This is a genomic window from Janibacter sp. RAF52 (assembly GCF_052114035.1).
GTDB classification, from domain to species: Bacteria; Actinomycetota; Actinomycetes; order Actinomycetales; family Dermatophilaceae; genus Janibacter; species Janibacter hoylei.
In genome coordinates, this window is sequence record NZ_JBFRDY010000004.1 from 164949 (window position 1) to 268256 (window position 103308).

At 72.4% G+C, this 103308-nt stretch carries 95 protein-coding genes, 1 tRNA gene and 1 pseudogene (1 of these 97 cut by a window edge); 56 read left to right on the forward strand and 41 right to left on the reverse strand.

The features are described from left to right. The 4 genes in view from AB4Y78_RS07545 to AB4Y78_RS07560 are tightly spaced (at most 4 nt apart) and all read left to right on the forward strand, a layout consistent with a single transcriptional unit that may run on beyond the window. Positions 1-1379: the 3' portion of an ABC transporter substrate-binding protein gene (locus AB4Y78_RS07545; protein ID WP_441713633.1), read on the forward strand. The gene continues 370 nt to the left of window position 1, outside the view; 1379 of the gene's 1749 nt are visible here — the last part of the coding sequence; its start codon lies off the left edge, out of view; its stop codon occupies positions 1377-1379. Continuing rightward, on the forward strand, positions 1376-2284 hold the full coding sequence (gene mshB, locus AB4Y78_RS07550) for an N-acetyl-1-D-myo-inositol-2-amino-2-deoxy-alpha-D-glucopyranoside deacetylase (RefSeq protein ID WP_007923771.1): 909 nt from the start codon (positions 1376-1378) through the stop codon (positions 2282-2284). Before AB4Y78_RS07545 ends, mshB begins: the two co-directional genes overlap by 4 nt. Next, entirely contained in the window at positions 2281-2769 is a 489-nt protein-coding gene (locus AB4Y78_RS07555) for a flavin reductase family protein (protein ID WP_040880411.1), read from the forward strand. The genes mshB and AB4Y78_RS07555 overlap by 4 nt, the downstream gene beginning before the upstream one ends. A 4-nt stretch (positions 2770-2773) precedes the next feature. Beyond that, on the forward strand, positions 2774-4525 hold the full coding sequence (locus AB4Y78_RS07560) for a VanW family protein (RefSeq protein ID WP_441713634.1): 1752 nt from the start codon (positions 2774-2776) through the stop codon (positions 4523-4525). Positions 4526-4855: 330 nt separating this feature from the next. Here the strand turns inward: AB4Y78_RS07560 and AB4Y78_RS07565 are convergent, their stop codons facing one another. Genes AB4Y78_RS07565 through AB4Y78_RS07580 form a run of 4 tightly spaced genes read right to left on the reverse strand, consistent with a single transcriptional unit; the run spans position 4856 to position 10995 of the window. Continuing rightward, a complete protein-coding gene (locus AB4Y78_RS07565; protein WP_441713635.1) occupies positions 4856-5896 on the reverse strand; it encodes an ABC transporter ATP-binding protein in 1041 nt (346 codons plus the stop codon). Then, complete coding sequence (locus tag AB4Y78_RS07570) at positions 5893-7395, reverse strand: ABC transporter permease (protein WP_259908731.1); 1503 nt, start codon at positions 7393-7395, stop codon at positions 5893-5895. The genes AB4Y78_RS07565 and AB4Y78_RS07570 overlap by 4 nt, the downstream gene beginning before the upstream one ends. 10 nt (positions 7396-7405) lie before the next feature. Next, positions 7406-8428 carry an iron ABC transporter substrate-binding protein gene (locus AB4Y78_RS07575; protein WP_441713636.1) on the reverse strand — a complete coding sequence of 341 codons (1023 nt, stop codon included), beginning with the start codon at positions 8426-8428 and terminating at the stop codon, positions 7406-7408. After that, complete coding sequence (locus tag AB4Y78_RS07580) at positions 8425-10995, reverse strand: AMP-binding protein (RefSeq protein WP_441713637.1); 2571 nt, start codon at positions 10993-10995, stop codon at positions 8425-8427. The genes AB4Y78_RS07575 and AB4Y78_RS07580 overlap by 4 nt, the downstream gene beginning before the upstream one ends. A 61-nt stretch (positions 10996-11056) precedes the next feature. Here AB4Y78_RS07580 and AB4Y78_RS07585 point away from each other — a divergent pair, with 61 nt between their 5' ends. Continuing rightward, positions 11057-11626: a 4'-phosphopantetheinyl transferase family protein gene (locus AB4Y78_RS07585; protein ID WP_114201181.1), complete on the forward strand. Its 570-nt coding sequence runs from the start codon at positions 11057-11059 to the stop codon at positions 11624-11626. Here AB4Y78_RS07585 and AB4Y78_RS07590 read toward each other — a convergent pair. Then, complete coding sequence (locus AB4Y78_RS07590) at positions 11602-12612, reverse strand: GNAT family N-acetyltransferase (protein ID WP_441713638.1); 1011 nt, start codon at positions 12610-12612, stop codon at positions 11602-11604. The genes AB4Y78_RS07585 and AB4Y78_RS07590 overlap by 25 nt on opposite strands. A 22-nt stretch (positions 12613-12634) precedes the next feature. Here AB4Y78_RS07590 and fdxA point away from each other — a divergent pair, with 22 nt between their 5' ends. The 3 genes from fdxA to AB4Y78_RS07605 all read left to right on the forward strand — a co-directional run bounded on the left by fdxA (position 12635) and on the right by AB4Y78_RS07605 (position 15554). Continuing rightward, a complete protein-coding gene (fdxA, locus tag AB4Y78_RS07595) occupies positions 12635-12961 on the forward strand; it encodes a ferredoxin (RefSeq protein ID WP_007923767.1) in 327 nt (108 codons plus the stop codon). Between the two features lie 13 nt (positions 12962-12974). Continuing rightward, positions 12975-14129 carry a succinyldiaminopimelate transaminase gene (gene dapC, locus AB4Y78_RS07600; RefSeq protein ID WP_441713639.1) on the forward strand — a complete coding sequence of 385 codons (1155 nt, stop codon included), beginning with the start codon at positions 12975-12977 and terminating at the stop codon, positions 14127-14129. Positions 14130-14270: 141 nt separating this feature from the next. Next, complete coding sequence (locus AB4Y78_RS07605; RefSeq protein ID WP_441713640.1) at positions 14271-15554, forward strand: citrate synthase; 1284 nt, start codon at positions 14271-14273, stop codon at positions 15552-15554. Positions 15555-15630: 76 nt separating this feature from the next. Here the strand turns inward: AB4Y78_RS07605 and AB4Y78_RS07610 are convergent, their stop codons facing one another. Together AB4Y78_RS07610 and dapD are read right to left on the reverse strand one after the other, a co-directional pair. Then, a complete protein-coding gene (locus tag AB4Y78_RS07610; RefSeq protein ID WP_441713641.1) occupies positions 15631-16503 on the reverse strand; it encodes a hypothetical protein in 873 nt (290 codons plus the stop codon). Between the two features lie 2 nt (positions 16504-16505). Continuing rightward, positions 16506-17438, reverse strand: coding sequence for a 2,3,4,5-tetrahydropyridine-2,6-dicarboxylate N-succinyltransferase (gene dapD / locus AB4Y78_RS07615; RefSeq protein WP_441713642.1), 933 nt, complete (start codon positions 17436-17438; stop codon positions 16506-16508). 206 nt (positions 17439-17644) lie between these two features. On the opposite strand from dapD, the gene dapE reads away from it, so the two are divergent. The 6 genes from dapE to AB4Y78_RS07645 all read left to right on the forward strand — a co-directional run bounded on the left by dapE (position 17645) and on the right by AB4Y78_RS07645 (position 21957). Further along, a complete protein-coding gene (dapE, locus tag AB4Y78_RS07620) occupies positions 17645-18721 on the forward strand; it encodes a succinyl-diaminopimelate desuccinylase (protein ID WP_441713643.1) in 1077 nt (358 codons plus the stop codon). 9 nt (positions 18722-18730) lie between these two features. Further along, positions 18731-19513 (forward strand): TIGR00730 family Rossman fold protein, encoded by a 783-nt coding sequence (locus AB4Y78_RS07625; RefSeq protein WP_441713644.1) that lies wholly within the window; start codon positions 18731-18733, stop codon positions 19511-19513. A 4-nt stretch (positions 19514-19517) separates the two neighbouring features. Beyond that, complete coding sequence (locus AB4Y78_RS07630; RefSeq protein ID WP_128277389.1) at positions 19518-19823, forward strand: DivIVA domain-containing protein; 306 nt, start codon at positions 19518-19520, stop codon at positions 19821-19823. After that, entirely contained in the window at positions 19801-21120 is a 1320-nt protein-coding gene (locus AB4Y78_RS07635) for a hypothetical protein (RefSeq protein WP_282071535.1), read from the forward strand. Before AB4Y78_RS07630 ends, AB4Y78_RS07635 begins: the two co-directional genes overlap by 23 nt. 138 nt (positions 21121-21258) lie before the next feature. Then, positions 21259-21435, forward strand: coding sequence for a DUF3117 domain-containing protein (locus tag AB4Y78_RS07640; protein WP_007923758.1), 177 nt, complete (start codon positions 21259-21261; stop codon positions 21433-21435). 165 nt (positions 21436-21600) lie between these two features. Beyond that, a complete protein-coding gene (locus AB4Y78_RS07645) occupies positions 21601-21957 on the forward strand; it encodes a hypothetical protein (RefSeq protein WP_128277388.1) in 357 nt (118 codons plus the stop codon). 1 nt (position 21958) lies between these two features. Here the strand turns inward: AB4Y78_RS07645 and AB4Y78_RS07650 are convergent, their stop codons facing one another. Then, positions 21959-22591, reverse strand: a complete 633-nt coding sequence (locus AB4Y78_RS07650; protein WP_441713645.1) for an O-methyltransferase — start codon at positions 22589-22591, stop codon at positions 21959-21961. A gap of 56 nt (positions 22592-22647) precedes the next feature. Here AB4Y78_RS07650 and sigE point away from each other — a divergent pair, with 56 nt between their 5' ends. The 3 genes from sigE to AB4Y78_RS07665 are packed head-to-tail and all read left to right on the forward strand — an operon-like array spanning position 22648 to position 25027. Further along, positions 22648-23286, forward strand: a complete 639-nt coding sequence (gene sigE / locus AB4Y78_RS07655; RefSeq protein WP_441713646.1) for an RNA polymerase sigma factor SigE — start codon at positions 22648-22650, stop codon at positions 23284-23286. A gap of 34 nt (positions 23287-23320) precedes the next feature. After that, positions 23321-24643: a S1C family serine protease gene (locus AB4Y78_RS07660; protein WP_441713647.1), complete on the forward strand. Its 1323-nt coding sequence runs from the start codon at positions 23321-23323 to the stop codon at positions 24641-24643. Between the two features lie 3 nt (positions 24644-24646). Next, complete coding sequence (locus AB4Y78_RS07665) at positions 24647-25027, forward strand: hypothetical protein (RefSeq protein ID WP_007923753.1); 381 nt, start codon at positions 24647-24649, stop codon at positions 25025-25027. Between the two features lie 96 nt (positions 25028-25123). Here AB4Y78_RS07665 and AB4Y78_RS07670 read toward each other — a convergent pair whose 3' ends face one another. From AB4Y78_RS07670 to AB4Y78_RS07685, 4 genes are all read right to left on the reverse strand, one after another. After that, complete coding sequence (locus AB4Y78_RS07670) at positions 25124-26269, reverse strand: Mrp/NBP35 family ATP-binding protein (protein ID WP_259908714.1); 1146 nt, start codon at positions 26267-26269, stop codon at positions 25124-25126. A 106-nt stretch (positions 26270-26375) separates the two neighbouring features. Then, positions 26376-26936, reverse strand: coding sequence for a DUF1003 domain-containing protein (locus AB4Y78_RS07675; protein WP_441737006.1), 561 nt, complete (start codon positions 26934-26936; stop codon positions 26376-26378). Then, on the reverse strand, positions 26929-28203 hold the full coding sequence (locus AB4Y78_RS07680) for a magnesium transporter MgtE N-terminal domain-containing protein (protein WP_007928600.1): 1275 nt from the start codon (positions 28201-28203) through the stop codon (positions 26929-26931). The genes AB4Y78_RS07675 and AB4Y78_RS07680 overlap by 8 nt, the downstream gene beginning before the upstream one ends. A 35-nt stretch (positions 28204-28238) precedes the next feature. Next, positions 28239-28748 (reverse strand): hypothetical protein, encoded by a 510-nt coding sequence (locus AB4Y78_RS07685; RefSeq protein ID WP_259908711.1) that lies wholly within the window; start codon positions 28746-28748, stop codon positions 28239-28241. Positions 28749-28879: 131 nt separating this feature from the next. Here AB4Y78_RS07685 and AB4Y78_RS07690 point away from each other — a divergent pair, with 131 nt between their 5' ends. The 7 genes from AB4Y78_RS07690 to AB4Y78_RS07720 all read left to right on the forward strand — a co-directional run bounded on the left by AB4Y78_RS07690 (position 28880) and on the right by AB4Y78_RS07720 (position 35575). Continuing rightward, on the forward strand, positions 28880-29950 hold the full coding sequence (locus tag AB4Y78_RS07690; protein ID WP_007928598.1) for an HpcH/HpaI aldolase/citrate lyase family protein: 1071 nt from the start codon (positions 28880-28882) through the stop codon (positions 29948-29950). A 3-nt stretch (positions 29951-29953) separates the two neighbouring features. Next, positions 29954-30823 (forward strand): HpcH/HpaI aldolase/citrate lyase family protein, encoded by an 870-nt coding sequence (locus tag AB4Y78_RS07695; RefSeq protein WP_306512692.1) that lies wholly within the window; start codon positions 29954-29956, stop codon positions 30821-30823. 179 nt (positions 30824-31002) lie between these two features. After that, the gene (locus tag AB4Y78_RS07700) at positions 31003-31677 is read left to right on the forward strand and encodes a L,D-transpeptidase family protein (RefSeq protein WP_202865251.1); all 675 of its coding nucleotides are present in this window, start codon (positions 31003-31005) and stop codon (positions 31675-31677) included. A gap of 155 nt (positions 31678-31832) precedes the next feature. Then, the gene (locus AB4Y78_RS07705) at positions 31833-33035 is read left to right on the forward strand and encodes an acyl-CoA dehydrogenase family protein (RefSeq protein WP_259908709.1); all 1203 of its coding nucleotides are present in this window, start codon (positions 31833-31835) and stop codon (positions 33033-33035) included. Positions 33036-33144: 109 nt separating this feature from the next. Next, positions 33145-33729, forward strand: a complete 585-nt coding sequence (locus AB4Y78_RS07710) for a general stress protein (RefSeq protein ID WP_128277385.1) — start codon at positions 33145-33147, stop codon at positions 33727-33729. A gap of 18 nt (positions 33730-33747) precedes the next feature. Continuing rightward, entirely contained in the window at positions 33748-34488 is a 741-nt protein-coding gene (locus AB4Y78_RS07715) for a PIG-L deacetylase family protein (protein ID WP_387355001.1), read from the forward strand. Positions 34489-34651: 163 nt separating this feature from the next. Continuing rightward, positions 34652-35575 (forward strand): type IV toxin-antitoxin system AbiEi family antitoxin domain-containing protein, encoded by a 924-nt coding sequence (locus AB4Y78_RS07720; protein ID WP_259908707.1) that lies wholly within the window; start codon positions 34652-34654, stop codon positions 35573-35575. Between the two features lie 117 nt (positions 35576-35692). On the opposite strand, the gene AB4Y78_RS07725 is transcribed toward AB4Y78_RS07720, so the two are convergent. Together AB4Y78_RS07725 and AB4Y78_RS07730 are read right to left on the reverse strand one after the other, a co-directional pair. Continuing rightward, positions 35693-36745, reverse strand: coding sequence for a MaoC family dehydratase (locus tag AB4Y78_RS07725; protein WP_441713650.1), 1053 nt, complete (start codon positions 36743-36745; stop codon positions 35693-35695). A 275-nt stretch (positions 36746-37020) separates the two neighbouring features. Then, positions 37021-38523, reverse strand: coding sequence for an aminopeptidase P family protein (locus AB4Y78_RS07730; RefSeq protein ID WP_007929494.1), 1503 nt, complete (start codon positions 38521-38523; stop codon positions 37021-37023). A gap of 55 nt (positions 38524-38578) precedes the next feature. Here AB4Y78_RS07730 and AB4Y78_RS07735 point away from each other — a divergent pair, with 55 nt between their 5' ends. The 3 genes from AB4Y78_RS07735 (at position 38579) to AB4Y78_RS07745 (ending at position 41249) form a co-directional block, all read left to right on the forward strand. Continuing rightward, the gene (locus AB4Y78_RS07735) at positions 38579-39364 is read left to right on the forward strand and encodes an enoyl-CoA hydratase/isomerase family protein (RefSeq protein WP_441713651.1); all 786 of its coding nucleotides are present in this window, start codon (positions 38579-38581) and stop codon (positions 39362-39364) included. A 192-nt stretch (positions 39365-39556) separates the two neighbouring features. Beyond that, on the forward strand, positions 39557-40402 hold the full coding sequence (locus tag AB4Y78_RS07740) for a PHP domain-containing protein (RefSeq protein ID WP_441713652.1): 846 nt from the start codon (positions 39557-39559) through the stop codon (positions 40400-40402). A gap of 34 nt (positions 40403-40436) precedes the next feature. Further along, positions 40437-41249 carry a ParA family protein gene (locus AB4Y78_RS07745; protein ID WP_441713653.1) on the forward strand — a complete coding sequence of 271 codons (813 nt, stop codon included), beginning with the start codon at positions 40437-40439 and terminating at the stop codon, positions 41247-41249. Positions 41250-41287: 38 nt separating this feature from the next. Here AB4Y78_RS07745 and AB4Y78_RS07750 read toward each other — a convergent pair whose 3' ends face one another. Next, on the reverse strand, positions 41288-42841 hold the full coding sequence (locus AB4Y78_RS07750) for a DEAD/DEAH box helicase (RefSeq protein WP_306512681.1): 1554 nt from the start codon (positions 42839-42841) through the stop codon (positions 41288-41290). 217 nt (positions 42842-43058) lie between these two features. On the opposite strand from AB4Y78_RS07750, the gene AB4Y78_RS07755 reads away from it, so the two are divergent. Continuing rightward, positions 43059-43760 (forward strand): ferritin-like domain-containing protein, encoded by a 702-nt coding sequence (locus AB4Y78_RS07755; protein WP_259908700.1) that lies wholly within the window; start codon positions 43059-43061, stop codon positions 43758-43760. A gap of 65 nt (positions 43761-43825) precedes the next feature. On the opposite strand, the gene AB4Y78_RS07760 is transcribed toward AB4Y78_RS07755, so the two are convergent. From AB4Y78_RS07760 to AB4Y78_RS07770, 3 genes are all read right to left on the reverse strand, one after another. Next, the gene (locus AB4Y78_RS07760; RefSeq protein WP_007929482.1) at positions 43826-44077 is read right to left on the reverse strand and encodes a GlsB/YeaQ/YmgE family stress response membrane protein; all 252 of its coding nucleotides are present in this window, start codon (positions 44075-44077) and stop codon (positions 43826-43828) included. A gap of 160 nt (positions 44078-44237) precedes the next feature. Then, the gene (locus AB4Y78_RS07765; RefSeq protein ID WP_282071557.1) at positions 44238-44495 is read right to left on the reverse strand and encodes a DUF3107 domain-containing protein; all 258 of its coding nucleotides are present in this window, start codon (positions 44493-44495) and stop codon (positions 44238-44240) included. Positions 44496-44499: 4 nt separating this feature from the next. Continuing rightward, positions 44500-45162, reverse strand: a complete 663-nt coding sequence (locus tag AB4Y78_RS07770) for a TetR/AcrR family transcriptional regulator (RefSeq protein WP_441713654.1) — start codon at positions 45160-45162, stop codon at positions 44500-44502. A gap of 123 nt (positions 45163-45285) precedes the next feature. Here AB4Y78_RS07770 and AB4Y78_RS07775 point away from each other — a divergent pair, with 123 nt between their 5' ends. Further along, positions 45286-48441 carry an ATP-dependent helicase gene (locus tag AB4Y78_RS07775; protein WP_441713655.1) on the forward strand — a complete coding sequence of 1052 codons (3156 nt, stop codon included), beginning with the start codon at positions 45286-45288 and terminating at the stop codon, positions 48439-48441. Continuing rightward, positions 48438-51692: an ATP-dependent helicase gene (locus tag AB4Y78_RS07780; protein WP_441713656.1), complete on the forward strand. Its 3255-nt coding sequence runs from the start codon at positions 48438-48440 to the stop codon at positions 51690-51692. Before AB4Y78_RS07775 ends, AB4Y78_RS07780 begins: the two co-directional genes overlap by 4 nt. Before the next feature lie 48 nt (positions 51693-51740). Here the strand turns inward: AB4Y78_RS07780 and AB4Y78_RS07785 are convergent, their stop codons facing one another. Continuing rightward, the gene (locus tag AB4Y78_RS07785; RefSeq protein WP_441713657.1) at positions 51741-53246 is read right to left on the reverse strand and encodes a phosphotransferase; all 1506 of its coding nucleotides are present in this window, start codon (positions 53244-53246) and stop codon (positions 51741-51743) included. Positions 53247-53343: 97 nt separating this feature from the next. Between AB4Y78_RS07785 and nudC the strand changes: the two genes are divergently transcribed. The 6 genes from nudC to AB4Y78_RS07815 all read left to right on the forward strand — a co-directional run bounded on the left by nudC (position 53344) and on the right by AB4Y78_RS07815 (position 57978). Then, on the forward strand, positions 53344-54291 hold the full coding sequence (gene nudC, locus AB4Y78_RS07790; protein ID WP_007929881.1) for an NAD(+) diphosphatase: 948 nt from the start codon (positions 53344-53346) through the stop codon (positions 54289-54291). Further along, positions 54288-56438, forward strand: coding sequence for an ATP-dependent DNA helicase UvrD2 (locus AB4Y78_RS07795; protein WP_441713658.1), 2151 nt, complete (start codon positions 54288-54290; stop codon positions 56436-56438). Before nudC ends, AB4Y78_RS07795 begins: the two co-directional genes overlap by 4 nt. 123 nt (positions 56439-56561) lie before the next feature. Continuing rightward, positions 56562-56729: a hypothetical protein gene (locus AB4Y78_RS07800; RefSeq protein WP_441713659.1), complete on the forward strand. Its 168-nt coding sequence runs from the start codon at positions 56562-56564 to the stop codon at positions 56727-56729. A gap of 112 nt (positions 56730-56841) precedes the next feature. After that, positions 56842-57120, forward strand: coding sequence for a WhiB family transcriptional regulator (locus AB4Y78_RS07805; protein ID WP_441713660.1), 279 nt, complete (start codon positions 56842-56844; stop codon positions 57118-57120). A 26-nt stretch (positions 57121-57146) separates the two neighbouring features. Further along, positions 57147-57275: a hypothetical protein gene (locus AB4Y78_RS07810; RefSeq protein WP_441713661.1), complete on the forward strand. Its 129-nt coding sequence runs from the start codon at positions 57147-57149 to the stop codon at positions 57273-57275. A 127-nt stretch (positions 57276-57402) separates the two neighbouring features. Then, positions 57403-57978, forward strand: a complete 576-nt coding sequence (locus tag AB4Y78_RS07815) for an HhH-GPD-type base excision DNA repair protein (protein WP_007929878.1) — start codon at positions 57403-57405, stop codon at positions 57976-57978. A gap of 132 nt (positions 57979-58110) precedes the next feature. Here the strand turns inward: AB4Y78_RS07815 and AB4Y78_RS07820 are convergent, their stop codons facing one another. The 4 genes from AB4Y78_RS07820 to AB4Y78_RS07835 all read right to left on the reverse strand — a co-directional run bounded on the left by AB4Y78_RS07820 (position 58111) and on the right by AB4Y78_RS07835 (position 62511). After that, on the reverse strand, positions 58111-59421 hold the full coding sequence (locus AB4Y78_RS07820; RefSeq protein ID WP_441713662.1) for an ABC1 kinase family protein: 1311 nt from the start codon (positions 59419-59421) through the stop codon (positions 58111-58113). Beyond that, entirely contained in the window at positions 59418-60374 is a 957-nt protein-coding gene (locus tag AB4Y78_RS07825) for a TOMM precursor leader peptide-binding protein (protein ID WP_441713663.1), read from the reverse strand. Before AB4Y78_RS07825 ends, AB4Y78_RS07820 begins: the two co-directional genes overlap by 4 nt. A 134-nt stretch (positions 60375-60508) precedes the next feature. Then, a complete protein-coding gene (locus AB4Y78_RS07830; RefSeq protein ID WP_259908685.1) occupies positions 60509-61057 on the reverse strand; it encodes an NUDIX hydrolase in 549 nt (182 codons plus the stop codon). After that, the gene (locus AB4Y78_RS07835; protein ID WP_265231208.1) at positions 61054-62511 is read right to left on the reverse strand and encodes a zinc-dependent metalloprotease; all 1458 of its coding nucleotides are present in this window, start codon (positions 62509-62511) and stop codon (positions 61054-61056) included. Before AB4Y78_RS07835 ends, AB4Y78_RS07830 begins: the two co-directional genes overlap by 4 nt. 92 nt (positions 62512-62603) lie before the next feature. Here AB4Y78_RS07835 and AB4Y78_RS07840 point away from each other — a divergent pair, with 92 nt between their 5' ends. Next, a complete protein-coding gene (locus AB4Y78_RS07840) occupies positions 62604-63707 on the forward strand; it encodes a YlbL family protein (RefSeq protein ID WP_441713665.1) in 1104 nt (367 codons plus the stop codon). A gap of 168 nt (positions 63708-63875) precedes the next feature. Here AB4Y78_RS07840 and AB4Y78_RS07845 read toward each other — a convergent pair whose 3' ends face one another. Then, on the reverse strand, positions 63876-64445 hold the full coding sequence (locus AB4Y78_RS07845) for a PPA1309 family protein (RefSeq protein WP_007929889.1): 570 nt from the start codon (positions 64443-64445) through the stop codon (positions 63876-63878). 45 nt (positions 64446-64490) lie between these two features. Here AB4Y78_RS07845 and AB4Y78_RS07850 point away from each other — a divergent pair, with 45 nt between their 5' ends. From AB4Y78_RS07850 to AB4Y78_RS07865, 4 genes are all read left to right on the forward strand, one after another. After that, positions 64491-67451, forward strand: a complete 2961-nt coding sequence (locus tag AB4Y78_RS07850) for a UPF0182 family membrane protein (protein ID WP_441713666.1) — start codon at positions 64491-64493, stop codon at positions 67449-67451. A gap of 44 nt (positions 67452-67495) precedes the next feature. Further along, positions 67496-67572, forward strand: a tRNA-Met gene (locus tag AB4Y78_RS07855). A 280-nt stretch (positions 67573-67852) separates the two neighbouring features. Next, entirely contained in the window at positions 67853-71728 is a 3876-nt protein-coding gene (locus tag AB4Y78_RS07860) for a Pls/PosA family non-ribosomal peptide synthetase (protein WP_441713667.1), read from the forward strand. Beyond that, positions 71725-73035 carry a M1 family metallopeptidase gene (locus AB4Y78_RS07865; RefSeq protein ID WP_441713668.1) on the forward strand — a complete coding sequence of 437 codons (1311 nt, stop codon included), beginning with the start codon at positions 71725-71727 and terminating at the stop codon, positions 73033-73035. The genes AB4Y78_RS07860 and AB4Y78_RS07865 overlap by 4 nt, the downstream gene beginning before the upstream one ends. On the opposite strand, the gene AB4Y78_RS07870 is transcribed toward AB4Y78_RS07865, so the two are convergent. Beyond that, on the reverse strand, positions 73024-73659 hold the full coding sequence (locus AB4Y78_RS07870; RefSeq protein ID WP_441713669.1) for a 4'-phosphopantetheinyl transferase family protein: 636 nt from the start codon (positions 73657-73659) through the stop codon (positions 73024-73026). The two genes, AB4Y78_RS07865 and AB4Y78_RS07870, sit on opposite strands and share 12 nt — an antisense overlap. Positions 73660-73674: 15 nt before the next feature. Here AB4Y78_RS07870 and chrA point away from each other — a divergent pair, with 15 nt between their 5' ends. The 5 genes from chrA (at position 73675) to AB4Y78_RS07895 (ending at position 79940) form a co-directional block, all read left to right on the forward strand. Further along, positions 73675-74838 (forward strand): chromate efflux transporter, encoded by a 1164-nt coding sequence (gene chrA, locus AB4Y78_RS07875; RefSeq protein ID WP_441713670.1) that lies wholly within the window; start codon positions 73675-73677, stop codon positions 74836-74838. A 66-nt stretch (positions 74839-74904) separates the two neighbouring features. Beyond that, on the forward strand, positions 74905-76284 hold the full coding sequence (locus tag AB4Y78_RS07880) for an NAD(P)/FAD-dependent oxidoreductase (protein ID WP_441713671.1): 1380 nt from the start codon (positions 74905-74907) through the stop codon (positions 76282-76284). A 9-nt stretch (positions 76285-76293) separates the two neighbouring features. Continuing rightward, a complete protein-coding gene (locus tag AB4Y78_RS07885; protein WP_441713672.1) occupies positions 76294-77589 on the forward strand; it encodes a M16 family metallopeptidase in 1296 nt (431 codons plus the stop codon). Next, a complete protein-coding gene (locus tag AB4Y78_RS07890) occupies positions 77586-78959 on the forward strand; it encodes a M16 family metallopeptidase (RefSeq protein ID WP_441713673.1) in 1374 nt (457 codons plus the stop codon). The genes AB4Y78_RS07885 and AB4Y78_RS07890 overlap by 4 nt, the downstream gene beginning before the upstream one ends. Positions 78960-79136: 177 nt before the next feature. After that, positions 79137-79940, forward strand: a complete 804-nt coding sequence (locus tag AB4Y78_RS07895; protein ID WP_441713674.1) for a hypothetical protein — start codon at positions 79137-79139, stop codon at positions 79938-79940. 111 nt (positions 79941-80051) lie between these two features. On the opposite strand, the gene hisN is transcribed toward AB4Y78_RS07895, so the two are convergent. Genes hisN through AB4Y78_RS07915 form a run of 4 tightly spaced genes read right to left on the reverse strand, consistent with a single transcriptional unit; the run spans position 80052 to position 83838 of the window. Then, on the reverse strand, positions 80052-80846 hold the full coding sequence (hisN, locus tag AB4Y78_RS07900; RefSeq protein ID WP_259908674.1) for a histidinol-phosphatase: 795 nt from the start codon (positions 80844-80846) through the stop codon (positions 80052-80054). Between the two features lie 38 nt (positions 80847-80884). Next, the gene (gene rsgA, locus AB4Y78_RS07905) at positions 80885-82021 is read right to left on the reverse strand and encodes a ribosome small subunit-dependent GTPase A (protein WP_441713675.1); all 1137 of its coding nucleotides are present in this window, start codon (positions 82019-82021) and stop codon (positions 80885-80887) included. Further along, positions 82021-83316, reverse strand: coding sequence for a 3-phosphoshikimate 1-carboxyvinyltransferase (gene aroA / locus AB4Y78_RS07910; protein ID WP_441737011.1), 1296 nt, complete (start codon positions 83314-83316; stop codon positions 82021-82023). The genes rsgA and aroA overlap by 1 nt, the downstream gene beginning before the upstream one ends. A 6-nt stretch (positions 83317-83322) precedes the next feature. Next, on the reverse strand, positions 83323-83838 hold the full coding sequence (locus AB4Y78_RS07915) for a DoxX family protein (RefSeq protein WP_441713677.1): 516 nt from the start codon (positions 83836-83838) through the stop codon (positions 83323-83325). A gap of 89 nt (positions 83839-83927) precedes the next feature. On the opposite strand from AB4Y78_RS07915, the gene AB4Y78_RS07920 reads away from it, so the two are divergent. Both AB4Y78_RS07920 and AB4Y78_RS07925 read left to right on the forward strand, forming a co-directional pair. Continuing rightward, on the forward strand, positions 83928-84800 hold the full coding sequence (locus tag AB4Y78_RS07920; RefSeq protein WP_441737013.1) for an SOS response-associated peptidase: 873 nt from the start codon (positions 83928-83930) through the stop codon (positions 84798-84800). Further along, positions 84793-85455, forward strand: coding sequence for an alpha/beta hydrolase family protein (locus AB4Y78_RS07925; RefSeq protein ID WP_441713679.1), 663 nt, complete (start codon positions 84793-84795; stop codon positions 85453-85455). The genes AB4Y78_RS07920 and AB4Y78_RS07925 overlap by 8 nt, the downstream gene beginning before the upstream one ends. Positions 85456-85954: 499 nt before the next feature. Here the strand turns inward: AB4Y78_RS07925 and AB4Y78_RS07930 are convergent, their stop codons facing one another. After that, entirely contained in the window at positions 85955-87139 is a 1185-nt protein-coding gene (locus tag AB4Y78_RS07930) for a PucR family transcriptional regulator (protein ID WP_441713680.1), read from the reverse strand. Between the two features lie 177 nt (positions 87140-87316). Here AB4Y78_RS07930 and AB4Y78_RS07935 point away from each other — a divergent pair, with 177 nt between their 5' ends. Together AB4Y78_RS07935 and AB4Y78_RS07940 are read left to right on the forward strand one after the other, a co-directional pair. Beyond that, positions 87317-88429 (forward strand): ferredoxin reductase, encoded by a 1113-nt coding sequence (locus AB4Y78_RS07935; protein WP_441713681.1) that lies wholly within the window; start codon positions 87317-87319, stop codon positions 88427-88429. Between the two features lies 1 nt (position 88430). Next, positions 88431-89672, forward strand: a complete 1242-nt coding sequence (locus AB4Y78_RS07940; RefSeq protein WP_265231232.1) for a fatty acid desaturase family protein — start codon at positions 88431-88433, stop codon at positions 89670-89672. Between the two features lie 597 nt (positions 89673-90269). Here the strand turns inward: AB4Y78_RS07940 and galE are convergent. The 4 genes from galE to AB4Y78_RS07960 all read right to left on the reverse strand — a co-directional run bounded on the left by galE (position 90270) and on the right by AB4Y78_RS07960 (position 92695). Then, positions 90270-91289 carry a UDP-glucose 4-epimerase GalE gene (gene galE / locus AB4Y78_RS07945; protein WP_441713682.1) on the reverse strand — a complete coding sequence of 340 codons (1020 nt, stop codon included), beginning with the start codon at positions 91287-91289 and terminating at the stop codon, positions 90270-90272. A 54-nt stretch (positions 91290-91343) separates the two neighbouring features. Continuing rightward, complete coding sequence (gene rsrA, locus AB4Y78_RS07950; protein ID WP_007927954.1) at positions 91344-91646, reverse strand: mycothiol system anti-sigma-R factor; 303 nt, start codon at positions 91644-91646, stop codon at positions 91344-91346. Continuing rightward, complete coding sequence (locus tag AB4Y78_RS07955) at positions 91643-92293, reverse strand: sigma-70 family RNA polymerase sigma factor (RefSeq protein ID WP_007927956.1); 651 nt, start codon at positions 92291-92293, stop codon at positions 91643-91645. The genes rsrA and AB4Y78_RS07955 overlap by 4 nt, the downstream gene beginning before the upstream one ends. A gap of 327 nt (positions 92294-92620) precedes the next feature. Continuing rightward, positions 92621-92695: a 50S ribosomal protein bL37 gene (locus AB4Y78_RS07960; RefSeq protein WP_370670776.1), complete on the reverse strand. Its 75-nt coding sequence runs from the start codon at positions 92693-92695 to the stop codon at positions 92621-92623. A gap of 133 nt (positions 92696-92828) precedes the next feature. Between AB4Y78_RS07960 and AB4Y78_RS07965 the strand changes: the two genes are divergently transcribed. The 3 genes from AB4Y78_RS07965 (at position 92829) to AB4Y78_RS07975 (ending at position 95535) form a co-directional block, all read left to right on the forward strand. Then, positions 92829-93044, forward strand: coding sequence for a hypothetical protein (locus tag AB4Y78_RS07965; protein ID WP_265231237.1), 216 nt, complete (start codon positions 92829-92831; stop codon positions 93042-93044). Between the two features lie 71 nt (positions 93045-93115). Continuing rightward, a complete protein-coding gene (locus AB4Y78_RS07970; RefSeq protein WP_441737016.1) occupies positions 93116-94273 on the forward strand; it encodes an HD-GYP domain-containing protein in 1158 nt (385 codons plus the stop codon). Continuing rightward, positions 94270-95535 (forward strand): HD-GYP domain-containing protein, encoded by a 1266-nt coding sequence (locus tag AB4Y78_RS07975; protein ID WP_441713684.1) that lies wholly within the window; start codon positions 94270-94272, stop codon positions 95533-95535. Before AB4Y78_RS07970 ends, AB4Y78_RS07975 begins: the two co-directional genes overlap by 4 nt. 3 nt (positions 95536-95538) lie before the next feature. Here AB4Y78_RS07975 and AB4Y78_RS07980 read toward each other — a convergent pair whose 3' ends face one another. From AB4Y78_RS07980 to AB4Y78_RS07995, 4 genes are all read right to left on the reverse strand, one after another. Continuing rightward, a complete protein-coding gene (locus AB4Y78_RS07980) occupies positions 95539-96003 on the reverse strand; it encodes a hypothetical protein (RefSeq protein ID WP_265231244.1) in 465 nt (154 codons plus the stop codon). After that, on the reverse strand, positions 96003-96500 hold the full coding sequence (locus tag AB4Y78_RS07985; RefSeq protein ID WP_265231246.1) for a hypothetical protein: 498 nt from the start codon (positions 96498-96500) through the stop codon (positions 96003-96005). The genes AB4Y78_RS07980 and AB4Y78_RS07985 overlap by 1 nt, the downstream gene beginning before the upstream one ends. Before the next feature lie 158 nt (positions 96501-96658). Next, entirely contained in the window at positions 96659-98653 is a 1995-nt protein-coding gene (locus AB4Y78_RS07990; RefSeq protein WP_441713685.1) for a hypothetical protein, read from the reverse strand. A 180-nt stretch (positions 98654-98833) separates the two neighbouring features. Next, positions 98834-99718 carry a helix-turn-helix domain-containing protein gene (locus AB4Y78_RS07995; RefSeq protein ID WP_441713686.1) on the reverse strand — a complete coding sequence of 295 codons (885 nt, stop codon included), beginning with the start codon at positions 99716-99718 and terminating at the stop codon, positions 98834-98836. 230 nt (positions 99719-99948) lie between these two features. Here AB4Y78_RS07995 and AB4Y78_RS08000 point away from each other — a divergent pair, with 230 nt between their 5' ends. The 3 genes from AB4Y78_RS08000 (at position 99949) to AB4Y78_RS08010 (ending at position 102308) form a co-directional block, all read left to right on the forward strand. Beyond that, positions 99949-101109 (forward strand): NAD(P)-dependent malic enzyme, encoded by a 1161-nt coding sequence (locus AB4Y78_RS08000; RefSeq protein ID WP_441713687.1) that lies wholly within the window; start codon positions 99949-99951, stop codon positions 101107-101109. 75 nt (positions 101110-101184) lie between these two features. Beyond that, positions 101185-101460 (forward strand): hypothetical protein, encoded by a 276-nt coding sequence (locus AB4Y78_RS08005; RefSeq protein WP_441713688.1) that lies wholly within the window; start codon positions 101185-101187, stop codon positions 101458-101460. Further along, a complete protein-coding gene (locus AB4Y78_RS08010; protein WP_441713689.1) occupies positions 101457-102308 on the forward strand; it encodes a nucleotidyltransferase family protein in 852 nt (283 codons plus the stop codon). Before AB4Y78_RS08005 ends, AB4Y78_RS08010 begins: the two co-directional genes overlap by 4 nt. A gap of 10 nt (positions 102309-102318) precedes the next feature. On the opposite strand, the gene AB4Y78_RS08015 is transcribed toward AB4Y78_RS08010, so the two are convergent. The 3 genes and pseudogenes from AB4Y78_RS08015 to AB4Y78_RS08025 form a co-directional block, all read right to left on the reverse strand. After that, positions 102319-102804 (reverse strand): elongation factor 1-alpha C-terminal domain-related protein, encoded by a 486-nt coding sequence (locus AB4Y78_RS08015; protein WP_441713690.1) that lies wholly within the window; start codon positions 102802-102804, stop codon positions 102319-102321. A 35-nt stretch (positions 102805-102839) separates the two neighbouring features. Continuing rightward, positions 102840-102929, reverse strand: a pseudogene (locus AB4Y78_RS08020) (phosphoadenosine phosphosulfate reductase family protein); the annotation flags it as partial. A 115-nt stretch (positions 102930-103044) separates the two neighbouring features. Further along, on the reverse strand, positions 103045-103308 hold a 264-nt coding region (locus tag AB4Y78_RS08025), incomplete at its 5' end, for a UDP binding domain-containing protein (RefSeq protein ID WP_441737019.1).

Consider the following 103308-nt stretch of genomic DNA (forward strand, 5'->3'; position numbering starts at 1 on the left):
TCCGCTGGCAGGACGGATCGGCCATCACCTGCGCGGACGTGCGCTACGGCGTGGCCCGCTCCTTCGACCCGCGGGTCCCGTCGAGCGGGTACGCCCTCACCTACCTCGACATCCCGAAGAAGAAGGACGGCACCTCCGCCTACCCCGGCCCGCTGGCGAAGGGAGGGACCTCCAAGGCCTCCCGGGCCCTCCTCGAGGACGCCGTGGAGTGCACCGACAAGCAGACCGTCGTCTTCCACCTCGACCAGCCGGTCGGCAACTTCGACGAGGTCGTCTCGCTGCCCGAGTTCGCGCCGTACAAGCAGTCGCGCGAGGGTGACGACGCCGCGTACGAGGCCTTCTCGTCGGGCCCCTACAAGCTCTCCGACGCGTGGACCCCGAGCAAGGGCGGCACCTGGGTGCGCAATGCGGAGTGGGACGAGGACTCCGACCCCCTGCGCTCGGCCGGGCCCAGGAGCATCCTGCACCGCGAGGGCGTCGAGCCCAAGGACGCCCTCGAGACGATCGTCTCGGGGGAGGACGGCGCCCGCACGCTGACCCTCGACCCGATGCCCACCGTGCTCGGTCCGGTGCTGGACGAGGCCGGCGACACGGCCCAGAGCGTCGAGGTCGACGGGCAGCTCGTCGACTACCTCGCCGTCAACACGCGCAGTGCGCCGATGAAGAGCACGGCGGTGCGCCGCGCCCTCGCCACCGCCACCGACCGGCAGGCCTACAACGAGGCCCGCGGCGCCGGCGCGGGCACGCCGACGTGGTCGCTGCTCGGTGCCGGTCTGCCGTCGGCGCACCCGAGTGTCAGCGACCACGGGCCGTCCGGCGACACGGCCAAGGCACGCCGCCAGCTCGAGGCGGCGAAGGTCGACGAGCCGGTGAAGATCACCGTGGCCTACCGCGGCGGGGGCACGATGGACGCGGCGATGCAGGCCCTCGAGAAGGGCTGGGAGGAGGCCGGCTTCGAGGTCACCCTCACCGCCCTCGGCGACGACTACTTCACCCGGGTCGAGCAGCGCTCGGTCGCCGCGAAGTACGACGTCGTGTGGGCCAACTGGGGCCCCGACTACCCGGCGGCCGTGACGGTCCTGCCCGCCCTCTTCGATGACCGCGTCAACCTCAGCGGCGACTCGGTCGGCCGTGACTACGGCATGTTTGCCGACGACGACGTCAACGAGGCGATGGACAGCGCGGCCCGCGTGCGCGACCGCGAGTCCCGCGCCAAGCGGTGGGCCGCCATCGACACCGGCCTGCTCGAGGACGCGGTGTACGTCCCCCTTCGTCAGAGTCGCCTGACGTACGTGGCCGGCTCCGAGGTGAGCCCGCTCGTCGGCAACCCCGTCTACGGCGGGGTGCCCGAGATGGGCGTCATCGGGGTCTCGCGATGACGGCGGCCGCACCCGTGGTCGTCGAAGGGAGGCCCGCTCGCCTCCTCTTCGTCCACGCCCATCCCGACGACGAGCTGCTGGCCACGGGCGTGGCCATCGCCCACCACGTCGCCGCCGGCGACGAGGTCCACGTGCTCACCTGCACCCTCGGGGAGCAGGGCGAGGTCATCCCGGCCGAGCTGGCCCACCTGGCGGCCGATCGCGAGGACACCCTCGGGGCCTTCCGTCGCGACGAGCTGCGGGGCGCGATGGCCACGGCTGGCGTGCGCAGCAGCACCGTGCTCGGCGAGGGCCCCGACCGCCTGTCGCGGTGGCGCGACTCGGGCATGGCGGGCACGCCGAGCGCGGCGGACCCGCGCTGCTGGGTGCGCTCCGACGACGCCGAGGCGATCGCCGCCGTCACCGCCGTCGTCACCGCCGTCGACCCTGACCTCGTCATCACCTACGACGCGCAGGGCGGCTACGCCCACCCCGACCACATCCGCACCCATGAGGTGACCCGCCGTGCCGTGGCCGGCCTGCCCGAGGACGGTCGACCGGCCCTCTTCGGCACCTTCACCCCACGCTCGTGGGCCCGGGAGGACCGCGAGGTCCTGGCCGTGACCGACGAGGTGCGCGGGCTCGGCTGGGCCCTGCCCACGGGCGACTTCCCCCCTTCGGTCGTGGACGACGCGGTCGTCACCCACGCCGTCGTCGACGCGAGCGCCGTGGAGCGGCAGACCGCGGCGCTGCGGCACCACCGCACCCAGGTCACGCTCGGACCCCGCGACACCTACGCCCTGTCCAACGACATCGCCGCCCGGCTGTCCGGGCGGGAGGGCTATGCCCGCCTCGACCCGGCGACCGGCGAGCCGGTGCCCGCCACGGTCGCGGGGGCGCGCCCGCCGCTGGTGGCCCGCCGATGAGCGGGGTGACCCCGACGAGCCTGCGGCACGCGATGGCCCACTTCGCCACCGGGGTGACGGTCGTGACGACGCTCGAGGACGGGCACGACCACGCGATGACCGCCAACTCGGTCACCTCCGTCTCGCTCGAGCCGCCGCTCGTGCTCGTGTGCGTCCGCAACGACAGCGGGTGGCACGACGCCGTGCTCTCGTCCGGGGTCTGGGGGGTCTCGATCATGCCGACGGCGGGCCGGCCGGCCGCCACCTGGCTGAGCACCGGGGGTCGTCCCCTGCAGGGGCAGCTCTCGCGCGTCCCGCACCACCGCGGTGAGCTCGGGGTCGCGCTCGTCGACGACGCGCTGGCCACGCTCGAGTGCCGCACGCACGCCCTGCACGAGGCCGGCGACCACACGATCGTCGTCGGCGAGGTCGTGTCGAGCAGCGCCGATGCCCGCAGAGATGATCCACTGATCTACTACCGCAGCCGCTACACGACCACGAGGTGACGAGATGACCGACCACGACAGCTGGACCGAGGACGAGGTCCTCGATCGTCCACGCCGCGGGCGCACCCTCCTGGCCGTGGCCTTCGTGCTCATGGTGCTCGCCGGCCTGTACGCCGCGGCGGCGCTGTACTTCGGCGACAAGGTGCCTGCCGACACCCGCATCGGCGGGGTGGCCATCGGCGGCAAGACCCCGTCGGAGGCGCAGCAGGCTCTCGAGGACGAGCTCTCCGACGAGGAGGCGCGGCCGGTCACCGTGACGGTGGACGGCAAGGAGGTCGAGCTGGAGCCCGCGGACGCCGGGCTGTCCTACGACTACGCGGGCTCCGTCGACGGGCTGACCGGCTTCAGCCTCAACCCCGTCGACCTGTGGCACCACGTGCGCGGTGGTGTCGAGCGTGACGTCGAGGTGGCCGTCGACGAGCAGGCGCTCGCCGACGCAGTCGACGCCAAGACGTCGATGCTCGACAAGGAGCCGGTCGAGGGCAAGGTGACCCTCGAGGGCGCGACGGTGAAGAAGACCGCCTCCAAGCCCGGGCTGAGCGTCGACCGTGACGCGGTGGTCGAGTCCATCGCGGATGAGTGGCCCGCCGAGCGCTCCTTCGACGCACCGACCACGGAGCCGGCGCCCCAGCTCACCCAGGCCGAGATCGACCGCTTCGCCAAGGACGACCTCGAGCCCCTCGTCGCCGGTCCGGTGACCGTGACGACGACCGACCCGCAGGGCGAAGGGGAGGACAAGACCATCTCCTTCACCGTGCCGGCCGACCAGCTCGCCGGTGCCGTCTCGATCAAGGACGACAAGGGCAGGCTCTCGGCGAGCGTCGACGAGGCCAAGGTCACCAAGGCGACCCTGTCGGCCGGCTCGTCGTCGGGTCTCTTCCGCGAGGCCAAGGACGCCGGGGTGGTCCACCGCGGCGGCTCCGACTTCGACGTCACCCCCTCGAGCACCGGACTGGCGCTCAAGGAGGACGGCCTGGGCGCCAAGGTCGCCGAGGCGATGAAGAAGAAGGGCGACGAGCGCAAGGTCGCCGCCGACTCCCAGGAGTCGCAGCCGGAGCTGACGACCGCCGAGGCGAAGAAGACTCTCCCGGAGGAGGAGCTGTCGACCTTCACGACCTACCTGCCGGACACGGGTGGCGTGCGGACCAACAACATCAAGATCGCGGCTCGTCAGCTCGACGGTGCCTACGTCGCGCCGGGCGAGACCTTTTCGCTCAACCAGCAGCTCGGGCAGCGCACGGCGGCCAAGGGCTACCAGAAGGCCGGCGTCATCAGCGGTGGTCGGCTGACCAACGACTACGGCGGCGGCATCTCGCAGCTGTCGACGACGCTCTTCAACGCGGTCTTCTTCTCCGGGGCCAAGATCGAGGAGTTCCACCCGCACTCCTTCTACATCTCCCGCTACCCGGAGGGGCGCGAGGCGACGATCTCGTGGCCCGACGTCGACAACCGCTTCACCAACGACACCGGCGCCGGCATCCTCATCTCCGCCTCGGTGAGCGGCAACGAGGTCACCGTGACCTTCCACGGCCGCAAGAAGTACGACGAGATCAAGGCGACCAAGAGCGCCCGCAAGAACATCACGCCGCCCAAGACGATCACCGACAACACGAAGGGCTGCGTGCCCCAGTCGCCGGCCCCCGGCTTTTCGGTCGACATCGGGCGCCAGTTCATCAAGGACGGCAAGACGGTGAAGAGCTCGAGCTTCACCACCCGCTACATCCCCCAGGACGACGTGACCTGTACGAACGCTTGAGGTCGCCTGCGGCTGTTGCGTAGGCCGTCGCCGACGTGGACATGCGTCGCGGACGAAGGGTGCCGTCGCTGGGCCGAAGCGGTGTCCTGAGGAGCTTGCGCAGCAAACGTCTCGAAGGGCCCTTCGTTGTCGTCCGGACACGATGTCGTTCTCGGCTTCGGCTTGAGTCGCGACGACACCACCCCTCGTCCGCTCCTGCCCCGGCCCCTTCGCGGGGTTGGTGTCACCTGGTCGCGTTGAGGTCACCCGGTGGCGTTGGTGTCACCTGGTTGCCCCTCTCCGGGCAGCCAGGTGACGTCAACGCCGCCGGGTGGCGCTGACGCTGCCGGGTCAGGAGTCGCGGAGGTAGACGAGGACGGGGGCGTCGACGCTCACCGGGACCTGCTCGCCGACCTCGGGGGAGCGGCGACCGGGGACGCGCACGGTGACGACGGTGCCGTCGGCCAGCGCCACGTGCACCATGGCGTGCGCGCCGTGGTAGTCGACGTCCTGGACCGTGCCGTGGGGGCAGCCCGGCGAGTCGCCGAGGCTGAGGTCCTCGGGCCGCACGACGACCACGACCTCTCCGTCGCCGCGCGGGACGTCGCCTCGTGCCGTGACGATCCCGAGCGGGCAGGTGATGCCGTCGGTGGTGCGGCGTCCGGTGAGGTGCACGACGTCGCCGAGGAAGGCGGCCTCGCGGGCGTCGACCGGTTCGTCGTAGATCTCGCGGGGGGCACCCACTTGGCTGAACCGCCCACCGCGCATGATGGCGACCTGGTCGGCGAAGGAGAGCGCCTCCTGCTGGTCGTGGGTCACGAGGATCGCCGTGGCCGAGGTCTCCGCGAGGGCGGTGGCCACGGCATCGCGAGTGCTCGCGCGCAGGGCCGTGTCGAGCGAGGAGAAGGGCTCGTCGAGCAGGACGACGGACGGGGAGAGGGCCAGCGCCCGGGCCAGGGCCACGCGCTGCTGCTGGCCGCCCGAGAGCTGGTCGGGGCGTCGGGTGGCGGTCGCGGCGGGCAGGCCGACGAGCTCGAGCAGCTCCTCGACGCGGTCGCCGCGCCGGCGGGCGGCCCGCGGCATGCCGAAGGTGATGTTGTGCGCGACGTCGAGGTGGGGGAAGAGCCCCCCGTCCTGCCGCACGTACCCGATGCCCCGCCGCTCGGGCGGGACGGCCCGACCGGCGCCGCACACGACCCGGTCGCCGATGGTCACCGTGCCGGCATCGGGGGCGAGGAACCCGGCGATGACGCGCAGCAGCGTCGTCTTGCCGCCACCGGAGGCACCGAGGACGGCGGTCGTCGTGCCCGTGGGCACGGTGAGGTCGACGTCGCGCAGGACCGGCTCGGCGCCGTACCCGACGGTGACGCCACGGATGTCGACGGTGCTCATTCGGTGATCCCACTCTGTCGGAGCATCAGGACGGTCAAGGGCGCGGACAAGAGGATCATCATGGCGGCGAAGGGAGCAGCGCCCGCGTAGTCGAACTCGTCGCTCGCGGCCCAGAAGGCGGTGGCCAGGGTGGAGGTCCCGGTCGGCGACAGCAGCAGCGTCGCGGTGAGCTCCGTGGCGGCCGCGATGGCCACGAGGGCCGCTCCGGTGAGCGCCGAGGGGAGGATGAGCGGCAGCACGACCCGGCGGAAGGCCCCGAGCGGACTGCACCCGAGCGACCGCGCGGCATCGCTGAGCTCGGGGGGCGCGGCGGCCAGGCCGGAGCGCAGGGAGACCATGGCGCGGGGGATGAAGAGGATCGAGTAGCAGAGCACGAGCAGCAGCGGCGACTGGTAGATCCCCGGGACGTACCGGACGGAGACGGTGATCAGGGCCAGGGCGATGACGACCCCGGGCAGCGAGCTCGCGATGTACGTGACCCGCTCCAGCACCAGTGTCCACGCGGTGCGCCGCCGGCTGAGCAGCCATGCGCCCGGCAGTGCCAGGACGGTCGTGACGGCCGCGGCGGCGAGGGCGAGCGAGATCGTCGACCCGGTCGTGACGAGCAGCGAAGGGCGGATCCCGAGCTCGTCGACGGGCGCGGCCAGGTGGGCGAGCAGCCACCGACCGACGAGCGTGACCGGCAGGACGAGGGAGACGGCGACGACAACGGTGAGCGCGAGGAGGGCCACGGGGGACCACCGACCCAGGCGTACCGGCGCCGCCCGGCGGTGGACGCCGCGGCCGACGCGGGCGGTGCGAGCGGTGCCGCGCAGCAGGTGCTCGAGCGTGAGGACGGTGACGCACATCAGGGCGAGGACGAGCGCGAGCACGCTGCCCTGGTTGCTGGAGAAACTCACCTCGTACTGCACGAGGATCGCGGTGGTGAAGGTCGGGTAGCGCATCATCTCGAGCACGCCGAACTCGGCGAGGAGGTGCAGCCCGACGAGCAGGCCGCCACCACTGATGGCCGGTCGCAGCCGGGGCAGGACCGTGCGGCGCCAGGCCTGCAGCGGGCTGGCGCCGAGGGCGCGGGCGTCCTCCTCCGGGGCGGCGTCGAGGTCGCGCAGGATCGCGGCCACGGGCAGGTAGACGAAGGGGAAGTACGCGGCCGTCGTCACCAGGGCGGCCCCGCCGAGCCCGTCGAGTCCCGGACGGAAGGAGACCCAGGCGTAGGCAGCGACGAAGGCGGGCACGGCCAGGGGAGCACCGAGCAGCACCCGCCACACCCCGGCGAGGGGCAGGTCCGTGCGCTCGACGAGCCAGGCCGCCCCGACGCCGAGGACGATCGTCGCGGGGACCGTGACGAGCAGCAGCAGGAGGGTGTTGGTCAGCAGCTCCGCCGTGCGCGGGCGGATCAGGTACTCGAGGGCGCCGGCGGGCGAGCTGCCGAAGCCGTCCGCGGCCACGACCGCGAGCGGCAGCACCGTGATGACCGCGACGAGGACCGCCGCGGTCATCACGAGGTGCCTAGAGGATGCTGGCATCGGTCATCAGCTGGGTGACCTTTTCGGAGTCGAGGGAGAAGGGGTCGACGGCGGGCGCCTGGAGGGACTCGAGCGTCGGCAGGTCGGGGTCGGAGTCGACCCCCTTCGCCACGGCGTACTCCTTGGAGCCGCTGGACTCGAGGACGGCCTGCCCCTCCTCGGAGAGGATGTAGTCGACGAACTGCTGGGCCTCGTCGGCGTGCTTGGCGTTCTTGAGCACGCCCGCGGCGGACAGGCTGACGAAGGCGCCCGGGTCCTCACCCTTGAAGTAGTGCAGCGCGGTGTTGGCCGTGCCCTCCTTGGTCTCGGCCTGGTCGCGGTACCAGTAGTAGTGGTAGATGACGCCCATCGGGACCTCGCCGGCGTTGACGGCCTTCATCGTCGCGATGTTGTTCTCGTAGATCCGGGCGTTGGCCTTCATGCCGTCGAGCCACGTCTTCGTCTTGGCCTCGCCCTGGTCGGCGAGCATGCCGGCGACGATCGCCTGGAAGTCGGCGCCCGTCGCGCCCGCGCCCCACTGGTCCTTGTACTCGGGCTGCTGCAGGTCCATGAGTGAGGCGGGCAGGTCGTCCTTCGAGACCTTGTCGGGGTTGTAGACCAAGACGGTCGAGCGAGCGGCGACGCTCGTCCAGTCACCGCTCGACGGGCGACGGTTCTCCGGCACCTGGGCGAGGGTCTTGGCGTCGACGGGTGCGAGCAGCCCGGCGTCCTCGACGAGGGTCATCGCGGGGCTGTTCTCGGTGAGGAAGACGTCGGCGGGCGAGGCGTCACCCTCCTCGACGATCTGGTGGCCCATCGACGAGTCCTTGCCCGGACGGATCTGGGTCTTGATCCCGGTCTTGTCGGTGAACCCCTTCGCCCACGCCTTGGTGAGGTTGTCGTGCTGGCTGGAGTAGATCTGCAGCGCGTCAGGGTCGGTCGTCGGTCCCTCCGAGCCACCACACGCGGCGAGGGCGAGGGCCGCGGTCGTGCCGACGACGGTCGTGAGCAGGGTGCGACGGTTCATGAGAGATCTCCGGTGGGTCGGGGACGAGGGCGGACGAGTCGGTCGATGAGCATGCGGGTCGGGGCCTGCAGGAGCCACCACAGGAGGGCTCCGAGCGCGAGGGAGGTGCCGAGGGCCAGCCAGGCGTGGTCGACGACCCGGAAGACCTGCCACTGGACGAGGTAGATGTGCAGGGAGGCTGCGGCGACAAGGCCGAAGGGCCACACGAGCAGGCGGGGCAGCGGGACGCGCGGGACGAGCGCCAGGACGGTGATCGCGACGAGCACTGTCCATCCGCGGCTCGGCTCGACGAAGAAGTCCCACATGCCGACGGCGGTGAGGGCGAGGGTCGCCAGGCGCTGCCGGTGGGTGCGGGCGACGCCCAGGGCCATGCCGATGGCGAAGAGCCACAGGACCGACCCCGGCAGGCCACGGGTGGCCCCGGTGGAGTCCGGCACGAGGATCCACCGCGGCACGAGCGCGGCGGCGGCCAGCGCCATGCTCCACGCCCAAGGGTGGCGCACGTGCGCCCGGGCGAGCGCGGGCACCGACAGCAGGGCGAGTACGGCGAGGCTGCACGCGAGCAGCGCCTCGATGAACCACAGGTTGATCCGCGCGCCCCACTCCATCTCGCCGATGAGCCAGTTGACGAGCAGCACGTTGTGCCAGGTGTAGCCGCCGGCCGTGACGAGGCCGAAGAGCGCGACGGCCATCGATGGGGCCACTAGGCCCACGAGGGAGCGCAGCCCGCGTCGGCGTCGCTCCTGCGGTCGGGGGTCGTCGAGGGTGAAGCGGCTCATCGACCAGCCGGCCAGGGCGAGGAGGGTGTGGGCGCCGCCGGGGGTGGTCACGATCCCCAGGTGGCTGGCGCAGATCGCCAGCGCGGCCACGGCCCGCACGAGCAGTGGGGTCTCGACCCACTGGACGTGGCGGCCGGTCGGCCGCGCCTCGGCGGCGAGGGTCCGCAGCGGCAGGCGGTGCCAGCCGTCGGGCAGCAGGCCGAGGACCTGCTCGAGCCGGACCGAGGTCTGCACGAGGCTGTAGGAGTCGCCCCCCAGGTCGGCGAAGGACCGGTCCGGGTCGACGTCGTCCCGGCCCAGGGCCGAGCCGATGACGGCGACGACGGCGCCGAGCCGGTCGTGCCGGGGGTCGGGCGCCGGTGCGTCGTGTGCGGTCGACAGGGCCAGCTCCCGGCAGGCGACCCGGTCGACCTTGCCGTTGGGCAGGCGGGGGATCTCGTCGACGACGGCGAGGAGCACGGCTCCCGGGCGCAGCCCTGCCGCCTCGGCCGTGAGACCACGCACCGTGCGACGAAGGGCGGCGCGCCCCCCTTCGTCGGCGTGGGGGAGGGTGACGAGCAGGTGGTGGGAGTCCGCGGTGACCACGGCGTCGTGGCCGGCGGCCGCGAGGGCACTCGCGACGTGGTCGAGGTCGATGCGCAGCCCGAGCACCTTGGCGACCCGGTCGCGGCGACCGGTGACCGTGACGACGCCGTCGTCGATGCGGCCGAGGTCGCCGGTGCGCAGCTCCTCGACCATCCGGCCGAGGGCCAGCTCGTCGGGGTGCTCGGCGTACCCGAGCATGACGCCGGGGCCGGTGAAGACGAGCTCGCCGGTCCCGTCGCCGGCGTCGTCGACGTCGTGGTCGACGCGGAAGGAGGACCCGGCGATCGGCCGGCCGACCGCCGCGGGGCGGGCGAGGACGTCGGCGCCGACGTGGACGGCCATGCGGGCGGTGGCCTCGGTCTGGCCGTACATGACCGCCAGGTCCCAGCCGCGCTCGCGCCCGAGGCTCGCCAGCTCATGCACCCGGTCCGGCGGCAGGGCGCCACCGGCCTGGGTGACCAGACGCAGCCCGGGCAGGTCACCGCGCAGGCGCTCGTCGACGAGGTCGAAGGTGTGCGGCACCCCCGCGAGGACGCTGACCCGCTGCTCGGTGTGCAGCCGCCAGAACTCGTCGTCGGTCACCGAGTGCTCGGTCACGACGAGGCTGCCCCCCGCGTGGAGGACGCTGTGCATCACGGACAGGCCGTAGCAGTAGTGCAGCGGCAGCGAGGTGATCGCGCGGTCGTCGCTGCGCAGGCCGAGCGCCCGGGCGATCCCCGTGGCATTGCTCAGCACGTTGTCGCGGGAGAGCCGCACCAGCTTGGGGCTGCCCGTGCTGCCGGAGGTCGACAGCAGCAGGGCGAGGTCGGGGTGCAGGAGGTGCTGGGCCTGCGGCTCGAGGACCTCGACCTCGCCCGCTTGCAGGCGCAGGTCAGGGGCGAAGCGTCCGGTGATCGACGTGGCCTCCGGCCCGGTGACCAGGGCCACGTGCCCGGCGGCGAGGACGGCGAGGTGGGCGACGACGTCGTCGAGCCGGCGGGTGAGCGGCAGGTGGACGAGGCGACGCCCGGTGGTCGTCGCCGGCAGCTGCTCGACGAGGGAGGCGACCCGGGCGGCGAGCTCGCGGTGGCTGACCGTGGCTCTGTCGGCGACCAGCGCGGGGGCGGCGGAGGTGGGGTGCAGCAGCGGAAGGAGGGTCGGCACCGGGCGCACGGACGTCCCGAGGGCGTGAAGTCCCTCGTCGAGCCGCGCGGTCATCGTCATTTGGTGTGCCTATCCTTATCGATCGGAGCGAAGAGTACCGCCATCGAGGCCAGGAGCGCGCATGCCCCACCACGTCGTGGACATCTGGTGGTCGGACCTGCGCGTGATGGACCGCGGCCTGCTGCCTTTGCTCGACCCGGTGGAGGCCGCCCGGGCGGCGGGTCTGGAGGGCGCTGCGGACCTGGGTCGCTTCGTCGTCGGGGCGGTGCTGCTCCGTGTCGCTGTGGGCCGGACCACCGGCCGGGACCCGTGGTCCGTGGCCGTCGACCGCACCTGTGACGACTGCGGTCGCCCGCACGGTCGACCGGCCGTCGAGGGTGTCCACGTCAGCGTCGCCCACGCCGGGCCGCTCGTGCTCGTGGCCACCGCTGCGGGCCCGGTGGGCGTCGACGTCGAGTCGGCCCGGCGTGGTCCGGACGTCGCGGAGTGGGTGCGGCAGGAGGCGGCGTTCAAGGCGCATGGCTCCCGGGACGGTGACGGGCTGCACGTGCAGCCCCTCGTCACCCCGCTGCCCGGCCACGCGGCAGCGCTCGCCCTCACCCGGCCCGGTGAGGTCGTCGTCCACGACCCGGACGAGTCGTCGGCCGCGCTGGCGGCGGCCCGAGGTCAGGCGCCGCGCAGCGCGAGGTAGACGTAGTCGCTGTGGCGCGTCATGCCCAGGTCGCTGTAGAGGTGCTGGGCGGGCTCGTTGGTCGGCTCGACCTGCAGGTAGGTCAGGGTGGCGCCGGCGTCGAGGGCGGCGCGCGCGGCCTCCTGCGTGAGCCAGCGGCCCAGACCCCGGCCCCGGTGCGAAGGGGGCACGTGCAGGCCGAAGATCCCCGCCCAGCCGTCGTCGAGCGCGACGCGGACGACACCGACGACGCCCCCTTCGTCACGGGCGGTGAGGAAGACCTGCCGCCCCGGCAGCGCGAGGATGCGGCGGGCGACGTCCAGGTGGTCGAGCAGGCGCGGGGAGCCACCGGTCAACCACGCCTCGTCGGCGTGGTCGCTCGTGTGCAGGGTGACGCCCTCGGGGGCGGGCCCGGCGCCCTGCAGGAGCGAGTCGGTGCGCGCGGTGAGCACGTCGGCGGGGTTGCCCTCGACCCACCCGCGCTCCAGCAGCAGCGCGCCGAGCGGGTCGTCCGCGGTGGCCGCGCTCGGCGGACGGGGGAGCATGACGAGCGGCGTCAGGCCGTGCTCGCGGTACCAGGACTCGACCGCGTCGACCGCCTCGGGCAGCGGATGGCCCGGATCGCCCACGGGGAGAGCGGAGTTCGAGCGGCCCGTCCACCGCGCGCCGGCGCGCAGGAGCCAGCCGGCTCCCTTCGTCCCCAGCCAGTCCTCCTCGAGGCCGGGCTGGCCCTTGGTCATGACGAGGTGGAGGTCCTCGATCGTGATCGCGCGGTGCGGGGCGCCGCGGCGGGTGGGGCGGGGCGGGATGGCGCGGGCGGCGACGACGAGGTCGCGGCGCAGGGCCACCTCGCCGCTCCGGGTGGCGATCCGCAGGCCGTGCTCGTCGAGGGCGGTCAGCTCGCCGACCGTGTCGGTGAGGGTCGGAAAGTGCGCCGGAATGGGGTCGATGCGGGTGCGCACCGCGACCCGTGTCCCTGTGGTGAGACCCACCATCGGATCGCTCATGGGGCGACATAGTATGTCGGGCATGACGTACGTGATCGCGCAGCCGTGTGTGGACCTCAAGGACAAGGCCTGCATCGAGGAGTGCCCTGTCGACTGCATCTACGAGGGCAAGCGCAGTCTCTACATCCACCCCGACGAGTGCGTCGACTGCGGGGCCTGCGAGCCCGTGTGCCCCGTCGAGGCGATCTACTACGAGGACGACACCCCCGAGGAGTGGGCCGACTTCTACAAGGCCAACGTCGAGTTCTTCGACGACCTCGGCAGCCCCGGCGGTGCCGCCAAGATGGGCATGATCGACAAGGACCACCCGATCGTCGCGGCCCTGCCGCCGCAGGAGCACGACGAGTGACGACGGGCCACCCGTGATCTCCTCCCTGCCCGACTTCCCCTGGGACTCGCTCGCTCCGGCCAAGGAGCGGGCGAGAGCCTTTTCGTCCGACGACCCGGCGCAGGGCGAGGGCATCGTCGACCTGTCGGTCGGCACCCCGGTCGACCCCACGCCCGAGGTGGTCCAGCAGGCGCTGCGCGACGCCGCGGACGCCCCCGGCTACCCGCAGACCTGGGGCACCGCGGACCTGCGCGAGGCGATCGGACAGTGGTTCGAGCGACGGCGCGGCGCCCCGGGCGTCGACCCCGACGGCGTCCTGCCGACGGTGGGGTCCAAGGAGCTCGTCGCGTGGCTGCCGACCCTGCTCGGCCTGGGGGCCGGCGACGTCGTCGCCTTCCCCCGCATCGCCTACCCGACCTACGACGTGGGGACGCGGATCGCCGGGGCCACCCCCTTCGCCGCCGATGCCACGACGGCCTTCGGCCCGACGACCGCGGCCACCGCTCCGAAGCTGCTGTGGCTCAACACCCCGAGCAACCCGACGGGCAAGGTGCTTGGTGTCGAGCACCTGGCCAAGGTCGTCGCGTGGGCCCGCGAGCGCGGCGTCGTCGTCGCCTCCGACGAGTGCTACGCCGAGCTCGACTGGCGCGACCAGAGCGACCGCGGCGGGGACGCGGCCCTGCCGACGACCCCTTCGCTCCTCGACCCGCGGGTGACGGGCGGCTCCCACGAGGGCCTGCTCGTCGTCTACTCGACGTCGAAGCAGTCCAACCTCGCCGGCTACCGCGCGGCCTTCGCCGCAGGCGACCCGACACTCGTGCGCTCCCTGCTCGAGGTGCGCAAGCACGCGGGCATGATCGTGCCCTGGCCGGTCCAGCGGGCTCTGCTCACCGCCGTGAGCGATGACGAGCACGTCGCCGTGCAGCGCGAGCGCTACCGGGCGCGACGGGCCGCGCTGCGCCCTGCGCTCGAGCGGTGGGGGCTGCGGATCGACGACTCCGAGGCCGGCCTCTACCTGTGGGCGACCGCGGGGGAGCCCTCGCGCGTGACCGTCGACCAGCTCGCCGACCTGGGCATCCTCGTCGCGCCCGGGGACTTCTACGGCGTGGCCGGCGAGCAGCACGTGCGGGTCGCGCTCTCGGCGACCGACGAGCGCATCGCCGCCGCCGTCGCGCGCCTCGACGGCTGAGCCGTCGCGCGGCGCGCAGGTCCGGCCGCACGGGGCACCCCGCGTGGTGACCCACACCACCGCTGAGGTAGTTTCGTCAGTGAAACGCATGCCCGGGGCCACCGCCTCCGCGGCACGGCACGATCGAAGGGTAGATACTTCATGACCGCTGACGCCACCTTCTCCGCCGCAGGCAACGACCTGACCTTCCCGCTCGTCGAGGCCAGCGAGGGCAACCACGGCTACGACATCTCCTCGCTCATGAAGGAGACCGGCAACACGACGCTCGACGTGGGCTTCGTCAACACCGCGTCGTGCAAGAGCGACATCACGTACATCGACGGTGACGCGGGGATCCTGCGCTACCGCGGCTACCCGATCGAGCAGCTGGCGAGCAAGTCCTCCTTCGTCGAGGTCGCCTACCTGCTCATCTACGGGGAGCTGCCGACGGCCGACCAGCTGGGTGACTTCGAGGAGCGCATCTCGCGCCACACGATGCTCCACGAAGACCTCAAGGCCTTCTTCAACGGCTTCCCGCGGGACGCGCACCCGATGCCCGTGCTGTCCTCGGCCGTCTCGGCGCTGGGCACCTTCTACCAGGACAGCCTCGACCCCTTCGACCCGGAGCACGTCGAGATCTCGACGATCCGTCTCCTGGCGAAGCTGCCGACGATCGCCGCCTACGCGCACAAGAAGAGCGTCGGCCAGCCCTTCCTGTACCCGGACAACTCGCTGAGCCTGACCGAAAACTTCCTCCGGATGACCTTCGGTTTCCCGGCCGAGCCCTACGAGCTCGACCCGGAGATCGTCGCGGCGCTCGACCAGCTCTTCATCCTGCACGCCGACCACGAGCAGAACTGCTCGACCTCGACGGTGCGCCTCGTCGGCTCGGCCCACGCCAACCTCTTCAACTCCGTCTCCGCCGGCATCCACGCCCTCTCCGGCCCGCTGCACGGTGGCGCCAACCAGGCCGTGCTCGAGATGCTCCAGCAGATCCAGGCCGCCGACCACGGCGCCGAGACCTTCATGAAGAAGGTGAAGAACAAGGAGGACGGTGTCCGCCTCATGGGCTTCGGGCACCGCGTCTACAAGAGCTACGACCCGCGCGCGGCGATCGTCAAGGAGACTGCGCACTCCGTGCTCGAGAAGATGGGCGGCGACGAGCAGCTCGAGATCGCCATGAAGCTCGAGGAGATCGCCCTCGCGGACGACTACTTCGTCGAGCGCAAGCTCTACCCCAACGTCGACTTCTACACCGGCCTGATCTACACGGCCATGGGCTTCCACCCCAAGATGTTCACCGTGCTCTTCGCGATCGGCCGTCTCCCCGGCTGGATCGCCCAGTGGCGCGAGATGATCGAGGACCCGGCCACCAAGATCGGCCGCCCGCGCCAGATCTACACCGGCCCCACCGAGCGCGACTACGTCGCCATCGACGGTCGCTGATCTCGACGACGTGACGTCGGCCCCCTTCGCTCTCGGGCGGAGGGGGCCGACGCGTGTCCGGGCGAAGGGGGTGGGCTCAGCCCTCGTGGAGCGTGATGACCACGTGGGTGGCGGGTGCGGCGTCAGTGGTGCGCCACTCCATGGCGGAGTCGCCGGAGCCGCGGGTCCACACCCGGTCGCCGACCTGCACGCGGGTGATGTTGCGGGCCTTGGCCTGGGCGACGGCCCAGGCGCCGACGGCCCAGCCGTGCCGCTCGTCGGTGGCCTCGACGGTGACGCTCTGCCCGTCGGCCGTGCCCCTCTGCCCGGTCTGCTCCGTGATGGCAGCGACGAGCCGGTCGGGGCGGCCAGCGGCCTCGGGGCCGTCGAGGCGGCAGACGAGACCGCCGGGGGAGTGGCCGCTCAGCGCCGAGGCGATGGTCCGCCCCTCCTGCTCGTGGTCGGCGTAGGCCTCGGGGTAGCCGCTGCGCTGGACCTCCTGGGCGATCTCCGTGATGACCATGTCCTGCCAGCCGTCGACCTTGACGAGGGCGTCGTAGAAGGCGTTGGTGGCGTAGACGGGGTCCTGGAGCTGCGCCTCGTTGCCCCAGCCCTGGCTGGGGCGCTGCTGGAAGAGGCCGACGGAGTCGCGGTCGCCGTAGGAGAGGTTGCGCAGCTTCGACTCCTGGATCGCCGTGGCGATGGCGATCGTGCCGGCGCGGGCGGGCAGACCACGCTTGACCCCGAGGAGCACGATGGTGCTCGCGTGGTTCATCTGGTCGGGTCGGAAGCTGACGCTCTGCTCGAGCGCGGTCGCCCGGCACTCCTCACCGAGGAAGAGACCGACGCGGTCGCGGGCGTACCAGAGGCCGATGCCCCCGACGAGGGCGAGCGCGCACAGGGCGGCGATGGCGGTCAGCCACCGGGGCCCGCCCTCGTCGTCCAGCGGCGGGTGCTCGGCTCTGGGCACGGTCAGTCGTTGGCGTGCAAGGCGTCGTTGAGCGCGATGCCGTGGCCGGTGCGGTCGCGGGCCTCGACGGTGCCCGTGACCGAGTTGCGGACGAAGAGCAGGCCGCTGCGGCCGGAGAGCTCGGCGGCCTTGACGACGGCGCCATCGGGCAGCGTGACCTTGGTGCCGGCGGTGACGTAGAGGCCGGCCTCGACGACGCAGTCGTCGCCCAGGGCGATGCCCACACCGGCCTCGGCGCCGACGAGGCAGCGCTCGCCGATGGCGACCCGCTCGGTGCCGCCGCCGGAGAGGGTGCCCATCGTCGAGGCGCCGCCGCCGATGTCGGAGCCGTCGCCGACGACGACGCCCTGGCTGATGCGGCCCTCGACCATCGAGGTGCCGAGGGTGCCGGCGTTGAAGTTGACGAAGCCCTCGTGCATGACGGTCGTGCCGGAGGCGAGGTGGGCGCCGAGGCGGACGCGGTCGGCGTCGCCGATGCGCACGCCGGAGGGGGTGACGTAGTCGGTGAGCCGGGGGAACTTGTCGATGCTCGTCACCTGGACCGGGCCGCGGGCGCGCAGCCGGGCGCGAGTGGTCTCGAAGCCCTCGACCGCGCACGGGCCGTGGTTGGTCCACACGACATTGCTCAGCTGGCCGAAGAGGCCGTCGAGGTTGATCGTGTTGGGCTGGACGAGGCGGTGGGAGAGCAGGTGGAGGCGCAGGTAGGCGTCGGAGGCGCCCTCGGGGGCCGCGTCGAGGTCGATGGCGACGGTGACGACCTCGGTGCGCACGCCGCGGGCGGCGTCCTCGCCGGCGAGCGCCACGAGCTCCTCGGGGACCTGTGTGGCCTCGGGGGCCTCGCCGAGCGCCGGCTCGGGGTACCAAGTGTCGAGGACGGTGCCCTCGGTCGTCACGGTGGCCACGCCGTGGCCCCAGGCTGCGCGCGTCGTCGTCATGGCCCAGATCCTACGAAACGGCCGCCTGCGCCGACCAACCCGTGATCCCCCGCCCCGCATTTCCCTAGGGAAATGTCATCTGGGGTGGTGATTTCCCTAGGGAAATGCGGTGGGGGGTAGTGATTTCCCTAGGGAAATGCGGTGGGGAGCCGGGAGCACGTGCGAAGGGGGAGAGGCGGGTGGGCGCAGCGCCTAGGGTTGGTCCCATGCCGAGCCTGGATCTCACCGCCGACGTCGTCACCCTCACCCAGCAGCTGTGCGACATCGAGTCGGTCAGCCACGAGGAGGGGCCGATCGCCGACGCGATCGAGGCCGCGCTGCGCCCCCTTCGGCATCTCGAGGTGGTCCGGCGGGGCAACACAGTCATCGCCCGCACCGACCTCGCCCGCGACGAGCGGGTCGTGCTCGCCGGCCACATCGACACCGTGCCGCTGACGAGCGAGCCGGCCAACCTGCCGACCCGACGTGAGCAGGTCGGCGGGGTCGACGTGCTGTGGGGGCGCGGCACCGTCGACATGAAGGGCGGGGTCGCCGTCCAGCTCAAGGCCGCCCTCGTCGAGGAGCCGAGCCGCGACGTCACCTTCCTCTTCTACGAGGCCGAGGAGGTCGACGCCGTCTACAACGGTCTGCAGCTGCTCGCGGAGTCCGACCCCGAGCTGCTCGCCGCGGACTTCGCCGTGCTCCTCGAGCCGACCAACGCCACGGTCGAAGGGGGCTGCAAGGGCACGATGCGCGTCGAGGTGCTCACCAAGGGCATCGCCGCCCACTCGGCCCGCCCGTGGAACGGCCACAACGCCATCCACGACGCCCACGAGGTGCTCGCCGCCCTCGCGGCCCACGAGGAGCAGACCGTCACCGTCGACGGCCTCGAGTACCACGAGGCGCTCCAGGCGGTCGGCATCAGCGGCGGCATCGCCGGCAACGTCATCCCCGACAGCTGCAGCGTGCTCATCAACTACCGCTTCAGCCCGGACAAGGACACCGAGGCCGCCCTCGCCTACGTCCAGACCGTGCTGCCCGGCCGCGAGCTGCACCTGCGCGACGTCGCCGAAGGGGCCCGGCCCGGGCTCGACCTGCCGGCGGCGCAGGCCTTCGTCGCCGCCCTCGACGTGCCCGTCGGGCCCAAGGAGGGCTGGACCGACGTCGCCCGCTTCAGCGCACTCGGCATCCCGGCCGTCAACTTCGGCCCGGGCGACCCCAACCTCGCCCACCACGACGAGGAGCGGTGCCCGGTCGAGCAGATCACCGCGGCGGAGGCCGCCGTGCTGCGCTGGCTCGCGTAGGGTCGCGACGTGACCGATCAGGGGAACCAGCCCGCCAGCGACCGGTGGTACCACAAGGGACCCGTGCTCATGCGCGGCCGTCAGGTGCCCAAGTCGACGACCGACCAGCGCCTGCTCGACGACAAGGGGCACGCCGACTGGTTGCACACCGACCCGTGGCGCGTCCTGCGCATCCAGGCCGAGTTCGTCGAGGGCTTCGGCGCGCTCGCCGAGCTCGGGCCCGCCGTGAGCATCTTCGGCAGCGCCCGTACCCCCGCCGACTCGCCCGGCTACGCCCAGGGCGTCGAGCTCGGTCGTCTCGTCGCCGAGGCCGGCTACGCGGTCATCACCGGTGGCGGCCCCGGCGCGATGGAGGCCGCCAACCGCGGTGCCCGCGAGGCCGGTGGCACGAGCGTGGGCCTGGGCATCGAGCTGCCCTTCGAGGCCGGGCTCAACCCCTACTGCGACCTCGGCATCAACTTCCGCTACTTCTTCGCCCGCAAGACGATGTTCGTCAAGTACAGCGAGGGCTTCGTCGTCCTGCCCGGTGGCTTCGGCACCCTCGACGAGGTCTTCGAGGCCGTGACCCTCGCCCAGACGGGCAAGGTGACGAGCTTCCCCATCGTGCTCATCGGCGTCGACTACTGGGCCGGTCTCATCGACTGGCTGCGGGGGTCGGTCCTCGAGGGCGGCATGATCAGCCCCGACGACATCGACCGGCTGTACGTCACCGACGACCTCACCGAGGCCGTCGAGTACGTCAAGCGCGAGTTGGCGCGGGTGCGCCCCGTGACCCCCGAGCAGCCGGAGTGACGCCATGGTGTGGATCCTCTTCGCCCTCGTCGCGGTCTTCGTCGTCGTCGTCCTCGTCGCCGTCGTCACCGGTCGCCTGACGCCCGACCCCATGGCCGAGCCCGTCGGGTCCACCCCCCACCACGGCCTGCCGGAAGGGGCGTGGGCTGCTGACGACATCGACCTGGTGCGCTTCGACACCGCGCTGCGCGGGTACCGCATGGACCAGGTCGACGAGGTCCTCGACCGGCTGCAGCAGCGCATCGCCGAGCTCGAGATGGATCGTCCCGGTCGCGGCGAGCGTCGTGATGACGACCCGGGCCTCGACTGACCCGACCACCGGCGAGGCCGGGGGGAGGCTCCCTTCGTCCTCGTGGTGGCGCACCTCCGCGGGCCGCTCCGCAGCCGGCCGGGCCGTCCTCGCCCGGCCGGTCCGCGCGCTGCTCGTCATCTACGCGATCAGCCGACTCGTCGCGCTGCTCGGCATCTGGGTGGCCGCGCACTACTACCAGTCACCGGCCGGCGTCGGGCACCTCGACCCGGGTCTGCCCGACATGTTTCGCCTGTGGGACACGGAGTGGTACCGGCGGATCGTCACCGAGGGCTACCCGATCCCGCTCCCCGCCGACCCCGAGACCGGGCAGATCACCTACAGCGCCTGGGCCTTCTTCCCGCTCTTCCCGGGACTCGTGCGCCTCCTCATGGTCACCGGTCTGCCCTTCACCGCCGCCGCGGTCCTGCTCAACCTCGCGCTCGGCGCGGCCGCGGTCGTCCTCGTCTGGAAGGTCCTGAGCTTCCCCGGCCACGCCGCGAGCCAGCCGGCCCGCGAGCGGCTCGCCTTCGTCGCCGCTGCGCTGTGGTGCTTCTACCCGGCCACCGGCGTCATGCTCCTGCCCTACACCGAAGCGCTCGCCGCGGTGCTCATCGCCGCCGCCCTCCTCATGCTCATGCGGGGGCGCTACCTGACCGTCGCCCTCATCGCGCTCCTCCTCGGCTTCACCCGCGGCGTCGCGGCCCCCCTCGGCCTCGCGGTCCTGGCGCACCTGTGGCTGCGCTGGCGCGACGACAGGGAGAGCGGCACTGCCCCCTTCGCCCACGACCGCACGCGCATCGTCCTCATGTGCCTGGCGACCGGCATCTCCGGCATCGCCTGGCCGATGACGGTGGGATACCTCTCCGGGCTGCCCGATGCCTTCTTCCAAGTGCAGGCCGCGTGGGGTCAGCGCCCCGACCAGGGCCCCTTCGTCCTGTGGTTCAGCTGGGCGTGGGAGCAGCGCGGACTGCTCGCGGTCGTCGTCATGGTGGCGCTCGTCGCGACCTACCTCGCGCTCGTCATCGGCCGGCACGGCGCGTGGATCCCGCTCGAGGTGCGCATGTGGGCCCTCATGTACCCGCTCTACCTCTTCGCCGTCGTCCGCCCGATCACGAGCATGTGGCGCTTCCTGCTCCTTGACTTCCCGCTCGCGGCTCTCGTGGCGTCCGTCGTCATGCGCACCTCGACCGGAGGTCGCGTCGTGCGGCACTGGCGGCGGCGCGCGGCGGTCGTCGTGCTCGTGCTCGTGCTCGGTGTCTTCGCGTGGTCGTGCGGTCTCCTGCCGTACGTGCCGTGGCACGTCACGCCTCCGTGACCGGTCGCCGAGCAGGTCGCGCTCGGCAGGGATTAGGACCGTGACGACGAAGAGGTGGATAATGGGGGCAACGCGTCGGCGCCTCTGGCGCCACCGACCGGTGACGGACCGGTCGGTCTGTAACGAAGGGAATCGCACATGGCGGCAATGAAGCCACGCACGGGGGATGGTCCGCTCGAGGTCGTCAAGGAGGGCCGGGGCATCGTCCTGCGCATGCCGCTCGAGGGCGGTGGCCGTCTCGTCGTCGAGATGAAGCCCGACGAGGTGCTCGCCCTCGGCGAGGCCATCGACAACTGCGAGGGCCTGCAGAAGTAACCCGCTCGAGAGCCCCCGGACACGCTGCGTCCGGGGGCTCTCGCGTGCCCGGGCGGCGACCGGCCGGCGTGGCCGTTCGGATGATGACACGGGGTTCCCCGCCCGTGCGGGCACTCGTTACGGTGCCGGGACCATGCAGATCAGGACGGGACCGAGGGACGCTGGATGAACGCTGGATACGGGCTCGCCGTCCGATGGTCGCTGAGCGACGCCCCCGACGACGTCGCGGAGCAGTTGCGCGAGTACGTCGTCGGGACGTCGATGGCCAACTTCATGTTCCTCGACGGTCTGGCCTTCAAGACCTGGCGCATGGTCGAGGGGGAGTGGTTCGAGGGCACCTACGTCTTCGACGCCGCCAAGGACCGCGACGACTTCTGCACCGAGTTCACGGCGACCGCGGCCGAGTCCGTCGGCAGCCGGATCATCGGGTCCGCCCCGACGGAGATCACCCCCTTCGAGGTCGTGGCGATCGCCGAGGGGCCGGCGCAGTTCCGCCGCGGCCCCGGGCCGGGCAGCGTCTGAGCTAGCGCTTCACCGCGGCGAGGAGCCCGTCGCCGACGGGCAGCAGGCTCGGGATGAGCCGCTCGTCGTCCCGCAGCTGCTTGCCCAGGTCGCGCAGCAGCACGGTCGTCGCGTCGCGCACCGCCGGGTCCGCCACCTTGTCGTGCCAGAGCATGTTGTCCATGGCCAGCACCCCGCCGGGGCGCAGCAGCCGGATCGCGTGCTCGACGTAGTCGGGGTAACCCTGCTTGTCGGCGTCGATGTGCACGAGGTCGTAGCTCGCGTCGTTCATCCGCGGCAGGACGTCGAGGGCCCGGCCGGTGATGACCCGGGTGCGCTGCGCCGCGATGCCGGCGGAGGCGAAGGATCGCTTGGCCCGCAGCGCGTGCTCCGGCTCGATCTCGATCGAGGTGAGCACGCCGTCGGCGGGCATGCCGGCGAGCAGCCACAGGCCGGAGGTGCCCGCGCCGGTGCCGATCTCGATGACGTGCCGGGCCCCGACCGCGGCGGCCAGGAGGCGAAGGGCGGCGCCCCCGCCGGTCCCGATCGGCGTCGCACCGAGCTCGGTCCCCGTGCGACGGGCGGCGTCGACGGACTCCTCCTCGGCGATGAACTGCTCGGCGTAGGCGTGGCTGGTGAGCTGGGCGGCGGTCATGGGAGTCCACCCTAGTCCGGCGGGCCCGTCCCAGACTTCCTTCAGGTTGGCCGAGGATGCTGCCCTGCGTGACCACTGAAGCCACCGCTCGCACCTCCGACGAGGAGCCATGGGTCCCGCCGACCTGGGCCGAGGTCGTCGAGCAGCACGGTGAGCGCGTCTACCGACTGGCCTACCGCCTGACCGGTGACGTCCACGACGCGGAGGACCTCACGCACGACGTCTTCGTGCGGGTCTTCCGCTCCCTCGACGGCTACACCCCCGGGACCTTCGAGGGGTGGCTCCACCGCATCACGACCAACCTCTTCCTCGACCGGGCCCGCCGCAAGCAGCGGCTGCGCTTCGACGCGCTGACCGACGAGTTCGCCGCCCTGCTGCACACCGGGACGGCCAGCCCGGAGCAGATCTACCTCGAGTACCACCTCGACGGCGACATCCAGCGGGCTCTCGACGCACTGCCCCCGCAGTTTCGCGCCGCCGTCGTCCTGTGCGACATCGAGGGCCTGACCTACGAAGAGGTCGCCGAGGCGCTCGACATCAAGCTCGGCACCGTCCGCTCCCGGATCCACCGCGGCCGCGCCCAGCTGCGCGAGAGCCTGAGCCACCGCGAGCCAGCCCCGTCGACGCGCACCGAGAGCCGCCGCCGGGGCGGGTCCGGCTTCCCGCTGGCCCGCCCGGTCACCGGCACCCTGTGACGCCGGCAGCCACCCGACAAGGCACAATCGGCCCATGAGCTCTCCGCACCCGGGCGAGCAGCAGGGGCCTGCGCAGGGCCCCCCCGCGCCCACGCAGCCGCTGCCGCAGACCGGTGACTCGGCAGGTGGCGCTGCGCCCGCCGGTGGCTCGCCGTACATCCCTTTCGAGCACTACGAGCAGCAGCACGCTGCCGCCCCCTTCGCCCAGCAGCCGACCGCGGTCGGTGCCCCGCCGACGCAGCCGCCCACCCCGGCGGCGACTCGGCGCCGCGGGCCCGGCTGGCTCGGAGCGGGTGCGATGACCCTGACCGCTGCCCTCCTGGCCGGCGGCATCGGTGGCGTCGGTGGGGCGGCGCTCTCCGACGACGGTGGTGACGACGGCCCGACGATCGTCCAGCGCGACGGTGACACCACCCAGCGGCCCGACGGCTCGATCGCGTCGATCGCGGCCGATGCCGTGCCGAGCGTCGTCACGGTGCGCGTGCGCGGCGTCTCGGGCGCCGGCACCGGGTCCGGCTGGGTCTACGACGACAAGGGGCACGTCGTCACCAACGACCACGTCGTCGACGCCGCGGACGACGGGGGCAGCGTGAGCATCGAGCTGCCCGACGGCACCCGGCACGACGCCGAGGTGGTGGGCCAGGACTCCTCCTACGACCTCGCCGTGCTCAAGGTCGACTCCGACGACCTCGAGCCGCTGACGATCGGCTCGTCCGACGACGTCGTCGTCGGCGACGAGGTCGTCGCCGTGGGCTCCCCGCTCGGCCTCGGCTCGACCGTCACCGCCGGCATCGTCTCGGCGCTCGAGCGCCCGGTGACCGCGGGCGAGGCGGGCGACGAGTCCTTCATCTCCGCCATCCAGACCGATGCGGCGATCAACCCGGGCAACTCGGGTGGGCCGCTGCTCAACGGCGAGGGCCACGTCATCGGGGTCAACTCGGCGATCGCCCAGGTGCCGGGTCAGCAGCAGGCCGCGGGGTCGATCGGCGTCGGCTTCGCGATCCCCTCGGACGTCGTCGTCCGCACCGTCGACCAGCTCATCGCGACGGGCAAGGCCGAGCACCCGATGATCGGTGTCAGCCTCGACCGTCGCTGGACCAACGAGGGCGCCAAGGTCCTCGAGGACTCCGAGGCCGACTCCGGTGACGCGGTCGTGCCGGGTGGCCCCGCCGACGACGCGGGCGTCGAGCCCGGTGACGTCATCACCCAGCTCGACGGTCGCCGGGTCACTGACGTCGACCAGCTGATCACCCGCATCCGGGCCAAGGCCGTGGGGGATAAGGTCACCCTGACGGTCCGACGGGACGGCAAGGAGCAGGAGCTGACGATGACGCTTGAAGCGGCTAAGGAGAGCTGACCCATGCCGGTGCACGGGACCGAGTTCCTCGTCCTCATCCTGCTGGCATTCATCATCCTCGGCCCCAAGCAGCTGCCGGAGTACGCGGCCAAGCTCGCCCGCGTCGTCGTCAAGGCGCGACGGATGGCCAACGATGCCAAGGTCCAGCTCAAGGAGCAGATGGGCCCGGAGTACGAGGACCTCGACTGGCGTCAGTACGACCCGCGGCAGTACGACCCGCGGCGCATCGTCAAGCAGGCCCTGCTCGAGCCGCTCGACGACGCCTTCAGCCTCGACGACAAGCCGGCGGCGCGCACGGCCGGCGAGGCCGACGACGAGCACGTCGAGCCGCTCGCCCTGGCGAGCGTCCCCGAGGGCACGCCCTGGGACCGCGAGGCGACCTGAGCCCGTCCACCTCGGGCCAGACCCACGACGAAGGGGGCGAGGAGAGCGACGCGGTCTCTCCTCGCCCCCTTCGCGTGCGTGCGGGGTCGTACGCCGTCAGCGACCGGTGGGCGTCAGGCCGAGGCTGCGGCCGGCGAGGCCGCGCGACCGGGTCGCGAGTCCGCGGGCGATGCCACGCAGGGCGACGGCGGCGGGGCCGTCGGGGTTGGACAGCACGGCCGGAGCGCCCTGGTCGGAGCCCTCGCGCAGGCTGACGTCGAGCGGGATCTGCCCGAGCAGCGGCACGTCGGCGCCGACGGTGCGGGTGAGGGAGTCGGCGACCGACTGCCCGCCTCCGGCGCCGAAGAGCTCCTGGCGGGAGCCGTCGGGGAGCTCGAGCCAGGACATGTTCTCGATGACTCCGACGAGACGCTGGTGGGTCTGCATGGCGATCGAGCCAGCCCGCTCGGCGACCTCCGCAGCGGCCTGCTGCGGGGTCGTCACGACGAGGATCTCGCTGTTGGGGATGAGCTGGGCGATGGAGATCGCGATGTCGCCGGTGCCGGGCGGCAGGTCGAGGAGCAGGACGTCGAGGTCGCCCCAGAAGACGTCACCGAGGAACTGCTGCAGCGCACGGTGCAGCATCGGGCCACGCCAGACGACGGGCTGGTTGCCGGGGACGAACATGCCGATCGAGATGACCTTCACGTCCGAGGCGATCGGCGGCAGGATCATGTCGTCGACCTGGGTCGGCGGGTGCGTCACGCCGAGCATCCGGGGGATCGAGAAGCCGTAGATGTCGGCGTCGACGACGCCGACCTTGAGGCCCTCGGCGGCGAGGGCCGCGGCGAGGTTGGCGGTGATCGACGACTTGCCGACGCCGCCCTTGCCGGAGGCGATGGCGTAGACGCGGGTCAGCGAGCCGGGCTTGGCGAAGGGGATCTCCTTCTCCGCCTGGCCGCCGCGCAGGTGCGTCTTGAGCTCGGCGCGCTGCTCGTCGTTCATGACGCCGAGGGTGACCTTGACGTCGGTGACGCCCTCGATGGCCGAGAGGGCCTTCGTCGTGTCGGTCGTCAGGGTGTCCTTCATCGGGCACCCGGCGACCGTGAGCAGGATGGTCGCGGTGGCGAGGCCGGCGGCGTCGACGGCAGCGGTCTCGACCATGCCGAGCTCGGTGATGGGGCGCCGGATCTCAGGGTCGATGACCGTGCTCAGCGCCTCGCGCAGCTGCTCATCGGTGATCGTGGGGTGCGAAGAAGCCATTGACCCATCGTAGATCGCCGCGAGGAGTGGCCTGTGTCTCACCCTGCCCCGCACCCTGCCGGGAGGACCGGGAGCGTCCCGTCGAGATGGTCGCGGGACGACCTCCTCAGGGGGCGAGGGGCTTGGGCTCGACGTCGTCGCCGCCCTCGTCCTCCTCGCGCCGGCGCACCTCGAGCCCCTTGACCTCCATCTCCTCGAGCAGGTCGCGCAGCTCGCTGCGGATGAAGTCGCGGGTCGCGGCGTCGCGCAGGGCGATGCGCAGGGCGGCGACCTCGCGGGTCAGGTACTCGGTGTCGGCGAGCGCCCGCTCGGCCTGCACGCGGTCCTGCTCCAGGGCCACGCGGTCACGGTCGTCCTGTCGGTTCTGCGCGAGGAGGATCAGCGGGGCGGCGTAGGAGGCCTGCAGCGACAGGATGAGCGTGAGCAGGGTGTAGTTGAGCGCCCGCGGGTCGAACTGCGCGGCCTCCGGGGCGAAGGTGTTCCACGCCAGCCACACGACGACGAAGACCGACATCCAGATGAGGAAGCGCGGCGTGCCCATGAAGCGCGCGAACTTCTCCGAGAGGACGCCGAAGGTCTCCGTCGAAAAGCTCGAGGGCCGGCGGATCAGCTGGCGCCGCACCTCCTGGGGGGTGTCGACGCGGCTCGTGGGTCGACGCTCACTCATCGGTCACCTCGTGCCTCTCGTCGCGCCAGTCCTCGGGGAGGATGTGGTCGAGGACGTCGTCGACCGTCACGGCGCCCAGCAGGTGCTCGCCCTCGTCCACGACCGGTGCGGACATGAGGTTGTACGTCGCGAGGGTGCGGGTCACGTGCCCGAGCGGTGCGTCCGGCCGAAGGGGGTCGATCGCCTTGTCGAGGTAGCGCCCGATGCTCTCGTGCGGGGGCTCGCGCAGCAGCCGCTGGATGTGGATCATCCCGAGGTACTTGCCGGTCGGGGTCTCGAGCGGGGGCCTGCAGACGTAGACGGTCGCGGCGAGGGCCGCGGTGATCTCCTCGCGGCGCACGACGGCGAGGGCCTCGGCGACGGTGTCCTCGGGGGCGAGGATCACCGGCTCGGTCGTCATGAGACCACCGGCCGTGTTTTCGTCGTAGCTGAGCAGGCGTCGCAGCGGCTCGGCGTCGTCGGGCGTCATGAGCTGCAGGAGGGTCTCGGCCCGGTCGGGCGTGAGGACCGACAGCAGGTCGGCGGCGTCGTCGGGGTCCATCGCCTCGAGCACGTCGGCGGCGCGGGACTGGGTGAGCAGGCCGAGCATCTCGGCCTGGTCGTCGTCGCCGAGCTCCTGGAGGATGTCGGCAAGGCGGTCGTTGTCGAGGGCCGCGACGACGGCCTGGCGGCGCTCGGGGGCGAGGTCGACGATGACTTCGGCGAGGTCGGCGGCCTTGAGGTCCTCGACCGACTCGAGCAGCTTGACGGCGGAGTGCTCGGCGGCGCTCACCGACGCGGACAGGCCGGTGACGTCCTCCACGGGGACGGTGAAGGTCTCCCCCCTTCGTCGCACGAGGAGGCCGCGGCGCGTCTGGCGACCACCGCGGACGAAGACCTTGGTCACCGACCAGTTGCGGTTCGCGGACTGCTCGACGCCGATGTCCTCGACGGTCGCCTCGACCGGGCCGTCGTCGGTGCGGACGGTGACCGGGCGCTCGAGGAGGTCGGCGAGGACGAGGGTCTCGGTCGCGCGCTGCTCGAAGCGGCGCATGTTGACCAGGCCGGTGGTGATGACTTGGCCACCCTCGACCGAGGTGACCCGGGTCATGGGGACGAAGACGCGGCGTCGCCCGGGGACCTCGACGACCAGCCCGATGACGCGCGGCCGGCGGGAGGGGGAAAAGGTGACGACGACGTCGCGCACCCGCCCGACCTGGTCACCCAGGGGGTCGAAGACGTTGAGGCTCGCCAGGCGGGAGACGAAGAACCGGGAGGGAGCACTCACGCCCACAGACTAACCGCGGCTGCGTGCCGGGCGAGTCAGCCGCGGCCGCGCCCACCGAGATGCCACGGGCGCCGCACGCGGGTGCCGGCGGCGCCGACGGTGACGGGCCCGGCGACGCGGGCGTCACCCTCCGGCTCCGGCCGGCCGGGGGCCTGCACGGGTGTGCCGAAGGGGGAGAGCAGCCAGATCGTCGACTCCGCCCGCCACCGGTCGAGCAGGTCGGCCGGTGCGTTGAGGCGCTCGCCGAGCAGGGTGGTCGCGGCGGTCTCCCACCACGGGTTGCCGGGGGAGAGGGCCTGGGCGGCGGCGTGCAGGGTGAGGAGGCGACCCCCGTCGCCCTTGCTGCGCAGCACGAGCCGCAGCTGCTCGGGCAGCGGGCCGAGGTCGGCCTCGGGGCCGCCGGAGACGACGAGGACCTGCCCGGCGAGCTCGTCCTGGCCCGTGGCGAACCACGTGAGGCGCTCGCGGCCGGGCAGCTGGAGCCACAGCACACCGGACGTCTTCAGCGCCTCGGTGGTGAGGGCGGAGAGGTTGACCTGGCTCATGGCGGCAGCCTAGGCCGGGCCGCGGCGGCCCGGGTGGTCCCGGGTGTCGGTCGTCATACCGGCCCGGAGCGGCCCCTTGCTAGGTTGCGGCCGAACCCCCTTCGCTCACCCTGAGAGGACTCGAGCCACACATGCGCAGTGCCAAGGACTTCTTCGCCCCACTCGCCGTCGGGGCGCCCGCCCCGGCCCGCGAGGTGCCGGCGCGACCGAGCCGGATGATCCACTTCTTCGACCCGAGCAACCCGAAGATGGCCGCGAAGGTGCCGGACATGGTCGGTGTCGCCGACGTGCTCCTCGGCAACCTCGAGGACGCCGTCGTCGCGGACAAGAAGGAGGCCGCGCGCGAGGGCCTCGTCCAGATCGCCAAGGACGTCGACTTCGGTGAGCACACCCAGCTGTGGACCCGGGTCAATGCGCTCGACAGCCCGTGGGTCCTCGACGACCTGACGACCCTCGTCACGCAGATCGGCGACAAGCTCGACGTCGTCATGGTCCCCAAGGTCCAGGGTCCCGAGGACATCCACTACGTCGACCGGCTCCTCGCGCAGCTCGAGGCGAAGGGGGGCGTGCAGCGCCCGATCATGGTCCACGCGATCCTCGAGACCGCCCGCGGTATGGCCAACGTCGAGGCCATCGCGGGTGCCAGCCCGCGCATGCAGGGCATCTCGCTCGGCCCGGCCGACCTGGCCGCCGACCGCCGGATGAAGACCACCCGCGTCGGTGGCGGCCACCCGGGCTACCTCGTGCGTCAGGACCCCTCGAAGGGAGCCGACGGCACCCCGGACTACCAGGGCCAGCGCACGGTCTTCCAGCAGGACCTGTGGCACTACACGATCGCCCGCATGGTCGACGCCTGCGCGATGCACGGGATCTTCCCCTTCTACGGCCCCTTCGGCGACATCAAGGACGTCGTGGCCTGCGAGGACCAGTTCCGCAATGCCTTCCTCCTCGGCTGTGTCGGCGCGTGGAGCCTGCACCCGGTGCAGATCGACATCGCCAAGAAGGTCTTCAGCCCGAGCGCCGAGGACGTCGCCCACGCCCGCGAGGTGCGGGACGCGATGCCGAGCGGCGGTGGCGCCGTGATGATCGACGGCAAGATGGAGGACGACGCCAGCTACAAGCAGTGCATGGTGATCCTCGAGCTCGCCGAGCGTCTGTCCGCCAACGACCCCGAGCTCGCCAAGCTCTACGCGGAGGCCTGAGTCATGACCGAGAGCACCTACACCCCCCGCCGCTCCGTCCTCTACATGCCGAGCTCCAACGCCCGTGCGCTGGACAAGGCGAAGACCCTGCCCGTCGACGCGCTGATCCTCGACCTCGAGGACGCCGTCGGTCCCGACGACAAGCCGGCCGCGCGCGAGGCGGCGTGCGCCGCGGTGCGCTCCGGCGAGTACGGCGACCGCGAGCTGACGATCCGGGTCAACGGCATCGGCACGCAGTGGCACGACGAGGACATCGCGGCGGCGTCGCAGGCCGGCCCGCACGGCATCGTGGTGCCCAAGGTCAACACCGCCGACGAGGTCCGTCAGCTCGTCGCGGCCATGGAGGCCGCCGGCGCGCCCGAGCACACGAAGCTCTGGGCGATGATCGAGACGCCCGCGGCGATCTTCAACATCCGCGAGATCGCGCAGGCCTCTGACCGGCTCGTCGCCTTCGTCCTCGGCACCAACGACCTCGTCAAGGAGCTGCAGGCGGCGCACGTGCCCGGCCGCACGCCGCTCATCACGTCGCTGTCGCTCGCACTGCTCGCCGGGCGCGAGGCCGGCATCGCCGTCCTCGACGGCGTGTACAACGCGGTCAAGGACCTCGAGGGCTTCACGGCCGAGTGCGAGCAGGGCCGCGACATGGGCTTCGACGGCAAGACCCTCATCCACCCCGGCCAGGTCGAGGTGTGCAACTCCACCTTCGCCCCGAGCGAGGCGGCCGTGGAGGAGGCGAAGGGGGTCCTGCAGGCCTGGGAGGACGGTGCCGGCAAGGGCGTGGTCACCCACAACGGCAAGATGATCGAAAACCTCCACGTGGACATCGCCCGTCGGGTCCTTGCGACGCACGAGGCGATCAGCGCCAGATCGTGACCTCGGTCCCTGTGGATCGTCCCAGCACGTGCTGGGGTTGCCCGTAAGATGTTTCACATCTCGGGCAACCACGGCACGTGCTGGTGCGTCTGAGGGGGAAAGGCGGACTTCAGGGGGTCCGCCACGGAGGAAGGAAACTTCAGATGGGCACGTACGAAGCACGTCATGCCGTCGCGGACGTGGAGACCTCTCCGCAGCGCCGGCTCATCATGCGCAGCAGCCTCGCCACGGCTGCCGTCGCCACCGTCGGAGCGGCGGGTCTGGCAACGCCCGCGTCGGCAGCCACCCGCCGCAGTCTCAAGTTCGGCAGCAAGGGCAGCGACGTCAAGGCGCTCCAGGTCAAGCTCCGCGCGTGCGGCTACTGGCACGCGGGCAGCGACGGCCTCTACGGCACGACGACCGAGCAGGCCGTCATGGCCGTGCAGAAGGTCTACCGCCTCGATCGGGACGGCGTCGTCGGCCCGGCGACGTGGAAGGTCATCGACCGGCTGATCCGCCCGGGTGCCAAGACCAAGAGCGGCAACGTCTGCGAGATCAACCTCGAGAAGCAGACGATGATGTTCGTCGTCGGTGGCAAGGTGAAGTGGGTCTTCAACACGAGCACCGGCGCGGCGGGCTGGCGCACCCCCAAGGGGCGCTACACCTTCTTCCGCCAGATCAACGGCATGCGCAATGCTCCGCTCGGTCAGCTGTGGCGGCCGAAGTACTTCAACGGCGGCATTGCCATCCACGGTGCGAAGTCGATCCCCGGGTACGCGGCCTCGCACGGCTGCGCGCGGTTGTCGAATGCCGCGATCAACTACGTGTGGAGTGCCAACCTCGCGCCGATCGGCAGCAAGGTCTGGGTCTACTGATCCACAGGCACACGTGACGCAGGGGGCGAGCCGGGCTCGCCCCCTTCGTCATGCCCGGGCGTGGTCGAGGACACCCTGAGACTCCATGGCAGTGCCGCGGCGCCGCTGGGATACTGACCCGGATCCCGCAGAACCACGAGAGCAAAGGTGGACGCATGTCCCGACTGCAGACGACCGACGGACTGACCGAGGAGCAGGTCGACCTGCTGGGCCTGGTCAAGGAGTTCGTCGACGAGCAGATCATCCCGGTCGCGCAGGAGCTCGAGCACGCCGACGAGTACCCGCAGAAGATCGTCGACCAGATGAAGGAGATGGGGATCTTCGGCCTGATGATCCCCGAGGAGTTCGGTGGTCTCGGAGAGTCGCTGCTCACCTACGCGCTGTGCGTCGAGGAGATCGCGCGCGGCTGGATGCCGGTCTCCGGCATCATCAACACCCACTTCATCGTCGCCTACATGATCCTCAAGCACGGCACCGAGGAGCAGAAGCAGCACTACCTGCCGAAGATGGCCACGGGCGAGATCCGCGGCGCCTTCTCGATGAGCGAGCCGGGGCTCGGCTCCGACGTCGCCGGCATCAAGACCAAGGCCGTGCGCGACGGCGACAGCGACGACTGGACGATCAACGGTCAGAAGATGTGGCTGACCAACGGCGCCTCCGCCAACCTCGTCGCGGTGCTCGTCAAGACCGACCTCGGCCACGACAGCCCGCACAAGAACATGACGACCTTCCTCATCGACAAGACCGAGGGCTTCGGCGAGACCGCCCAGGGCGTCACCGTCCCGGGCAAGATCGACAAGATGGGTTACAAGGGCGTCGACACGACCGAGCTCGTCCTCGAGGGCCACAAGACGACGACCGCCCAGATCCTCGGCGGCGAGCCGGGCAAGGGCTTCTACCAGATGATGGACGGCGTCGAGGTCGGCCGCGTCAACGTCGCCGCCCGCGCCTGCGGCCTGGCGATGCGCGCCTTCGAGCTCGGTGTCTCCTACGCCCAGCAGCGCGAGACCTTCGGCAAGAAGATCGTCGACCACCAGGCCATCCTCTTCCGCATCGCTGACATGGCGAGCAAGGTCGAGGCCTCTCACCAGCTGATGGTCAAGGCCGCGCGCCTGAAGGACAAGGGCGAGCGCAACGACCTCGAGGCCGGCATCGCGAAGTACATGGCGGCCGAGTACTGCGCCGACGTGGTGAACCAGTCCTTCCGCATCCACGGTGGCTTCGGGTACTCCAAGGAGTACGAGATCGAGCGGATCTACCGCGAGGCCCCGATGCTGCTCATCGGTGAGGGCACCGCCGAGATCCAGAAGATGATCATCGGCAAGAGCATCCTCAAGGACTACAAGCTCAAGGGATGACGACGGGGTCGCTCCGTCGACGGGGGCTGGCCGTCAGGGTGACGGCCAGCCCCCGTCGTCATCACGCCCGGCATTTCGGGCCGCGGCGACGGGGTGGGAGACTGGACCCATGAGCACCCAGCCCCAGATGTCCGCCTTCCTCGAAAATCAGCTCGGGCTGGACTACCCGATGTCGCTGGGCACCCATGACTCCTACGCCGAGGCGCAGCGGGCGGTCGACTTCCTCGCCGACAAGGACTTCCCGGTGCAGGACGTCATGATCGTCGGCACCGACCTCAAGCAGGTCGAGCGGGTCCGGGGACGCCTCACGACCGGCAAGGTCGTCGTCGGCGGCCTGCTCTCGGGCATCTGGATCGGTGTCTTCGTCGGGCTGATCTTCGCGATGTTCGAAGGGAGCGACGGCCTCCTCCCGCGGATGCTCTCGACGATGGCCATGGGTGCCGTCTTCGGTGCCGTGTGGGCCTGGCTCGGGTACCGCTCGACGGGCGGGCGACGTGACTTCACGTCGATCAGCCAGGTCGTCGCCAGCCGCTACGAGGTGCTGTGCGAGCACAAGCACGTGCAGCGGGGGCGCGAGCTCATGGCCGAGCTCGACCCGATGCGTGCGGCGCAGGAGCAGCTGCGGCGCAACCAGGAGCAGGCGCGGGCGCAGTACGAGCGCGAGCAGCGTGGCGGTCCCAGCTCGGCCCAGTGACCCACTAGCGTCGTCGGTGTGAGCACCGAGCCCGCCCTGGCCGCCCTCGACGAGACCACCTTCGACTCCGTGCTGTGCGTCGTCGCCCACCCCGACGACATCGAGTACGGCACCGCAGCCGCCATCGCCAAGTGGACCGCCGCGGGCAAACGCGTGCGCTACTTCCTGCTGACCCGTGGTGAGGCGGGCATCGACACCATGGCCCCGGTCGACGCCGCGCCCGCCCGCGCCGACGAGGAACGCGCGAGCGCGGCCGTCGTCGGTGTCGAGGAGGTCGAGTTCGGCGACCACTCCGACGGGACCATCGAGTACGGCCTGACCCTGCGGCGCGACATCGCCTCGGCGATCCGTCGGGCCCGCCCCGACCTCGTGATCGGCACGACCTTCGCCGTCACCTTCCCCGGCGGGGTCCTCAACCAGGCCGACCACCGGGCCGTGGGCCTGGCCACCGTCGACGCGTGCGCCGACGCCGGCAACCGCTGGATCTTCCCCGAGCTCGTCGACGACGGCCTCGAGCCCTGGCACGTCCGGCTGCTCGCGGTCGGCGGCAGTCAGCGGCCCACGCACTTCGTCGACGTCACCGGCCACCTCGACGACGCGATCGAGTCGCTCGAGGAGCACCGGCTCTACAACGCCGCGCTGCCCGACGACTTCCCGGAGCCCGCGCAGCTGCTCGGCGGCATCCTCGGGGGCGGCGGTGAGGCCGTCGCGGACCCGGCCGTCGAGCACGCCCTGCTGCTCGAGGTCTTCCAGCGCTGAAGGCCGGGGCCACGCTCCCTTCGCGCTGGCCCGGACGCACGTATCGACTCCGGACGCGGTTATTGCTGCGTCCGGAGTCGATGTGTACGTCCTGATCGGGGCGAGCCCGCCCACCTGTGGATATCTGGCCGGGCGTCGACGGCGTCTGCGCGACGATCGCACGGTGGACCACGAGCTCAGGGAACGCGCGATGCGGCAGGGCGGTGTCTTCACGTGGCAGGACGTGCGGGCCTGTCTGCTGGGGGAGTCCGCGGTCAGGGCTGCGATCCGGCGAGGGCAGGTCGTCAGGGTGCGGCGCGATGCCTACGTCCTGGCTGACCTGTGGTACGGGGCCCGCCCCTCCGAGCGGCTCGCCCTGCGCACCCGGGCCGTGCTGCGTGCCCGACCGAGGGATGTCGCCAGCCACCAGAGCGCCCTGGCCTTGCACGGCCTGCCGATCTGGGGCGTGCCGCGGGACATCGTCGACGTCATGGCGGACGTGTCCCGCACCCGGACTGTGTCGGGACTGCGCGTGCACGCCGCTCCGGAGGGACTCGAGCCGGTGAACATCGGGGGGTTCCGGGCGGTGGGTATCGGCGAGGCAGTGGCCCAGGTCGCCGCGCGGCACGGGCCGGTGGCAGCACTCGTCCCGCTCGACCACGCGCTGCACGAGCGGATGTGCACGGTGTCGGGGGTCCGCGCCGCGGGTGACGCGCTGGCGCCCGGTGGGCTGGGTCGGGCCCGGTTCGACGCGGTGCTCGCCAGAGCCGACAGGGCATGTGAGTCCGTGGGCGAGACCCGTACGCGGGTGATCCTCGAGGATCTCGGCTACGCACCGGCCAGCCAGGTGCGGCTGCACGATGCCGAGGGGTTCATCGGTCGGGTGGACTTCCTCATCGACGATGCCGTGGTCGTGGAGTTCGACGGGATGGTCAAGTACGAGGGCGCGGACGGGCGCGAGGCGTTGGCCAAGGAGAAGCGCCGCGAGGAGCGGCTCACGGCCGCCGGGTGCGTCGTCATCCGGCTCGTGTGGTCGGACCTGGACCACCCGGAGCGGATCCGCGCGTTGGTCGAGTCGGCCCGACAGCGCGTCGCTCGGCGACGTTGACGCAGCAATCGACTCCGGACGCGGGTATTGCTGCGTCCGGAGTCGATATCTGCGTCCTCACAGCGAGCAGGGGGCGAAGGGGAGGCCCCGCACGTCGGGAGGTGGTGCCCCCTTCGCTCAGCGGGGGATGAGCACCGTGTAGTCGAGGTCGAGGACGACCTCGGGCAGGTATTTGCCGTCCTCGCCCTTGTAGGGGAAGTCCGCGCACGGGGTGTCCTTCGTGGCGACCGTGCGCAGGCGCAGCGCGCCGACGTCGGTGCGGCCGGGCAGCTCGATGCGCTCGAGGACCTCGGACCAGGCGTAGATCGTGTCGCCGGCGAAGGTCGGGTTGGCGTGCGCGCCGGCGTTGATCGCCGCGATGAGCTGGCCGTTGGCCAGGCCGTTGAAGGACAGGGCGCGCGCGAGGCTGATGATGTGGCCGCCGTAGATGAGGCGGCGCCCGATCTTCGCCTGCGACTGGGCGTGCTGGTTGAAGTGGACCTTCGCCGTGTTCTGGTAGAGCCGCGTGGCCAGCATGTGGTCCGACTCCTCGATCGTCATGCCGTCGACGTGGTCGATCCGCTCGCCGACCTCGTAGTCACCCCAGAGGAAGGGGGAGCCCGCGAGCTCGACGTCGTAGTCGCGGCCGGTGAGGTCGAAGGGGACGAGGAGGTCCTCTGCCGCAACGGCGCCCGGCAGGTCGGGGACGACCGTCTCGGGGGCGGGGGAGGCCGCGTCCTGCTTGTTGACCATGACCCAGCGGACGTAGTCGACGACCATCTCGCCGCGCTGGTTGACGCCCACGGAGTTGACGTAGACGACGCCGGTGCGGCCGTTGGAGTTCTCCTTCAGGCCGATGACGGTCGAGGTCGTCGTCACCGTGTCGCCGACGTGCAGCGGCGCCCCGAAGCGACCGCCTGCGTAGCCGAGGTTGGCCACGGCGTTGAGGCTGATGTCGGGCACCGACTTGCCGAAGACGAGGTGGAAGGCGAGCAGGGAGTCGACCGGCATCCGCTCGAAGCCCATCGCCTCGGCGAAGGTCGCCGCGCTCGTCGCCGCGAAGCGCGGGCCGTAGAGGCCGGTGTAGAGCGCGATGTCGCCCTCGGTCACCGTGCGCGGCGTCGCGTGCCGGATCTCCTGCCCGATCGAGAAGTCCTCGAAGTAGTTGCCGGGGACCGTCTTGGTCGACATGTGCGCGGGCCTTTCGGTGGGCGAAGGGGGTCGGGGCCATCTTCCCCCTTCGCCCCGGTGGTGGTCTGCCCGTCCGGCTGTTGACCCCGCCACACCTCCCGCTCCCTGCCCCTCGAGACGGCGCTGGCGCGCCTCCTCGGGACCCGGAGGTCGCCTCGCGGCATCTCCCCGCTCCCTGAGGAGGTCGCCCCGCGACCGTCTCGAAGGGAGACCCGTCACCGGCCGGCCATCTCAGGATCTCCCGGCCATCAGGACCAGGACCGCGGCCAGCTGGCTCAGCGGCTCTGGACGTCCGCGATCCAGGCCTCGACCTCGTCGGCGGTGTGCGGCCAGTCGCCGGAGAGGTTGCGGCAGCCGTCCTCGGTGACGACGACGTCGTCCTCGAGACGCACACCGATGCCGCGGAAGCGCTCGGGGACCTTGAGGTCGTCGGCCTTGAAGTACAGACCGGGCTCGACCGTGAGGACCATGCCCGGCTGCAGCTCGGCGTCCATGTACTCCTCACGGGTCGCGAGCGCGCAGTCGTGGACGTCGATACCGAGGTGGTGGCTCGTGCCGTGGACCATCCAGCGGCGGTGGTACTGGCCGTGGTCGGTGTCGAGGGTGTCCTCGACGGAGACACCTTCGGGCAGCAGCCCCCAGCCGTGGAGGTGCTCGGCGATGACGCGGATCGCGGCAGCGTGCACGTCGGAAAACTTGTTGCCCGGCTTGACCGCGGCGATGCCGGCGGCCTGCGCGGCGGCGACGGCCTCGTGGACCTCGCGCTGGGTGGGCGAGAAGGTGCCGCTCACCGGCAGCGTGCGGGTGATGTCGGCGGTGAAGAGGGAGTCGAGCTCCACCCCGGCATCGAGGAGGATGAGGTCCCCGTCCTTGACGTCACCATCGTTCTTGATCCAGTGCAGCGTGTTGGCGTGGTCGCCGGAGGCGCAGATCGAGTCGTAGCCGACGCCGTTGCCCTGGTGGCGGGCGTGCAGGCCGAAGGTGCCCTCGACCCAGCGCTCGCCGCGGCCGCGGTCGGGCAGCGTGGGCAGCTCGCGGATGACGGCCTCGAAGCCGACGCGCGTGGCGTCGACGGCCTGCTGCATCTGCTGCACCTCCCACGCGTCCTTGACCATCCGCAGGTGGGACAGGTCGTGGGCCAGCGCGGCATCGCCCTCGGCGAGCGTGTCGGTGTCGGCGCCGGCCTGGGCGCGCACCGTGTCCAGGCGGGCGGTGAGGTCGCGGTCTGCGTCGCGCACCAGGCGCACGGTGACCTGACCCGCGTCCTTGCCGACGGCGTCCTCGAGCTGGTCGACGTGCCGGCCGGTCAGGCCGAGCTCGGACTCGACGTCCTCGATCGAGGGGCGCGCACCGACCCAGAACTCGCCGTACCGGGCGTCGCCGAAGAACTCCTCGGAGTCGCGCGGGGCGAGCGGGCGGAAGTACAGGACGGCTTCGTGCCCGGCCTGCTCGCCCGGCGCGCCGAGCGGCTCCATGACGAGGACGGCGTCGGGTTCGCGGTCGGCGCCCAGCCCGGTGAGGTGGGCGAAGGCCGAGTGCGGGCGGAAGACGTAGTCGCAGTCGTTGCTGCGGACCTTGAGACCACCGGCGGGGACGACGAGGCGCTCGCCGTCGTGGGTGGCGGAGACCGCGGCGCGACGCTCGGCCGCGCGCTCGGCGGCCTCGGTGAGGGCGGGGCGATCGTCGGACCGGGGCGCCCAGTCCTCGGCGACGAAGGCGCGGAACTCGTCGGTCGTCGGTCGCTTGCGGTTGTCGGCCTGCTGCTGCTCCTCGCTCATCCGGCCATCGTCTCATCCCGGTGGTGACCGTCCTCACGTGCGCTTGAATGGCTCCATGATCGAGACTCCGCTCATCCGCATCGACCGTCACGACTCCGGCGTCGTCGAGGTCGTCCTCGACCGGCCCGAGGCGATGAATGCCGTCTCCACGCAGATGGCGACGGCGCTCACCGCGGCCGGTGCCGCGCTCGCGGACGACACCTCCGTGCGCGCGGTGGTGCTCACGTCGAGCCACGACAAGGCCTTCTGCGTCGGGGCGGACCTCAAGGAGCGCAACGGCCTGACCGACGAGCAGTTGCGAGCCCAGCGGCCGGGCAACCGGCTGGCCTACCGCGCGCTGCTCGACCTTCCGGTGCCGACGATCGCCGCGGTCGACGGCTACGCGATGGGCGGCGGCTGCGAGCTGGCCCTGGCGTGCGATCTCATCGTCGCCGGCCCGCGGGCGCTCTTCGCACTGCCCGAGGTCTCCGTGGGCGTCATCCCCGGTGGTGGCGGCACCCAGCTGATGACCCGACGCATCGGGTGGTCGCGGGCGGCGGACCTGATCTTCACCGCGCGCCGGATCGGTGGCGAGGAGGCCCTGCGGCTCGGCCTGGTCGACCGTTTCGTCGACGACGCGAAGGGGGAGTCCCTCGCCCTGGCGAGCACGATCGCCGAGCACTCGCCGGTCGGGGTGCGCAATGCCAAGGCCGCGATGCGCGACGGGATCGAGGTGGGCCTGGACGAGGGGCTCGACATCGAGGACGCCCGCTGGCACGACACCGCCTTCAGCCCCGACCGGGTGGAGGGCGTGCGCGCCTTCGCCGAGAAGCGCAGGCCCGTCTGGCCCGGCCTGGGCTGACCCCCTTCGCTGTCATTTCCCTAGGGAAATACGCACGGAGGCCGCATCTCCCTAGGGWAATRCSCACGGGGGCCGMATTTCCCTAGGGARATGCGCACGGGGGCCGCATTTCCCTAGGGAAATACGCACGGAGGCCGGGCGCGGCGGGAGGAAGGTCACCCGGCGGGCGGCGGACGGGCCTAAGGTGGTCATGTGATCGACCTGCACACCCACAGTTCCCGCAGCGACGGCACCGATGCGCCGGCCGAGCTGCTCCGGCAGGCGGTCGAAGGGGGCCTGACGACGCTGGCGATCACCGACCACGACACCACGGCGGGCTGGGAGGAAGCCGCCGAGGCGGCCGCCCGCCACGGCGTGGCGCTCGTGCGTGGCGCCGAGCTGTCGACCCGGCACCGGGGCCGGTCGGTGCACCTGCTCGCCTACCTCTTCGACCCCGCTGACCAGGCCCTCGCCGAGGAGATGCGGCGGATGCGCGAGGACCGGGTCCCCCGCCTTCGTCGCATCGTCGAGCACATGGCCGAGGACGGCTTCGCCGTGACCTGGGAGGACGTGCTCGCCCAGGTCGAGGAGGGGGCCGCGCTCGGCCGCCCCCACCTGGCCGACGCCCTCGTCGCCAACGGTCTCGCGGTCGATCGCAACGAGGTCTTTACCCGCTGGCTGCACAACGGGTCCGCCTACTACGAGCCGCACTACGCGGTCGACACGACCGAGGCGGTGCGCCTCGTGCGGACCGCCGGAGGGGTGCCGGTCGTGGCCCACCCCTTCGCGACGCAGCGCCAGCGTGCCCTGGACGCCGACGACGTCGCCCAGCTCGTCGACGCCGGGCTCGTCGGCATCGAGGTCGACCACCGTGACCACGACGACGACGGGCGAGCCTTCGCCCGGCAGCTTGCGGCCCGGCACGACCTCGTGCCGACGGGCAGCAGCGACTTCCACGGCGACGGCAAGACCAACCGGCTCGGAGAAAACACGACGTCACCGGAGTCCCTCGAGCGCATCGAGGCCGTCGCCGCGGGCATCACACCCGTCCTGCGCTGAGCCGACGCCGCATCGACGCCCGCGGAGTGCGAGGATGACCGCAGCATCCAGCAGCGGCACGGGAGGGCGCACGGTGGCACGAGCGAAGAAGGCGGCGATCATCGCCGTCGCAAACCAGAAGGGTGGCGTCGCCAAGACGACGTCGGTGGCCTCGATCGGTGCCGCGATGGCCGAGCTCGGCAAGCGCGTGCTCCTCGTCGACCTTGACCCGCAGGCGAGCCTGACCTTCAGTCTCGGGATCGATCCCGACCTCGTCGAGCTGTCGGTGCACGAGGTCGTCCTCGGCCAGGCGGAGATCGCCGACGCGATCCTCGAGGCGAGCGAAGGGGTCGACCTGCTGCCCTCGACGATCGAGCTCGCCGGCGCCGAGGCCCAGCTGCTCACCCGCCCCGGGCGCGAGTTCGTCCTCCAGTCGGCCCTCGAGGAGATCCGCGAGGACTACGACGTCATCCTCCTCGACTGCAGCCCGAGCCTCGGCGTGCTCACCCTCGGTGCCCTCACGGCCGCGACCGGCCTGATCATCCCGATGCAGGCCGAGATGCTCAGCCACCGCGGCGTCGGTCAGCTGCTCGACACGGTCCGGGACGTCAAGAAGCTGCTCAACAAGAAGCTCAAGACCATCGGCATCCTGCCGACGATGTACGACGGCCGCTCCAACCACGCGCGCGAGGTCCTCGACGACCTCGGCACCCGCTACAAGCTGCCGGTGCTCTCGCCGCCGATCCCGCGGACGGTGCGTTTCGCGGAGGCGCCCGCCGCCGGACGCTCGATCCTCGACACCGCCCGCTCCAGCAAGGGCGCTCAGGCCTACCGCGAGGTCACCGAGGCGATCCTCGCCGCGATCTGAGGGGTCCCCCCTTCGCGCGGAGCGAAGGGGGGAGAGCCTCAGCTCTCGCCGCCGCCCTGGGTCTGCGACTGGCCACCGCGGGTGCGACGACGGTTGCGGTTGCGGCGACGGGGCCGGTCACCGTCCCCCTTCGCCTCGCCCTGACCGCCGGCGCGCTCGCCGCCACGGCCACCGCCGGTGCCACGGCCGCCACCGTTGCCGCCGCGCCCACCACCGGAGCGCCGGCCACCGGACTTGCCGGTCTCGCCGAGGTCCTCGATGCGCTCGGCGTCCAGGCCCTCGCGGGTGCGCTGCGCGCGGGGGAGGCGCCCCTTGGTGCCCTCGGGGATGTCGAGGTCGGTGTAGAGGTGCGGGCTGGAGGAGTAGGTCTCGACCGCCTCGGGGATGCCGAGGTCGAGCTGACGGTTGATGACCGCCCACTTCGTCTCGTCGTCCCAGTCGACGAAGGTCACGGCGACACCCGTGTTGCCCGCGCGGCCGGTGCGGCCGATGCGGTGGACGTAGGTCTTCTCGTCGTCGGGGCACTGGTAGTTGACGACGTGCGTCACGTTGGTGACGTCGATGCCGCGGGCGGCGACGTCGGTGGCGACGAGGACGTCGACCTTGCCGTTGCGGAAGGCGCGCAGCGCCTGCTCGCGGGCACCCTGCCCGAGGTCACCGTGGATCGACGCTGCGGCGAAACCGCGCTCGGTGAGCTCGTCGGCGACCTTGGCCGCGGTGCGCTTGGTGCGGGAGAAGATGATCGTCAGCCCGCGGTCCTTGGCCTGGAGGATCCGCGAGAGCATCTCGACCTTGTCCATCGCGTGCGCGCGGTAGACGAACTGCTCGATCGCCTTGACGGTGTGGCTGTCACCCTCGCCGTCCTCGCTCATCGCGCGGATGTGGGTCGGCTGCGTCATGTAGCGGCGGGCCAGGGCGACGATCGCGCCGGGCATGGTCGCGGAGAAGAGCATCGTGTGGCGGGCCGGGGAGGTCATCGCCATGATCTTCTCGACATCGGGCAGGAAGCCGAGGTCGAGCATCTCGTCGGCCTCGTCGAGGACGACGGTCTTGGTCGCCGACAGGTCGAGGTGACCCTGCTGCGCCAGGTCGATGAGTCGACCGGGGGTGCCGACGACGACGTGGACGCCCTGCTTGAGCGCCTCGATCTGGGGCTCGTAGGCCCGGCCGCCGTAGACGGTGAGCACCTTGATCCCCAGGCGCTTGCCGGCGCGCTCGAGATCGGCGGCGACCTGGCTCGCGAGCTCGCGGGTCGGGGCGACGGCGAGGGCCTGCGGGCGGGGGTCGTCGGACTCGAGGTCGATCCGGTTGAGCATCGGGACGCCGAAGCCGAGCGTCTTGCCCGTGCCCGTCTTGGCCTGGCCGATGATGTCATGCCCACCGAGCGCGACCGGCAGCGTCATCGCCTGGATGGGGAAGGGGTGGATGATGCCGGCGTCGGCCAGGGCGGCGACGATCTCGGGGTGGACGTCGAAGTCGCCGAAGGTCTGCTCCGCGGCCTCGGGCGCGGTGCCCTCGATGTCGGGCGTGGCCTGGACGGCCTCGCGCTCGGCGGCGTCGAGCGGGCTCGTGGGCGTGGTGGTCTCGGACATGCAGTCTCTCGATCAGCGTGGGACGGCGTGGTCGCCGTGGGTGGCACGGGCCGATCGGAGGTCTGCAGTGCGGTCCGCCACGAAGGGGGGCGACCGCGGCCGGACGTCTCGTCCGGTCATGGAGTGGATGCCGACCGGGCACCGCTGGTCGTCGTCATGCTACCCGCCACCCCATGCCCCGGCCGAAACGACGACGGTCGGCACTAGGCTGGCGCGCATGAGCGAGCAGGCACCCCCTTCGTCCCCCGACGGTCTCGGCGAGCGTGAGCGAGAGGGCACGGTCGAGCTCCTCGGCGCCATCGCCTACGGGACGATCTCCGGCTTCACCCGGATGGCGGCCGACTCCGAGATGGCACGCGACCTGCGCCTGAAGCGGGCGCTCGCGGGGATGGCCGTCAAGGAGTTCACCAACCACGAGCTCATCAGCGAGCGGATCGTGCAGCTCGGCGAGGACCCGGTGGCCGCGATGGCGCCCTTCGAGGACGCCTTCGAGTCGTACCACGCCCGCACCCGGCCGCGGAACCTGCTCGAGGGCATGGTCAAGGCCTACATCGGGGACGGGATCGCCAACGACTTCTTCGTCGAGATCGCCCGCTACGTCGACCCCGCCTCGCGCGAGGTGGTCCAGCGGGCGAGCAGCGACGGCAAGGCGGTCGACACGATCGTCTCGGCGGTGCGCGCCGGCATCCGCGAGGACCCCCGTCGCGGCGGCCCGCTGGCCCTGTGGGGCCGCCGTCTCATGGGTGAGGCACTGACCCAGGGGCAGGTCGTCGCGGCGCAGCGCGAGGCGCTCAGCGAGCTCGTCCTCGGCCTGAGCCACGACCGCCCCGGTGCCACCCTCGAGGAGGTCGGCCAGCTCATGCAGCGGCTCACCGACCGCCACGAGCTGCGGATGGGCAGGCTGGGCCTGGCGGCCTGACCAACCCCGTGCACGACGAAGGGGGCCCCGCCGGCTGGCGGGGCCCCCTTCGTCGTGGTGCGAGATCAGACCTGCTTGCGGCCCATGATCATGCCGTAGAGCACGATGAGGACGGCCGCGGCGATCACACCGACGATCACGGCGACGAAGCTGAAGTCGGTCTTCGTGCCGTTGACGATGATCGAGCCGGCCAGTGCACCCAGGACACCCAGGACGACGGTGACCAGTGTCGAGATGTTCTGCTTGCCCGGCAGGACCAAGCGGGCCAGGGCGCCGATGATGGCGCCGACGATGACGGTGACGATGATGGTCCACACAGTCGTTCACTCCTTCTGCGTCCGACAGGGGTGAGCGGACGCGCTCTGGTTAGCCCGTGCGGGCTCCGTGCCCAACATATACGCATGTGGCCCGTGTGACGACTCTCAGGAAGTCACGATCTGACGACTGTCATTGTCACGTCGTGACGACGACCGGGGATCAGGCGCCGAAGCCGACCCGACCGCGAGACGGCTCGCCCACCTCGACGTAGCCGAGGGCGCCGGCGGGGACCATGACGCGACGACCCTTGTCGTCGGTGAGCACCAGCGGCCCGCCGTCGAGGGCCGACCGCACGGCCGCCTCGATGTCGGCCTCGGAGCCGGTCGCCTCGATGACGACCTCGCGGGCCACGTTCTGGATACCGATCTTGACCTCCACGGTCACTCCTTCGCTGTCGGTGCGTGCAGTCACTCTCATCGTGTCAGCCAGCCTGCGGGCTGTCGGTGCCGGGGTCGACGGGCGCGCCCATGCGGTTGACGGGGAAGGAGCCGAGCCCGCGCCACGCGAGGTGGCCGGCGGCCTGCGCCGCGACCTCCTTGGGGAAGTGGGCGCCGTGCGCGAGCCAGGTGCGGGCCATGACCTGGGCCGCACCGGCCAACGCGAGGCCGAGCATCTCGGCCAGCTCCATGGGCAGCGGCGTGTCCTGGATGATCCGCTGCGCCATCGCCTCGCCGAGCTGGGCCTCGAGCGCGTCGATGCGGTGCCTCACCTGCGGCTCGTTGGTCAGGTCCGACTCGTAGATGAGGCGGAAGGCCCCACCCTCGTCCGCGACGAACTCGAAGAAGGCGAGCACGGTCGCGTAGACCCGCTCCTCGTGGTCGTCGCTCGAGTTGAGCGCCTCGAGCACGAGCCCCTCGAGGTGGTCGCACTGGTTGTCCAGGAGCGCGAGGTAGAGCTCGAGCTTGCCCGGGAAGTGCTGGTACAGCACCGGCTTGGAGACCCCTGCCTCCTCGGCGATGTCCTCCATCGCGGCCGAGTGGTAGCCCTTGGAGACGAAGATGGTCAGCGCCGCCTCGAGCAGCTGGGCGCGTCGTTGGGCACGCGGCATCCGCTGGACGCGGGTACCGGACGTGGTCGAGCTCATGCAGTCCTCCGGGAGTCGTCCCACCGTGTGGTGGGTCACACGATCCTACCTGTGGGTAGCGACAGCCGGGCGACGGTCCGGGTGGTGGGGCCGGCTGTCGGGGTCGGGTGGTGGGATGGGGACGTGACCGACCACCTGCCCCGAGTGCTCCTGCGCCCCTCGACCCTGCCGGGGTCGCAGGCGCCCGACCTCGACGCCGACCAGGCGGCCGCGGTCGCCGCCCGCGCAGACGTCGTGCGCGTGCTCGGCGGGCCGGGCACGGGCAAGACGACGGTGGCCGTGGCCGCGGTGCTCGACCGGGTCGCGCAGGGCGCGGGCGGGCCGGGGGAGGTGCTGCTCGTCGCCGCGACGCGGCTCTCGGCAGCCGCGGCCCGCGACGCCGTCACCGCGGGGCTGACCGGCGCGACGACCGAGCCGATGGCCCGCACGATGCAGTCGCTCGGCTTCGCGGTGCTGCGGCAGCACGCGGCGCTCCAGGGCCTGCCCGCCCCGCGCCTGCTCTCCGGCGCGGAGCAGGACCTCGTGCTCGGCGAGCTGCTCGCCGGGCACCGCGAGAGCGGCTCCGGTCCGCGGTGGCCCGACGACCTCGCCGACGCGCTGACGACGCGCGGTTTCCGCGAAGAGCTGCGCGACCTGCTCATGCGCGCCATCGAGCACGGCGTCTCGCCGGACGACCTCGAGGCGCTGGGTCGCGAGCACGGCCGACCCGAGTGGGTCGCGGCGGCGCAGGTCGCCCGCGAGTACGACGAGGTGACCGCCCTCTCGCGCCCGGGAGCCTTCGACCCGGCCTGGGTGCTCACCGCGGCCGCCGAGCTGCTCGAGGACGATCCCGACGCCCGGGAGCGCGTGCGCGCCGGGCTGCGGTCGGTCGTCGTCGACGACGCCCACGAGCTGACCGCCCCCGGCGCGCGGCTGCTGCGCGCGCTCACCGGTCAGGGGCTCGACCTCGTGCTCGTCGGTGACCCCGACGCGACGGTCCAGGGCTTCCGCGGGGCCGACCCGCACCACCTTGTCGACGACTGGCCCGGACGCGCGACGACCACCCACGTGCTCGGTCAGGGCCACCGCCTGCCCGAGCGGGTCCACGCTGCCGCAGCGCGCGTGGTCCCCAAGATCGCTGCGCTCGGCGGCGGGCGCCAGCGCGGGGCGAGCCCGGCGGCACCCGGGGGAGAGGTCGAGGCCCACGTGCTCCACTCGAGCGCGCAGGAGGCGGCCTTCGTCGCGCACCGGCTGCGGGAGGCGCACCTGCTGCGCGGGGTCCCGTGGCACCGGATGGCCGTCGTCGTGCGGGGCGCCGCGCGGCAGTCCACGCTGCGCCGGGTGCTCGCGGCCCGGGGTGTGCCGGTGCTCGGCGACGCCCACCGCGTGCCGGTGCGCGACGAGCCGAGCGCGCGCCCGCTGCTCCACCTGCTCGGGATCTGCGTCGAGCTCGCCCGGGGGCAGCTGGAGTCGGTGCCCGCGGCCGACGTGGTCGACCTGCTCGCGAGCCCGCTCGTCGCGGCCGACACGGTCGCCGTGCGCCGGCTGCGCCGCACGCTGCGGCAGGAGGAGCTGGCCGCAGGTGGCTCGCGGACGAGCGATGACCTGCTCGGTGAGCTCGTCCTCGACCCCGACCGCCTCGCCCACCTCGGCGACGACGCGGAGCCCTTGCACCGCCTCGCCCGTGTCCTCGCGGCGGGGCGCGCGGCCGCGGTCACCTCGGACGACGGACCCGGATGGGCGAAGGGGGTGAGCGCCGAGCTCGTCCTGTGGGAGCTGTGGCAGGCCGCCGGCGTCGCCGATGCCTGGCGAGCCACCGCGCTCGCCGGCGGTGCGGCCGGTGCCCGCGCCGACCGGGCGCTCGACGCCGTCGTCGCGCTCTTCGATGCTGCGGCGGCGCACCAGGACGCGCTCCCCGGGTCGGGCCCCGACGCCTTCCTCGACGCCGTCGCCGGCCAAGCCGTCGCCGCCGACTCGCTCGCGGCCCGCAGCCCCGACCCCGACGCCGTCGCGCTCGTCACTCCGCAGACCGCGGCCGGCAACGAGTGGCACACGGTCGTCGTCGCCGGGGTGCAGGAGGGGGTGTGGCCCGACCTGCGGCTGCGCGGGTCCCTGCTCGGCTCGGAGCGCCTCGTCGACGTCGTCACCGGGCGTGACCGCACCGGCGCGGGCGCCGCGGCGGCGGTCCGGCACGACGAGACCCGCCTCTTCCACGTCGCGCTGACGCGGGCGAGCCACCACGTGGTCGTCACCGCGGTGGCCGCGGAGGACGAGCAGCCCTCCGTCTACCTCGACCTCGTCGACCCGCCGGACGAGGAGGGCGCGCGCCGTGAGCCGACCGACGTGCCCGCTCCCCTCGACCTCACCGGCCTCGTCGCGGTGCTGCGGCAGCGACTGGCCCACAAGGAGCCCGAGATCGTCGCCCGCGCCGTCGCGCGGCTGTCCCACCTGGCGGCAGTCGGGGTACCGGGGGCCTCGCCGGCGACCTGGTGGGCGCTGCGCGACCTCAGTGACACCCGCGCGCTGCGCGGACCCGAGGACCCGGCGCGGGTCAGCCCCTCCAAGGTCGCGCAGTTCGGCGAGTGCTCGCTGCGCTGGCTGCTGCAGTCCGCCGGCGGTGACGGGCCGAGCAGCGTCTCGCAGGAGGTTGGCTCCCTCGTCCACGACATCGCCCACGAGCTCGGCGACGCCGGCGAGGAGGCTTTCGTCGAGGAGCTGCAGCGGCGCTGGCCCGAGCTCGGCATGGCACCCGGCTGGGTGACGGACCAGAAGCTCGAGCGGGCGCGCGCAATGGTGCACTGGCTCGACGAGTACCACCGGAGGGCGAGCGTCGAGGGCTGGCGGCCCGTCGCCACGGAGACACGCTTCAGGGTCGAGCTCGGGCGGGCGGTGCTCAGCGGCAGCGTCGACCGGCTCGAGGCCGACGCCGAGGGTCGGCTGCGGGTCATCGACTACAAGACCGGGGCTTCGGCGCCCACGGCCGCCGACCTGCTGGAGCACCCCCAGCTGGGGTCGTACCAGGTGGCGATCGCGGAGGGCGGCTTCGCCGAGCACGGCCGCGACGGCGCCGGAGCGGCCCTCGTCCACCTCGGCCGGGCCCGCACGGGGCGCAATGCGGTGCAGGAGCAGCCCCCGATCGGCGAAGGGGACGACCCCCGCCACTTCCACGACCTCATCACCGACACGGCCGAGGGGATGGCCGCGGCGACCTTCGTCGCCTCGCCCGAGGACAACCGGTGCCGCATCTGCCCGGTCCGCTCGTCCTGCCCCGCCCACGAGGAAGGAGGGCGGCTGCGATGACCACCCCGCCCCGCATCAGTGCCGTCGAGCTCTCTCGCGCCCTCGGCCAGGAGCACCCGCCGACCGACGAGCAGCGCGAGATCATCGAGGCTCCGCTGGAGCCGCTGCTCGTCGTCGCCGGGGCCGGCTCGGGCAAGACCGAGACGATGACCGCGCGCGTCGTCTGGCTCGTCGCCAACCACCTCGTCGCCCCCGAGCAGGTGCTCGGCCTGACCTTCACCCGCAAGGCGGCGGGCGAGCTCGCCGAGCGCGTCGGCCGCCGCCTGGCGACGCTCGAGTCGGCCGGGCTGTGGTCGCCGCCGCAGGAGAGCGAGGCCGACGGCCTCGGGGGTGCCCCGACGATCTCGACCTACCACGCCTACGCCGGGCGGCTCGTCCGCGAGGGCGCGCTGCGGCTGGGCTACGAAAAGGACTCCCGGTTGCTCTCGGAGGCTGCGACCTGGCAGCTCGCGCACGAGGTCGTCGTCGCGTGGGACGGTCCGATGGCCGACATCGACAAGACCGAGTCGACGGTGACCAATGCCGTGGTGTCGCTCGCCGGTGAGCTCGCGGAGCACCTGCTGACCCCGGCGGACGTCGACGACTTCGCCGGCCGCACGCTCGGGTACCTCGCGACGGTCGGCGCGACGGGCAAGGGCTTCACCAAGGACTTCACCGGCAAGGTCATCACGCCGATGGAGCAGCAGCGGCTCGTCCTGCCGATCGTCGAGCGCTACCGCGAGATCAAGCGGGAGCGCTCGGTCATGGACTTCTCCGACCAGATGGCCCTGGCGGCAGCGCTGGCCACCCGCTTCCCCGACATCGGGAGCGCCGAGCGCGAGCGCTTCCGCGTCGTGCTCCTCGACGAGTTCCAGGACACTTCCGAGGCCCAGCTCGTGCTCATGCGCGAGCTCTTCGCCCCGCAGGGGCAGGCCCCCGCTGCCGTCACCGCCGTCGGCGACCCGCACCAGTCGATCTACGCCTGGCGGGGTGCCAGCTCGACGACCCTGGCGACCTTCCCGCAGGCCTTCGCCACCGAAGGGGAGGCCGCTCCCGTCAAGCACCTGTCGACGAGCTGGCGCAACGACGAGTCGATCCTCGCCGTCGCCAATGCCGTCGCCGGGCCCCTCGGGGCGGTGACGGGGGTGCCGGTGACCCCCCTTCGTGCTCGGCCGGGGGCCGGCCGCGGGCAGGTGCAGGCGCTGCGGGTCGAGACCGCGCACGACGAGGCGGCGCAGATCGCCGACTGGATCGCCGCACGACGTGGCGACGGGCGGCGCACGGCGGCGGTGCTGTGTCGCAAGCGCAGCCAGTTCACCCTCGTCGCGGAGGCGCTCGCCGCCCGCAACATCCCGCACGAGGTCGTCGGTCTGGGTGGGCTGCTCCTCACGCCGGAGGTCGCCGATGTCATCTCGCTGCTCACCGTCGTGCAGGACCCCGCTCGCGGCGACCGGCTCATGCGGCTGCTCACCGGCCCGCCCGGTCTGCTCGGGCCGGCGGACCTCGACGGGCTCGGGGCCTGGGCGCGTCACCTCGCGCGGCAGGCGCGAGCCGAGCTCGGCGACGACGCCGCCCCGCCGGGGCCCGACGACGCGGTGACGATCATCGACGCCCTCGACCGGCTGCCCGAGCCGGGGTGGCGCGGTGATGACGGCCAGAGCATCTCCGAGACGGCGCTGCGGAGGCTGCAGCACATCGCGGGCATGGTCGCCCGCCTGCGTCGGCAGGCGGGGATGCCGCTGCCCGACCTCGTCGGCGAGGCCGAGCGCGAGCTCGGGGTCGACATCGAGGTCCTCGCACGACCGGACTGGTCACCGGGGGCGGCGCGGGCGCACCTCGACGCCTTCGCGGACGTGGCGGCGCAGTTCGCCGCGAGCGCCGACCGACCGACGCTCGGTGGCTTCATCGACTGGATCGAGGCTGCGGTGCAGCAGGAGCGCGGGCTGGAGAAGCCGGTCGTCGAGCCGACCAAGGCGGCCGTCCAGATCCTCACCTGCCACGCGGCGAAGGGGCTCGAGTGGGACGTCGTCGCCGTGCCGGGGCTCTCCGAGGGCGTCTTCCCCACGCACCTGTCGCGCTCGACCTTCAAGGACGGGCGGTGGAGCGTCGGGCAGGTCAACGACTCGGGCTGGATCACCGGGCTCGACGGGGTGCCCTTCCCGCTCCGCGGGGACCGCGCGGGTCTGCCGCAGCTCGACCTCTCGCTCGGGGAGGTCAAGCCGCTGCAGGACGAACTCAAGCGGTACCGGGCGGCCAACGGCGACCACGGCCTGCTCGAGGAGCGCCGGCTGGCCTACGTCGCCTTCACCCGGGCCCGCAGCCAGCTGCTGCTCGGCTCGTGGGTATGGGGGGCGACGGGGCAGCAGCCGCGTGTGCCCTCACGCTTCCTCGACGAGGCGCGGGAGGCCGGGCCCGTCGAAGTGCTCGACTGGGCCGACATGCCCGAGACCGCCGAGGCGACCAACCCGGCGCTGGCCGTCGAGCGCCAGGTCGTGTGGCCCGCTGGTGACCCTGCACCCGGGCGGCCGGGGCTCGAGGCCGCAGCGGCGAGGATGGAGCTGAGTGGCGCGGGTGACCTCGAGGTGGACGAGCCGGGGCAGGACGAGCTCGACGACATGATGCGGGTGCTGCTCGCCGAGCGGGAGGCCCGGCGCCGGGCGCGTGAGGCCGACGTGGGCGTCGAGCTGCCGGCGCACCTGTCGACCTCGCAGCTGGTCTCGCTGGCCCGTGACGCGTCGGCCTTCGCGCTCGACCTGCGCCGCCCCATGCCACAGCCGCCGCAGGTCGCGGGGCGCCGGGGCACGACCTTCCACGCATGGGTCGAGGAGCACTACGCCCGCGCCGGCCTCGTCGACATCCTCGAGCTGCCCGGCAGCGCCGACGAGTCGCTCGGGGACGCCGACCTGACCGCGATGCAGGAGCACTTCCTCGCGAGCGAGTGGGCTGACCGGGTGCCGGTCGAGGTCGAGCTCTCGCTCGAGATCGTGCTCGGCGGCCACGCGATCCGCGGTCGGGTCGACGCGGTCTTCGCCGATGACGACGGCGGGGTGACGGTCGTCGACTGGAAGACCGGGCGTCCGCCCCGTGGGGGAGAGGGCGCCGTGCGGGCCGTGCAGCTGTCCGCCTACCGCATCGCCTACGCCCGGTGGCGGGGGGTCGACCCGCAGCGGGTGCGAGGAGCCTTCTTCCACGCCGCGACCGGCGATACCATCCGCCCGCGCCTGCTCGACCAGCACGAACTCGTGACGCTGCTCGGGGAGGTCGTCGCCTGACGCGCCGGCCGCGCCGGCGGGGCCCACAGGCCGCGCCGGTGACGCCGGTCAGCCGCGCGGCGAGGGCGGGACGACGTCGTCGCCGTCGTCACCGACGAGCGGGGTGATCTCCGCGGTCTCGTGGTCGCTCGGGGGACCGAGCCGGACCTGCGTGCGCGGGCGCTCGGGGGTGGCTGCGCCGGGCGCCTCGGTCGGCGCGCCGGAGGTGCGGTCCTCGGGGCCGGCGTCGGAGTCGGCACCGGGCTGACTGGCGGTGGGCTCGATCGTGGAGTCGGTGCCGGCCTGTGTCGGGGTGGCTGGGGTCGGCTCGCCGACGTGCTCGATCTCGACGGCCTCGTCCGACTCGGCAGCGTCGGGCTCCAGCTCGCCGTGCGGGGTGTCCTCGGACTGGCTCGCGTCCGGCTCGGTCGGGTCCGCCTCGGCCGCGTCCGGCTGGCTTGCGTCCGGCTCGGTCGGGTCCTGCGCGGTCGGGTCCTGCTCGGACGCCTCGGCCTGTGCCGCCTCGGCCGTACCGCTCTGCTCGGACCCCTCGGTCGTCTCCTGCGCGGCGGGGGCGTCGTCCCCCGTGGTCTCCTCGTCGGCGGCCGACCCTGCCGCAGCGCCACCGACCGGTGCGGGAGCCAGGTCCTCCTCGTCGGCGAGCCGGTCGTCGAGGCGACGCAGCTGCCGGGCGAGGTCCTCGGCGGCCTCGTCGTCGCCGGCGGCCACGGCCGTCATCATCGAGCGCACGAGCGACATCTCGTGCACGAGTCGGGCCCGCCGGTGCAGGTGACGGTCCGGGCGGTCGGCACGGGCGTGGGCGTAGGCCTCCATGACCGTGTCGAGGGCCTCGGGGTGCAGCTCGTCGACGAGCGCGGCGAGGTCGTCGGCCGGGTCGGCGACCTGGGCCGACTCCCAACCGAGGAAGCCCTTGATCTCCGGCTCCTCGCCGTCGTCCGGGGTCGCGAGGACGGTGCCCCTGGCGATCGCCCCGTGCGTCGGTGTCGTCGTGAAACGCCACAGCGACAGGTCCTCGAGGGTGCGCTCCCAGCGGGTGAGCAGACCCGTGGGCACGCGCCCCATCGCGGCGGCCCGGTCGAGCTCGGCGAGGCGACGCGTCCGGTAGGCCTCCGCCTCGTAGACCGGCACCCCGGCCTCCTCGAAGATGCGTCGGTCGAGGTTGTGCAGCTGGGCGAGGGCGCGCCCCAGACCGGAGGCGAGCGCGGAGCCCGGGGCGATCGAGGCCAGCTCGACCCGACGGCCGGTGAGGTAGGCGCTGACGGCGGCGCGGCCCCCTTCGGGCAGCGGGACCCAGCCCTTGACGGCCGGGACGGGCATGGTCAGGCGACGGCTCAGCAGGGCCAGCAGCGCGGCCGACTGCTCGAGGCCGGCGGAGGCCGCGGGCGTGCGCGGGCAGCGGATGACCCAGCGGCGGTGCTCGTGGTCCTGGACGAAGGCGACGTCGTAGGGACGCGCGGGTCCGGTCCCGACGACCCCCTCGACGGAGGTCGGGTCGAGGCCGGGCACGGCAGCGCTGGCCAGGGCGGCGAGAGTCAGCGGTCCACGAGAGGTCACCCGCCCACCGTACGAGGCGCGGGCCGCCGAACTGGGGAGCAACGCCCTTCGCCGACCGATCCAGCCCGGTCCCGCGGACCTCCCTAGGGTGGGGAGCGTGGACCACGACCCGATGCACGACCTGCCCATGACCGCCTCCGCCATCGACCGGGACGGTCCCGCGCGCAGCGAGCCGGGGCTGCTCGAGACCCTGCTCGCCGACCCCGCCACCCGCGTGCTCGACCTGGTCGGCGACCGCGCGGCCCTCGAGCCCGACCGCACCCTCGCGCTGCGGGCGCCCCGGCCCGGCGACGCCGACGGCCTCCTGCTCTACCTCGGCCGGCTCGACGGCACCGCGCACCTCGCCGTCTGCCGCCCCACCCCGCCCGGGACACCCGTGCCGCGCGAAGAACGTCTCGACGCCGCCCCCTTCGCCAGCCTCCGCGAGGTCGCCGCCGACCTGCCCGCGGCGCAGGCCACCCTCTTCGCCACCGCGCTCGGCCTGGCCAACTGGCACGTGCGCCACCCGCGCTGCCCCCGCTGCGGCGAGCCGACCGACGTCGCCCAGGCGGGCTGGGTGCGACGCTGCCCGCACGACGGCGCTGAGCAGTACCCGCGGACCGACCCTGCGGTCATCATGGCCGTCACCGACGACCGCGACCGCCTGCTCCTCGCCCGCAACGTCGGTTGGCCCGAAGGGCGCTTCTCGGTCCTCGCCGGGTTCCTCGAGCCCGGCGAGACGATCGCCGGTGCCGTCGCCCGCGAGGTCGGCGAAGAGGTGGGGGTGTCGGTGACCGACGTGCGCTTCGTCGCCGACCAGCCGTGGCCCTTCCCCGCCTCGCTCATGCTCGGCTGCACCGCTCGCGCCACGACGACCGAGCTGACCTGTCAGCCCGACGAGATCGCCGAGGCGCGCTGGTTCACCCGCGAGGACTTCCGCCGCGAGCTGCTCGACGGCTACGTGCGCGCGGCGGGGCGCCTGTCGATCTCGGGCCGCCTCATCGAGGGCTGGCTCGGGCAGCGGTTGGACGAGGTGTCGGGGGAGGGTGAGAGGCTGCCCGGGTGATCGACGTGACCGGCCCGCAGTCCGCGGACGACATCCTCGACGCTCTGGACCCCGAGCAGCGCGAGGTCGCCGCCAACCCCAGCGGACCGATGGTCGTGCTCGCCGGTGCCGGCACCGGCAAGACCCGCGCGATCACCCACCGCATCGCCTACGGGGTGCGCTCGGGCGCCTACCAGCCGCAGCGGGTGCTGGCGGTGACCTTCACCGCCCGCGCGGCCGGCGAGATGCGCACCCGGCTGCGTGACCTGGGGGTCGTCGGGGTGCAGGCGCGGACCTTCCACGCGGCCGCGCTGCGACAGCTGCACTACTTCTGGCCGCAGGCCATCGGCGGTGCCGCGCCCGAGGTCATGGCGCAGAAGATCCCCGCCGTCGCCGAGGCCGCCTCCCGCATGGGCATGCGACTCGACCGATCCGAGCTGCGTGACGTCGCCTCCGAGATCGAGTGGTCCAAGGTCTCGCTCCTCACCCCCGAGACCTATGCCGCGGCCGCCCGGCGGGCCCGCCGCGAGCCGCCCGGCATGGACCACACCGCGATGGCCCGGCTCATCTCGACCTACGAGGACGTCAAGGGCGAGCGGGGGGTCATCGACTTCGAGGACGTCCTGCTGCTCACCGTCGGCATCCTCGAGGAGCGCGAGGACATCGCCCGCACGGTGCGCGACCAGTACCGGCACTTCGTCGTCGACGAGTACCAGGACGTCAACGCGCTCCAGCAGCGCCTGCTCGACCTGTGGCTCGGTGGGCGCGGCGACATCTGCGTCGTGGGCGACCCCGCCCAGACGATCTACTCCTTCACGGGCGCCACCCCCGAGCACCTGCTGAGCTTCACCCGCCACCACCCGGGGGCGAGCACGGTGCGCCTCGTGCGCAACTACCGCTCCACCCCGCCGGTCCTCGCGCTCGCCAACCGGATGCTCACCGACACCAACGGGCAGCGGCGGGGAGGGTCCGTCGAGCTCGTGCCGCAGCGCGAAGGGGGGCCCCCGCCCCAGCTGACCGCGCTCGACGACGACCCGGCGGAGGCCGCGTGGGTGGCGGCCAAGGTCAAGGAACTGGTCGGGCAGGGCCGGGCGCTGCGCGAGATCGCGGTCCTCTTCCGCACCAACGGTCAGTCCGAGGCCTTCGAGTCGGCGCTGGCCGACGCCGACGTGCCCTACCTCGTGCGCGGCGGCGAGCGCTTCTTCTCCCGCTCGGAGGTCCGCGAGGCGATCCTCCTGCTGCGTGGCGCGGCCCGCACCGACGACGGCAGCAAGCCGCTGCCGGCCTTCGTCGGTGACGTGCTCGGCGGCATGGGCTGGCACGAGGACGCGCCCTCCGGCACCGGCGCGGTGCGCTCGCGCTGGGAGTCGCTCAAGGCACTCGTCGACCTCGCCGCCCGGCTGGCTGCCGCGAGCCCCGAGGCCCGGCTGCCCGAGCTCGTGCGCGACCTCGACGAGCGGATCGCCGCGCAGCACGCCCCGGACGTCGAGGGCGTGACCCTCGCGTCGCTGCACGCTGCCAAGGGGCTGGAGTGGGACGTCGTCTTCCTCGTCGGGTGCTCCGACGGGCTGCTGCCCATCACCATGGCCGAAGGCGTCGAGGAGATCGAGGAGGAGCGGCGCCTCATGTACGTCGGGGTGACCCGTGCCCGCGAGGTGCTCCACCTGTCGTGGTCGCGCGCCCGCAACCCCGGCGCCCGCTCGAGCCGACGGGTCAGCCGATTCCTCGACCACACCGCCTCGATCCTCGGGGAGGGCGCTCGCTCGACCCCCAAGCGCAGCAGCTCCTCCCGCGGGTCGGGCCCGCTCAAGCCCTCCCGCCCCAAGGTGTGCAAGGTGTGCGGCACCGAGCTCGCGACCGCCACCGAGCGGGCCTCCGGTCGCTGCCCCGACTGCCCGCCGACCTACGACGAGGCGACCTTCGAGCGCCTGCGCGCCTGGCGCCTGGCCGTCTCCCGTGCGGCGTCCGTGCCGGCCTTCGTCGTCTTCACCGATGCCACGCTCGAGGCCATCGCCGAGGCCGAGCCGACCGGGCAGCGTGACCTCTCGGCGATCAGCGGGGTCGGCCCGCGCAAGCTCTCCCTCTACGCCGACCAGGTGCTCGCCGTCGTCGGTGGAGCGGACCCTGACGAGGTCGCCGCGGCATCCGCCGGAGAACCTGAGGCCTGAGCCGGCGAAGACCGAAGATTTAATTCGGTTGGCAGGCCCTCGGAGGGTGGTCTACGTTGGTTCCTGTCAGTCGGACACCGCGTGTGATCCGAAGAGCGCGTTGACGAGAGGAGGGCAGGACCCATGGACAACATCACGATGAACCTCATCCCGATGTCCGGTGCTGCCCTCGTGCCGTCCGCAGATCTCATCTGCGGCGCCACCGGCGTCTTCACCGATCGCGGCCGCACCGCCGCCGCCCAGAAGGCCCCCTTCGTCGTGGATCCGCGCCCTGCAGGACCTGCCGTCTAGACCAGACGGACTCACAGGTCTCCTCACAGGCCGCGGCATCCCACACCGGGAACCGCGGCTTTTGTCGTCCCCCCAGACAGCTCGACGCACCACCCCGCGCCAGGAGAACCCCGTGACCGCACTGACCACCCACCCACCGATAGACCGGACGAGCACCCTCACGCCCTGCCAGGCGGAGGAGCCCGAGATCTGGTTCGCCGAGACCCCGGCAGGCGTCGAGTACGCCAAGGCCCTGTGCCAGGACTGCCGCTTCCAGCAGATGTGCCTCGACGGCGCGCTGGAGCGGCGCGAGCCCTGGGGCGTCTGGGGCGGAGAGCTCTTCGACGCCGGCCGGGTCATCCCCCGCAAGCGGCCCCGCGGCCGCCCCCGCAAGCACCCCATCCCCGCCTGAGCGAGATGACGAGAGGAGGCACCGACATGAAGTTCCCCAAGCTGCCCCGCCCGCGGGCGACGGACCGGCCGCTGGCCTACGTCCCCGAGGCCGAGCGGCGCGAGCTGCTCGCCCGCCGGCAGAACCCCCGACCCGCTCACCTGAGCTTCCGATGAGCGCGACCGGCGGCGGTGTCAACTATGACTCCGCCCGAGAGGCCGACAGGCCCCACCCGATGCCCCGGGTGGGGCCTGTTGTCGTCGGTGGGGCGGTCGAAGGGAGGGTCGTGGCAGGCTGGAGCCCATGGCCAGATCCCTGCGCATCGCCCAGGACGAGAGCGCGGACGCGCTGCTGTCGTCGGACCCCTTCGCCCTGCTCGTCGGCATGCTGCTCGACCAGCAGTTCCCGATGGAGCGGGCCTTCGCCGGGCCGGCCAAGGTCAAGGAGCGCTTCGGCTCGCTCGACCCGGCGCGACTTGCGGACGCCGACCCCGAGGCCTTCGCCGACCTGTGTGCGACGCCGCCGGCGGTGCACCGGTACGGCCGCTCGATGGCCGGGCGGATCCAGGCGGTCGCGGCCGCGGTGCGCGACGACTACGACGGTGACGTGACGCGCATCTGGACCGGCGTCGAGACGGCGGAGGTCGTGCGCCGCCTCAAGGCGCTGCCCGGCTTCGGCGACCAGAAGGCGCGCATCTTCGCCGCCCTCCTCGGCAAGCAGCTGGGCGTGCGTCCCGACGGCTGGCGCGAGGCGATCGGCCCCTACGCGGAGGAGGGCTCGCGGCGCTCCGTGGCCGACGTCACCGACGAGACCTCGCTGCAGGAGGTGCGGGACTACAAGAAGGCCGCCAAGGCGAAGGCCAAGGCCGCGAAGTCCTAGGGGCCGCTGCGCCCCCTTCGTCGGCCCGGTCTGCGCATCTCCCTAGGGAAATGCCACCCTCCGCCCGCGTTTACCTAGGGAAATGCCACCCTCCGCCCGCATTTCCCTAGGGAAATGCGCAGGTCGGGTGGATCAGGCGTCGGCGAAGCCGGGCAGGTGACGCTCCATCGACGCCCGGGCGGGGATCGTGGCCTCGAGCTGGCTGAGGACGCCGGTCGCCCCGACGAAGACGCGGTGGATCATTGCGTACTCGCGCGGCATGTTCAGCCGCAGGCCGGTGGCGAACTCCGGGGCACGCAGGTCGGTGACGCCGCGGGCCGCACCCCGCATCCACTCGCGGGTGAAGGCGTGCTCGGGCTCGCGCAGCGGCTCGACGAAGGGGAGGACGTACGCGAGCACCTCGTGGGCGTCGACCTCGATGCCGGGCAGGACGAAACCCTCGTCGCGCAGCCCGTCGAGGACTCCCTGGGCGTCGCCGTCGAGTGCCCGCCGCACGAGGCGGCCGACGACGTCGGGGATGCCGTCGGGCAGGCGGGCGACCGCGCCGTAGTCGATGACCCCGAGACGACCGTCGGGGGTCAGCCGGAAGTTGCCGGGGTGCGGGTCGGCGTGCAGCAGCCCGACCCGGCCGGGCCCCTCGAGGAGGAACTCGAGGTAGAGCTGCCCGACGCGATCGCGCACGTCCTGGTCGCCGTCGCGGATGACCTGGCCGAGGGAGGCGCCGTCGACCCACTCGCCGACGAGCACGTGCCGGGTCTGCAGGACGACATCGGGCACGGCGACGAAGGGGTCGTCACGGTAGGCCTCGGCGAAGGCCCGCTGGTTGGCCGCCTCGAGCCCGTAGTCGAGCTCTTCGTCGGCAGCGGCGAGCAGCTCGTCGGTCACGGGCTTGATGTCGATCGCCGGCATCCACGTCGTCGCGACGCGGGCGAGCCGCGCGATCTGACGCAGGTCGGAGCGCAGCGCCCGGTCGGCGCCGGGGTACTGCAGCTTCACCGCCACGGTGCGTCCGTCGGCGGCCACCCCGCGGTGCACCTGCCCGATGGAGGCGGCGGCCACAGGCCGGTCCTCGATGCTCACCTCGTCTCGCCAGCGCCGGCCGAGGTCACGCGCGAGGATCTCGTGGACCTCGGCCGTCGACATCGGGGGAGCCGCGTCCTGCAGGCGGACGAGCATCTCGCGGTAGGGCCCGACCATCTCCTCGGGCATCGCGGCCTCGAGCACCGAGAGGGCCTGGCCGACCTTCATCGCGCCGCCCTTGAGCGAGCCGAGCACGGTGAAGAGCTGCTCCGCGGTGCGGCGTTGGATCTCTTCGCTGACGACGTCGGCCGGGGTGCCGGTCAGGCGCCGGCCCACGCCACGGGCGCTGCGCCCGGCATGGCCGAGCGGCAGCGAGGCGAGCCGCGCGGTACGACCGGCGGCTCCACGGGGGATCTGGTTCACCCGGCCATTGTGTCGTCCCGGGCTGGACGGGTGCTGGACCCGGACGTCGGGGGCGTCGTCGTCGCGTCGCCGGCCTCCGGGCGCTCGCCCGACCCGACCACCCCCAGGGTCGGCTCGGCCTCGTCGGCCGGCGTGACCTCGTCGCCGCACTCGGGGCAGCGGGGGTGTGCCGGCCAGCGGTGACGCTCGAGGGTGGGCCCGGGCATCGCCACCTCGAAGGACCACTCTGGTGTCCCGAGCCGTCTGGCGACGTGGTCGAGCACGAGTGCGGTCGTCAGGCCGGCAGCGAGCAGGCGGACGGCGGGCAGGCCGTCGGCCGGCTCGGGACCCGCGACCCGGGGGCGGGTGAGCTGAGCTCGCAGGTAGGGCCAGTCGGGGTCGACCCCGACTCGGGTGAGGTCCAGGCAGTGCAGGCAGGGGCGACCTCCGGGGCTGATCACTGGGCCGATGCTCGCGTGGGCGGGCTGGCACCACAGCGGCAGCACCGGGGTGCCGACGGCGAGCCAGGGGTGCACCGCAGCGGGGTCGGCAGGTGCGGGGCTGGCGACGACGGCAAGGTCCCGGGGACCCCCTTCGCCACCGGGGCGCACCCGGGTGACCTCGACCTGCCCGCCCTGCCGCAGGACGTCGGCGAGCAGGGCGGGCAGGGCGCCGGACCCGACGATCGCCACGCGGGGCAGCCCGGTGTCGGCGACCGGTGCGAGGAGCCCGGAGGCCACGAGCTGGTCGAGGACGAGGGTGGCTCGTGCCGGCTCGATGCTCTCGAGGGCGGCGGCGGTGACGGCTTCGGTGAGAGCCCGGTCGGGGTCGAGTGTGCTGAGCCAGCGCACCTCGGCGTCGGCGAGGCCGACCAGACGCAGAGACCGCGGACCGACGCCCAGCTGGACGCTCCCGTCGGGCCGGCGAAGGGGGCGCAGCGCCGCCCCGCGTGGTGGGTGGGGAGGTGGGTGCATCGCCGCTCGCTCGTTCGCTCGGTGGGGGTGGGGACCACCTTGGCGCAGATCGTGGCGACGGCTGCGGCGTCATCCACAGGCCCTCCCGACGTGCGCATTTCCCTAGGGAAATGCGCAGGGTGGCGGTGATGTGCCTAGGCAGATGCGGCGAGCAGCTCGCGGATCGAGGCGTCGAGGTCGGGCGGCAGGGCGTCGACGGGCCACCAGGCGACGTCCAAAGACTCCTCGGAGACGATCGGCTCGCTGCCGGCGGCGGCCACCGCCACCCAACGCACGTCGAGGTGCTCGGTGCAGCGGGTGAAGCCCGAGCCGAGCGCGTGCCGGTCGAGCTGCGCCGGCCCGGGGAGCAGGGTCAGCGCGCCGGCGGGCAGGCCCGACTCCTCGACCGCTTCGCGGAGCGCGGCCTCGGCGACGCTCGCGTCGTCGGCCTCGATGTGCCCGCCGAACTGCAGCCAGCGCCCCACCTTGCGGTGCAGCGTGAGCAGGACCCGCTCGCGGGGTTCGTCGACGACGAGGCAGGAGGCGGTGAAGTGCGCCGGCGGGCCCGCCTTGGCGCTCGCCTGCTCGTGCGCGTCGAGGTGCGCGAGGTAGTCGCGTCGCAGCGCCTCCTGCTCCGCCGTGGGCGCGACCCAGCCCGACAGCAGCTCGCGCAGGTCAGCGTCGAGGTGCGCGTGCGTCGTCACTGGCCGTCGGGGGAGGCGCCGGATCCGCCTGCGGCAGAGCCCCCTTCGTCAGCCTCGCGCAGGATCGACTCGAGCGCTGCGTCCAGGTCGTCGCTCGCGGACGAGCCCCCGGCGGCGGTGCGCTCGACGAAGCCGAGGACGTCGTCGAGGTCTGCGCCCGTCGGCGCGACGTCCGGGTGGGCCCACACGCCGTCGCGGCCGGTGGCCCCGACGCGCTCCTCGAGCGCGGCGAAGATGTTGGCCGCGTCGCGCAGCCGTCGCGGGCGCAGCTCGAGGCCGACGAGCCCGGCGAAGGTCTTTTCGGCCGGTCCGCCCGTGGCGCGCCGGCGGCGGATCGTCTCCGTCATCGCGGCCGTGTGCGGCAGGTGCGCGTCGGTCGCGCGGGCGGCCACGTGCTCGACCCAGCCCTCGACGAGAGCCAGCCAGGTCTCGAGCTGGACGAGCGCCTGCTCCTGCGCGGCCGTCGGGCTCGGGTTGAGGAAGCCGCCGGTCAGCGCCTCCTGCAGCGCCACCGGGTCGGAGGGGTCGACCTCGCGGACCGCCGCGTCGATCGCGTCGGTGTCGATCGCGATGCCCCGCGCGTAGGCCTGCACGGCCGCGAGGATCTGCGGACCGATCCACGGCACCGCGGTGAAGAGACGCATCCGCGCCGCCTCCCGGGCCGCGAGGTGCAGCCACACCTCGTCGAGCGAGACCTCCAGCCCCTCGGCGAAGGCCGCGACATTGCCCGGCAGCAGCCCCACCTGCGTCGTGAGCAGCGGGACGCCGGCCTCCGTCGCGGTCAGGGTGTCCGCCGACAGCGCCCCGACCGCCTCGGCCGTCTGCGCCGTCATCAGCTGCGAGGCCATCGTGTCGACGAAGGGAGCGAGCTGCTGCTGGAGTGCGGACAGGTCCATGCCCGCCGGCAGCCCCAGCGCCTGCAGGTCGGGGGCGCCGGGCTCGTCGAGTCGCGAGGTCATCGACGTGCGGATCGCGCCGGACAGCCCGTCGGCGACCGGGTCGACAAGCGAGGCCCACACGGGCATCGTCGCCTCGATCCAGTCGGTGCGCGAGAGGGCGGCCCCGGTGAGGGCGGGCGCCTCCAGGTCCGTCACCTGGTCGAGCCACAGCGAGGCGACCCGCACCGCTTGGTCGGCCAGACCGTGCTCGCGCTCGCCCATCGTGCGGTCGCCCGCCCCGTCGTCACCCTCGGCGACCTTGCGGGCGGCGGTCACCGCGGAGGTGACGTCCACTCCCTTCGACATGGCGCCGGGGGTGAACATCGCCTTGACCTGCGAGGTCATGGCGGCCACCTGTGCGGGGTCGGCGTCGGCGATCCCCATCGCGCGCAGCTGCTCGACGAGCTGGGGTGGCAGGTCACGGCCGCCGTTGAGGTCCCGGAAGATCCGCATGATCTCCGGGGGCAGCCCGTCGTCCCCGGGGGAACCGGATGGGGTGCTGGGGTCGTTGCTCACGTCGGCGTCTCGTCTCTTCCTGAGAGGATGTGCTGTCCTTCAACCCAACCACGAGCGGTCCCGGATGGTTCCCACCCGGGCCAGGAGGTCCCGTGACCCACCCGGTCCAGCCGGTCAAGAGCACCGTCCCGCGCAGCGAACGCATCGCCCGGTGGATCCTCGTGGTCTCCTTCCTGCTGCTCATCGTCGTCCTCGCGGGCATGCTCATCAAGGTGCCGTACGCGGTGGAGCGGCCCGGCCCGGTCACCGACACCCTCGGCACGCTCGACGACGGGTCCTCGCTCGTCGCGGTCAAGGGCGCGAAGACCTACCCGACGGAGGGGTCGCTGTACTTCACGACCGTCCGCGTGGTCGGTGGGCCCGAGCGGCACATCAGCGGCTGGGAGTGGGTCATGGGCCACCTCGACGACGACTCGCGGGTGGTGCCGGAGGAGCAGCTCTTCCCGGCCGACACCTCCGAGGAGGAGATCGAGGAGATGAATGCCGCCCAGATGCAGGGCTCGCAGAAGAACTCGATCGCCGTCGGCCTGCGCAGCACCGGCGCCACGGTGCCCCAGGTCAACGTCGTCGGCTCGATCGCGACGAAGCTGCCGGCCAAGGGCAAGCTCGAGCTCGAGGACGAGATCGTCTCCGTCGACGGCAGCCGCACCCGCACCGTCGCCGACATCGTCGACGAGATCTCCGACCGTTCACCCGGTGACGACGTCGAGATCGTCGTGCGCCGCGACGGCAGGCTGCGGACCGTGAAGCTCACGACGGCCGACCTCGGGGGTGGCCGCGCTGGGGTCGGCATCGGCGTGGAGCCGCAGTACGACTACCCGGTCGAGGTGCGCATCGACGCCGGCCGGGTCGGCGGGCCGAGCGCCGGCATGATGTTTGCGCTCGCCGTCCGCGACCGCCTCACCCCGGGCGCGATGACCGGTGGCCAGCGCATCGCCGGCACCGGCACGATCGACGATGCCGGGGTGGTCGGCCCGATCGGCGGCATCGCGCAGAAGATGGTCGGCGCCCACGACGCCGGCGCGCGGTGGTTCCTCGCGCCGGAGAGCAACTGCGGTGACGTCGTCGGCCACGTGCCGGAGGGCTTGACGGTGGTGCCGGTGGGTGACTTCGACGACGCCACGGAGGCCGTCGACGACATCGCGAAGGGGGAGACCGCGGACTTCGCCACGTGCGAGGACGTGGTCGCGCGCTGACCCGGCCCGCCCCCTTCGTGCTATCTGCCTAGGCGAATCCGGACCCCGGCGCATTTCCCTAGGCAAATACGGACCCCGGCGCATTTCCCTAGGGAAATGTGGACCCCTTGCGCATCTCCCTAGGCAAATGCGGTCTTCCGGGCGCCTGTGCCGAGAGAGATAAGCAGGTCAGTCCTCGAGGGTCGCGCGCAGCGCGTGGACGAGGCCGGGGGCGATGTCCTCTCCCTTCGCCACGCGGTCGTCGCGGTCGTTGGCCCGCTGACGCAGCAGGCACACCGCGCGGCCGTCGCGATGGACCGCGACGAGCAGGCGCACGTCCTCGCGCTGCGGGTGCTCGGCCAGGGCGTCGACGGCAGCAGTCGGGTCCTGCGGCAGGTCGCGCTCGGCGCCCGGCGGGATGACGATGCGCTCGACGGCGAGGGCGACGCCGTGCACGGTGTCGGGCCAGGCCATCCGTCCGAGCAGCGACTCGAGGTTGGCGGTGCGCGGCAGGTCCTCCTGCTCGATGGCGGTGAGCGCGCCGGGAGCGCGGTCGGCGTCGCCGGTCAGCGAGGCGGCGAGCGCCGGCTCGGCCGCGATGAGCGCGGCGGTGTCGACGAGCGCGAAGACGCGCGGGTTCTGGTCCCACCCCGCCGAGGCGACGTGACGCTCGGTCTCGAGCGCGGCGACCTCGAGGGGCTCCGCCGTGGGGACGCTGTCGGGGGTGCTGGTGGATGACGAGTCGGGCACGATGCCCATGCTGCCCTATGGCGCCTCAGGTGCGCTGGGTACCGTGGCCCCACCATGAGCAGCGCGAGTTGGCCGGATGACGAAGGGGGCGCGCCGCCGCCCCGGGACGAGGGTCCGCCCTCCCGACGTGTGCCGCGGGGGCGGGTCGGCAAGGTGGCCTTCGTCGTCGCCGCGGTCCTGCTGCTGCTCAGCCTGGCGGCGAGCCTGTGGACCGAGTCGTTGTGGTTCAGCTCCCTCGGCTACTCCGACATGTGGTGGACGCGCCTGCGCACGCAGGTCCTGCTCTTCGTCCTCGGCGGGCTGATCACCGCGCTGCCCATCGGGCTCAGCCTGTGGCTGGCCCACCGCACGCGCCCGATGTCGGTGCCGATGACGCCGGGGGAGCAGGCGCTCGCGCAGTACCGGCGCGCCATCGAGCCCTTCCGCAAGGTGGCGGCCATCGCCCTCCCCGCGGTGCTCGGCGTGCTCGGCGGGCTGGCTGCCGCCGGCCAGTGGCAGACCTGGCTGCTGTGGCGCAATGGCTCGAGCACGGGCACGACCGACGCGGAGTTCGGTCGCGACATCAGCTACTACCTCTTCGCGCTGCCGTGGTGGAGCTTCGTCGTCGGCTTCCTCACCGTGGCCGCGCTCGGGGCCCTCTTCGCGGCGGTCTTCACCCACTACGTCTACGGCGGCATCGTGCCGCCCGGTCGGGGTCGGTCCACGCGCGTGGCCTTCCTCCACCTCGCGGTCATCGCCGCGGTCCTCGCCCTGCTGCGGGCGTGGAGCTACGTGCTCAGCGCGCACTCGCTGACGACGCAGGAAAACGAGGTCCTCACCGGTGTCGGCTACACGGGCGCGCACGCGCTCGTGCCGACGAAGTACATCCTCGCGGTCGCCGCGGCGATGTGCGCCGGGCTCTTCCTCGCGTCGGTGCGCTCGCGCTCGTGGCGCCTGCCGCTCATCGCCGTCGCGACCCTCGTCGTCCTGTCGGTCGTCGTCGGCTCGATCTACCCGGCGCTCGTCGAGACCTACAAGGTCAGCCCCTCGCGCAACTCGCTCGAGGAGCCCTATCTGCAGCGCAACATCGACGCCACGCGCGCGGCGCACGGGGTGACGGGGGTCAAGACCGACAGCTATGACGCGGTCTCCGACGTCGAGTCGGGGCAGCTGCGCGAGGACGCCGCGTCGATCCCGGGCATCCGGCTGCTGGACCCGGCCGTCGTGAGCACGACCTACCAGGAGCTGCAGGCGCAGCAGCCCTACTACACCTTCCAGGACGAGCTGGACGTCGACCGCTACGACATCGACGGCGAGACCGTCGACGTCGTCGTCGGTGCCCGCGAGCTCGACCTCGACAAGGTGCCGGCGGACCGCCGCGACTGGGTCAACGACCACACCGTCTACACCCACGGCTACGGGCTGGTCATGGCCCGCGGCACGCAGGCCCGGGCGGGCAACCCGCAGTGGATCACCCCGGAGGACGAGCTCGGCGAGTACGAGCCGCGGATCTACTTCGGCGAGGAGATGGACCACTTCTCGATCGTCGGGCAGGGCGACACGACGACCCCGCGCGAGATCGACCAGCCGACCGGCGGCGAGGAGTCGCGCTACACCTACCAGGGCGAAGGGGGAGTGGCGATCGGTTCGCGGATGCGCCAGGCCGCCTACGCCGTGACCCACCGGGACCTGAAGTTCCTCCTCTCCGATGCGGTCGGGTCGGACTCGCGGCTGCTCGAGCACCGCACCCCGTCGGAGCGGGTGCGGCGGGTCGCGCCGTGGCTGACGCTCGACGACGACGTCTACCCGACGGTCGTCGACGGGCGGATCCAGTGGGTGGTCGACGGCTACACGACGTCGCAGAACTACCCCTACAGCACCGCCTTCTCGATGTCGGGCGTGCAGTCGGGCCAGGTGTCGTCGGTGCAGACCCAGCAGGCGAGCTCGCTCGTCGGCGACCGCATCAACTACATGCGCAACTCGGTCAAGGCAACCGTCGACGCCTACGACGGCACGGTCAAGCTCTACACGTGGGACGAGAGCGACCCGATCGTCAGCGCGTGGGACAAGGCCTTCCCCGGGCTGCTCACGCCGAAGGAGGAGATCAGCGGCGATCTCATGTCGCACCTGCGCTACCCGGAGGACCTCTTCCGGATGCAGCGCGCGGTGCTCGCCGACTACCACGTGACGTCGGCGGCGGACTTCCGCGCCGGCCAGGACCGCTGGCGGGTGCCGGACGACCCGTCGCGGGGCAACGACGGGGTCGCCCAGCCGCCGTACTTCCTGTCGCTCGCGATGCCCGACCAGGAGCAGCCGGCGTGGTCGCTCACCTCGACGTACATCCCCCGGGGCACGCGCAACGTCATGGCCGGGTACCTCGCGGTGGACGCCGACGCGGGGTCGGTGAAGGGCACACCCGCCTCGGACTACGGCCAGCTGCGCCTGCTGTCGGTGCCGCGCAACACCACGGTGCCGGGTGTCGGTCAGGTGCAAAACGACATCGTCTCGTCCAACGCGACCTCGGGTGACGGCAGCCAGACGCTGACCGACTACCTCAACAACGCCAACCGTGGCGGGTCGCAGGTCTCCTACGGCAACCAGCTGGCGCTGCCGGTCGGCGAGGGCTTCCTCCACGTCGAGCCGATCTACCTGTCGTCGGCGTCGGGGACGAGCTATCCGCAGCTGCGGATCGTCATCGTCACCTTCGGTGGCAAGGTCGCCTGGGCGCAGGACCTCGAGACGGCGCTCGACGAGCTCTTCGGCGGGGACGCCGGTGTGACGGCCGAGGGCAAGCCGAGCGGCGAGCCGACGAAGAAGCCCGAGGAGCCCGATGAGCCCAAGAACCTCTCGGCCGACGACAAGAAGCTGCGCCAGGCGATCGCCGGGATGCAGAAGGCCTACAAGGACGGTCAGGACGCCCTGAAGAAGGGCGACTTCGCCGCCTACGACGAGGCCCAGAAGGAGCTGAAGAAGCAGCTCGAGGAGGCTGCCAAGGTGCAGCCGGGAGGGGGCTCGGCCGACCTCGACGCGGGCTGATTTGGTCCTCCCCGTGCGTTCACGTAGAGTTAATGACGCAACGACGCGGGGTGGAGCAGTTCGGTAGCTCGCCGGGCTCATAACCCGGAGGTCGCAGGTTCAAATCCTGCCCCCGCTACCACTCCGAGAGGCCCCCGACCATCTGGTCGGGGGCCTCTTGCATGTCAGGATCCCTTCGAGATGGCCGCGGGTTGCCTCCTCAGGGATCGGGGTGGTGGCCAGCTGGGAGCCCGGCGTCGTTGGTGGCGCGTGGTCCCCCCTCTCCGGGCAACCAGGTGACATCAACGACGCCAGGTGACCTCAATGACGCCGGGCAGCGCTGGAGCCGCGGGGGATCACGGTCGGGTCACCCGTGGCGGGGCTGCGCCGAGTGTTCACCTTGGTGGGGGATCCTGCCCTCCGTGACGCCCCCTTCGCCCCTGCTGCCTGCGCTCCTCGCGGGTGATCGCGCGCCCGCCCCGCGCACCCTCGTCGACATCTTCACCGCGGTCGTGGCCGCCCACCCGGACGCGCCGGCCGTCGACAGCGGGCAGGAGATGCTCACCTACAGCGAGCTGGCGGAGGCTGCCTCGGCGCTCGCCGAGCAGCTCGCCGAGCTCGGCATCGGGCCGGGGGACAAGGTCGGGGTGCGCATCCGCTCCGGCTCGACCGACCTCTACGTCGCCATCATCGGCATCATCCTGGCCGGCGCCGCGTACGTCCCCGTCGACGCGGAGGACCCCGACGAGCGGGCCCGGGTGGTCTTCGAGGAGTCGGCCGCCGCGGCCGTCGTCGGCAACGACCTCGTCATCTCGACCACCCCTGTGGGACAAGGGCGCTCGTCGATCAAGCCGTCGTCGCCCACGACCGAGGACGACGTCTGGGTGATCTTCACCTCCGGCTCCACCGGCAAGCCGAAGGGCGTGGCCGTCACCCACCGCAACGCGGCCGCCTTCGTCGACGCCGAGTCGCAGATGTTCCTCGTCGACGACCCGATCGGCCCGGGGGACCGGGTCATGGCCGGCCTGTCCGTGGCCTTCGACGCCAGCTGCGAGGAGATGTGGCTCGCGTGGGCCTACGGCGCGTGCCTCGTGCCGGCCCCGCGCTCGCTCGTCCGCTCCGGCGTCGACGTCGGGCCGTGGCTGGTGGCCAACGAGATCACCATCGTCTCGACGGTGCCGACTCTCGTGTCGCTGTGGCCGCCGAGCTCGCTCGAGCGGGTGCGCCTGCTCATCATGGGCGGCGAGGCCTGCCCGCCCGAGCTGGCCGCCCGCCTCCAGTCGCCCGGGCGCGAGGTGTGGAACACCTACGGCCCCACCGAGGCCACCGTCGTCGCGTGCGGCGCCATGCTCGACGGCACCGACCCGGTCCGCATCGGGCTGCCGCTCGCCGGCTGGGACCTCGCGGTCGTCGACAAGGAGGGCCACCCGGTCGCGGAGGGCGAGTCCGGCGAGCTGATCATCGGCGGCGTCGGTCTGGCCCGCTACCTCGACCCCGCCAAGGACGCGGAGAAGTACGCGCCCATGCCCACCCTCGGCTGGGAGCGCGCCTACCGCTCCGGCGACGTGGTGCGCAACGACCCCGAGGGTCTCGTCTTCGCCGGTCGCGCCGACGACCAGATCAAGCTCGGCGGGCGACGGATCGAGCTCGGCGAGATCGACGAGCAGCTGCTGCGGGTGCCCGGCGTCGTCTCCGCCGCGGCGGCGGTCCGCTCGACCCAGGCGGGCAACAAGCTGCTCGTCGGCTACCTGACGACCGACGAGCGCTACGACGCCGCCCACGCCCGCGACCTGCTGCGCGAGCGCATGCCCGCGGCCCTCGTGCCGCGCCTCGCCGTCGTCGACGAGCTGCCGACGCGCACGTCGGGCAAGGTCGACCGCGACGCCCTGCCGTGGCCCCTGCCCACCTCGACCGACACCCCGGCGAAGGGAGAGCTCGGCGAGACCGCGCAGTGGATCGCGGCGATCTGGGCCGAGATCATCGGCGCGGACGTGGGCGACCCGAGCGACGACTTCTTCGACCTCGGCGGTGGGTCGCTCACCGCCGCGCAGGTGGTGAGCCGCCTGCGGGAGAAGAACCCCGAGACGACCGTCGGTGACCTCTACGCCCACCCGAGCCTCGGCGACCTCGCCGCCTGGCTCGACGCATCGTCGGCTGCGTCGACGATGGTGCGGACCAACCGCAAGGTGCGCCCGATCCGCACGAAGACCCAGGTGGCGCAGCTCGTCGGGATGATCCCCCTTCGTGCCCTCGCCGGCATGCGCTGGCTGGCGTGGCTCGTGCTCGGCACGACGATCGCCCACCCGGCCCTGCCGTGGCTGCCGACCTACCCGCTGTGGCTCGTCGCGCTGCTCGCCGTGGTCTTCATCGCCGCGCCGGGCCGCATGGCGCTCGCCGCGCTCATCGCCCGGGTCCTGCTGCGCGGCGTCGAGCCCGGCTCGCACCCGCGCGGCGGCAAGGCCCACCTGCGGCTGTGGCTGGCCGCCCGCACCCAGGACGAGCTCGCCGCGGCGGCGCTCTCGGGCGCCGTCTGGTTTCGTTGGTACGCAAGGCTGCTCGGCGCCAAGATCGGCGAAGGGGTGGACCTGCACGCCCTGCCTCCGGTCACCGGATGGCTCGACGTCGGGGCGGGGGCCGCGATCGAGCCCGAGGTGGACCTGCTCGGCTACTGGATCGACGGCGACCTCGTGCACGTTGGCCCGATCAGCATCGGCGCCAAGGCCCGCATCGGCGCCCGCAGCACCCTCTCGCCGGGTGCGGTCGTCGGTCGCGGCGCCGAGGTCGCACCGGGCTCGCACGTGCTCGGCACGGTGACCGCGGGGGAGGCCTGGTCCGGCTCGCCCGCCGAGCGCCGGGCGCCCGCCCGGGGCCCGTGGTCGAGCCAGGAGGCACCCGCGCCGCGTCGGTGGCTCGTCGGCATGGGGGTCGTCGCCGTGCTCGTCGCCAGCCTGCCGGGCATCGCCACCCTCGCGGGGGCGGCCGTCCTGTGGCCGGCGCTCTCCGGCGCCGACTCGCTCGGCGAGGCCGTGCGGGCCGCGCTGCCGTGGCTGCCGCTGGCCGCCCTCGTCGGCTACCTCACCCTCGCCCTCCTCGTCATCGGGCTCACCCGACTGCTCGCGACCCGGATCGAGCCGGGGCACTTCCCCGTCCGCTCGGCCGAGGGACTGTCGATCCTCTACACGGTGCGCCTGCTCGACCACGCCCGCGACTGGCTCTTCCCCATCTACTCCAGCGCCTTCACCCCGACCTGGCTGCGGCTGCTCGGCGCCCGCGTCGGTGAAGGCGTCGAGGCCTCCACGGTCCTGCTCATCCCCAAGCTGGTGAGGGTCAACGACCACGCCTTCCTCGCCGACGACACCCTCGTCGGGTCCTACGAGCTCGGTGGCGGCTGGATCCGCGTCGAGCGGGTCAAGGTCGGCAAGCGGGCCTTCGTCGGCAACTCGGGCATGCTCGCCCCCGGCCGGCGGGTGCCCAAGCGCTCGCTCGTCGCCGTGCTCTCCGCGGCGCCGCAGCGGGGCAAGGCCAAGGCCGGCGACTCCTACATCGGCTCGCCCCCGCGCAAGCTGCGCCGCACCGCGGACGACATGGACTCCAGCCGCACCTACGACCCGCCGACCCGGCTCAAGGTGCTGCGCTCGCTCGTCGAGATCTGCCGCGTCGTGCCCCTGCTGTGCGGCGTGGCCCTGCACCTCGCCGTCGGGCTGACCCTGCTCGCCCTGCTCGACCGGTCGGTCTGGGCCGCGGTGCTCCTCGCCGGCCCCGTGCTCCTCGTCGCCGGGCACCTCGCGGCAGGCCTCACCCTCGTCGCCAAGTGGGTCCTCGTCGGCCGCCACCGCGAGGGCGACCACGAGCTGTGGACCTCCTTCGTGTGGCGCAACGAGCTCGCCGACACCTTCACCGAGGTGCTCGCCGCGCCGTGGTTCGCCCAGATCACCGTCGGCACGCCCGCGCTCAACGCCTGGCTGCGCCTCATGGGCAGCCGGATCGGCGAAGGGGTCTGGTGCGACACCTACTGGCTGCCCGAGAGCGACCTCGTCGAGCTCGGCGACGGCGCCACCGTCAACCACGGCTGCGTCGTGCAGACCCACCTGTTCCACGACCGGGTCCTCCAGATGGACCGCGTCGTGCTGGGCGCGGGCGCGACCCTCGGCCCCAACAGCGTCATCCTCCCTTCGTCCAGCCTCGGCCGGGATGCGACGGTCGGACCCGTCTCCCTCGTCATGCGCGGCGAGGGCGTACCGTCACGCACGCGGTGGATCGGCAACCCCATCGGTCCCTGGGAGGAAGAGGAAGCGTGAGGCGCAAGGGCACGGACGACTACGTCCCCGGGCACGGGGACGCCCGCTACGACGTCGAGCACTACGACCTGGTGCTCGACTACAAGGTCGCGGGCAACCGCCTCTCCGGGGTGGCGACGCTGCGCTGCCACGCGCTCGAGGAGGTCAGCAAGGTCGACCTCGACCTGCACGGGCTGAACGTCGCGCGCGTCCAGGTCGACGGGAGCAACGTCAAGTACACGCACCGCTTCGACACGCTCACGGTGACGCTCGGCGAGACACTGCCCGCCGGAGCGGACGTCGAGATCACGGTCAAGTACGCCGGCACGCCCCAGCAGATCCGCAGCCGCAAGCTCGGCGAGGCCGGCTGGGAGGAGCTCGAGGACGGCGTGCTCGTCGCCGCCCAGCCGCACGGCTCCCCGTCGTGGTTCCCGTGCAACGACCGCCCGGACAACAAGGCGACCTACGAGATCGCCCTCACCGCGCCGAAGGGGTACCACGTCGCCGTCGCCGGCGAGCTCGTCGACCGCAGCGCGAAGGGGAGCAGCGTCACCTGGACGTACCGCCAGGACGCGCCGATGGCGACCTACCTCGCCACCGTGCAGATCGGGCGGTACGAGGTCATCGAGCAGGAGGGCGCACCGGTGCCCGTGCGGGTCATCGCCCCCGTCGACCGGCCCCGTGAGGGCTTCGAGGCGGCCTTTGGCATGCAGCCGCAGATGCTCGGCTTCTACGCGGAGCTCTTCGGCGACTACCCCTTCGCGTCGTACACGGCCGTCATCACCGACGACGACCTCGAGATCCCGCTGGAGTCGCAGGGGCTGTCGACCTTCGGGCGCAACTTCATGCGCGACGACTGGGACTGCATCCGGCTCGTCGCCCACGAGCTGAGCCACCAGTGGTGGGGCAACTCCGTGACCCTCACCGCGTGGCGCGACATCTGGCTGCACGAGGGCTTCGCCTGCTACTCCGAGTGGCTGTGGTCCGAGCGGATCGGGCTGATGACCGTCGGCGAGCGCGCCGACGTCCACCACGAGCGGGTGCGCACCGACGAGGGTCCCGACCTGCTCCTCGCCGACCCGGGCTCCGAGCTGATGTTCGACGACCGGGTCTACAAGCGGGGGGCGCTGCTGCTGCACGCGCTGCGGCACGAGATCGGTGACCGGGCCTTCTTCGAGGTGCTGCAGACGTGGACCGCCGCTCAGCGGCACCGCAACGTCACGACCGCGATGTTCGTCGAGCACGTCGAGAGCGTCACCGGGCAGGACCACAGCGACCTCTTCGAGCAGTGGCTCGACGCCGTCGAGCTGCCGCCGCTACCGGCCTGAGGCCCCTGGGATGACGACGACGCTCGCAACGCACCCCGCCGGCGCGGTCACGTCGACGTGCGCCCAGTCGGCAACCCTGATCCGGCTCATCGGCGTCCGCAGACCGGTGCCGAGCGCCTTGAGCACCGCCTCCTTGCGGCACCACGCGAGCGCACGCTCGCGGGGGCTGTCGGCGCGCTCGTCGGGGTGGAGCACGAGCGCCGGGTCCCACCGGGCGTCGACCGCGGCGACCGACTCGACGTCGATGCCCACGGGGTGCTCCGCCACGACCGTCACGAGGTGCTCCCCGCACCGCGACAGGCTGACGTGCGGGGTGCGCCCGTCGGCCAGGCGGGCCCACGGTCGACCGTGGGCGTCCGAGCCGCAGGCGGGGCAGTGCCGACCGGTGGTGGCGGGGACTCCCTCCGACCAGTGGTGCAGGTGGGCCCGCAGCTCGGCGTCGGTCCCTTCGAGACGCTCGCGGGGCGAGCTCCTCAGGGAGCGTGGGGGGCTGGCGGGCTCGGTCCCTTCGAGACGCTCGCGGGGCGAGCTCCTCAGGGAGCGTGGGGGACTGGCGGGCTCGGTCCCTTCGAGACGCTCGCGGGGCGAGCTCCTCAGGGAACCGTCGTGCCAGGCGATGTCCACGGGTGGAGCGTAGGCGTGCGGGGGGCGGCAGAGGTCCTGAGGGTCTTCCTCGTGCTCGGGCTGACGAGCTTCGGGGGGCCGGTCGCGCACCTGGGGTACTTCCGCGAGGCCTTCGTCGTGCGGCGGCGGTGGCTCACCGAGGAGGCCTACGCCGACCTCGTCGCCCTCTGCCAGTTCCTCCCCGGCCCGGCGTCGAGCCAGGTCGGCATGGCCATCGGCCTGCGACGAGCCGGCCACCTCGGCATGGTGGCGGCCTGGGTGGGCTTCACGCTCCCTTCGGCCCTGCTCATGCTCGGCGCGGCCCTCGGCGCGCAGGCCGCCGGGCTCACCGGTGACGAGGGCTGGCTCCTCGGGCTCAAGGCGGCCGCCGTCGCCGTCGTCGCCCACGCGGTCGTCGGCATGGCCCGCACGCTCGCCACCGGCCTGCGCCGCGCCCTGATCGTCGTCGCCGCCCTGGCCATCGCGCTGCTGCTCCCGACGGCCGTCGGGCAGGTCGGCGCGATCGTCGTCGGCGGGCTCGCCGGGCTGCTGTGGCTGCGCCCCGAGACGACGAAGGGGGACCCCGCCACCCCTCACGTCGGCCGGCGCACCGCCGGCCTCGCCCTCGGGGCCTGGGTGGCCCTGCTCGCGGTGCTCCCGCTGCTCGCGGCCCTCGTCGGCGGTCCCGCGCTCGGGGTCGTCGACGGCTTCTACCGCGCCGGGTCGCTCGTCTTCGGCGGCGGCCACGTCGTGCTGCCGCTGCTCGAGGCCGAGACGGCGGGCTGGGTCGGGCACGGCGACTTCCTCGCCGGGTACGGCGCCGCCCAGGCCGTGCCGGGGCCGCTCTTCACCTTCGCGACCTACCTCGGGGCCCTCGTGCCCGGCCTGCACCCCGCCGTCGGGGCGCTGCTCGCGACCCTGGCGATCTTTGCGCCGTCGGCGCTGCTCGTCCTCGGCGGGCTGCCGCTGTGGGACCGGCTGCGCGCCTCCACCCGGGCTCGACGGGCGCTCGCCGGGGCCGGTGCCGCCGTCGTCGGGCTGCTCGCCGCGGCGCTCTACGACCCGGTCATCACGCAGGGGATCACCGGCCCGTGGAGCATCGTCGTGGCGCTGCTCGCCCTCGCCGCCCTGGCCTCGCAGCGGGTGCCCGCCTGGGCGGTCGTCCTCGGCGCCAGCGTCCTCGGCGCGCTGGTCCTGTAGCAGACCGAGGGCTTCCGGGCGAGCAAAAACCGACACGATTTCACCTTCGACACACACTGGGCCACAATGGAGGACGTGAGCGCTAACTCTGGCAAGCATCGCGTCGTCATCATCGGATCCGGCTTCGGCGGCCTCTTCGCCGCGAAGGCCCTGAGCGGCAAGGACGTCGAGGTCACCCTCATCTCGCGGACCGGCCACCACCTCTTCCAGCCGCTGCTGTACCAGGTGGCGACGGGCATCCTCTCCGAGGGCGACATCGCCCCGGCGACCCGCGACATCCTCGCCCGCGACAAGAACGTGCGCACCATCCTCGGCGACGTCACCGAGATCGACGTCGAGGGCCGCACCGTCACCTCGCACTCGCTGAGCCAGGAGACGGTCACGCCCTACGACAGCCTCATCGTCGCCGCCGGCGCCGGCCAGTCGTACTTCGGCAACGACCACTTCGCCCGCTACGCGCCGGGCATGAAGGACATCGACAACGCGCTCGAGCTGCGGGGGCGCATCTTCGGTGCCTTCGAGCTCGCCGAGACGACGACCGACCCCGAGGACCGCGAGCGGCTGCTCACCTTCGTCGTCGTCGGCGCGGGCCCGACGGGTGTCGAGATGGCCGGCCAGATCGCCGAGCTGTCGCACAAGACGCTCGCGCACGAGTTCCGCCACATCAACCCGCGGGACGCCCGCGTCATCCTGCTCGACGCTGCGCCGCAGGTGCTGCCCTCCTTCGGTGACCGCCTCGGCGGCAAGACCCGCGCCAGCCTCGAGAAGCGCGGCGTCGAGGTCCAGCTCGGCGCCATGGTCACCGAGGTCGACGGCACCGGCATCGAGGTCAAGGACAAGGACGGCACGGTCCGTCGCATCGAGGCCATGACCAAGGTCTGGGCCGCCGGCGTCGCCGCCTCCCCGCTCGGCAAGATGATCGCCGACCAGGCCGGCGCCGAGGTCGACCGCGCCGGGCGCGTCCACGTCGAGGAGGACCTGACCGTCAAGGGGCACCCGGAGATCTTCCTCGTCGGCGACATGATCAACCTCAAGGGCTACCCGGGCGTCGCCCAGCTGGCGATCCAGGGTGGCCGCTACGCGGCCAAGGAGATCCTCGGCCGACTCGAGGGCAAGGAGCCGCAGGCCCCCTTCGTCTACAAGGACAAGGGCTCGATGGCGACGATCTCGAAGTACTCCGCCGTCGCGAGCATCGGCAAGGTCAAGCTCACCGGCTTCATCGCCTGGCTGGCCTGGCTCGCCGTGCACCTCATGGCGATGGTCGGCTTCAAGAACCGCATCTCCACGCTGCTCAACTGGATCATCACCTTCGTCGGCAACAACCGCAACGAGCGAGCCACGACGATCCAGCAGGTCTTCGCGCGGCGGGCCTTCGAGGACCTCGGTCCCAATGCCTACCCCGAGCTGCCGCGGCGCGGCCACGAGGAGCAACGCGACGCGTCGTAGGGTGCCTGCATGACGCTGGACTTCGCTCTCGAGGAGCACACCCTCGCCAACGGACTGCGCCTGGTCGTGCAGCCCGACGACACGACACCGACCGTCACGGTCAACCTGTGGGTCGGTGTCGGGTCACGTCACGAGGAGCCGGGGCGCACCGGCTTCGCGCACCTCTTCGAGCACCTGATGTTCCAGGGCAGTGCGCACGTGGCCAACGGCGAGCACTTCCAGGCGCTCATGGGCGTCGGGGGGCGGCTCAACGCGACGACCTGGTTCGACCGCACCAACTACTTCGAGACGATCCCCTCGGGGGCGCTCGAGCTGGCGCTGTGGCTCGAGGCCGACCGCCACGCCAACCTCCTCGCGGCGGTCAACCAGGCCAACCTCGACAACCAGCGGGACGTCGTCAAGGAGGAGAAGCGCCAGCGCTACGACAACCAGCCCTACGGCCAGGCGCTCGCGACGGTCTACGCCACGGTCTTCCCCGAGGGGCACCCCTACCACCACCCGACGATCGGGTCGATGGAGGACCTCGACGCGGCGTCCGTGCAGGACGTCCACGACTTCTTCACGGCGCACTACGCGCCGGACAACACGGTGCTGACGATCGTCGGCGACGTGACGGCGCCGCGGGCGATCGAGCTCGTCGAGCGCTACTTCGGGCACATCACGCACCGTGCGCAGCCCCGGCGGGCGCCGGTGGCGCCGCTGCCGCCGCTCAGCGAGCCGGTGCGGGTCGAGGTGGCCGACGAGGTGCCCAACGACCGCATCCACCTCGCCTTCCGGTTGCCGGCCGAAGGGGGCGACACCCGCGACGAGTTCCTCGCCGCGTCGATGGCGCTCGACTGCCTTGGCGGCCTGAGCTTTTCGCCGCTGGAGCAGACCCTCGTGCGTGAGGAGCAGCTGGCCAACAGCGTCGACGTGGGCGCCATGGGCTTCGTCGACGGGGTCTCGCTCGGGCTCGTCGTCGCGGACGTCGCCGAAGGGGTCGACACCGACGCCCTGGAGGAGCGCATCTGTGCCGAGCTGACGGCCTTCGCCGACGCGGGGCCGACGCCCGAGCAGATGGAGGCGGTGCGCGCGCAGGCCGAGCGGGGCTGGCTGTCGGCGCTCGCGGCCAAGGACGAGCGGGCCGACATCATCGGTCACTACACCTGCCTCCACGACGACCCGGGCTACGTCAACACCTTCCTCGACCACCTGGCGGCCGTCACGCCCGAGCAGGTGCAGGCGGCTGCCGACCGGTGGCTGCGCCCGCAGAGCAGGGCCGCCGTCGTCTACCGCGTCGCCCAGGATCAGGAGGAGGTCGCATGAGCGACGTCGAGCAGAGCACACCTGTCGTGCCCCGGCCCGAGGTACTGCCCGCGGAGGAGTGGAGCTTCCCGCAGCCGCGGGAGACGGTGCTGCCCAACGGCATCCGGGCCCTCGTGCACGACGTGCCGGGGCAGTACGTCATCTCCGTGCGGACCTCGGTGCCGGCGGCCCTGCGGCACGAGCCGCGCGAGGTCGAGGGGGTCGCGTGGATCATGGCGCGGCTGCTCGACGAAGGCACCCGCACGCACGGTCAGCGCGAGCTGTCGGAGCTGCTCGAGCGACGCGGCATCGCGATCGGCGCGGGCATGAGCGAGGCGAGCCTCGGCATCGACATGGACGTGCCGCAGCGTCACCTCGCCGAGGCGCTCGACCTGATGACCCAGTGCCTCACCGAGCCCGCGCTGGCCGAAGGGGAGGTCGCCCGGCTGCGGCGCACCCGCCTGGCGGAGATCGAGCAGGAGCGGGCCTCGGCCGGTCGCCGGGCGCTCAAGCAGTGGGCCGCGACCTACTACGACCCGGCGACCCGGGCCAGCCGCCCGGCGTCGGGGACGGCGGAGTCCGTCGCAGCGATCACGCGTGAGGACGTCGTGGCCTTCCACGAGGCCCACGTGCACCCCGAGGGGACGACGGTCGTCGTCGCCGGGGACCTCTCGGGTGTCGACGTCGACGGGCTGCTGGCCCGGACGATCGGTGCGTGGACGACCGGGGGCCGCACGGTCTCGGTGGACCCGGCGCCGGCCCCGCGCGCGGCGGATGCGGCGCGGGTGGTGCTCGTCGACCGCCCGGGCTCCGTGCAGTCCGAGATCCTCCTCGGCAGCCCCGGACCGGACCGGCGGATCGACTCGGGGTGGGCCCCCTTCCCCGTGCTGGGCTACGTCGTCGGCGGTGCGCCCAATGCCCGCATCGACCAGGTGCTGCGCGAGGACAAGGGGTACACCTACGGCATCCGGGCGGGCTTCCGGCCGCGGCAGGTCGGATCGGCCTTCGTGGTGTCCGGGTCGGTGCGCGCCGACTCCACGGTCGACTCGCTGCGACTGCTCACGCAGATCCTCGACGACGTCGCCGGTGGGCTGACCGAGGAGGAGACCCGCGCGGGTGTCGACTTCATGACCCTCACGGCCCCGGGGCGGTACGACACCGCTGACGCCATCGCCGACGAGACGAGCGGGCTGGCGGGCGACAACCTGCCGCTGACCTTCACCAGCGACGTCATCGCCGCGATGCGCGGGCTGACCGCCGCCGACCTCGACCGGGCCTGGCGTGAGCACGTCTGCGCCGAGCGCACGATCGTCGTCGTCGGGGACGCCGCGCTCTATCGCACCGAGGTCGAGGCCCTCGGTCTGGGGCCGGTGACCGTCGTCCCGAACTAGGGGCGCTCCATCGGTTGTGGGTTGAACCGGTAGCCCCGGGCGCCGGCAACCCGTGAGGGAGGCTTGCCGGCAGGCTGGGCTACCACTTCAACACACAACCGTGTGGTGTCTCCCGAGGTTGTCCACACATCGCGCGGGTCGAGGGCAGCGGGCACTCCCTTCGGCTGTGCTGGCGAGATGATCTACACGAGCCGTCAGGTCCACGCCCGGGTCACCGCCCGCGAGATCTCCCGGGTCATCGCGAGCGGACAACTGATCAGGGCAGGCCGCTACTACGTCACGCCAGGCACGGACGAAGGGGTGCGCGCGGCTCTGGCGGCCGGCGTGCGCCCGACCTGTGTCACCGCGGCCGAGGTACACGGGCTGTGGGTGCCGCCCGTGGCCGGCCGGCACGTGTACACGAGACGCGGGAGCCCGGGTGTGGGGTGGGTCGGCCACGGGTGGCATCCGTCGTGGCCGGAGTCGGACCCGATTGCCTCGCCGGGGCTGCTGCTCCGGCACGCCATCAGGTGCCTCGACCCGCTCGAGGTCGGCATCCTGGCCGACAGTGCCCTGCACGAGGGCCTGCTGGACCAGGACGCGGTGGCCGCGCTGGCTGCGACTGCTCCTCGCGGGGTCCGGCGGGTCCTCGAGCGGGCATCCGGCACGGCGGAGTCGGGGACGGAGAGCAAGGTCAGACTCTTCTTGCTGCTCCACAACGTCAGCGTCACCCCGCAGGTGCAGATCCCGGGAGTCGGACGCGTGGACAACCTCGCGGGTCGGCGGTGGATCATCGAGTGTGACAGCCGACAGCACCACACGGGCAAGGACACGTACGCCAAGGACCGAGCGCGTGATCTGCGGGCTCTCGAGCTGGGCTACTTCACGACCCGGCTGACGCACGCGATGACCTTCGCCGGGTGGTCGAGGACGTCGGCCACCCTGTTGCAGGTGATCAGGTCAGGTCGGCACCTGGACCCACCGGATCGCTGGGCCCTCTGACCATGGTTGTGTGTTGAACCGGTAGCCCTGGGCGCCGGCGGCCCGTGGGGGAGGCTCGCCGGCAGGCTCGGCTACCACTTCAACACACCATCAGCGGGGACCCAGGGCGGCTCAGGCGTCAGGGGCCAGCCGAGCGAGTACCTCGTCGTGGAGCAGCCCGTTGGTGGCGACGGCATTGCCGCCCCAGGGGCCGGGCTTGCCCTCGAGCGAGGTGAACCGGCCCCCGGCCTCCTCGACGATCGCGACGAGGGCCGCCATGTCGTAGACCTCGAGCTCGGGCTCGGCGGCGACGTCGACCGCGCCCTCGGCGACGAGCATGTACGACCAGAAGTCCCCGTAGGCGCGGGTGCGCCACATGTCGGAGGTCAGGTTGAGGAAGCTGCGCCCGCGGCCGCCCTCGCGCCAGCCGTCGAGCGAGCTGTAGGACAGCGAGGCGTCGCCGAGCCGCCCGACGCGGGAGACCCCGATCTGCTTGGCCTGGGCGAGCGAACGACCGGTCCACGCGCCGGCGCCCTTGGCGGCCCACCAGCGACGCCCAAGGGCAGGGGCGGCGACGAGCCCGACGACGCAGTCCTCTCCGTCGACGAGGCCGATGAGCGTGGCCCAGACGGGCACGCCGCGCACGAAGTTCTTCGTCCCGTCGATCGGGTCGATGATCCAGCGCCGCTGCGACTCACCCGTGCTGCCGAACTCCTCGCCGAGGATCGAGTCGCGTCCGCGGGAGCGGGCCAGCTGCGCGCGGATGGCCTCCTCGCAGGACCGGTCGGCGTCGCTGACGGGGGTGAGGTCCGGCTTGGACTCGACGACGAGGTCGTCCGCCTGGAAGCGGGACATCGTGATCCGCTCGACCTGGTCGGCCAGCACGTGGGCCAGGCGCAGGTCGTCGGCGTAGGGGGAGGAAGCCATGCCGGTCAACGTACCCGGACCGCGGGGGTGGGGCGGTGTCAGCCCTGTGCTTCTTCGCCGGAGCGTGCCCGCAGCAGCCGACGAAGGGAGTCCAGCCGCAGCTCCCCGCCCGGCCCGGCGTGCCCGGCCGCCACCCAGGCGTCGAGGGCGCAGTCGGGCTCGTCGTGGGAGCAGCCGCGCGGGCAGCCCCGGTCGGCGCCCTCGGCGAGCTCGGGGAAGTGCCCGATGATCCGGTCGGGCTCGACGTGGGCCAGGCCGAAGGACCGGATGCCGGGGGTGTCGATGATCCACCCCGCCGCGTCCGGGTCCACCTCCGCCTCCGTGGTGGGCATTTCCCTAGGCAGATGCGCGTCGGAGGGGTCGGGAGTGCGCATTTCCCTAGGCAAATGCGCAGGGAGGGGCGGCAGGCGCAGGCCGAGGGCGCTCGTCGAGGTGTGCCGCCCCCGGCCGGTGACGTCGTTGACGTGGCCGGTCGCCCGGTCGGCGTCGGGGCACAGCGCGTTGACGAGCGTCGACTTGCCGACGCCCGAGTGCCCGACGAGCACCGACGTGCGCCCGGCGAGGCGACCACGCAGCTCGGCGAGGCCTTCGCTCCCTTCGGTCAGCACGGACGTGACGACGTGGGGGACGTCGAGCGGGGCGTACTGCGCGAGGAAGTCCTCGGCCGAGGCGAGGTCGGCCTTGGTGAGCACAAGCAGCGGGTCCATGCCGGCGTCGTAGGCCGCGACGAGGCAGCGGTCGATGAGCCGGGGGCGCGGCTCGGGGTCGGCGAGCGCGGCCACGACGACGAGCTGGTCGGCATTGGCGACGATGACCCGCTCGACCGGGTCGGTGTCGTCGGCGGTGCGCCGCAGGACCGTGGCCCGCTCCTCGATCCGCACGATCCGGGCGAGGGTGTCGGGCCGGCCGGAGGTGTCGCCGACCATGGCGACTCGGTCACCGACGACGACGGGGGAGCGACCCAGCTCGCGGGCGCGCATGGCGATGACGATCCGCTCGGGCAGGCCTTCGCCGGCGGGGACGAGCGTCGTCCAGCGCCCCCGGTCGACGGCCGTGACCCGGCCGACGATCGCGTCCTCGTGCTTGGGTCGCTCCTTGGTGCGGGGCCGGGAGCCGCGGCGGTTGGGGCGCACCCGGACGTCCGACTCGTCCCAGCTGCGCGCGGACCTGCCCATCAGCCCTCCGTGGCCTCGAGCATGCCGTCCCACAGGTGGACGAACTGCGGCAGCGTCTTGCCCACCGTCGCCGGGTCCTCGATGACCGTGCCCGGGGCGCGCAGCGCGAGCAGCGCACCGGCCATGACCATGCGGTGGTCGGCATAGGTGTGGAAGGTGTTGGGGCGCAACGGTGCCGGGTCGATCCGCAGCCCGTCCTCGAGCTCGGTGACCCCGACGCCCAGGCCACCCAGCTCGCGCGAGAGCGCCGCGATCCGGTCGGTCTCGTGGCCACGGATGTGCGCCACGCCGCGGATGATCGAGGGCCCGTCGGCGCACGCGGCGAGGGCCGCGACGACGGGGGTCAGCTCGGCTGCGTCGTGCAGGTCGACGTCGATGCCGCTAGGGCGGCCGTCGCCGGCGACGGTGAGCGTGCGGGAGTCGAGGCTGACCTCGGCGCCCATCTGGTCGAGGACGTCGCGGATCATGTCGCCGGCCTGGGTGGTGTGCCCGGGCCAGTCGGGGACCGACACCCGGCCGCCGGCGACGAGCGCGGCGGCGAGGAAGGGCGCGGCATTGGACAGGTCGGGCTCGACGGTGACGTCGAGCGGCAGCAGCTCACCGGGCTCGACCCGCCAGGTGTTGGCCTCGGAGTCGTCGACGGCTGCGCCGGCGTCGCGCAGCGCCTCGACCGTCATCTCGATGTGCGGGAGCGAAGGGAGCGGCTTGCCGTCGTGCACGACCGTCACGCCCTCGTCGAAGAGTGAGCCGGCGAGCAGCAGGGCCGAGATGAACTGGGAGGACGCGGAGGCGTCGAGCACGACGCGCCCGCCGCGCACGGAGCCGGTGCCGTGGACGACGAAGGGGAGCGTGCCCCTCCCTTCGTCCTCGACGGTGACGCCGAGGTCTCGCAGCGCGTCGATGATCGCGGCCATGGGCCGCACCCGCGCGTGCTCGTCGCCGTCGAATGGCACCGGAGCGCTCGCGAGCGCCGCGACCGGCGGCAGGAAGCGCATGACGGTGCCGGCGAGGCCGCAGTCGACGGGGCGGCCGCCGCGCAGCGTCGCAGGGGTGATGATCCAGTCGGGGGAGCCGCCGGTGGAGGTGGCGTCGTCGACGCTGGCGCCGAGCTGCCGCAGTGCCTGGGCCATGAGCTCGGTGTCGCGGGAGCGAAGGGGGCGACGCAGCCGCGAGGTGTCCGACGCCAGGGCGGCGAGGACGAGGTATCGGTTGGTGAGGGACTTGCTCCCCGGCAGCGTCACGGTCGCGTCGAGGCGACCGGACGCTGCCGGGGCATGCCAATCAGGACTGGTCATCGCGGGTCAGGACACCGCACTTTTCGCCTGGAGGGCGGCCAGCTTGGCCTCGCGGGCCGCGGCCTTGCGGGCCTGGCGGGCGGTGCGCTCGACGCTCTCGCCGGCGAGCTTGGCGCGGTAGGCGACGCCGGGCTTACCGGCGGTGTCGACGGCGGCGAGCAGCAGGCCACCCATGAGGCTGACGTCCTTGATGAACTGGGTGAGCTTGCCGGCCTTGGCCTGCGGGTCGGACTCGGCCCAGAAGTTGTGCGTGGCCGTCGTCGGGGCCATCGTCCCGAGCAGGAGGGTGGAGGCCAGGCGCGGAGCCTTGCCGGTGGCGAGGAGCGCGCCGCCGGCGACCATCGCGGCACCGTTGGCGCGCACGAGCAGTTCGGTGTCGTCGGGCAGCTGGGTCTTGGCCGCGAGCGGCTTGGTGACCGGCTCCGCGGCGGGGGCGTGGGCGGCGGGGAAGCGCAGTGCGTTGATCCCGCCCCAGATGAAGATGCCGGCGAGCATGGGTCGGGCGATGCGACGAACGATCATGGGTGATGCTCCTTGTCGTCGTGGGTGCGTCGGGAGGTTCCCGACGGTACGTCCCTACCGTAGTCGCCGTCGAGGCCTAGGCTCGAGGCGTGTGCGGACGTTATGCGGCCACGGCCAACCCGGATGACCTCATCGAGGAGTTCGAGATCGACGCGGACCGGACGGGTGACCCGTCGCGCTCGATCCTCAAGTCCCCGCAGGACCCGCCGCCGGGGACCCCTGACTACAACATGGCGCCGACGAAGCAGGCCCCGGTCGTCCTCACCCGCGTGCCGAAGGGGGCCCGTCGAGGCTCGGGCCCGGCCCTCGCACCTCAGGAACCGGGGGTGGGGGTGCGTCAGCTGCGGCTGCTCACCTGGGGTCTCGTGCCGTCGTGGGCGAAGGAGACCAAGGTCGGCCTGCGGATGACCAATGCCCGCGCGGAGACGGTGCTCGACAAGGCGGGCTTTGCCAAGGCGGCGGTCGCGCGGCGGTGCCTCGTGCCGGCGGCGGGCTGGTACGAGTGGCAGGTCTCGCCGGTGGCGACTGACAGCAAGGGCAAGCCGCGCAAGCAGCCCTTCTTCATCCACCGCGAGGACGGGCAGCCGATCGCCTTTGCGGGGTTGTACGAGTTCTGGCGGGACCGGACAGTGGTCGCCAACGACGACCCGCAGGCGTGGCTGACGACCTTCACGATCGTCACGACGGCGGCCGACCCGGGCATGGACCGCATCCACGACCGGCAGCCGCTGGTGCTCGAGCGGGAGGACTGGTCGCGCTGGCTGGACCCGGGGCTGACCGACCCGGCCGAGGTGGGGGAGATGCTCGCCTTCGCGCAGCCGGGTCGCTTCGCGGCCTACCCGATCTCGCCGGCGGTGGGCGCGACGCGCAACAACGGGCCGGGGCTGCTCGAGCCGCTGCCGGCGTCGGAGCTGGTCGGCGTCGTCGACCCGGAGACAGGAGAGGTGATCAACGGTGGTTGACGCGACCACGGAGGTGGCCACGCAGCAGGGCCCGGCCAGGGTCCACCTCACGCCGGCGAAGGGGGAGCCGCGCGGCTCCCTGCTGCTCACCCACGGGGCGGGCGGCGGCATCGGTGGCGTCGACCTCGTCGCGATCGAGGCGACCCTGCCGCAGCACGGGTGGCAGGTGGTGCTCGTGGAGATGCCGTGGAAGGTGGCTGGCAAGAAGGTCGCCCCCATGCCCCCGAAGCTGGACGCGGCCTGGCGCGAGATCGTCCCGGTGGTGCGCGGGCAGCTGCACGAGCGGGTGGTCTTCGGTGGGCGCAGCGCGGGGGCGCGGGTGTCGTGCCGGCTCGCGGTGGAGATGGGGGCGGCGGGCGTGCTGGCGCTGAGCTTCCCGCTCATCCCGCCGGGCAAGGGCGAGGAGGCTTCGCGCATCCACGAGCTGGTCCTGCCGGTCGAGGCGGGGCTGCCGGTGCAGGTCGTGCAGGGTGCCCGGGATGCCTTCGGCTCGCCGGCGAAGGTCCTCTCCCGGCTGCGGCGCGAGCTCGGCGACCGGGCGGACGAGGTCCTCGCCGAGCAGGTGCGGGTCGACGAGGCGCCGGGCACCCACTCCTTCACCGATGGTGACGCGGTGGCGGCCGCGGTCGTCGACTACTGGGCCCCCAGCCCCTGACCCCCGGTCCCTGAGGAGCGAGGCCGTCCACGGCCGAGCGTCTCGAAGGGACGTCACCAATCTCCCTTCGAGACGGCGCTGGCGCGCCTCCTCAGGACCCGGAGCGAGGCCGCCTGCGGCCGACGTCTCCCCCCCGGTCCCTGCCCTTCGAGACGGCGCTGGCGCGCCTCCTCAGGACCCGGAGCGAGGCCGCCTGCGGCCGACGTCTCCCCTCCGGTCCCTGAGGAGCGAGGCCGTCCACGGCCGAGCGTCTCGAAGGGACGTCACCCACATCCCTTCGAGACGGTCGCAGAGCGACCTCCTCAGGGAGCGGAAACCTCTTCCCGGTCCCTGAGGAGCGAGGCCGTCCACGGCCGAGCGTCTCGAAGGGACGTCACCGACCTCCCTTCGAGACGGTCGCGGGGCGACCTCCTCAGGGAGCGGCGGGTAAATCGCAGAGCGACCTCCTCAGGGAGCGGGGGGGGTAAGTCGCGGGGCGACCTCCGCAGGGAGTGGGGGGTCAGCGGCCGAGGGCGAGCAGGATCGCGAGCACCTCGTCGGGGTCGGTGAGGCGCTCGCCGTAGAGATCGCGCACCTGGTTCATCCGGTAGCGCACGGTCTGCGGGTGGACGTGCAGCGTCGCGGCGACGAGCTCGCGGCGTCCCTGCAGCAGCAGCCAGGCGCGCAGCGTGTCCTGGAGCCGCGCGGCGGTCTCCTCCGGCAGCCCGGCGAAGGGAGCCAGCGCCGCCTCGCGCAGGTCGGCAAGCGCCGCGGGGTCGGCGTGCAGCACGAGCTCCGGCAGCACGGCGTCGGTGTCGACGACCCCGGGCAGGTGCAGCTCGGCGGCGGCGAGGGCACGGGTGTACGACCCGGCGACCTCGGCCCAAGGGCGGGCGGGGCCGACGGTGGCGTCGTGGCCGTCGAGGATCTCGAGCAGCCGGGCCCGTGAGCGACCGCCGCTGTCGGGCACGAGCAGGACGGACTGGTCGGGGCCGGCGCCGGGGAGGTCCTCGGCGAGGGTGAGGGTCCGCGGGTCGAGCATGCCCGCGGTGGTCAGGATGCGCTGGCGGTCGACGAGCACCGCGGTGAGCGTGCGCGGGGGGACCCAGTCGGCGGCGTTGACGGCGTCGTCGAGGGTGGCTTCGGGCAGCCCGGTGAGCAGGCCGCGGGTCAGGCGGTCGAGGTGGACGAGGCGCTCGCGCTCGGCGCTGCTCGTCTGCTGGTTGTGGCCGGCGACGGAGGCGGCCGACAGCTCGTCGATGTAGGTGAAGACCAGCTCGGCGAAGCGGCCGAGCGTCGCGGCGTCCACCCCGGCCGCGACCGCCTCGACCGACAGCTCCCGCCACGCGGCGCTCGCGCCGACGCGGTAGGCCGACAGCAGCGCCTCGACCGGCCGCCCCCGCTTGGCCTCGGCCTGCCCGAGCTCACTGGCGGCGGCGACGCCGACCCCGACCGGGGCCGTCTTGGGCGCGGTCCCGGAGGCCAACCCGACGAAGCTCGCGAGCGAGACCTGCACCGCCCGCTCGATGATCTTGCCCATCCGCCCCTGGAAGGGCACGTCGTAGGCCGGCACCTGCTGCATGACCTCGGCGACGACGACCGAGGCCACGCGCGGCAGCTGGGCGCGAAGGGCGGCGACCGTCGCCTCGTCGAGGACCAGCCCGGCCGCCTGCCGGGCCGTGCGGCCCGTCTGGTCCACTGCCACGGTCACTCCCTTCGTCCGCCGCCCGGCTCCCGGCCCGCATTTCCCTAGGGAAATACGCACTCCACCGCATTTCCCTAGGGAAATACGCGGACCTTGTCCCGAGCGAACAAATCTACGGCTCCAACCTTACTCATCAAGGACAGCGCACGGCCTTGGTTGACCCGGGAGGATGGAGACATGACAGCAACAGCATCCCGTCCTCGGACCGGGAAGGGCACCCGTTCGCTCCGCGACACCGCTGCCCGCATCGTCCAGGGCCTGGCCACGCCGGTCGTGCCGGACGACTACCTCGACCTCTTCGCCCCCCTTCGCTCCGGGGCCGACCTGCGCGGCCGCATCGTCGCGATCACGCCCGAGACCCGCGATGCCGCGACGATCACGATCCGCCCCGGCCGTGACTGGCAGGGCCACGCGCCGGGCCAGTACATCCGCGTCGGCGTCGACGTCGACGGCGTGCGCCACTGGCGCGCCTACTCCCTGACCTCCGACACGAGCGCCCGCGACGGCCTGATCTCGATCACGGTCAAGGCGATGCCCGACGGCCTCGTCTCGCAGCACCTCGTCCACCGCGCCACGCCCGGCACGATCATCCAGATCGACCAGGCCAGCGGTGACTTCGTGCTGCCGCAGTCGGTCCCGGCCAAGGTCCTCTTCCTCACCGGCGGCTCCGGCATCACCCCCGTCATGGGCATGCTGCGCAACCACGACTTCGACGGTCTCGACGTCGTCCACGCGCACTCCGCCCCGACGGCCGACGATGTGATCTTCGCCCGCGAGCTCGCTGCCGCACCCACCGGCGTGCGCGCCATCGTGCGGCACACCGACGACGAGGGCATGCTCACTCCCGACCAGCTCGACGAGGTCGTCCCCGACTGGCGCGAGCGCGAGACGTGGATCTGCGGGCCGACCCCGATGCTCGATGCCTTCGAGGAGCACTACGCCGCGCAGGGTCACACCGAGCTGCTCCACGTGGAGCGCTTCCGCCCGAGCATCGTCGAGGCGGGCGAAGGGGGGACCGCCTCCCTTCGCGTCGGCCAGGAGACGACCACCCTCGACCTCGACGGCGGCACCACCATCCTCGACGCCGCCGAGGACGCCGGCGTCCTCATGCCGAGCGGCTGCCGCATGGGCATCTGCTTCGGCTGCGTCCTGCCCATGACCGACGGCTCCGTGCGCGACCTGCGCACCGGCGAGCTGACCACGACCACTCCGGACGACCCCGCGGTCAAGGTGCAGACCTGCATCTCCGCGGTCGCCGGCTCCTGCACGATCGAGACGACGGAGAGCTGACATGACTGCCACCCTCGAGCGCCCCACCCGCACCACCGACGCCCGCATCACCGGCGGCCGGTCCGAGGTCGTCCACACCCGCGTCAACGCGAGCGACGACCCGATCGCCCACCTGACCCCCGAGGACATCGAGGAGATCGGGCGCGAGCTCGACGAGATCCGCGCCTCGGTGATGGACGACCTCGGCGAGGCCGACGCCCGCTACATCCGCCGGATGATCTCCACCCAGCGCTACCTCGAGATGGGTTCGCGGGCGGTGCTGCTCTTCAGCGGCAACCCGATCGCCTGGGTCGCCGGCACCGCCGGCCTGAGCGTCGCCAAGATCCTCGACAACATGGAGATCGGGCACAACATCATCCACGGCCAGTGGGACTGGATGCGCGACCCCAAGATCCACTCGTCAGTGTGGGAGTGGGACAACGTCACCCCCGCCGACCACTGGAAGAACAGCCACAACAAGGTCCACCACACCTACACCAACGTCGTCGGCCACGACAACGACCTCGGCTACGGGATCATGCGGGTCGACGACGCCCAGAAGTGGTACCCCGCCTACCTCGCGCAGCCCCTGCTCAACTTCGTCAACGCGACCTTCTTCGAGTACGGCATCGCCGCCTACGACCTCGAGCTCGGCGCCAACTGGAAGACGCGCAAGGACAACCCGCAGTGGCAGGCCGAGGCCAAGCAGGTGGTCAACAAGATCAAGAAGCAGGCCGCGAAGGACTACCTGCTCTTCCCGCTGCTGTCCGGCCCCAACGTCGTGTCGACCCTTGCGGCGAACTTCGTCTCGAACATCGTGCGCAACTACTGGACGCACTCGGTCATCATGTGCGGCCACTTCCCGGCGGGGGTCAAGACCTTCACCAAGACCTCGATCGACGGGGAGACCCGCGGCGAGTGGTACCTGCGCCAGATGCTCGGCTCGGCCAACATCTCTGGGTCGCGGGCGATGCACATCGCCACGGGCAACCTCAGCTACCAGATCGAGCACCACCTCTTCCCGGACATGCCGAGCCGGCGCTACCAGCAGATCGCGCCGCAGATCCAGGCCCTCTTCGACCGGTACGGGTTGGACTACGTCTCCGGTCCGCTGCACCGCCAGGTCGCCTCCGCGTGGAGCGAGATCATCCGCCTGTCCCTGCCCAACGACACCTCGCTGCGGCAGACGGTCCGCATCCTGCGCACGAAGGGGATGAAGGGCCTCAAGGCGCGCGCCCGCGCCACCCGCTTCCGCCCGGCCTGACCCCTCGCTCTATGCCCTTCGCTCCCTGAGGAGGTCGCTCTGCGACCGTCTCGAAGGGAGACCCCGGCCACCGCTCCCTGAGGCGCTCTGCGACCCACGACCACCGCTCCCTGAGGAGGTCGCTCTGCGACCGTCTCGAAGGGACATTGGTGACGTCCCTTCGAGACGCTCGGCCGCAGGCGGCCTCGCTCCTCAGGGACCGGGGGAGATTTCCGCTCCCTGAGGAGGTCGCTCTGCGACCGTCTCGAAGGGAGGTTGGTTGGTGACGTCCCTTCGAGACGCTCGGCCGCAGGCGGCCTCGCTCCTCAGGGACCGGGGAGAGGTTTCCGCTCCCTGAGGAGGTCGCTCTGCGACCGTCTCGAAGGGAGGTTGGGTGATGTCCCTTCGAGACGCTCGGCCGCAGGCGGCCTCGCTCCTCAGGGACCGGGGAGAGATTTCCGCTCCCTGAGGAGGTCGCTCTGCGACCGTCTCGAAGGGCGATCGGTGACGTCCCTTCGAGACGCTCGGCCGTGGACGGCCTCGCTCCTCAGGGAACGGAGGGGAGACGCTCGGCCGCAGGCGGCCTCGTTCCTCAGGGATCGGTGAGTGCTCCCTGGGTCAGCCCGGGTAGCCCTGCGGGTTGGCCGACTGCCAGCGCCAGGTGTCGGCGCACATCTGCTCGATGGTCCGGGTGGCACGCCAGCCGAGCTCGGCCTCGGCGCGGGTGGGGTCGGCCCAGAAGGCTGCGAGGTCGCCCGCGCGCCGCGGGGCCACCTCGTAGGGGATCGGCCGGCCGCTCGCGGCCTCGAAGGCCGCGACCATCTCGAGGACCGAGGTACCGCGTCCGCCGCCGAGGTTCCACTCGCGCACCGCGACCTCGGGGCGGGCGGCGAGGTGCTCGAGGGCGGCGACGTGACCCGCGGCGAGGTCGTCGACGTGGATGTAGTCGCGCAGCGGGGTCCCGTCGGGCGTGGGGTAGTCGTCGCCGAAGACCTGGAGCCGCTCCCGGCGCCCCACCGCCACCTGCGCGATGAAGGGCATGAGGTTGTTGGGGGTGCCCTGCGGGTCCTCGCCGATCGTCCCCGACGGGTGCGCGCCCACGGGGTTGAAGTACCGCAGCAGCGCGACCTGTGTCGTGCCGGTCGCGGCGACGTCGCGCAGCACCTGCTCCTGCATGACCTTGCTCCGCCCGTAGGGACTGCTCGCGCGCAGCTGGTCCCACGTCTCGACGTACGGGACGGGGGCGGCTTCGCCGTACACGGTCGCCGACGACGATAAAACGAAGGTGTCCACCCCGTGCCGCTCCATCGCCCGCAGCAGCGCGAAGGTCGTGCCGAGGTTGTTGTCGTAGTACTCGAGCGGGATCTGACTCGACTCGCCGACGGCCTTGAGCCCGGCGAAGTGGATGACGGCGTCGAAGCCCCCTTCGGCCAGGACCGCGGAGGTCTTGTCCGCATCGCGCAGGTCGAAGGCATGGCTCTCGATCGTCGTGCCGGTGAGCTCTTCGAGGCGTGGCAGGACGCTCGGGCGGGAGTTGACGTGGCTGTCGACGATGACGGGCGTGTGACCGGCGGCGACGAGCTGGACGACGGTGTGGGAGCCGATGTAGCCGGCACCGCCGGTGACGAGGACGCGCATGACGTCAGGCTATCGGCGCTCCCTGAGGAGGCGCGCCAGCGCCGTCTCGAAGGGTTACCCTTCGGCGGAGATGTGGCGCACCTGTGTGACCTCTGTCCACGACCCGTCGTCGCAGATGGTCGTGATGCGCTGCATGATCGTCGCCCGCAGCTGCGGGGGAGCGGGCTCGCAGGCGCAGGAGCGCTGGACGAGCTCGCGCAGCACCTGGTCGAGGTCGTGCTCGGCGAGGCAGGGGGCGCAGCCGGCGAGGTGCTGGGCGAGGGCGCGGGTGTCGTCGGGCGCCATCTCGCCGTCGAGGTACTCCATCATCCGGTGCAGCGCTGCGGAGCAGTCCATGTGCGCGTCGGCGGGGCTCATGCCGTGGTCTCCTTCGCGCTGGCGACGCCGCGGTCGGCGGCGTAGTCGGTGAGCTTTTCGCGCAGCTGGCGGCGGCCGCGGTGCAGCCGTGACATGACGGTACCGATGGGCGTGCCCATGATCTCGGCGATCTCCTTGTAGGCGAAGCCCTCGACGTCGGCGAGGTAGACCGCCATGCGGAAGTCCTCGGGCAGCTCCTGCAGCGCACGCTTGACCTGGGTGTCGGGCATGCGGTCGAGCGCCTCGACCTCGGCCGAGCGCAGGCCGCGGCTCGTGTGCTGCTCCGCCTTGTGCAGCTGGTAGTCCTCGACCTCGGGGGAGTCGGACTGCTTCGGCTCGCGCTGCTTCTTGCGATAGGTGTTGATGTAGGTGTTGGTGAGGATGCGGTACATCCACGCCTTGAGGTTGGTCCCCGGCTTGTACTGGTGGAAGGCCGCGAAGGCCTTGGCGTAGGTCTCTTGGACGAGATCTTCGGCGTCGGTCGGGTTGCGCGTGGTGCGCAGGGCGGCCGAGTAGAGCTGGTCGAGCAGCGGCATGGCTTCGCGCTCGAAGCGCGCGCGCCGCTCCTCGGTGGTCTCGTGGGCGACGTCGACGGAGGCGTCGGCCGCGGCCTGCGCGGAGGTCTCGTCGGTCGTGGGTTCAGTCATCGCGCTCCACCCTAGCGGGGTGGCGGTGCGCTCTCCGGCGTGCAGTACGAGCACCTGGACTCCTGTCCTTCGCGGCTGGTCTCCCGCGGTCCAACAGCCCGGCGGCCGCGCTCATTCCCGCCGGCGCGGGCGAGTCCTCCGCATTTCCCTCGGCACATGCGCCGGTGGGTGGCGATTTCCCTAGGGAGATGTGGGGGTGGGTGGTGATTTCCCTAGGGAGATGTGGGGGTGGGTGGTGATTTCCCTAGGCAGATGCGGGCGAAGGGGGTGGGCCGGGCACGGCGAAGGGGGCCGCCCGAGTGGGCGGCCCCCTTCGTCACGGGGTGCTCAGGCGTTGGGCTTCTTGCCGTGGTTAGCGGCCTTGCCCTTGCGCGAGCGACGCTTGCGGGCGCGCTTGCTCATGGTGACTCCTTGCGTGCGTGGTCCCGCCGGCGGGCCGGCGAGAGCTGGGACAAGGAGGCATTGTGTCACGATCGGGTCAGGGATCGCTCCTGCGGCCTACTGCCGCGCCCCGAGGGGTGGCATCATGGGGTCCGTGAAGAAGATCACTGCGCTGCTCGTCGGAGCGCTCCTCGCGTCCCTGTTCGCTGGTGGCGTGTTTCGCGCCGCCAACTACGAGTGGGCGGAGGGGACCTCGACCTCGGACAACTGGGAGTGGGCGAAGCAGTCCGGCAATTGGGAGTGGGCCGACGCCGGCGACAACTGGGAGTGGGCCGCACCCGGGTCTGACTCGGTGTCGCCCCGGGCCTGACCGCCACTGACGGGTCGGCCAGCTTTGGCCGGTCCACCCACCTCTACGTCGCGGTCGTCACGGCTGCCGCCGTGGTGGCCTTCGTGCTGGCGCTCGTCGTCAGCGGTCCGCCTGACAAGTGGGCGTGGACCACGGCCCTGCTCGTCGTCGGAGCCGTCGCCGGCCTGAGCCGCCCGCCCGCGATCGGCTCGATCCGCGTCTCGGTCTCGGGCATCGTGCAGATCGCCGCGATCCCGCTCGTCGGTCCCGTGGGCGCGGCTCTCGTCGCGGCCGTGCCGGGGCTCGTGCGCCGCAGCGGCCCGGTCAAGGACCTCTTCAACACCGCGCAGCGCGTGCTGCTCGTGCTCGCGGGCGCCGCGGCCTACGGCCTCGTCGGCGGCGAGCAGCTCACCTCGAGCCCGAGCACCAACGCGTGGGTGCTGTGGCTGCACATGATGGTGGCGGCCCTCGTCGCGGCGCTGGCCAACACGGTGCTCCTGGCCGGGGTGCTCCAGCTGAGCAGCGCCGGCTCGCTGCGCGTCATCACCGCCGATCTGCTGCGCCAGGTCATCCCCGACTACGCGAGCTATCTCGTGGCCGGCTACCTGCTGACGATCCTGTGGGCGCCGGCGGGGCTGGGCTGGATGTCGATCTTTTTCTTCCTCCCGTCGCTGCTCGTCATCCAGTGGGGGCTGCACCAGCACGCGAGCGAGTGGGCGACCCGCCACGACATGCTCACCCCCTTTGTCGAAGCCCTCGACATCCGCCGCCCCGGCGCCGCCGAGGAGGCGCGCCTCGCCTCGGGCGCGGCCCACGCGGTCGCGACGGGGCTCGGTCTGTCGCCGGCGCTCGTGGACCGCATCGCGACGGCCGCGCGGCTGCGTGACGTGGGCATGCTCGCGCTCGACGGGGCGGCGCCGGCGATCGTGCGGCGCGACCACTCGCTGGCGGCGCGCGAGGTCGTGGGGTCGGTGACCTTCCTCCGGGCGACGCTCGACCTCGTCGACGGCCACCACGAGCGGGTGGACGGTCAGGGCCACCCCCTCGGGCTCGTCGGCGGGGAGATCCCGCTCGGTGCGCGGGTCCTCGCCGTCGCCGACACGTGGGCCCACCTGCGGGCCGAAGGGTGGTCCGCCCGTGACGCCGTCGACCACTGCGAGTCGCAGGTCGGGCAGAGCCTCGACGAGTCGTGCGTCGCGGGGCTGCGGCGGGCCCTCGAGCGTGACCAGCTGCCGCAGGTGACGTCGTGAGGCTCGCTCAGCGGTTGCGGCCGGGGCTGACCCTCTTCGGGGTGGCGGTGCTCCTCGGGTCGATGGCGGCCGTCCAGGCGGACATCACGGAGCCGATGGTCACGCCCTTCGCCGTCGCGGCGGTCTTCGCGATCGTCATCGGCGAGCAGGTGCCGATGCAGTTCTCCCAGCGGGTCATCGCGCCGTTGACGACCGCGCCGGCGCTCGGGCTGATCCTTGCCCCGCTCGGTGCCGCCTCCGGTGAGGTGCCGAGCGCGTGGACCGTCCTCGCCGTCATCTGGCTGAGCATCCTCGTCGGCGGCCTCGTCGCCCGGGTGCGTGGGCGCTCGGTCGTCGAGGGCTCGCTGGGGTCACGATTCCTCGGCATGGCTGTGACGACGGCGCTGGCGCGGGGGGTGTCCGTCGACGGTCAGACGCTCGTCGACTGGGCCTTTGCCGCGCACGTCCACCCGGCGCTCGGCGCGCTCGGTCTCATGCTCGCCGCGCTCATCGGTGGCCTCGCCGAGCGGGTGCTCGACAACGTCGTCGCGTGGCTCGGGCAGGGGCAGCGCCTCGCGCACATCGTCGCCGCGGAGGTCGGCCCGATCACGGGCATCTCGGTGTCGACGGTGGCGACCGGTCCGCTCATCGCCCTCGCCACGCCGGTGCTCGGTTGGGCCGCGATCCCGCTGCTCATCGTCCCGGTGCTCGTGACCTATCTCTCCGTCCGGCGCCTGGTGAGCACCCGGCAGTCGCTCGACGAGTCGCTGCTCGCGATGTCGCGGCTCAGCGAGGTCGTGGGGCTGACCCGGTCGGCGCACGTGCGCCGGGTGGCGGACCTCGCGTGCGCCGTGGGGCACCAGCTGGGTCTCGACGCGGCCGGCATCCGTGACGTGGAGCGCACGGCGTTGCTCCACGATGTCGGGCAGCTTGGTCTGAGCGAGCCGTTGCGGGGTGGGGCGACGCTCTACGCCGGTGACGGCGAGCAGGCCGAGATGGCGCAGGCCGTGACCCGGATCCTCGGCGAGACGCCCCAACTGGCGCGGCTGCTGCCGCTCGTCACCCAGGTGGGCACGCCCTTCCGCCGCACCCGCGAGTTCGGCGAGCACATCCCGCTGCCGAGCCGCATCGTGCGGGTGGCCAACGCCTGGGACGACATCACCGAGGGCGCACGCTCGCCCCGTGCCCAGGAAGTGGCGCTCGAGCGGCTGCACCTCGGTCTCGGCTATGACTACGACCCCGAGGTCGTCGCGGCGCTCGAGCGGACGCTCAGCGCGGGGTGAGCATCACGACGCGTCGCGCGTGACGTGGACCCAGAAGCCGGAGGACGTGCCGAAGCGAGCCCGGTGGCCTGACCACCGCACGTTGAGCGTCGTGCCGGTCGTGGTGTCGACGACGGGCACCCTGATCGTCGGGCTGCCGCCCGAGGCGCCGACGAGCAGCCCGCGGGATGCGGCGTACTCGTTGGCCGTGACCTGCACCGTGATGACCGGAGAGCTGTCGGTCGCCGTGATGACCACCCAGCCGCGGCTGTCGACGGAGACCCGCTCGATGCCGATGCAGGCGCGGTGGCTCGACCGCTCCGCCCGCGGGTAACCGTCGGCCGGCAGGAGGATGTGGCACGAGGTGAGCGTCACGGACCCGGCCGGCACCGTCGCCGGGTGCGAACCACCGGACTGCCCGACGGCGACACCCGTGCCGACGGCGAGCGCGACGGTCGCGAGGCCCGCGACCCAGCCGGCGCGCCCCATCACATCGCCTCGCGGACGGCGGCGAACCAGACATTGGAGTTGGTGCTCGCCGCGAGCTTGTAGTCGGAGGCGTTGGCCAGGTTGAGTCGCCGCTTGCGCTTGGTGTCGTAGAGCGAAAACGTCGCGTAGGTGCTGCGCGAGTCGGCCCCGACGAGGATCCCGCGCATGGCGATCGTCTCGTCGGCGACGGCGGCCACGGACGAGGTGCGCCCCTTGTAGGGGTAGTGGAGCTGGATGCGCCCGTTGGGCGTGATCCGCAGCTTCGTCACGCCGACGCACGTGTGCGTGCTGTTGTGGTGCAGGTAGGGCCCGCGCTTCGGGTCGAGCCGGATGACGCAGCCGACGAATTGCGTCTCCGGACCGACGAGCGCGGCACCCTCCGTGCTGGCCGTCTCGGGCCGAGCCGCGGCACTGCCCGCGGCGGCCACCGCCCCGAGCAACAGGGCGGCTGCCGCCCAGGCCGTCAACTTCGTGCGGGCGCGCGCAGGTGCGCGCAAGATCCCCATCCCCATGGCATGTCCCCAGTCGTTCGTGGTCGTCCTGCGACCCGGCTGACCCGGTCGGGCCAGCACGGCAGGAAGATAGCGCACCACGACGGCGCGACACCACCTGACGGGGCGACACCACCTGACGGGCGAAGGGCCCCCTTCGCCCGTCAGCGCGGCGTGATCGACGCGCTCGTCTTCGCGCCCGCCGCGGAGCCGGTGCGCCGTGCGGTGACCCGCACGGAGATCCGCTGTCCCCGGTCGCCGAGGTTGAGCGTGTAGGTTTTGGCGGTCTTGCCGGGCTTGGCGACGCCGTTGCGGTACCACTGGTAGGCGTAGCCGTCGGGGCGCGGGGTCCACGACCCGACCATGGCGGTGACCTGGTGGCCCGCCCTGGGTGTGGGGGCGTGGATCCAGGGGCTGGCCGTGGCGTGCAGCGGCACGGCGGTGCGGGCGGAGGTCGAGGCGGTCGCGGTGCGGCCGGAGCGGCGGGCGGTCACGGTGACGCTGATGTAGCGCCCGGCGTCGGCGGTCGTCAGCCGGTAGGTGCGGCCGGTGGCGCCGGCGATGGCGGTGCCGTTGCGCTTCCACCGGTAGGTGTACGACGTCGGGGTGGGGGTCCACGTGCCGGTCGAGGCGGTGAGGGTGCGGCCGACGGCACGGGTGCCGCTGATCCTGGGCACGGCGGTGGCGGTCAGGGCGGGCGGCTTGGTCGAGTTGTCGATGCGCACGACCGCCTGCGTGGCGGTGGCCGACTCGGTGGTGACGCGCAGCCCGCCGTCACGGTTGGTGAAGGTCCTGCCGGCGCCGACCGCGACCCGGTCGTCGGGCGCCCCGGTGGGGGTGGCGTCGAGGACGACGGTGCCGGAGGTCGCACCGAGGCGCAGCACCCGCACGCCGGTGTCCTGGCCGGAGGGGTTGCTCGCGTCGCGGCCGGTGGGGGTGCGGTACTCGACCCAGTAGCGCACGTGGGTCGTCGAGTCGGTGACGACGGCGGCGCGCACCCCGGTGCCGCCGGAGAGCGGCCGCAGGGTCACCCGCGTCGTGCCGAGGCCGACGGTGGTCGCGGCGGAGGGCGGCAGGATCCCGGCGATGAGGGCCTGCGGGGCCGAGAGCATCGGGGTGTCGTCCTGGGTGGAGGGGCCCATGATGTCGAGGGAGTCGCCGTACTCCTCCTCGCTGCACGCGCTCTCCCACATGCCGGTGTCGGTGAGGCGGCCGTCGGAGCGGGTGGCGCAGGTGAGCAGGTTGGCGTGCTCGAGCCCCATGTTGTGCCCGAGCTCGTGGGCGAGCACGGGCGTCGCCGTGTCGGAGACGTGCAGGATGCCGCCGGAGCTCGTGGACAGGCCGATCTGGCCGTAGCCGTAGCCGCAGGTGCGGTAGGTCGCCAAGGGCAGCTTGATGACGAGCGTCGCATTGGCCCGGCCGTCGTAGCCGGTGCGGTCGGCGGCCTGGCTCCACAGGCGCAGCAGGTCGCTGCCGCTGCACGTGTAGGCGGAGGTGAAGTGCGCGGCGACCGTCGGCGCCGCGATGCGCAGCCGCCCGGCGGACTGCTCGCTCCAGAAGGCGTCGGCGCCGGCCACCTGCCGGCGGGCGACGGTGGCGGTGACCGCCTCGCGGGTGGCGCCTCGGGGGGTGACCTCGACGTAGGTGATGCGGCGGGTGCTCGGTGCCTCGGCGGTGCTCGCGGTGGTCGTGGCGACGACTTGGTCGACCTGCAGGGCGGGGGCGCCGGGCGCGAGGGCGGCGTCGGTCGTGGCCTGGCCGAAGGGGGAGGACGCGGCCGCCGGCGTCCGGTCGGAGGCGTCGCGCAGCTGCGCGGGCCGCAGGCGGTGGCGGGCGGGCGTGGGCTCACCGGTGGGGACGGTGAGGGTGCGGTCGGCGCTCGCGGCGGCGACGACGCTGTCGGGGGCGGTGACGTCGACGGTCACGGTGTCGCCGGGGGAGGCGGCGGCCAGGGGGGCGGGGTCGAGGGGTACGAGGCGGCCCTCGGCCCAGATGCCGACGAGCTGGCGGGTGCCACCTTCGACCGCGGTCTTGAGCAGGGGGCCGGTCAGGCGCACCGTGGCCGTGTCGGTGCCGCCCGGCTGGGCGCTGGCGCCGGCCGCCGAGGTGACGGTGACGGCAGCGGTGAGCAGGGCGGGCAGGAGGGCGCGTGCGCGCATGGGTGGGCTCCGGGTGGCAGGCGGCGGCACGGGGCCGCAGCAGGGTGGCTCGGGTGGTCCGGCGAAGGCCGGGGTGAGTGTCGTAGGGATGATGGTGACACCGACCGCCCATGATGGCACCCGCGGTGCGCCCAGCGGTCCATGCGTGACGCTCACCCTGAGATCGCGTCGGGTCGTGGCTCAGGCCCGTCGTCGGGCGACGGAGCGGCTCTGGTTGGCGGCCCGGTGCCGCGCGGCGGCGAGGGTCCGCAGGGTGGAGGGCGACTCCCTCCCTTCGGCCTTGAAGGCACGTCGCATGGCCTGGAGGGAGGAAAAGCCGCACTCTTCGCTCAGCTCGGTCAGCCCGAGGTCGGGCTGCTGGCTGAGCAGGGCGACGGCCACCGAGACCCGCGTGGAGGTGATGCACCGGGTCACCGTCGTGCCGTTGTCGCGGAAGGCCCGCGAGAGGTGGCGCACCGAGACGGTGAAGGCGGCCGCGATCGTCTCGGGGCCGAGGTCGGTGTCGGCGTAGTGGTCGACGATGTGGTGCAGCGCTGCGGAGTAGAGGCTGTGCTGCTGGGCGCGCATCGGCCGCAGCCGGCCGTCGAGGACCAGGGCACCGAAGAGATCACGCACCGTCCGGTCGAGCAGGTGCCGGGAGAAGGGGCCGGTCGGTGGCTCCTGCAGCAGGCTCGTCAGGACGCTCTCGGTCGTGCGCACGAGCGCCGGGTCGACGGAGGTGACCTGCTCCAGCCCGGGGGAGGCCTCGAGGATGCCTCGCCCTGCGGAGACGGAACGAAAGCTGGCGAGGTACAGGCGTGCTCCGTCGGGCACCTCGAGCAGGCCGGTGTCGAGGTCGACGAGCAGGGTGGCGCGGGGGAGGCGGGTGCTTGCCCCGGCTCGGCGCAGGAGGCAGGTCCCCTCGAGGACGATGGCCATGGTCAGCGGGTGCCGCTCGCGGGTGGCGTCGACGGCGGTGGGGCCGGCCACGTGGCGCACCCGCAGATCGTCGGTGACGGGGCGCCACGTGCTCGCCGGTGCGGCGGTCTCCCCCCGGAGTGGCGCGTGGTGTGCGTCTAGGCTCATCCGGGCTCCCTCCGATCGATGGCGCTGCGTCCGATCCTGATCACTTCGTGTCCGAAAGTGATCGTATCGGGACACTGCCACCGGCCACGTCCGAACCTCGACGCCGTTGCGGTGCCACCCCGGCGGTGTGGGAGGATGTCGACGGCTCACCAGCCGCCCGTCGTGGCCTCACCCGGCCGCCGCAGGGCGCCCCTTGTCTGATCCCCGAGTTTGTCTGAGGTCTGTCTGCCGTGTCCGCGTCCGAGCCCACCACCACGTACGACCTGACTGCACCGCAGTTCGTCGCCCACGAGGGTGGCAAGGTCGAGGTACGGGCGACGAAGCCGCTGCGCGACGAGGACGACCTGTCGCTGCTCTACACCCCCGGTGTCGCGGACGTGTGCCTGGCGATCGAGCAGGACCCTGCGCTCTCGCGGGCCTACACCGCGCGCAACAACACCGTCGCCGTCGTCACCGACGGCACGGCCGTGCTCGGCCTGGGTGACATCGGCCCGCTCGCCGCGATGCCGGTCATGGAGGGCAAGGCGGTGCTCTTCAAGCACTTCGGTGGGGTCGACGCGATCCCCGTGTGCCTGGAGTCGGGGTCGGTCGACGAGCTCGTCGACGCGATCGCGCGGATGGCGCCGAGCTTCGGCGGCATCAACCTCGAGGACATCTCAGCGCCGCGGTGCTTCGACCTGGAGCGCAAGCTGCGCGAGCGGCTCGACATCCCCGTCTTCCACGATGACCAGCACGGCACGGCGATCGTCGTGCTCGCCGGGCTCATCAATGCGTGCCGGGTCGTCGACCGGGCCATCGGGTCGCTGAGCGTCGTCGTCAGCGGTGCGGGTGCGGCCGGTGTGGCCGTCACCCAGCTGCTGCAGCTGGCCGGCGTCACCGACATCGTCGTGTGCGACTCGCGCGGCATCATCGGCAAGCACCGCCACGACCTCGTGGCGCACAAGGAGATGCTCGCGGCGACGACCAATGTCACGGGCAAGACCGGCACGATCGGCGACGCGCTCAAGGGCGCCGACGTCTACATCGGCGTCTCGGGGGGCAACGTGCCGGAGGAACAGGTCGCGGCGATGGCCGAGGGGCCGATGATCTTTGCCCTGGCCAACCCGACACCCGAGGTGCACCCCGACATCGCGCACAAGTACGCGTCGATCGTCGCGACCGGCCGCAGCGACTTCCCCAACCAGATCAACAACGTGCTCGCCTTCCCCGGCATCTTCCGCGGGGCACTGGACGCCGGTGGTGTGCAGATCAGCGAGGAGATGAAGCTGGCCGCCGCCCGCGCCATCGCCGACCTCGTCGAGGAGCCGACGGCGGACAAGATCGTCCCGCCGGTGTTTCAGGAGGGTGTCGCCGAGGCTGTTGCTGCGGCGGTGGCGGCCCACGCGGGGTAGCCTCCAGCTCGTTGGTCGAGGTGCGAGGCCGCCTGCGGCCGAGCCGAGACCCCGCGTCCTGCGAAGGGAGCACGCGTGACCCACTGGCGGATCGCCCACGGCGTCGCCTGGGTTGGTGATGCCGACCGCGTCGCGCTGGTCGACACCCGTCGTGGAGCGCAAGCGGTGCCCATGCACGTGCAGGCGCCCTTCGCCACGCTGTGGACCGCCCTCGAGGGCGGTCAGGTCGCGCAGGCGAACCTCGAGATCGCTGCCGCGGGAGTCGTGGACGAAGGGGAGGAAGCCGCCTTCGTCGCGAGCTTCGTCGAGTCCCTGAGCAGCCTCGGGGTCGTCGAGAAGGTCATGTCGTGAGCAGCATCCCGCTGACGCTGGCCGAGGCGGTGCCGCTCGGCACCGTCCTGCTGCAGCGGCTGCTCGACGACGCGGGCATCCGCTCGCTCGTCATCAAGGGGCCCGCCTTCGTCGAGCTCGGAGTGCGTCGGCCGAGGCAGAGCAACGACATCGACCTGCTCGTGGCGCCGGGGGACAGGGAGGCCGCCACGGAGGCGCTCGCGGCTGCCGGGTGGTCGATCATCAGCCACTGGTTCCCGCCGGCCCTCGACGACGTCATCTACTCGACGACCTTCAGGCACGCGCAGTTCCCGTCGACCCTGGACCTGCACCACCACTTCAGCGGGTTCTTCGCCGACGACGCCTTCGATGCGCTGTGGCGCTCGCGATCGTGCGTCGCCGTCGCCCACCACGACGTCGTGACGGTCGGGCGCGAACACGCTCTCGTCATCGAGGGGCTCAATGCCTTCAAGATGCTCGAGGACGGCTCTCGAGCCGAGGCGGCTGATCGCGTCGTCGGCGTGGTCGCCGATATCGATGTGGACGCCGTGGCTGAGGCCGCCGAGAGCGTGGGGGCCCGACACACCGCCGCGCCCCTCATCACGGCCTTGGGAGGTGGGTCGCCAAGCAGCTCGCCCCCGCCCGGCTACGAGCAGTGGGTGCAGCGCGGTGCGCGCAACAGCGGCCGCGACCTGATCATCGACATCCTGAGTCGCGCGCCGGGCCAGGCGCCCCGGGTCGTCTGGGAGCAGCTGACTCTCGACCCCGACGTCGCCCGCTTCTGGGCTGCCACCCACGGTGTGCCCTATCGCAGCCCGCAGCAGATCCTCTGGGTGCGCGTGCGACGGGCCCTCGCTCTGCGTCGCTGACGGCCTGCCGTCAGATCGTGTACTCCACCCCGTGAGTGCCGGAGATCATCCCGGCGCCGACGGTGTTGCCCGTCGCCGGGTCGATGAGGATGAAGGAGCCGGTTGCCCGGTGGGTCGCGTAGGCATCGACCGCCAGTGGCTGCGACAAGCGAAGGGAAACGGTCCCGACCTCGTTGAGCCCCAGCTCGCTGACCTCGCCGTCGCGCTCGAGCGTGTTGACGTCCAGGCGTGCTCCCAGCCCGTCGACGATCGCCTTGACGGTGCGGGTGGTGTGCTTGAGCAGCAGCTTTTGCCGGCTGTGCAGCGTGCCGGTGGTCATCCAGCAGACGGTCGCGGTGACCTCACGGGTGACCTCGGGGGCGTGCTCGGCGTCGGCGATGAGGTCGCCGCGCGAGACGTCGACCTCGTCGCCGAGGCGCAGCGTCACCGACTGGCCGGTGACGGCCTGCTCGTGCGTGGCGTCCAGCGTGTCGATGCCGGCGACCGTCGTGCACACCCCGCTGGGGAGGACGAAGACGTCCTGACCGCTCAGGAGAACAACAGGACGGGACGCTCGAACTCCGCGGCGACCTCACGGATGATGTGGATCGACTCGCTCTCGAGGGACTCGAGGTGCGTCACGGCAGCCGGTGGGCAGCAGTGGGCACGAGGAAACCTCTCTTCGGACGGGACCCTCGGAGCATAACTGCCTGTTATGGATCACCAAACTCGCGTTCGTGCGTCGGGAAGGGTCTCTTCAGCTGTCGGTGCCGAAGAGGTCGCGGGTGTAGACCTTGTCGGCGACGTCGTCGAGATCAGGGGTGCGGCGGTTGGCGATGATGACGTCCGCCTCGTCCTTGAAGGCCTGGGCGTCGCGGATGACGCGGGAGCCGTAGAAGGTCTCCTCGGTCAGGGCGGGCTCGAAGATGATGACCTCGATGCCCTTGCCCTTGAGGCGCTTCATGATCCCCTGGATCGAGGAGGCGCGGAAGTTGTCCGAGCCGGCCTTCATGATCAGGCG

What these genes read in the sequence shown, in the direction of transcription:
- AB4Y78_RS07750 (WP_306512681.1), bottom strand. Translation starts at nt 42,841, where the DNA reads ATGTCCGAGACCACCACGCCCACGAGCCCGCTCGACGCCGCCGAGCGC.
- rsrA (WP_007927954.1), bottom strand. Translation starts at nt 91,646, where the DNA reads ATGAGCCCCGCCGACGCGCACATGGACTGCTCCGCAGCGCTGCACCGG.
- AB4Y78_RS07850 (WP_441713666.1), top strand. Translation starts at nt 64,491, where the DNA reads ATGAGCAGCGCGAGTTGGCCGGATGACGAAGGGGGCGCGCCGCCGCCC.
- mshB (WP_007923771.1), top strand. Translation starts at nt 1,376, where the DNA reads ATGACGGCGGCCGCACCCGTGGTCGTCGAAGGGAGGCCCGCTCGCCTC.
- AB4Y78_RS07745 (WP_441713653.1), top strand. Translation starts at nt 40,437, where the DNA reads ATGACCGCAGCATCCAGCAGCGGCACGGGAGGGCGCACGGTGGCACGA.
- AB4Y78_RS07915 (WP_441713677.1), bottom strand. Translation starts at nt 83,838, where the DNA reads ATGATCGTTCGTCGCATCGCCCGACCCATGCTCGCCGGCATCTTCATC.
- AB4Y78_RS07730 (WP_007929494.1), bottom strand. Translation starts at nt 38,523, where the DNA reads ATGAGCGAGGAGCAGCAGCAGGCCGACAACCGCAAGCGACCGACGACC.
- dapE (WP_441713643.1), top strand. Translation starts at nt 17,645, where the DNA reads ATGCCGAGCCTGGATCTCACCGCCGACGTCGTCACCCTCACCCAGCAG.
- AB4Y78_RS07780 (WP_441713656.1), top strand. Translation starts at nt 48,438, where the DNA reads ATGACCACCCCGCCCCGCATCAGTGCCGTCGAGCTCTCTCGCGCCCTC.
- AB4Y78_RS07755 (WP_259908700.1), top strand. Translation starts at nt 43,059, where the DNA reads ATGAGCGAGCAGGCACCCCCTTCGTCCCCCGACGGTCTCGGCGAGCGT.
- AB4Y78_RS07980 (WP_265231244.1), bottom strand. Translation starts at nt 96,003, where the DNA reads ATGGGGCGCGCCGGCTGGGTCGCGGGCCTCGCGACCGTCGCGCTCGCC.
- AB4Y78_RS07585 (WP_114201181.1), top strand. Translation starts at nt 11,057, where the DNA reads ATGCCCCACCACGTCGTGGACATCTGGTGGTCGGACCTGCGCGTGATG.
- AB4Y78_RS07580 (WP_441713637.1), bottom strand. Translation starts at nt 10,995, where the DNA reads ATGACGATGACCGCGCGGCTCGACGAGGGACTTCACGCCCTCGGGACG.
- AB4Y78_RS07685 (WP_259908711.1), bottom strand. Translation starts at nt 28,748, where the DNA reads ATGAGCCAGGTCAACCTCTCCGCCCTCACCACCGAGGCGCTGAAGACG.
- AB4Y78_RS07810 (WP_441713661.1), top strand. Translation starts at nt 57,147, where the DNA reads ATGAAGTTCCCCAAGCTGCCCCGCCCGCGGGCGACGGACCGGCCGCTG.
- AB4Y78_RS07770 (WP_441713654.1), bottom strand. Translation starts at nt 45,162, where the DNA reads ATGAGCTCGACCACGTCCGGTACCCGCGTCCAGCGGATGCCGCGTGCC.
- AB4Y78_RS07640 (WP_007923758.1), top strand. Translation starts at nt 21,259, where the DNA reads ATGGCGGCAATGAAGCCACGCACGGGGGATGGTCCGCTCGAGGTCGTC.
- AB4Y78_RS07660 (WP_441713647.1), top strand. Translation starts at nt 23,321, where the DNA reads ATGAGCTCTCCGCACCCGGGCGAGCAGCAGGGGCCTGCGCAGGGCCCC.
- rsgA (WP_441713675.1), bottom strand. Translation starts at nt 82,021, where the DNA reads ATGGGCAGGTCCGCGCGCAGCTGGGACGAGTCGGACGTCCGGGTGCGC.
- AB4Y78_RS07725 (WP_441713650.1), bottom strand. Translation starts at nt 36,745, where the DNA reads ATGTCGACCAAGACGGTCCCCGGCAACTACTTCGAGGACTTCTCGATC.
- aroA (WP_441737011.1), bottom strand. Translation starts at nt 83,316, where the DNA reads ATGACCAGTCCTGATTGGCATGCCCCGGCAGCGTCCGGTCGCCTCGAC.
- AB4Y78_RS07895 (WP_441713674.1), top strand. Translation starts at nt 79,137, where the DNA reads ATGATCTACACGAGCCGTCAGGTCCACGCCCGGGTCACCGCCCGCGAG.
- AB4Y78_RS07710 (WP_128277385.1), top strand. Translation starts at nt 33,145, where the DNA reads ATGAGCACCCAGCCCCAGATGTCCGCCTTCCTCGAAAATCAGCTCGGG.
- AB4Y78_RS07555 (WP_040880411.1), top strand. Translation starts at nt 2,281, where the DNA reads ATGAGCGGGGTGACCCCGACGAGCCTGCGGCACGCGATGGCCCACTTC.
- dapD (WP_441713642.1), bottom strand. Translation starts at nt 17,438, where the DNA reads ATGACGACGACGCGCGCAGCCTGGGGCCACGGCGTGGCCACCGTGACG.
- AB4Y78_RS07605 (WP_441713640.1), top strand. Translation starts at nt 14,271, where the DNA reads ATGACCGCTGACGCCACCTTCTCCGCCGCAGGCAACGACCTGACCTTC.
- AB4Y78_RS07705 (WP_259908709.1), top strand. Translation starts at nt 31,833, where the DNA reads ATGTCCCGACTGCAGACGACCGACGGACTGACCGAGGAGCAGGTCGAC.
- AB4Y78_RS07670 (WP_259908714.1), bottom strand. Translation starts at nt 26,269, where the DNA reads ATGGCTTCTTCGCACCCCACGATCACCGATGAGCAGCTGCGCGAGGCG.
- fdxA (WP_007923767.1), top strand. Translation starts at nt 12,635, where the DNA reads ATGACGTACGTGATCGCGCAGCCGTGTGTGGACCTCAAGGACAAGGCC.
- AB4Y78_RS07565 (WP_441713635.1), bottom strand. Translation starts at nt 5,896, where the DNA reads ATGAGCACCGTCGACATCCGTGGCGTCACCGTCGGGTACGGCGCCGAG.
- AB4Y78_RS07570 (WP_259908731.1), bottom strand. Translation starts at nt 7,395, where the DNA reads ATGACCGCGGCGGTCCTCGTCGCGGTCATCACGGTGCTGCCGCTCGCG.
- AB4Y78_RS07800 (WP_441713659.1), top strand. Translation starts at nt 56,562, where the DNA reads ATGGACAACATCACGATGAACCTCATCCCGATGTCCGGTGCTGCCCTC.
- AB4Y78_RS07735 (WP_441713651.1), top strand. Translation starts at nt 38,579, where the DNA reads ATGATCGAGACTCCGCTCATCCGCATCGACCGTCACGACTCCGGCGTC.
- AB4Y78_RS07645 (WP_128277388.1), top strand. Translation starts at nt 21,601, where the DNA reads ATGAACGCTGGATACGGGCTCGCCGTCCGATGGTCGCTGAGCGACGCC.
- AB4Y78_RS07955 (WP_007927956.1), bottom strand. Translation starts at nt 92,293, where the DNA reads ATGACTGAACCCACGACCGACGAGACCTCCGCGCAGGCCGCGGCCGAC.
- AB4Y78_RS07635 (WP_282071535.1), top strand. Translation starts at nt 19,801, where the DNA reads ATGACGACCCGGGCCTCGACTGACCCGACCACCGGCGAGGCCGGGGGG.
- AB4Y78_RS07560 (WP_441713634.1), top strand. Translation starts at nt 2,774, where the DNA reads ATGACCGACCACGACAGCTGGACCGAGGACGAGGTCCTCGATCGTCCA.
- AB4Y78_RS07590 (WP_441713638.1), bottom strand. Translation starts at nt 12,612, where the DNA reads ATGAGCGATCCGATGGTGGGTCTCACCACAGGGACACGGGTCGCGGTG.
- AB4Y78_RS07845 (WP_007929889.1), bottom strand. Translation starts at nt 64,445, where the DNA reads ATGGGCATCGTGCCCGACTCGTCATCCACCAGCACCCCCGACAGCGTC.
- AB4Y78_RS07940 (WP_265231232.1), top strand. Translation starts at nt 88,431, where the DNA reads ATGACTGCCACCCTCGAGCGCCCCACCCGCACCACCGACGCCCGCATC.
- AB4Y78_RS07650 (WP_441713645.1), bottom strand. Translation starts at nt 22,591, where the DNA reads ATGACCGCCGCCCAGCTCACCAGCCACGCCTACGCCGAGCAGTTCATC.
- AB4Y78_RS07690 (WP_007928598.1), top strand. Translation starts at nt 28,880, where the DNA reads ATGCGCAGTGCCAAGGACTTCTTCGCCCCACTCGCCGTCGGGGCGCCC.
- AB4Y78_RS07880 (WP_441713671.1), top strand. Translation starts at nt 74,905, where the DNA reads ATGGAGGACGTGAGCGCTAACTCTGGCAAGCATCGCGTCGTCATCATC.
- AB4Y78_RS07825 (WP_441713663.1), bottom strand. Translation starts at nt 60,374, where the DNA reads ATGCACCCACCTCCCCACCCACCACGCGGGGCGGCGCTGCGCCCCCTT.
- AB4Y78_RS07890 (WP_441713673.1), top strand. Translation starts at nt 77,586, where the DNA reads ATGAGCGACGTCGAGCAGAGCACACCTGTCGTGCCCCGGCCCGAGGTA.
- AB4Y78_RS07885 (WP_441713672.1), top strand. Translation starts at nt 76,294, where the DNA reads ATGACGCTGGACTTCGCTCTCGAGGAGCACACCCTCGCCAACGGACTG.
- AB4Y78_RS07675 (WP_441737006.1), bottom strand. Translation starts at nt 26,936, where the DNA reads ATGAGTGAGCGTCGACCCACGAGCCGCGTCGACACCCCCCAGGAGGTG.
- AB4Y78_RS07815 (WP_007929878.1), top strand. Translation starts at nt 57,403, where the DNA reads ATGGCCAGATCCCTGCGCATCGCCCAGGACGAGAGCGCGGACGCGCTG.
- hisN (WP_259908674.1), bottom strand. Translation starts at nt 80,846, where the DNA reads ATGGCTTCCTCCCCCTACGCCGACGACCTGCGCCTGGCCCACGTGCTG.
- AB4Y78_RS07630 (WP_128277389.1), top strand. Translation starts at nt 19,518, where the DNA reads ATGGTGTGGATCCTCTTCGCCCTCGTCGCGGTCTTCGTCGTCGTCGTC.
- AB4Y78_RS07990 (WP_441713685.1), bottom strand. Translation starts at nt 98,653, where the DNA reads ATGCGCGCACGCGCCCTCCTGCCCGCCCTGCTCACCGCTGCCGTCACC.
- AB4Y78_RS07575 (WP_441713636.1), bottom strand. Translation starts at nt 8,428, where the DNA reads ATGAACCGTCGCACCCTGCTCACGACCGTCGTCGGCACGACCGCGGCC.
- AB4Y78_RS07995 (WP_441713686.1), bottom strand. Translation starts at nt 99,718, where the DNA reads ATGAGCCTAGACGCACACCACGCGCCACTCCGGGGGGAGACCGCCGCA.
- sigE (WP_441713646.1), top strand. Translation starts at nt 22,648, where the DNA reads ATGCTGCCCTGCGTGACCACTGAAGCCACCGCTCGCACCTCCGACGAG.
- AB4Y78_RS07935 (WP_441713681.1), top strand. Translation starts at nt 87,317, where the DNA reads ATGACAGCAACAGCATCCCGTCCTCGGACCGGGAAGGGCACCCGTTCG.
- AB4Y78_RS07665 (WP_007923753.1), top strand. Translation starts at nt 24,647, where the DNA reads ATGCCGGTGCACGGGACCGAGTTCCTCGTCCTCATCCTGCTGGCATTC.
- AB4Y78_RS07765 (WP_282071557.1), bottom strand. Translation starts at nt 44,495, where the DNA reads ATGAGAGTGACTGCACGCACCGACAGCGAAGGAGTGACCGTGGAGGTC.
- AB4Y78_RS07695 (WP_306512692.1), top strand. Translation starts at nt 29,954, where the DNA reads ATGACCGAGAGCACCTACACCCCCCGCCGCTCCGTCCTCTACATGCCG.
- galE (WP_441713682.1), bottom strand. Translation starts at nt 91,289, where the DNA reads ATGCGCGTCCTCGTCACCGGCGGTGCCGGCTACATCGGCTCCCACACC.